General features: G+C 68.9%; 71 protein-coding genes and 2 pseudogenes (2 of these 73 running past the window's edge). 37 read left to right on the top strand and 36 right to left on the bottom strand.

Annotated elements, in window-relative coordinates:
* The 3 genes from lnt to ROP_RS01200 form a co-directional block, all read left to right on the top strand.
* Positions 1 to 1,088: the 3' portion of an apolipoprotein N-acyltransferase gene (gene lnt / locus ROP_RS01210; RefSeq protein WP_012687517.1), read on the top strand. The gene continues 616 nt to the left of window position 1, outside the view; only the last 1,088 of its 1,704 coding nucleotides appear in the window; its start codon lies off the left edge, out of view; it ends in the stop codon at positions 1,086 to 1,088.
* Positions 1,015 to 1,797: a polyprenol monophosphomannose synthase gene (locus ROP_RS01205; RefSeq protein WP_043824013.1), complete on the top strand. Its 783-nt coding sequence runs from the start codon at positions 1,015 to 1,017 to the stop codon at positions 1,795 to 1,797. The genes lnt and ROP_RS01205 overlap by 74 nt, the downstream gene beginning before the upstream one ends.
* A gap of 253 nt (positions 1,798 to 2,050) precedes the next feature.
* The gene (locus tag ROP_RS01200) at positions 2,051 to 31,588 is read left to right on the top strand and encodes a non-ribosomal peptide synthase/polyketide synthase (RefSeq protein ID WP_050785029.1); all 29,538 of its coding nucleotides are present in this window, start codon (positions 2,051 to 2,053) and stop codon (positions 31,586 to 31,588) included.
* A gap of 559 nt (positions 31,589 to 32,147) precedes the next feature.
* On the opposite strand, the gene ROP_RS01195 is transcribed toward ROP_RS01200, so the two are convergent.
* On the bottom strand, positions 32,148 to 32,486 hold the full coding sequence (locus tag ROP_RS01195; protein ID WP_005255751.1) for an RNA polymerase-binding protein RbpA: 339 nt from the start codon (positions 32,484 to 32,486) through the stop codon (positions 32,148 to 32,150).
* Between the two features lie 172 nt (positions 32,487 to 32,658).
* Between ROP_RS01195 and ROP_RS01190 the strand changes: the two genes are divergently transcribed.
* The 7 genes from ROP_RS01190 to ROP_RS01160 all read left to right on the top strand — a co-directional run bounded on the left by ROP_RS01190 (position 32,659) and on the right by ROP_RS01160 (position 65,583).
* Positions 32,659 to 32,991: a hypothetical protein gene (locus ROP_RS01190; RefSeq protein WP_012687514.1), complete on the top strand. Its 333-nt coding sequence runs from the start codon at positions 32,659 to 32,661 to the stop codon at positions 32,989 to 32,991.
* A gap of 215 nt (positions 32,992 to 33,206) precedes the next feature.
* Complete coding sequence (locus ROP_RS01185) at positions 33,207 to 59,990, top strand: non-ribosomal peptide synthase/polyketide synthase (RefSeq protein WP_012687513.1); 26,784 nt, start codon at positions 33,207 to 33,209, stop codon at positions 59,988 to 59,990.
* Between the two features lie 118 nt (positions 59,991 to 60,108).
* Entirely contained in the window at positions 60,109 to 61,329 is a 1,221-nt protein-coding gene (locus ROP_RS01180) for a lipase family protein (protein ID WP_012687512.1), read from the top strand.
* Positions 61,330 to 61,450: 121 nt separating this feature from the next.
* The gene (locus ROP_RS01175; protein ID WP_012687511.1) at positions 61,451 to 62,137 is read left to right on the top strand and encodes an SDR family NAD(P)-dependent oxidoreductase; all 687 of its coding nucleotides are present in this window, start codon (positions 61,451 to 61,453) and stop codon (positions 62,135 to 62,137) included.
* A gap of 94 nt (positions 62,138 to 62,231) precedes the next feature.
* Positions 62,232 to 64,589 carry an ATP-binding protein gene (locus tag ROP_RS01170; RefSeq protein ID WP_012687510.1) on the top strand — a complete coding sequence of 786 codons (2,358 nt, stop codon included), beginning with the start codon at positions 62,232 to 62,234 and terminating at the stop codon, positions 64,587 to 64,589.
* A 278-nt stretch (positions 64,590 to 64,867) separates the two neighbouring features.
* On the top strand, positions 64,868 to 65,257 hold the full coding sequence (locus ROP_RS01165; protein WP_012687509.1) for a Zn-ribbon domain-containing OB-fold protein: 390 nt from the start codon (positions 64,868 to 64,870) through the stop codon (positions 65,255 to 65,257).
* The gene (locus ROP_RS01160; protein ID WP_012687508.1) at positions 65,254 to 65,583 is read left to right on the top strand and encodes a hypothetical protein; all 330 of its coding nucleotides are present in this window, start codon (positions 65,254 to 65,256) and stop codon (positions 65,581 to 65,583) included. Before ROP_RS01165 ends, ROP_RS01160 begins: the two co-directional genes overlap by 4 nt.
* Positions 65,584 to 65,593: 10 nt before the next feature.
* Here the strand turns inward: ROP_RS01160 and ROP_RS01155 are convergent, their stop codons facing one another.
* From ROP_RS01155 to ROP_RS01145, 3 genes are read right to left on the bottom strand one after another with little or no spacing between them, the layout of a single operon-like run.
* Positions 65,594 to 67,690: a xanthine dehydrogenase family protein molybdopterin-binding subunit gene (locus tag ROP_RS01155; RefSeq protein WP_012687507.1), complete on the bottom strand. Its 2,097-nt coding sequence runs from the start codon at positions 67,688 to 67,690 to the stop codon at positions 65,594 to 65,596.
* Positions 67,687 to 68,679 (bottom strand): FAD binding domain-containing protein, encoded by a 993-nt coding sequence (locus tag ROP_RS01150; RefSeq protein ID WP_012687506.1) that lies wholly within the window; start codon positions 68,677 to 68,679, stop codon positions 67,687 to 67,689. Before ROP_RS01150 ends, ROP_RS01155 begins: the two co-directional genes overlap by 4 nt.
* On the bottom strand, positions 68,676 to 69,203 hold the full coding sequence (locus ROP_RS01145; RefSeq protein WP_012687505.1) for a 2Fe-2S iron-sulfur cluster-binding protein: 528 nt from the start codon (positions 69,201 to 69,203) through the stop codon (positions 68,676 to 68,678). The genes ROP_RS01150 and ROP_RS01145 overlap by 4 nt, the downstream gene beginning before the upstream one ends.
* Positions 69,204 to 69,316: 113 nt before the next feature.
* On the opposite strand from ROP_RS01145, the gene ROP_RS01140 reads away from it, so the two are divergent.
* From ROP_RS01140 to ROP_RS01125, 4 genes are read left to right on the top strand one after another with little or no spacing between them, the layout of a single operon-like run.
* Positions 69,317 to 69,982 carry a glycosyltransferase gene (locus ROP_RS01140; RefSeq protein WP_043826139.1) on the top strand — a complete coding sequence of 222 codons (666 nt, stop codon included), beginning with the start codon at positions 69,317 to 69,319 and terminating at the stop codon, positions 69,980 to 69,982.
* Positions 69,979 to 70,944, top strand: a complete 966-nt coding sequence (locus tag ROP_RS01135; RefSeq protein ID WP_012687503.1) for an acyl-CoA dehydrogenase family protein — start codon at positions 69,979 to 69,981, stop codon at positions 70,942 to 70,944. The genes ROP_RS01140 and ROP_RS01135 overlap by 4 nt, the downstream gene beginning before the upstream one ends.
* Positions 70,945 to 70,946: 2 nt before the next feature.
* Positions 70,947 to 71,720 (top strand): PIG-L deacetylase family protein, encoded by a 774-nt coding sequence (locus ROP_RS01130; RefSeq protein WP_012687502.1) that lies wholly within the window; start codon positions 70,947 to 70,949, stop codon positions 71,718 to 71,720.
* Positions 71,714 to 72,331: a class I SAM-dependent DNA methyltransferase gene (locus ROP_RS01125; protein ID WP_043824010.1), complete on the top strand. Its 618-nt coding sequence runs from the start codon at positions 71,714 to 71,716 to the stop codon at positions 72,329 to 72,331. The genes ROP_RS01130 and ROP_RS01125 overlap by 7 nt, the downstream gene beginning before the upstream one ends.
* A gap of 48 nt (positions 72,332 to 72,379) precedes the next feature.
* On the opposite strand, the gene ROP_RS01120 is transcribed toward ROP_RS01125, so the two are convergent.
* Positions 72,380 to 72,583 carry a three-helix bundle dimerization domain-containing protein gene (locus ROP_RS01120; protein ID WP_043824007.1) on the bottom strand — a complete coding sequence of 68 codons (204 nt, stop codon included), beginning with the start codon at positions 72,581 to 72,583 and terminating at the stop codon, positions 72,380 to 72,382.
* Between the two features lie 278 nt (positions 72,584 to 72,861).
* Here ROP_RS01120 and ROP_RS01115 point away from each other — a divergent pair, with 278 nt between their 5' ends.
* The 3 genes from ROP_RS01115 (at position 72,862) to ROP_RS01105 (ending at position 75,798) form a co-directional block, all read left to right on the top strand.
* On the top strand, positions 72,862 to 73,413 hold the full coding sequence (locus tag ROP_RS01115) for a DUF6328 family protein (protein ID WP_043824005.1): 552 nt from the start codon (positions 72,862 to 72,864) through the stop codon (positions 73,411 to 73,413).
* A 48-nt stretch (positions 73,414 to 73,461) separates the two neighbouring features.
* Entirely contained in the window at positions 73,462 to 74,367 is a 906-nt protein-coding gene (dapA, locus tag ROP_RS01110; RefSeq protein WP_012687498.1) for a 4-hydroxy-tetrahydrodipicolinate synthase, read from the top strand.
* A gap of 222 nt (positions 74,368 to 74,589) precedes the next feature.
* A complete protein-coding gene (locus ROP_RS01105) occupies positions 74,590 to 75,798 on the top strand; it encodes a serine hydrolase domain-containing protein (RefSeq protein WP_012687497.1) in 1,209 nt (402 codons plus the stop codon).
* A gap of 44 nt (positions 75,799 to 75,842) precedes the next feature.
* On the opposite strand, the gene ROP_RS01100 is transcribed toward ROP_RS01105, so the two are convergent.
* From ROP_RS01100 to ROP_RS01095, 3 genes are all read right to left on the bottom strand, one after another.
* Positions 75,843 to 76,880 (bottom strand): alpha/beta fold hydrolase, encoded by a 1,038-nt coding sequence (locus ROP_RS01100; RefSeq protein ID WP_012687496.1) that lies wholly within the window; start codon positions 76,878 to 76,880, stop codon positions 75,843 to 75,845.
* Between the two features lie 186 nt (positions 76,881 to 77,066).
* Positions 77,067 to 77,213 carry a three-helix bundle dimerization domain-containing protein gene (locus tag ROP_RS45185; protein ID WP_419789310.1) on the bottom strand — a complete coding sequence of 49 codons (147 nt, stop codon included), beginning with the start codon at positions 77,211 to 77,213 and terminating at the stop codon, positions 77,067 to 77,069.
* A 182-nt stretch (positions 77,214 to 77,395) separates the two neighbouring features.
* The gene (locus ROP_RS01095; RefSeq protein WP_012687495.1) at positions 77,396 to 77,848 is read right to left on the bottom strand and encodes a SixA phosphatase family protein; all 453 of its coding nucleotides are present in this window, start codon (positions 77,846 to 77,848) and stop codon (positions 77,396 to 77,398) included.
* Positions 77,849 to 78,373: 525 nt separating this feature from the next.
* On the opposite strand from ROP_RS01095, the gene ROP_RS45180 reads away from it, so the two are divergent.
* A complete protein-coding gene (locus tag ROP_RS45180; RefSeq protein ID WP_080512428.1) occupies positions 78,374 to 78,706 on the top strand; it encodes a 2Fe-2S iron-sulfur cluster-binding protein in 333 nt (110 codons plus the stop codon).
* An 11-nt stretch (positions 78,707 to 78,717) separates the two neighbouring features.
* Here the strand turns inward: ROP_RS45180 and phoU are convergent, their stop codons facing one another.
* Both phoU and ROP_RS01080 read right to left on the bottom strand, forming a co-directional pair.
* Complete coding sequence (phoU, locus tag ROP_RS01085; protein ID WP_012687493.1) at positions 78,718 to 79,365, bottom strand: phosphate signaling complex protein PhoU; 648 nt, start codon at positions 79,363 to 79,365, stop codon at positions 78,718 to 78,720.
* A gap of 39 nt (positions 79,366 to 79,404) precedes the next feature.
* A complete protein-coding gene (locus ROP_RS01080) occupies positions 79,405 to 79,674 on the bottom strand; it encodes a DUF4235 domain-containing protein (RefSeq protein ID WP_012687492.1) in 270 nt (89 codons plus the stop codon).
* Between the two features lie 132 nt (positions 79,675 to 79,806).
* Between ROP_RS01080 and ROP_RS01075 the strand changes: the two genes are divergently transcribed.
* Together ROP_RS01075 and ROP_RS01070 are read left to right on the top strand one after the other, a co-directional pair.
* Positions 79,807 to 81,135 carry an NAD(P)/FAD-dependent oxidoreductase gene (locus tag ROP_RS01075; RefSeq protein WP_012687491.1) on the top strand — a complete coding sequence of 443 codons (1,329 nt, stop codon included), beginning with the start codon at positions 79,807 to 79,809 and terminating at the stop codon, positions 81,133 to 81,135.
* A gap of 21 nt (positions 81,136 to 81,156) precedes the next feature.
* Positions 81,157 to 81,375: a hypothetical protein gene (locus tag ROP_RS01070; RefSeq protein ID WP_043824002.1), complete on the top strand. Its 219-nt coding sequence runs from the start codon at positions 81,157 to 81,159 to the stop codon at positions 81,373 to 81,375.
* Here ROP_RS01070 and ROP_RS01065 read toward each other — a convergent pair.
* Positions 81,372 to 82,061 carry an HAD family hydrolase gene (locus tag ROP_RS01065; protein ID WP_012687489.1) on the bottom strand — a complete coding sequence of 230 codons (690 nt, stop codon included), beginning with the start codon at positions 82,059 to 82,061 and terminating at the stop codon, positions 81,372 to 81,374. The two genes, ROP_RS01070 and ROP_RS01065, sit on opposite strands and share 4 nt — an antisense overlap.
* A 160-nt stretch (positions 82,062 to 82,221) precedes the next feature.
* Here ROP_RS01065 and ROP_RS01060 point away from each other — a divergent pair, with 160 nt between their 5' ends.
* Entirely contained in the window at positions 82,222 to 82,617 is a 396-nt protein-coding gene (locus ROP_RS01060) for an SRPBCC family protein (RefSeq protein WP_419789290.1), read from the top strand.
* Between the two features lie 4 nt (positions 82,618 to 82,621).
* Positions 82,622 to 84,244, top strand: coding sequence for a phytoene desaturase family protein (locus tag ROP_RS01055; protein WP_012687487.1), 1,623 nt, complete (start codon positions 82,622 to 82,624; stop codon positions 84,242 to 84,244).
* A gap of 3 nt (positions 84,245 to 84,247) precedes the next feature.
* On the opposite strand, the gene ROP_RS01050 is transcribed toward ROP_RS01055, so the two are convergent.
* Complete coding sequence (locus ROP_RS01050) at positions 84,248 to 84,661, bottom strand: NYN domain-containing protein (protein WP_012687486.1); 414 nt, start codon at positions 84,659 to 84,661, stop codon at positions 84,248 to 84,250.
* 106 nt (positions 84,662 to 84,767) lie between these two features.
* Between ROP_RS01050 and ROP_RS01045 the strand changes: the two genes are divergently transcribed.
* From ROP_RS01045 to ROP_RS43140, 3 genes are all read left to right on the top strand, one after another.
* Complete coding sequence (locus ROP_RS01045) at positions 84,768 to 85,751, top strand: magnesium transporter CorA family protein (RefSeq protein WP_012687485.1); 984 nt, start codon at positions 84,768 to 84,770, stop codon at positions 85,749 to 85,751.
* Between the two features lie 239 nt (positions 85,752 to 85,990).
* On the top strand, positions 85,991 to 86,212 hold the full coding sequence (locus tag ROP_RS01040; protein ID WP_012687484.1) for a hypothetical protein: 222 nt from the start codon (positions 85,991 to 85,993) through the stop codon (positions 86,210 to 86,212).
* Positions 86,213 to 86,289: 77 nt separating this feature from the next.
* Positions 86,290 to 86,436, top strand: a complete 147-nt coding sequence (locus ROP_RS43140) for a hypothetical protein (protein ID WP_158306500.1) — start codon at positions 86,290 to 86,292, stop codon at positions 86,434 to 86,436.
* A 25-nt stretch (positions 86,437 to 86,461) separates the two neighbouring features.
* On the opposite strand, the gene ROP_RS01035 is transcribed toward ROP_RS43140, so the two are convergent.
* From ROP_RS01035 to ROP_RS01025, 3 genes are all read right to left on the bottom strand, one after another.
* The gene (locus tag ROP_RS01035) at positions 86,462 to 87,133 is read right to left on the bottom strand and encodes an endonuclease (protein ID WP_012687483.1); all 672 of its coding nucleotides are present in this window, start codon (positions 87,131 to 87,133) and stop codon (positions 86,462 to 86,464) included.
* 30 nt (positions 87,134 to 87,163) lie between these two features.
* Entirely contained in the window at positions 87,164 to 87,496 is a 333-nt protein-coding gene (locus ROP_RS01030; protein WP_012687482.1) for an STAS domain-containing protein, read from the bottom strand.
* A 313-nt stretch (positions 87,497 to 87,809) separates the two neighbouring features.
* Positions 87,810 to 88,535: a GAF and ANTAR domain-containing protein gene (locus ROP_RS01025; protein WP_012687481.1), complete on the bottom strand. Its 726-nt coding sequence runs from the start codon at positions 88,533 to 88,535 to the stop codon at positions 87,810 to 87,812.
* A 500-nt stretch (positions 88,536 to 89,035) separates the two neighbouring features.
* Here ROP_RS01025 and ROP_RS01020 point away from each other — a divergent pair, with 500 nt between their 5' ends.
* Positions 89,036 to 90,769 carry a cutinase family protein gene (locus tag ROP_RS01020; RefSeq protein WP_012687480.1) on the top strand — a complete coding sequence of 578 codons (1,734 nt, stop codon included), beginning with the start codon at positions 89,036 to 89,038 and terminating at the stop codon, positions 90,767 to 90,769.
* Between the two features lie 6 nt (positions 90,770 to 90,775).
* On the opposite strand, the gene ROP_RS01015 is transcribed toward ROP_RS01020, so the two are convergent.
* The 6 genes from ROP_RS01015 to ROP_RS00995 form a co-directional block, all read right to left on the bottom strand.
* Positions 90,776 to 91,357, bottom strand: coding sequence for a DinB family protein (locus ROP_RS01015; protein WP_012687479.1), 582 nt, complete (start codon positions 91,355 to 91,357; stop codon positions 90,776 to 90,778).
* Positions 91,354 to 91,677 carry a hypothetical protein gene (locus ROP_RS01010; protein ID WP_012687478.1) on the bottom strand — a complete coding sequence of 108 codons (324 nt, stop codon included), beginning with the start codon at positions 91,675 to 91,677 and terminating at the stop codon, positions 91,354 to 91,356. The genes ROP_RS01015 and ROP_RS01010 overlap by 4 nt, the downstream gene beginning before the upstream one ends.
* Positions 91,678 to 91,715: 38 nt before the next feature.
* Positions 91,716 to 91,859: a hypothetical protein gene (locus ROP_RS43395; protein ID WP_162471086.1), complete on the bottom strand. Its 144-nt coding sequence runs from the start codon at positions 91,857 to 91,859 to the stop codon at positions 91,716 to 91,718.
* 332 nt (positions 91,860 to 92,191) lie between these two features.
* The gene (locus ROP_RS01005) at positions 92,192 to 92,455 is read right to left on the bottom strand and encodes a GlsB/YeaQ/YmgE family stress response membrane protein (RefSeq protein ID WP_012687476.1); all 264 of its coding nucleotides are present in this window, start codon (positions 92,453 to 92,455) and stop codon (positions 92,192 to 92,194) included.
* Positions 92,456 to 92,501: 46 nt separating this feature from the next.
* The gene (locus ROP_RS01000) at positions 92,502 to 92,738 is read right to left on the bottom strand and encodes a microaggregate-binding protein 1 (RefSeq protein ID WP_005570747.1); all 237 of its coding nucleotides are present in this window, start codon (positions 92,736 to 92,738) and stop codon (positions 92,502 to 92,504) included.
* Positions 92,739 to 92,780: 42 nt separating this feature from the next.
* Positions 92,781 to 93,320, bottom strand: a complete 540-nt coding sequence (locus tag ROP_RS00995) for a Dps family protein (protein WP_012687475.1) — start codon at positions 93,318 to 93,320, stop codon at positions 92,781 to 92,783.
* 473 nt (positions 93,321 to 93,793) lie between these two features.
* Between ROP_RS00995 and ROP_RS00990 the strand changes: the two genes are divergently transcribed.
* The 4 genes from ROP_RS00990 to ROP_RS00975 all read left to right on the top strand — a co-directional run bounded on the left by ROP_RS00990 (position 93,794) and on the right by ROP_RS00975 (position 96,352).
* Positions 93,794 to 94,039, top strand: a complete 246-nt coding sequence (locus ROP_RS00990) for a cold-shock protein (protein WP_012687474.1) — start codon at positions 93,794 to 93,796, stop codon at positions 94,037 to 94,039.
* Positions 94,040 to 94,175: 136 nt separating this feature from the next.
* Positions 94,176 to 94,607 (top strand): ATP-binding protein, encoded by a 432-nt coding sequence (locus ROP_RS00985; protein WP_012687473.1) that lies wholly within the window; start codon positions 94,176 to 94,178, stop codon positions 94,605 to 94,607.
* Positions 94,607 to 95,404: a SigB/SigF/SigG family RNA polymerase sigma factor gene (locus ROP_RS00980; protein ID WP_012687472.1), complete on the top strand. Its 798-nt coding sequence runs from the start codon at positions 94,607 to 94,609 to the stop codon at positions 95,402 to 95,404. Before ROP_RS00985 ends, ROP_RS00980 begins: the two co-directional genes overlap by 1 nt.
* A 177-nt stretch (positions 95,405 to 95,581) precedes the next feature.
* Positions 95,582 to 96,352 carry a GAF and ANTAR domain-containing protein gene (locus ROP_RS00975; RefSeq protein WP_012687471.1) on the top strand — a complete coding sequence of 257 codons (771 nt, stop codon included), beginning with the start codon at positions 95,582 to 95,584 and terminating at the stop codon, positions 96,350 to 96,352.
* Between the two features lie 20 nt (positions 96,353 to 96,372).
* Here the strand turns inward: ROP_RS00975 and ROP_RS00970 are convergent, their stop codons facing one another.
* From ROP_RS00970 to ROP_RS00960, 3 genes are all read right to left on the bottom strand, one after another.
* Entirely contained in the window at positions 96,373 to 97,815 is a 1,443-nt protein-coding gene (locus ROP_RS00970; protein WP_012687470.1) for an alpha,alpha-trehalose-phosphate synthase (UDP-forming), read from the bottom strand.
* Positions 97,812 to 98,267, bottom strand: a complete 456-nt coding sequence (locus ROP_RS00965; protein WP_012687469.1) for an STAS domain-containing protein — start codon at positions 98,265 to 98,267, stop codon at positions 97,812 to 97,814. Before ROP_RS00965 ends, ROP_RS00970 begins: the two co-directional genes overlap by 4 nt.
* Positions 98,268 to 98,484: 217 nt before the next feature.
* A complete protein-coding gene (locus ROP_RS00960) occupies positions 98,485 to 98,706 on the bottom strand; it encodes a CDGSH iron-sulfur domain-containing protein (protein WP_012687468.1) in 222 nt (73 codons plus the stop codon).
* Between ROP_RS00960 and ROP_RS00955 the strand changes: the two genes are divergently transcribed.
* Positions 98,707 to 99,777: an iron-containing redox enzyme family protein gene (locus tag ROP_RS00955; protein WP_012687467.1), complete on the top strand. Its 1,071-nt coding sequence runs from the start codon at positions 98,707 to 98,709 to the stop codon at positions 99,775 to 99,777.
* 7 nt (positions 99,778 to 99,784) lie between these two features.
* Here the strand turns inward: ROP_RS00955 and ROP_RS00950 are convergent, their stop codons facing one another.
* The 3 genes from ROP_RS00950 to ROP_RS00940 form a co-directional block, all read right to left on the bottom strand.
* Positions 99,785 to 101,170 (bottom strand): WS/DGAT/MGAT family O-acyltransferase, encoded by a 1,386-nt coding sequence (locus ROP_RS00950; protein WP_012687466.1) that lies wholly within the window; start codon positions 101,168 to 101,170, stop codon positions 99,785 to 99,787.
* Positions 101,171 to 101,290: 120 nt separating this feature from the next.
* Positions 101,291 to 102,457, bottom strand: a complete 1,167-nt coding sequence (locus ROP_RS00945; RefSeq protein ID WP_012687465.1) for an AI-2E family transporter — start codon at positions 102,455 to 102,457, stop codon at positions 101,291 to 101,293.
* Entirely contained in the window at positions 102,454 to 102,894 is a 441-nt protein-coding gene (locus ROP_RS00940; protein ID WP_043826129.1) for a DUF6292 family protein, read from the bottom strand. Before ROP_RS00940 ends, ROP_RS00945 begins: the two co-directional genes overlap by 4 nt.
* A gap of 117 nt (positions 102,895 to 103,011) precedes the next feature.
* On the opposite strand from ROP_RS00940, the gene ROP_RS00935 reads away from it, so the two are divergent.
* Together ROP_RS00935 and ROP_RS00930 are read left to right on the top strand one after the other, a co-directional pair.
* Positions 103,012 to 103,722, top strand: coding sequence for an enoyl-CoA hydratase/isomerase family protein (locus tag ROP_RS00935; protein ID WP_012687463.1), 711 nt, complete (start codon positions 103,012 to 103,014; stop codon positions 103,720 to 103,722).
* A 109-nt stretch (positions 103,723 to 103,831) separates the two neighbouring features.
* Positions 103,832 to 104,248 (top strand): cupredoxin domain-containing protein, encoded by a 417-nt coding sequence (locus tag ROP_RS00930; protein WP_012687462.1) that lies wholly within the window; start codon positions 103,832 to 103,834, stop codon positions 104,246 to 104,248.
* Between the two features lie 6 nt (positions 104,249 to 104,254).
* Here the strand turns inward: ROP_RS00930 and ROP_RS00925 are convergent, their stop codons facing one another.
* From ROP_RS00925 to ROP_RS00915, 3 genes and pseudogenes are all read right to left on the bottom strand, one after another.
* On the bottom strand, positions 104,255 to 104,707 hold the full coding sequence (locus ROP_RS00925) for a nitroreductase/quinone reductase family protein (protein WP_012687461.1): 453 nt from the start codon (positions 104,705 to 104,707) through the stop codon (positions 104,255 to 104,257).
* Between the two features lie 50 nt (positions 104,708 to 104,757).
* Positions 104,758 to 105,627, bottom strand: coding sequence for a DUF4436 family protein (locus ROP_RS00920; RefSeq protein WP_012687460.1), 870 nt, complete (start codon positions 105,625 to 105,627; stop codon positions 104,758 to 104,760).
* A gap of 34 nt (positions 105,628 to 105,661) precedes the next feature.
* Positions 105,662 to 105,826, bottom strand: a pseudogene (locus ROP_RS00915) (alcohol dehydrogenase); the annotation flags it as partial.
* Between the two features lie 126 nt (positions 105,827 to 105,952).
* Between ROP_RS00915 and ROP_RS00910 the strand changes: the two are divergent.
* Entirely contained in the window at positions 105,953 to 106,489 is a 537-nt protein-coding gene (locus tag ROP_RS00910; RefSeq protein ID WP_012687458.1) for a carboxymuconolactone decarboxylase family protein, read from the top strand.
* A gap of 28 nt (positions 106,490 to 106,517) precedes the next feature.
* Here the strand turns inward: ROP_RS00910 and ROP_RS00905 are convergent, their stop codons facing one another.
* The 4 genes and pseudogenes from ROP_RS00905 to ROP_RS00890 form a co-directional block, all read right to left on the bottom strand.
* Entirely contained in the window at positions 106,518 to 106,943 is a 426-nt protein-coding gene (locus ROP_RS00905) for a DoxX family membrane protein (RefSeq protein WP_012687457.1), read from the bottom strand.
* Between the two features lie 45 nt (positions 106,944 to 106,988).
* Positions 106,989 to 108,797 (bottom strand): annotated as a pseudogene (locus ROP_RS42455) (zinc ribbon domain-containing protein).
* Positions 108,798 to 108,950: 153 nt separating this feature from the next.
* Entirely contained in the window at positions 108,951 to 109,421 is a 471-nt protein-coding gene (locus ROP_RS00895; RefSeq protein WP_012687454.1) for a recombinase family protein, read from the bottom strand.
* Between the two features lie 164 nt (positions 109,422 to 109,585).
* Positions 109,586 to 111,091 carry an MFS transporter gene (locus ROP_RS00890; RefSeq protein ID WP_043826128.1) on the bottom strand — a complete coding sequence of 502 codons (1,506 nt, stop codon included), beginning with the start codon at positions 111,089 to 111,091 and terminating at the stop codon, positions 109,586 to 109,588.
* Between the two features lie 335 nt (positions 111,092 to 111,426).
* Here ROP_RS00890 and ROP_RS00885 point away from each other — a divergent pair, with 335 nt between their 5' ends.
* Entirely contained in the window at positions 111,427 to 112,083 is a 657-nt protein-coding gene (locus ROP_RS00885; RefSeq protein WP_012687452.1) for a hypothetical protein, read from the top strand.
* Positions 112,084 to 112,089: 6 nt separating this feature from the next.
* Here the strand turns inward: ROP_RS00885 and ROP_RS00880 are convergent, their stop codons facing one another.
* Positions 112,090 to 112,938 (bottom strand): alpha/beta fold hydrolase, encoded by an 849-nt coding sequence (locus tag ROP_RS00880; protein ID WP_012687451.1) that lies wholly within the window; start codon positions 112,936 to 112,938, stop codon positions 112,090 to 112,092.
* Positions 112,939 to 113,094: 156 nt separating this feature from the next.
* On the opposite strand from ROP_RS00880, the gene ROP_RS00875 reads away from it, so the two are divergent.
* Together ROP_RS00875 and ROP_RS45025 are read left to right on the top strand one after the other, a co-directional pair.
* A complete protein-coding gene (locus ROP_RS00875; RefSeq protein ID WP_012687450.1) occupies positions 113,095 to 113,841 on the top strand; it encodes a response regulator transcription factor in 747 nt (248 codons plus the stop codon).
* Positions 113,842 to 113,976: 135 nt separating this feature from the next.
* A complete protein-coding gene (locus ROP_RS45025) occupies positions 113,977 to 114,081 on the top strand; it encodes a hypothetical protein (RefSeq protein ID WP_331458001.1) in 105 nt (34 codons plus the stop codon).
* A gap of 13 nt (positions 114,082 to 114,094) precedes the next feature.
* Here the strand turns inward: ROP_RS45025 and ROP_RS00870 are convergent, their stop codons facing one another.
* On the bottom strand, positions 114,095 to 115,343 hold the 3' portion of the coding sequence (locus ROP_RS00870; protein WP_012687449.1) for a GAF domain-containing sensor histidine kinase. The gene runs 482 nt beyond the window's last position; only the last 1,249 of its 1,731 coding nucleotides appear in the window; its start codon lies beyond the right edge, outside the window; it ends in the stop codon at positions 114,095 to 114,097.

Raw genomic sequence — 115,343 nt, 5'->3', positions numbered from 1 at the left:
GTCTGGTGGCCGCCCTCGCCGCGACGGTCGCGTCGCTCGCGCTGTGGCCGACGCTGCCGGACATGGACTCGGGCGACCGGACGATCACCGTCGCCGCGATCCAGGGCAGCGTCCCCAAGCTCGGTCTCGACTTCAACGACCAACGCAAACGCGTCCTCGACAATCACGTCAACCGCACCCTCGAACTCGCCGACGACGTCGCGTCGGGCGCGGCGCCGCAACCCGAACTCGTCGTCTGGCCCGAGAACGCATCCGACATCGACCCACTGCGCAACGCCGACGCCGGCGCCGACATCTCCCGGGCGTCCGAGGCGATCGGCGCACCCATCCTGGTGGGAGCGGTGCTCGTGAACGCCGACCGCACCACCACCAATTCGGTGATCGTGTGGGACGGCAACTCCGGGCCGCAGGAGCGGCACGACAAGAAGATCATCCAGCCGTTCGGCGAGTACCTGCCGTACCGCGGATTCTTCCGGCACTTCTCCTCGTACGCCGACCGCGCGGGCAACTTCGTACCCGGCGACGGTGACGGCGTCGTCCACGCGAACGGGATCGCCGTCGGCGTCGCGACCTGCTACGAGGTCGCCTTCGACCGGGCGTTCGAGCAGTCGGTTCGCAGTGGCGCCGAACTCCTCGCCGTCCCCACCAACAACGCCACGTTCGGCGACACCGAAATGACCTACCAGCAGCTGGCAATGTCGAAGGTGCGGGCCGTGGAGCACGGGCGCGCCGTCGTCGTGGCCGCCACCAGCGGTGTGAGCGCGATCATCGGACCCGACGGGTCCACGGTGCAGCAGACCCCACTTTTCGTCCCGGCAGCCCTGGTGTCGCAGGTGCCGCTGAGCACCGGTACTACGCTGGCAAGTCGGCTCGGCCCGATACCGGAGGTTCTGCTCTGTCTCGCCGCCGTCGCCGCCGTTGCGTTCGCCGTGGTGCAACGACGACGCACTGATCGCACACCGATTTCCAGCAGTACCGAGAAGGCGCCGGCAGTTGCCGGCAGGGAGGATCCTCATGGCATCGGAGACCGATTCCGGGCAGAGCGGGGCACCGAGCGCACGGACTCTGGTGATCATTCCGACGTATGACGAGCGGGAGAATCTCGGCCTGATCGTGCGGCGCCTGCACGCGGCGCTGCCCCGGACTCATGTCCTCGTCGTCGACGACGGCAGCCCCGACGGCACCGGAGACGTCGCGGACGCGCTCGCGTCGAACGACGACGCCGGTCGCATCCACGTGATGCACCGGACGGAGAAGAACGGCCTCGGCGCCGCCTATATCGCCGGCTTCCGATGGGGCCTCGACCGCGACTACACCGTCCTCGTCGAAATGGACGCCGACGGAAGCCACGCCCCGGAACAGTTGCATCGCCTGCTCGACCAGGTCGACGCCGGCGCCGACCTCGTTCTCGGGTCGCGATACGTGCCGGGCGGCACGGTGGTCAACTGGCCGAAGCACCGCGAGTGGCTGTCGCGCGGCGGGAACATCTACTCCCGGCTGGCTCTCGGCGTGAAGATCAAGGACATCACCGGCGGGTACCGTGCGTACCGCCGTGAGGTGCTCGAGAAGCTCGACCTCGCCGCGGTGGAGTCGCACGGCTACTGCTTCCAGGTGGACCTGGCGTGGCGGGCCATCCAGGAGGGCTTCACGGTCCGTGAGGTTCCGATCACGTTCACGGAGCGCGAGATCGGCGAATCCAAGATGAGCGGCGGGATCGTCCGCGAGGCCCTCCTCAAGGTCACCCAGTGGGGGCTGCGGAACCGGCTCGCCAGGATCAAAGGTGTGGCGGCCAGGTAGCGCCCGCCGACCGCTGCCCCACTCCCTCCCCGGAAGGCGAGGGGCAGGTCCGTATTCACCGTCACAAACATGATGTACGTGGGCGAACGCCGCAGGTGTCCACATCGTGAGACATGCTGAAACAGTCCGAACCGCACGTCCGATAGGAACCTGAAGCGTACTCCCGGGTAAGGTTCGGTAAATTCCCAGGTTCGCAGGTCACTATTAGTTTCTTGGGTGGCCGGTGGGTTCATTCCCGCCGCCGGAGTGGGAAATGAGGACGAACAAGGTGGTCGAAGCTGTGCCGGGTGGTGAGGTGACCGCGCATGGTCGCATTCCGGACGGTGCGTTTCCTCTCTCCGCCGCTCAGCGGGGCATGTGGTTCGCCCAGCAGCTCGATCCCTCCGTGCCCGTCACCATCGCGCAGTGCGTCGAACTGGTCGGTGCCCTCGACGTGGCGCTGCTGTCGGAGTCGCTGATCACGGCGGGTCGCGAACTCGGCTCCGCCTTCCTCCGGCTGGTCGAGGTCGACGGCGTTCCCTACCAGCTGATCGATCCGACGCTGGAGGCATCGGTCAGTGTGGTCGACCTGCAGCACGAGCCCGATCCGAGGGCGGCGGCCACGGAATGGATGCGGCAGGAATACACCACCCCGCTCGACGTGTGCCGCGACCGGCTGGTGACCTCGGCGGTCCTGCGCATCGGGCCGAATCACCACTACTGGTACTGCCGCGTGCACCACGTCGCGCTCGACGGCATGGGCTCGGTGACGCTCGTCGACCGGACCGCGGAGTTGTACACCGCGGCCGTCGAGGGGCGCGCTGTGGCGCCGTCCAAGGCCGCCGAACTCACCGACGTCGCCCGCGTCGACGACGAGTACCGGACGTCGTCGCGCTACCTCGCCGACGGGGAGTACTGGTCCGAGCGGGTATCGAGCATCGGCGAACCGCACAGTCTCGTCGACCGGACCGCCCCCGCGCGGGCACGCAGCCGCACGACCGGCGGGCAGATCCTCGGCCCCCTCGCCGACCACCTCGACGCCGCGACGAACCGCCACGACTCGTCGGCCGCGTTCGAAGTCATCGCCGCCTTCGCCGCCTACCTCGCCCGGATGACCGGACGCGAGGAGGTCGCGGTCAGCCTGCCCGTCACCGCGCGCACCACCGCGCTGCTCCGCCGCTCCGGCGGCATGGTGTCCAACGTCGTCCCGCTTCGCCTGGACGTCCGCCCGGACATGACGAACACCGACCTGGTGGCAGCGGTCCGGCTGGAGGTCACCGGGGCGCTCCGCCACCAGCGGTACCCGCACATGGACATCCGGCGCGACGCCGCCACCGATCATCAGGGCTTCTACGGTCCGCTGATCAACGTCATGCTGTTCCACAACGAGATCACCCTCGGCAGCATCGTCGGCCGCCTCGAACTGCTGTCCACCGGCCCCATCAGCGACCTCGCCGTCAACGTCTACCACGGCGTCGCCGGCACCAGCATCAACCTCGACCTCGAGGCCAACCCCGACCTGTACTCCGACGACGCCCTCGCCGCGCACCACGCCCGCTTCACCCGATTCCTCGGCGCCTTCCTCACCTCCGACACCGGCACCCCACGCCGAATCGGCGACCTCGAGATCCTCGACGAGGACGAATGCCGCATCCTCGTCCCCGCCGCCGGGCGCGCCGGATTCGCACCGGTCGCGCTGCCGGATCTCCTCGCGGGCGCCGTGCGCAGCAACCCGGACGGTGACGCCCTCGTCGCGCCCGGGCACGGGACACCCGACGTCACCCTGAGCTACCGCGCCCTGGATGAGGAGTCCAACCGGCTCGCGCGCCTCCTGATCGATCTCCAGGTCGGTCCCGAGGTGTCGGTGGCGTTGGCATTGCCGCGGTCGGTGGAATCGGTGTCGAGTGTGTGGGCGGTGGCGAAGTCGGGGGCGGCGTTCGTTCCGGTGGATCCGGGTTATCCGTTCGAGCGGATCGTGCACATGCTCGAGGATTGCGGTGCGCCGATCGGTATCACGACGGCGGCATTGCGGGCGGGTCTGCCGGATTCGACATTGTGGTTGGTTCTCGACGACGACGAATTCGTGTCGGCCGTTGCCGCCTACCCGGCGGACCCGGTGACCGATGCGGACCGCACCGGTGTGCTGATGGTGGATCATCCGGCGTATGTGATCTATACGTCAGGGTCGACGGGGCGGCCGAAGGGTGTGGCGGTTTCGCATCGGGGTGTGGTGAATCTTGCTGCGGACGAGCGGGATCGGCTGGGGGTGTCGGCGGATTCTCGGGTGTTGCATTTCGCGTCGCCGAGTTTCGATGCCTCGGTGTTCGAGTTGGTGATGGCGGTGTGTGCGGGGGCGGCGCTGGTGGTGGCGCCGACCACGATGTTCGGTGGCGTCGAGCTGGCGGAATTCCTTGCCGAACACGAGGTGTCGCATGCGTTCTGCACACCTGCGGCATTGGCGTCGCTCGATCACCGCGGTCTGGACCACCTGACAACGGTAGTGGTGGCCGGGGATGTGTGTCCGCCGGAGCTGGTGGCGAAGTGGGCTCCGGGTCGGATCATGGTCAACGCCTATGGGCCGACGGAGACCACCATCATGTCGTCGGCAACCGGGCCGATGGTGCCCGGGCAGCCGGTCACCATCGGGTCTGCGACGGTGGGTGTCGACCTCGTCGTCCTCGACCACCGGTTGCGTCCGGTCCCGGTCGGGGTGCGCGGTGAACTGTACGTCCTCGGCTCCAGCTTGGCTCGCGGGTATGTGCATCGGGCCGGGTTGACGGCGGAGCGGTTCGTGGCGAGCCCGTTCGGCACTGGCGGGCGGATGTACCGCACGGGGGACGTGGTCCGCTGGGGGACCGTCCCGGACGGGCCTCCGGTTCTGGAGTTTCTGGGCCGCAGTGATTTTCAGGTGAAGATCCGGGGGTTCCGGATCGAATTGGGTGAGATCGACGCGGCGCTGTCCGCGCATCCGGTGGTGGAGTTCGCCCACACGGTCGGCTATGACGACGGGAGCGGCAGGAGTCGCCTGGTCTCGTATGTTCTGCCGGCGCCGGGAACTGACGTCGAAACCCGGGTGTTGTCGGAGTTCGTCGGGACGCGTCTTCCCGGATACATGGTGCCGTCGTCGATCATGGTGTTGAATATGTTGCCGCTGACCCCGGCGGGCAAACTCGACCGCAACGCACTGCCCGCACCGGTATTCGCCGCACGCTCGGCCGACATCGTGCGCCCGAGAACGGTCAGCGAAGAGATCCTCCTCGGGATCTTCCGCGACGTCCTCGGTCTCCCCGAACTGAGCGTCGACACCAGTTTCTTCGAACTCGGTGGCAATTCGCTGATGGCCACGCAGGTCGTGTCCCGTGTGAACGCCGCCCTCGACGTGCGGATCGGGGTCCGGGACCTCTTCCAGTCGCCGTCGGTGTCGAAACTGGCGGCCACGGTGGCGAACGCCGGTCCGCAGTCCGACCCGCGACCGGCGCTGGAACCCCGGGAGCGACCCGACCGCATGCCCCTCTCCGTTGCGCAGCAACGGATGTGGTTCCTCAACCAGTTCGACACCGCGTCCGCCGCCTACAACCTGCCGATCGCCCTGCGGCTCGCCGGCGCTCTCGACCGGGAAGCCCTGCGGGCGGCGCTCGGCGACGTCCAGGAACGGCACGAGGCGCTGCGCACCGTCTTCCCCGACAGCGCGGACGGACCCCACCAGCTGATCAAGCCCGCCGTGAGCGTGCTGGCCGACACGGATCCGCTCGACGTCGACCCCGAGTCGCTCACCGCCGCGGTGACGGCCCTCGGCAGCACCGGGTTCGACCTCACCGCCGACACACCGCTGCGCGCCGGGCTGTTCCGTGAGGCGCCCGAGCGGCATGTCCTCGTCCTCGTCGTCCACCACATCGCCGCCGACGGCTGGTCGATGACACCACTCGCCGCCGACGTGATGGTCGCGTACGCGGCGCGCGCCGCCGGGCATGCACCCATCTGGGCGCCGCTCCCCGTGCAGTACGTCGACTACAGCCTCTGGCAGCGGGACCTACTGGGGTCGGAAGACGACCCGAACAGCCTGTCCGCCAAGCAGATCGCACACTGGCGGGCAGCGCTTGCCGGCGTGCCGCAGCTGATCGAGCTGCCCACCGACCGCACGAGGCCCGCCGAGATGTCGCATCGCGGCGGGCGTGTCGAGTTCACGATCCCCGCCGACGTCCACGGGCGTCTCGTCGATCTCGCACAGAGCACCGGCACGACGCCATTCATGGTCACGCACGCCGCGCTGGCTGTATTACTCCGCCGGCTCGGCGCCGGATCGGACATCGTGATCGGCACGCCCGTCGCGGGACGCGGCGAGGAGGCCCTCGACCACCTCGTCGGGATGTTCGTCAACACCCTTGCGCTCCGTACGACCGTCGACCTCGGTGACACGTTCGAGGACGTTCTCGCCCGGACCCGCGCCGCCGACCTCGCCGCGTTCCAGCACGGCGACGTCCCGTTCGAGCGCCTCGTGGAGGTGCTCAGCCCCGCCCGGTCGTCGGCGCACCATCCGCTGTTCCAGGTGATGCTCACGTTCCAGAACACGGCGAACACCCGGGTGGAACTCGACGGACTCGAGGTCGAGGCCGCCGAGATCGACGTTCAGGTGGCGAAATTCGACCTGCACCTCACCGTCGCGGAGAATGTCGATGCCGCCGGCAACGCTGCGGGTCTGGCCGTGCAACTGTCCTACGCGACAGACCTGTTCGACCACAGCACGGTCGTGTCGATCGGCGAACGCTTCGGCCGGCTCCTCGACGCGGTGTCAGGCAACCCGCCGGTCGCCGTCGGTGACCTCGACCTCCTCGATTCGAGGGAACACGCCGCCCTCACCGCGGCCAACGCAACGCACCGTCCGGTGCCGGCGGACACCCTGGCGTCGCTGTTCGCGGCCCAGGCCGCCGCCACCCCGGACGCCGTGGCGCTGGTGTTCGACGATCGTCGGTTGACCTACGCCGAGTTCGACGAGCGCACCGACCGACTCGCCCGCCACCTGATCCGGACCGGCGTGGGGCCGGAGTCCGTCGTCGCGGTCGGGATGCGGCGCTCGATCGACCTGCTGGTCGCCGTCTACGCGATCGTGAAGGCCGGAGCCGCGTACCTGCCGATCGATCCCGACCATCCGGCCGAGCGCACCGCGTACGTGCTCGACACCGCACAGCCGGTCTGTGTGCTGACACGCGCCGCGGACGACACCACGTTCCGCACCGCAGCACCGGTGGTGAACATCGACACCCTCGACCTTCCCGACCAGGATCCGACACCGATCTCCACCGCGCTCACCGCGGGCAACACGGCGTACGTGATCTTCACGTCCGGGTCGACGGGCCGGCCGAAGGGGGTCGCGGTCACGCACGGTGCGATCGTGAACCGTCTGCTGTGGATGCAGCACGAGTACGGGCTGACGCCGGACGACGCGGTGATGCAGAAGACGCCGGTGACGTTCGACGTGTCGGTGTGGGAGCTGTTCTGGCCGCTGCAGGTGGGGGCGTCGATGGTGATCGCCGCACCCGACGGGCACCGCGATCCCGACTACCTCGCCACCCTCATCCGCCGGCACCGCGTTACCACCATGCACTTCGTGCCGTCGATGTTGTCGGTGTTCACTGCCGAACCTGCTGTGGCGGTGTGTGATTCGTTGAGGTTGGTGTTCTGTTCGGGGGAGGCGCTGACGCCGGAGCAGGTGTCGCGGTTCCGGGCGGTCAGTGGTGCGGGTCTGCACAATCTGTACGGTCCGACGGAGGCTGCGGTCGATGTGACGTACTGGGAGACGGGCGCGGCGGATGCGCTGTCGGTGCCGATCGGTCGTCCGGTGTGGAACACGCAGGTGCATGTGCTCGATGCGCGGTTGCATCCGGTGCCGAACGGGGTGGCGGGGGAGGTGTACCTTGCGGGTGACCAACTCGCGCGCGGCTACCTGAATCGGGCGGATCTGTCCTCGGACCGGTTCGTGGCGAATCCGTTCGTCGCGGGTGGGCGGATGTACCGGACGGGGGATCTGGTGCGTCGCCGGGGTGATGGGGCTCTGGAGTATCTGGGGCGTACGGATTTCCAGGTGAAATTGCGGGGGCAGCGGATCGAGTTGGGGGAGATCGAGTCGGCGCTGGAGGCGCATCCGGACGTCGTGCAGGCGGTGGTGGTGGTGCACCGGGACGAGCGCGGCGACGAAGCGCTCGTCGCGTACCTGGTGGGACGGCGCGCGGCCGAGTGGTCCGACGTGCGCGCACACCTGTCGACACGAGTCCCGTCGTACATGATCCCGGCGCGCGTCGTGCACCTGGACACCCTGCCGCTGTCGGTGAACGGCAAACTGGACCGCAAGGCCCTGCCCCCACCGACCCTCGACACTGCGACCGCCGAATACATCGCGCCGCAGACCCCGGCCGAGGTGGTCGTCGCCGGTGTCTTCGCCGAGATCCTGGGCGTCGAACGTGTCGGCACCCACGACCATTTCTTCGACCTCGGCGGCAACTCCCTCGTCGCCACCCGACTGGTGTCGCGACTGCGGATCGCACTCGGTGTCCCGGTGTCGCTGCGCGACGTCTTCGATGCGCCGACGGTCGGCGCGCTCGCGCACAGATTGGACCGGGTCGACCCTGCGGCGCACCCCGCACCTCCCGCACTGACCCCGCAGGAGCGGCCCGAGCAGGTGCCGTTGTCGCCTGCCCAGCAGCGTGTGTGGTTCCTCAACCAGTTCGACACCTCCAGCCCCGTCTACAATCTTCCTCTCGCCGTGCGGTTCTCGGGGGGCCTGGACGTCACGGCACTGCGTCGCGCGCTCCGCGCGGTACTGCACCGCCACGAATCGCTGCGGACCGTGTTCCCCGCATCGGATTCCAGCCCCTGGCAGCGCATCCTCGACGAGCACGACGTCGACCTCGACCTCACCGTCGTCGAGGCGACCGACGCCGAACTCGCGGCCGCGATCCGGGGATTCGCCCTCGCCGGCTTCGACGTCACCACCGAGATTCCGGTACGCGCTCGACTGTTGCGCGTGCGTAACGACGAACACGTGCTTGTTCTCGTCGTGCACCACATCGCCGCCGACGGATGGTCGTTCGCGCCGCTGTCTCGCGACCTGATGGTCGCGTACGCCGCGCACAGCGGCGGCCGCGACCTGCAGTGGGCCCCGCTGCCCGTGCAGTACGCCGACTACACACTGTGGCAGCGCGAACTCCTCGGCGAGAAGCACGACCCGGACTCGCGGGCGGCCCGCCAACTCGCGTATTGGGCAACCACGCTGGCCGGGCTGCCGGACAGCCTCGACCTGCCCACCGACCGGCCACGACCCAGCGTCGCGTCGAAGCACGGAGCCACCGTGTCGTGGGAGATCTCCACGGAACTGCACGAGCGCCTGCTGACCCTGGCCCGCACACAGGACACCACCCTGTTCATGGTCGCGCACTCCGCGCTGTCGGTGCTGCTCAGCCGGCTCAGCGCGACCACCGACATCGCCATCGGCACCCCCGTCGCCGGCCGCGGCGACCGTGACCTCGACGACCTGGTCGGCATGTTCGTCAACACCCTCGTGCTCCGCGCGCAACTGGACCCGGCGTCGTCGTTCGCCGAACTGTTGCAACAGGTCCGAGAGGTGGACCTCGCCGCATTCGCACACACGGACGTGCCGTTCGAACGTCTGGTGGAGCACCTGAACCCCACCCGTACCGCAGCACACCACCCGCTGTTCCAAGTGGCGCTGTTCTTCCAGAACCACGCCCCCGCGCACCTCGAACTCCCCGGCCTGTCGGTGTCGAGCCAACCGATCCTCCCCGACGTCGCCGCGTTCGACCTGCAACTCGTCCTCACCGACACCCGCGACGCCGACGGCACACCCGGCCCCATCACCGCCGAATTCAACTACGCCACCGAACTGTTCGACGAGAGCACGATCCGATCGTTCGGTAGCCAGTTCGTCCGGATCCTCGACGCCGTCACGATGGCGCCGCACACGCCGGTCGGCGACATCGCGATCGCGCACCCCGCCGCGCGCATCCGAGAACTGTCCGGATGGAATGCCACCGACCACGACGTCCCCGACACCACCCTGCCGGATCTGTTCGGCGCACAGGCGGCGCGCACTCCCGATGCCCCGGCGGTGGTGTTCGACGGCGCCTCGCTGACGTACCGCGAGTTCGACGAGCACGCGAATCGGCTCGCCCGGTATCTGATCTCGTGTGGAGTGGGGCCCGAGTCGCGGGTCGCGCTGGCGATGCGGCGGTCGTTGGACCTGGTGGTGGGGATGTACGCCGTGGTGAAGGCGGGCGGTGCGTATGTGCCCGTCGACCCGGATCATCCCGCCGACCGGATCGGATACGTGCTGCAGTCTGCCGGGCCGGTCTGCGTCCTGACGACGACCGCGGATCGCGGCGCGCTTCCGTCCGGCGACGTGGTCACGCTCGACTGCCTTGACCTGTCCGACTTCTCCGGCGCACCTGTCACCGACGCCGACCGGGTGTATCCCCTGCGCGCGGATAACACCGCTTATGTCATCTATACGTCGGGTTCGACCGGCAAGCCGAAGGGTGTGGCGGTTCCGCATGCCGCGATCGTGAATCAGTTGCTGTGGATGCAGTCGCAGTACGCGCTGACCGGCCGGGATGTGGTGTTGCAGAAGACGGCGACCACGTTCGATGTGTCGGTGTGGGGGTTTTTCTGGCCGTTGCAGGTGGGGGCCGCCCTGGTGTTGGCCGGCCCGGACGGCCATCGCGATCCGGACTATCTTGCGCGGACCATCGACGAACTCGGGGTGACGGTCACCGATTTCGTGCCGTCGATGCTCGATGTGTTCGTCGCGTCGGTACCCGCCGACTCGTGTTCGAGTCTGCGGCACGTGTTCGTGATCGGTGAGGCGCTGCCTCCCGAGACCGCGAGTCGTTTCCGGGACCTGTCGTCCGCCGGATTACACAACTTGTATGGACCCACCGAGGCAGCGGTGTCGGTGACGTACTGGGAGACGTCCGATGCGGACACCGTGACGGTGCCGATCGGCGTTCCGGAGTGGAACACGCAGGCGTACGTGCTGGATTCGCGTCTGCATCCGGTTGCTGCGGGGGTGCCGGGGGAGTTGTATCTGGGCGGGGTCCAGTTGGCGCGGGGGTATCTGGGTCGGGTGGATCTGACGTCGGACCGGTTCGTGGCGAACCCGTTCGGGGGTGCCGGTGCGCGGATGTACCGGACGGGGGATCTGGTGCGGCGCCGGCGTGACGGTGTGCTGGAGTACATCGGGCGTACCGATTTTCAGGTGAAGTTCCGCGGTCAGCGGATCGAGTTGGGTGAGATCGAGACGGTGCTGCGGTCGCATCCGGGTGTGACCGGTGCCGCGGTTGTGGTGTATTCGGATGCCACGACCGGTGATCATTTGGTGGCGTATGTGGTTCCCGCGCCCGACCGCGTTGCCGACACCGCGGAGATTCGCCGGCACGCTTCGGGTTCGCTGCCGTCATACATGGTGCCGTCGGCGGTGGTGTTGCTGGACGAGTTCCCGTTGAACACGAGTGGGAAGTTGGATCGGAAGGCGCTGCCTGCTCCCGAGTTCACCTCGGATGCAACCGAATACGTGGCACCGTCCACGAGCGTCGAGCGTGCTGTCGCATCGGTGTTCTGCGCGGTCCTCGGACTCGAGCGGGTGAGCGTCCGGGACAGTTTCTTCGAACTCGGCGGCAACTCGCTGATCGCCACCCAACTGGTGTCCCGACTCCGCGGTGAACTCGATGTGCCCGTCACGGTGCGGGACCTGTTCGAGACTCCGACCGTCGCGGAACTCGCGGCCAGACTGTCGCAGTCGACCGGTGCGGACACCCGACCGGCGCTGATCCGGCGGGAACGGCCGGAACGTATTCCGCTGTCGCCTGCCCAGCAGCGGATGTGGTTCCTCAACCAGTTCGATCCGTCGTCCCCGGCCTATAACCTGCCGTTCGCGGTGCGCTTCACCGGGCCACTCGACCGGGTGGCGCTCGAGGCGGCCGTCGCGGACCTCGTCGAACGGCACGAGTCGCTGCGGACCGTGTTCCCCGATTCGGCGACCGGGCCGCACCAGGTCGTGCGCGACACTGCGGATGCCCCGCCGAATCTGACTGTCGCGGACATCGCCGAGGACGAACTCGAGACCGTCCTGGCGCGATTCTTCACGACGGGTTTCGACGTCACGACGGACCTGCCTGTCCGTGTCACGTTGCTCCGGGTGAGCGCCCACGAACACGTGCTGGCGCTGGTGGTGCACCACATCTGCGGCGACGGCTGGTCGATGGCACCGATGGTGCGCGATGTGATGGTCGCCTACACGGCCCGCACCCGGGGAGAGCGCCCCGCCTGGACGCCGCTGCCCGTGCAGTACGCCGACTACGCCCTCTGGCAGCGCGAACTCCTCGGTGACGAATCGGACCCCGATACCCTCGCCGCCCGGCAGCTCGACTACTGGACCGACACCCTCGCGGGCATTCCCGACGAACTGGAACTCCCGACGGACCACCCGCGCCCCGCCGAGCAGTCCTATCGCGGCAGCCACGTCGACTTCGACATCGACGCGTCCGCGCACCGCGCACTGGCGGCACTCGCGCAGTCCCGGCGGGCCACGCTGTTCATGGTGATGCACACCGCCCTCGCCGTGCTGCTCGGACGTCTCAGCGCGTCGTCGGACGTCACCATCGGAACTCCCGTCGCCGGTCGCGGCGAACCCGAACTCGACGATCTGATCGGCATGTTCGTCAACACGGTGGCCCTGCGGACCCACGTCGATCCGGGGTCCGCGTTCACCGACGTGCTCGACCACGTCCGGGATGTGGATCTCGCGGCGTTCTCCCGCGCCGACGTGCCTTTCGAACGGCTGGTGGAGGTGCTCAGCCCCACCCGGCACGCGGCCCGGCACCCGTTGTTCCAGGTGATGCTCACGTTCCAGAATCTCGAGCAGACCGCACTCGAACTCGACGGACTCACCCTGCGCGGACTCGGCACCGACATCGACGTCGCAAAATTCGATCTGCACCTGACCCTCGTCGAGCGGTTCGACCCCGCAGGTAGACCCGACGGGATGACCGCGCAATTGACGTACGCGACCGATCTGTTCGACGCGGACACGGCCGACTCCATCGCCGCCCGATTCACCACGATCCTCGGCGCCGTCACCACCGACGCGACGACCCGCGTCGGCGACATCGCCCTGCTCGGCGCCGACGAGCGTGCCGCATTGACCCTCTGGAACTCGACCGAACACGCGGTCCCCGCGACGACCCTGCCGGTGCTGTTCGATGCGCAGGTGGCGCGTACTCCCGGTGCCCCGGCCCTGGTTCTCGACGGCGCCTCGCTGACGTACCGCGAGTTCGACGAGCACGCGAATCGGTTGGCTCGGTATCTGGTGTCGTGTGGAGTGGGGCCGGAGTCGCGGGTCGCGCTGGCGATGCGGCGGTCGTTGGACCTGGTGGTGGGGATGTACGCCGTGGTGAAGGCGGGCGGTGCGTATGTGCCCGTCGACCCGGATCATCCCGCCGACCGGATCGGATACGTGCTGCAGTCTGCCGGGCCGGTCTGCGTGCTGACGACTGCCGCGGATCGCGGCGCGCTTCCGTCCGGCGACGTGGTCACGCTCGACTGCCTTGACCTGTCCGACTTCTCCGGCGCACCTGTCACCGACGCCGACCGGGTGTATCCCCTGCGCGCGGATAACACCGCTTATGTCATCTATACGTCGGGTTCGACCGGCAAGCCGAAGGGTGTGGCGGTTCCGCATGCCGCGATCGTGAATCAGTTGCTGTGGATGCAGTCGCAGTACGCGCTGACCGGCCGGGATGTGGTGTTGCAGAAGACGGCGACCACGTTCGATGTGTCGGTGTGGGGGTTTTTCTGGCCGTTGCAGGTGGGGGCCGCCCTGGTGTTGGCCGGCCCGGACGGCCATCGCGATCCGGACTATCTTGCGCGGACCATCGACGAACTCGGGGTGACGGTCACCGATTTCGTGCCGTCGATGCTCGATGTGTTCGTCGCGTCGGTACCCGCCGACTCGTGTTCGAGTCTGCGGCACGTGTTCGTGATCGGTGAGGCGCTGCCTCCCGAGACCGCGAGTCGTTTCCGGGACCTGTCGTCCGCCGGATTACACAACTTGTATGGACCCACCGAGGCAGCGGTGTCGGTGACGTACTGGGAGACGTCCGATGCGGACACCGTGACGGTGCCGATCGGCGTTCCGGAGTGGAACACGCAGGCGTACGTGCTGGATTCGCGTCTGCATCCGGTTGCTGCGGGGGTGCCGGGGGAGTTGTATCTGGGCGGGGTCCAGTTGGCGCGGGGGTATCTGGGTCGGGTGGATCTGACGTCGGACCGGTTCGTGGCGAACCCGTTCGGGGGTGCCGGTGCGCGGATGTACCGGACGGGGGATCTGGTGCGGCGCCGGCGTGACGGTGTGCTGGAGTACATCGGGCGTACCGATTTTCAGGTGAAGTTCCGCGGTCAGCGGATCGAGTTGGGTGAGATCGAGACGGTGCTGCGGTCGCATCCGGGTGTGACCGGTGCCGCGGTTGTGGTGTATTCGGATGCCACGACCGGTGATCATTTGGTGGCGTATGTGGTTCCCGCGCCCGACCGCGTTGCCGACACCGCGGAGATTCGCCGGCACGCTTCGGGTTCGCTGCCGTCATACATGGTGCCGTCGGCGGTGGTGTTGCTGGACGAGTTCCCGTTGAACACGAGTGGGAAGTTGGATCGGAAGGCGCTGCCTGCTCCCGAGTTCAGCTCGGATGCAACCGAATACGTGGCACCGCGCAACGAGGTGGAACAGGCGCTCGCCGGCGTGTTCGCCGACGTGCTCGGTGCCGGCCGGGTCGGTGTGCACGACAGCTTCTTCGACCTCGGCGGCAACTCGCTGTCGGTCACCCGCCTTGCCGCGCGCATCACCGAGACGACCGGAACCCGGCTGTCGGTACGCGACGTGTTCGAGGCACCGACCGTGGCAGACCTGGCAGTGCGCATCGACCCCACCGCGAGGGACGTGCGCCCCGCGCTGACGGCAGCGCCCCGGCCCGCCCGCATCCCGTTGTCGCTGGCGCAGCAGCGTATGTGGCTCCTCAACCAGTTCGACGCCGACTCCCCGGCCTATAACCTGCCGTTCGCGGTACGCCTGTCCGGCGTCGTCGACACCGCAGCGCTGGCGGCCGCGTTCGACGACGTCGTCGAACGTCACGAGTCGCTGCGGACGGTGTTCCCGGACGGCGGGGACGGCCCTGAGCAGGTCGTACTGGCCGTCACCGACGTCTCCGTGACACTGCCTCCGGTCGACGTCACCGAAGCCGATCTCCCCGGCCGGATGGCGGCGCTCGCGTCCCGAACCTTCGACGTCACCGCCGAGACACCGGTACGGGCCACGCTGTTCCGCACCGCGCCCACCGAGCACGTCCTGGCGATCTCGCTGCATCACATCGCGGCCGACGGCTGGTCTTTCGGACCACTCGGCCGTGACGTCATGGTCGCCTACGCAGCCCGCACGGACGGCCACGCCCCGCAGTGGGCACCGTTCGAGGTCCAGTACGCCGACTTCAGCGTGTGGCAGCGGGACGTACTCGGCAGCGAAGACGACCCGGAATCCGTCCTGGCCACCCAACTCGGATTCTGGACCCGAACGCTCGCCGGGGCGCCCGACGAACTGCCCCTGCCCTTCGACCGGCCACGGCCCGCGCAACCGACGTTCGCCGGCGGATCGGTGGGCTTCGATATCGACCCCGAAACTCACCGTCGCATTCGATCACTGGCCCGGGACCACGGGGCCACCACCTTTATGGTCGCCCACACCGCCTTCGCGCTGCTGATGGCACGACTGTCGGCCACCGACGACGTCGCGATCGGCACCCCGATCGCCGGCCGCGGCGAACGCGCCCTCGACGACCTCGTCGGAATGTTCGTCAACACCCTCGTCCTGCGCACAGCCGTGAACGGCGGAGCCACCTTCGCCGAGATGCTGCGTACAGTCCGCGACACCGACCTCGCAGCGTTCGCCCACGCCGACGTCCCGTTCGAACGGCTGGTCGACGCCCTCGCCCCCACACGCACCGCGGCTCGTCACCCCATCTACCAGGTCGCGCTGTCGATGAACCCGCTGCAGTCACCGGACTACGAACTGCCGGGACTGCGGATCGGCGTCGAGGATGTGGATCCCGGGGTTGCCAAGATCGACCTCCAGCTGACACTGGGCGAGGAACTCGATCACACGGGCGCACCGTCCGGTATGCGTGCCGAATTCATCTACGCCACCGACCTGTTCGACGAGTCCACCATTAGCGACGTCGCATCGCGGCTGCAGCGGATTCTCGAGGCCGTGACGTCCGACCCGGATACCCTGGTCGGTGACCTCGATCTACTCCACGACGCCGAGCGGGACGCACTGGTCCCGGCAAGCGGCCGGCCCGGGCTCATACCGGTCACACTGCCGGATCTGCTGGCCGGCGCCGTCCGCAGCAACCCGGACGGTGACGCCCTCGTCGCGCCCGGGCACGGGACATCCGACGGCACCCTGAGCTACCGCGCCCTGGATGCAACGTCGAACCGACTGGCGCGGTTGCTGATCGACCTGCAGGTCGGTCCCGAGGTCTCGGTGGCGTTGGCGTTGCCCCGCTCTCGGGAATCGGTGGTGGCTACGTGGGCGGTTACGAAGTCGGGCGCCGCGTTCGTTCCGGTGGATCCGAACTATCCGGCTGACCGCATCGCGTTCATGCTCGAGGACTGTGGTGCGCCGATCGGCATCACCACCGCCGCGCTGCGGGAGAACCTGCCGGATTCGACTTTGTGGTTGGTTCTCGACGACGATGCCGTGATCGAGGCTCTGACATCGTATTCCTCGGAACCCGTGCAGGATTCGGATCGAGTTGCCGCGTTGTCGGTGGATCATCCGGCGTATCTGATTTACACATCGGGCTCGACGGGGCGGCCGAAGGGTGTGGCGGTTTCGCATCGGGGTGTGGTGAATCTTGCTGCGGATGAGCGGGTTCGGTTGGGGGTGTTGTCGGAGTCTCGGGTGTTGCATTTCGCGTCGCCGAGTTTCGATGCGTCGGTGTTCGAGTTGATGATGGCGGTGAGTGCGGGGGCGACGCTGGTAGTGGCGCCGACCACGATCTTCGGTGGCGAAGAGTTGGCGGAGTTCCTGGCCGAGCAGGAGGTGTCGCATGCGTTCTGCACGCCGGCGGCGTTGGCGTCGGTGAATCACCGCGGTCTGGATTCTCTGACGACGGTAGTGGTGGCCGGGGATGTGTGTCCGCCGGAGCTGGTGGCGCGGTGGGCTCCGGGCCGGGTGATGGTGAATGCATATGGTCCGAGTGAGGCGACGATCATGTCGTCGGCGACGGGTCCGTTGGTACCGGGGCAGCCGGTCACCATCGGGTCGCCGACCGTGGGTGTCGATCTCGTTGTGCTCGATTCCCGGTTGCGTCCGGTTCCGGCGGGGGTGCGGGGTGAACTGTATGTTCTCGGTTCGAGTTTGGCTCGGGGGTATGTGCGCCGGTCGGGGTTGACGGCGGAGCGTTTTGTGGCGTCGCCGTTCGGGTCCGGTGGTCGGATGTATCGCACGGGGGATGTGGTGCGGTGGGTGACCGCGCCGGACCGGCCGCCGGTTCTGGAGTTTCTGGGGCGCAGTGATTTTCAGGTCAAGATCCGGGGATTCCGGATCGAGTTGGGTGAGATCGACGCGGCGCTGACCGCGCATCCGGTGGTGGAGTTCGCGCACACGATCGGGTTCGACGACGGTTCCGGTCATGATCGGCTGGTGTCGTATGTGCTGCCGGCGCCGGCAGCCGAGGTCGATTCCCGGGTGTTGTCGGAGTTCGTGGGGGAGCGTCTTCCCGGGTACATGGTGCCGTCGTCGATCATGGTGTTGGATTCGCTGCCGCTGACCCCGGCGGGCAAGCTCGACCGCAACGCCCTGCCCACACCCGTTTTCGCGCAGCGGAGCGAGTTCACGGCACCGCAGACCCCGGCCGAGCAGGCGATCGCCGCCGTCTTCGCCGACGTCGTGGGGGAGCCGTCGATCGGCCTCGACGACAACTTCTTCGACCTCGGCGGCAACTCGCTGTCCGCCACCCAGGTCGTCTCCCGTGTCGGTTCGGCACTGGGAACACGCATCTCCGTCCGCACACTGTTCGACAACCCCACCGTGCGCGCACTCGCGACCGCCGCAGCGTCCGACACGACGGCCGAGCGGCCCGCCCTCGTCGCCGGTGAGCGACCCGCCACGATCCCGCTGTCGCCGGCACAGCAACGCATGTGGTTCCTCAACCAGTTCGACACCACCGCGGCCGCCTACACCATTCCGCTCGCGCTCCGCATGTCCGGCCGGATCGACGTCGCGACCCTGCGCACCGCACTCGGCGACGTCCTTGCCCGGCACGAGGCACTGCGCACCGTCTACCCGGCGACCGAGAACGGTGCGCACCAGGTGATCGTTCCGGTGGAGTCGATCCCCCTCGACCTCACGCCCACCCGACTGTCCGGCGAAGACCTCTCCGGTGCGATCCTGCGCCACGCCTCCGCCGGGTTCGACGTCACCACCGACCTGCCGCTGCGGGTCCACCTGTTCCGCGAGAGCCGGTCGGAGCACGTCCTGCTGTTCGTCGTCCACCACATCTCCGCGGACGGCTGGTCGTTCATCCCTCTCGCGTCCGACGTGATGACGTCCTACGCCGCCCGGACCGCCGGCGACGCCCCGGTGTGGAACGCGTTGCCGGTGCAGTACGCGGACTACGCGATGTGGCAGCGGCACCTGCTCGGTGACTCCGACGATCCGCAGTCGCTCGCCGCGAGTCAGATCGCGTACTGGAAGCGGACACTCGCAGGACTGCCGGATCAGGTCGCACTGCCCACCGACCGCCCCCGCCCACCGGCCCCGTCGAACCTCGGCGGCACGGCGCGACTGACCCTGGACGGCGACCTCCACCGGCAACTGCACGAACTGGCGCGCGCACACCACGCCAGCCTGTTCATGGTCGTCCACACCGCGCTGGCCGCACTGCTGTCCCGGTTGGGGGCCGGCCCGGATGTCGCCGTCGGAACGTCCGTCGCGGGCCGCGGCGAGCAGTCCCTCGACGGGCTCGTCGGCATGTTCGTCAACACGCTGGTGCTGCGTACCGACGTACACCCCGACTCGACGGGCGCCGCACTGCTCGAACAGGTCCGGCGCGTCGACCTCGAGGCGTTCTCCCACGTGGAGGTGCCGTTCGAGCAACTCGTCGACGCGATCAACCCGACCCGCTCGACCGCGTTCCACCCGCTGTTCCAGGTGGCGCTCGCGCTGCAGAACCTGCAGACCCCGACGCTCGAACTGCCGGGACTGGAAGTGTCCGCACTCGACATCGAGTCGCCGATCGCCAAGTTCGACCTGAACTTCGTGCTCGGTGAACGCCACGACGAGGACGGGAATCCGGCGGGCCTCGACCTCGAACTCGGCTACGCCAAGGACCTTTTCGACGCAGACACCGCCTCGAGGATCGGCGAGTCCTTCGTCCGGGTGCTGTCCGGACTGGCCCACGATCCGCGAACCCCGGTCGGCGACCTCGACCTGCTCGGCGACGACGCCCGGCTGCGTCTCCTCGCTCAGTCCCACGGTGCGACACGGGAGACGGTGCACTCCACCCTCGTCGGTCTGCTCGACGAACAGGTACGGGCAACCCCGAGCGCCCCCGCCGTGCGCTGGCGCGACACGGCTCTGACCTACGCCGAATTCGACGCCTGCGCGAACCGCCTCGCACGCAAGCTCATCGCCGACGGGGTGGGCCCCGACGCCGTCGTGGCCGTGGAGATCCCGCGGTCGCTCGACCTGCTCGTCGCGGTCCACGCCGTGGTGAAGGCCGGCGGCGCCTACACCCCACTCGACCCCGGCCAACCGGAGCAGCGCAACCGCGACATCGTCGAACAGTCCGGCGCGTCCCTGGTGCTCACCAGCAGCGAACTGCTCAGGCAGACCGGAGCGACCCGGCACGGAGTGCGGGCAATCGCGCCGGACGCCCTCGACCCGGCCGAGTTCGGCGGGGAGCCGATCCGCGCCGCCGAACGAATCGCGCCGCTGCGCCCGGACAACACGGCGTACGTCCTCTTCACGTCCGGATCCACGGGACGGCCCAAGGGCGTGGCCGTCTCGCACGCGGCGATCACGGCGCAACTCGAGTGGCTACGTGAGCAGTACGCGCTCGGCACCGCCGACACGATGCTGCTCAAGACCCCGGTGACGTTCGATGTGTCGGTGTGGGAGTGCTTCGCGCCGCTCGCAGCCGGCGCCCGCCTCGTCATCGCGGATCCCGACGGCCACCGCGACCCCGAGTACCTCGCGGAGATCGTCCGCACGCACGGCGTCACCGTCGTGCACTTCGTGCCGGCGATGCTGGCGGCCCTCACCTCCGGCCCCGGACTGACGGATATGCCCGCGCTGCGGCACGTGCTGGTCGGTGGCGAGGCGGTGTCCCCGGAGACGATCGACGACTTCCGTGCGTCCCATCCCGCCGAGATCGACAACACGTACGGACCCACCGAGGCGGCGGTGACCACCACCTTCTTCGCGGCACGGTCCGACAACTCCGACACCGTCCCGATCGGCCTGCCCGTCTGGAACACCAGCACTCTCGTTCTCGACGACCGTCTCCGCCCGGTCCCCGCCGGGGTGGCGGGAGAGCTGTACCTCGGCGGGGTCCAACTCGCTCGCGGATACCTGGGCCGCCCCGACCTCACCGCCGAACGTTTCGTCGCCGACCCCTTCTCGACGTCGGGTGCGCGGCTGTACCGCACCGGCGACCTCGTCCGCTGGACCGCGGCGGGCCGGCTCGAGTACCTCGGGCGCACCGACTTCCAGGTGAAGGTCCGCGGTTTCCGCATCGAACTCGGCGAAATCGTCTCCGCGCTGCTCCGGCACGAGGACGTGGACCAGGCGGTCGTCGTCCCGCACTCGGATCCGCACACCGGTGAGCACCTGGTCGGGTATGTCGTGCCGCGCGGCGCAGTCGCATTGGACTGTGACGCCGTCCTGGCCGAAGCGGCGGGCAGCCTGCCCTCCTACATGGTTCCGTCGCTGCTGGTCCCGTTGACGGAACTGCCGCTGACGCCGAACGGCAAGGTGGACCGGAACGCCCTGCCCGCACCGGTATTCGCAGGGAAGGCGGAGTACACGGCGCCGCGCACCGAGTCGGAACGCGTCGTGGCGGCCGTCTTCGCCGAGCTCCTCGGCGTTTCCCGCGTCGGTGTCGACGACAACTTCTTCGAACTCGGCGGCAACTCGCTGTCGGCCACCAAACTCAGTACCCGCATCGGTGTGGCGACGCAGACGCGGATCGCCATCCGCGACGTGTTCGACGCCCCCACCGTCGCGGCCCTGGCCCGGCGGCTCGACCAGCACGGTCCGTCCACCGCGATCGCACCGCTGACGGCGGCGGTCCGTCCCGGCCGGATACCGCTGTCGCTCGCGCAGCAGCGGATGTGGTTCCTCAACCAATTCGAAACGTCCTCGCCCGCCTACAACCTGCCCGCCGCGGTCCGGCTGACGGGATCGCTGGACACGGCGGCGCTGGCCGCGGCGATCGGTGACCTGATCGCCCGGCACGAATCGCTGCGGACCGTCTTCCCCGACTCGCGGGGTGGGCCGCACCAGGTGATTCTCGAGCCCGGAGACTTCACCCCCGACGTCGCACCGGTCCACGTGAGCGAGACCGGGTTGCGCGCGGATCTCCAGGAGTTCCTCCTGGCCGGTTTCGACGTGTCCGAGGCCGTGCCGCTGCGGGTGAAGGTGTACTCGCTCGGCCCCGCCGAGCACGTGCTCGCCCTCGTCGTCCACCACATCTCCGCCGACGGTGCGTCCATGGAACCTCTGATCCGCGACGTGATGATCGCCTACGGGAGCCGTGCCGCGGGCCACCCACCCACCTGGGCGCCGCTGCCGGTGCAGTACGCCGATTACGCGCTGTGGCAGCGGACGGTGCTCGGCTCCGAGTCCGAGCCGGGCAGCCTCGCCGCCGCCCAACTGGACTACTGGACCCGTGCCCTCGCCGGTGTCCCGGACCAGCTGTACCTGCCCGGCGACCGGGGCAGGCCCGCGGTGCCGACCCATCGCGGTGCGGCGACCCGTTTCACCTTGGACGCCGGCACACACCGGGCCCTGACGGAGCTCGCACGGGCGCACGGCGCGAGCCTCTTCATGGTCGCCCACGCCGCGCTCAGCGTCCTCCTGGGACGCCTCAGCACCACCGCCGACATCGCGGTCGGCACCGCCGTCGCCGGCCGCGGCCGAGTCGAACTCGACGACATCATCGGCATGTTCGTCAACACCCTCGTCCTGCGGACGACGCTGGATCCGGGAGCGTCGTTCGTGGCGCTGCTCGCGCAGACGCGGACCGTCGACCTCGAGGCGTTCGCCCACGCCGACCTGCCCTTCGAGCGGCTGGTGGAGGTCCTGAGCCCGGTCCGCTCCACCTCGCACCACCCGCTGTTCCAGGTGGCGCTCGGTGTGCAGGCCGTGTCCGCCGACGGACTGGAACTGGACGGGCTGTCGGTGACACCGCTCACCCTCGACGCGAGCATCGCCAAGTTCGACCTGCACTTCACGCTCACCGAGCGGCTCGACGACACCGCCGAACCCGCGGGCATCGACGCCGAACTCATCTACGCGACCGACATTTTCGACGAGAGCACGGCCGCCGGGTACGCGACCCGGCTGCGCCGGATCTTCGAGGCGGTGGTCGCCGACCCGCAGCGGCCGATCGGTGACATCCCCGTTCTCGGCGAAGACGAACACGCGGCGCTGACCCCGGTCCGCGGCGCCGACCCGCGACCGGTGCAGATGCTGCCCGAGATCCTCGCCGACGCCGTGGCCGCAGCACCCGACGGTCTCGCCGTCGTCTTCGACGGTGCCGGCCTGACATACCGGGACCTCGACGAACGGTCGAATCAGCTGGCCCGGTTGCTCGTCGACCGGGGAGTGGGACCCGAAACCAGCGTCGCGCTGGCGCTGCCGCGGTCCTTCGAGTCGGTGGTGGCCGTCTGGGCGGTGGCCAAGACCGGTGCCGCCTTCGTACCCGTCGACCCCGGCTATCCCGCCGACCGCATCGTGCACATGGTGCAGGACTCCGGGGCGATGGTCGGGATCACGGTGTCCGCGAAGCGGGCACTGCTCCCGGACTCGATCCGGTGGATGCTCCTCGACGACCCGGCACTGGAGGTGCGCTGCACCCACGAGTCCCGGTTGCCTCTCACCAACCGCGACCGCATGCGGCCGATCCTGTCCGACCAGGTGGCGTACGTCATCTACACGTCGGGATCGACCGGCAGGCCCAAGGGCGTCGCGGTGACGCACCGCGGTCTGATGAACCTGGTGACCGACGAACGTGAGCTGCTCGCCGTCACGTCCCGTTCGCGGACACTGCATTTCGCGTCCCCGAGCTTCGATGCCTCCGTGTTCGAGATGCTGATGGCACTCGGCGCGGGAGCCACGATGGTGATCGCGCCGCCCACGATCTACGGCGGATCGGAACTCGCGGAACTGCTCGCGGCGGAACGCATCACCCATGCGTTCTCCACCCCCGCGGCGCTGGCGTCGGTGGACCACCACGGGCTCGACGAACTCGCCGTGGTGGTCGTCGCCGGTGACGTGTGCCCGCCGGAACTGGTCGCCCGCTGGGCGCCCGGGCGCCGCTTGGTCAACGCGTACGGCCCCAGCGAGGCGACGATCATGTCGTCCATCACCGAACCCCTCCGCGCCGGCGAACCGGTCACCATCGGCGGCCCGAGCCGCGGGGTGCGGGCGCTCGTGCTGGACGGGCGGCTGCGGCCGGTGCCGGTCGGGGTGCCGGGCGAACTGTACGTCGGGGGACCGAGCCTGGCCCGCGGCTACCTGGGACGACCGGGACTGACCGCCGAACGCTTCGTCGCCGACCCGTACGGCGAGCCCGGCGACCTCATGTACCGCACCGGCGACCTCGTCCGGTGGCGGGAGGACCGCGTCCTCGATTTCGTCGGCCGCACCGACCACCAGGTGAAGATCCGCGGATTCCGGATCGAACTCGGCGAGATCGACGCCGCCCTCACCGCACACCCGCAGATCGAGTACGCCACCACGATCGGGTACGAGCACCCGAACGGGGAGACCTCCCTCGTCGCGTACGTGCTGCCGTTCACCGGGGAGGACGTCGACCGGGTCGAGGTCGCGAATTTCGTCGGCCGCACCCTGCCGGCCTACATGGTGCCCGCGTCCGTCACCCTCCTCGACGCCCTGCCGCTCACCCCGGCGGGCAAACTCGACCGGTCCGCGCTACCCGAACCGATCTTCGCCGCGGCGGCCACGACATTCGAGGCGCCCCGGAACCCGATGGAGGTGATCGTCGCCGGCATCTTCGCGGACATCCTCGCCCTGCCCGAGATCGGCATCCACGACAGCTTCTTCGACCTCGGCGGCAACTCGCTGCTCGCCACCCAGGTGGTGTCGCGGATCAACGCCGCCCTCGACGTCCACGTCGGGGTCCGTGAGGTGTTCGAATCGCCCACCGTCGCCGCACTCGCGGCGCGGATCACCGAGACCACCACCCACGGTGCGCGGCGGCCCGCACTGACGGCGAGGGCGCGCCCCGAACACATTCCGCTGTCGCTCGCCCAGCAGCGGATGTGGTTCATCAACCAGTTCGACACCGCGTCACCGGCCTATAACCTTCCGGTCGCACTCCGGCTGTCGGGCGAGGTGGACCTGCGCGCCATGCAGATCGCGATCGCCGATCTCGTCGGACGGCACGAGGCACTGCGCACCGTCTACCCCGATTCCGGCGACGGCCCGCACCAGGTGATCGTGCCCGCCGCCGACGCGGTGCCCGACCTGACACCGGTGACGGCGCACCCCGACGACGTCCTCGAACGGGTGCTCGCACTTGTGACGACGGGCTTCGACGTGACCTCGGACGTGCCGCTGCGGGCGCGGATGTACCGCGTCGGCGCCGACGACTACGTGCTCGTCATGGTCGCCCACCACATCTCGGGGGACGGCTGGTCGCTCGCCCCGCTGGCCCGCGACGTCATGCTCGCCTACACCGCCCGCACCGAGGGCCACGTCCCCCTCTGGACGCCGCTGCCGGTGCAGTACGCCGACTACAGCCTGTGGCAGCGGGAACTCCTCGGCGACGAGGCCGACCCCGAATCGGTTGCCGCCGAACAGATCGCGTACTGGACCCGCACCCTGGACGGGCTGCCGGACCGGCTGTCCCTGCCGACCGACCGGCCGCGGCCCGCCGTCGCATCCCACCGGGGCGCGCACGTGCCGTTCACCATCGACGCCGCCACCCACCGCGCACTGCTGACCCTCGCGCGCGGCAGGAACACCTCGCTGTTCATGGTGATGCACACCGCGCTCGCGGTACTCCTCGCGCGACTGAGCAACGAATCCGACATCGCCGTCGGCGCCCCCATCGCCGGCCGTGGGGAGGAATCCCTCGACGAACTCGTCGGCATGTTCGTGAACACCCTGGTCCTGCGCACCCACGTCGACCTCGCGAGTTCGTTCGCGGACAGCCTGAACGTCGCACGGTCCACCGATCTGAGCGCGTTCGCGCACTCGGACATCCCGTTCGAGCGCCTCGTCGACGTGCTGAACCCGGCCCGTTCGCGCTCGCACCACCCACTGTTCCAGGTGGCGTTCTCGTTCCAGAACCTCGCCACCGCCACACTCGAACTTCCCGGGCTGCACGTCGAGGGACTCGACGTGCCGAACACGATCTCCACCTTCGACCTGCATCTGACACTGTCGGAGAAGCACGACGCCGACGGCACCCCGGACGTGATCGAGGCCCAGTTCACCTACGCCACCGACCTCTTCGACGACACGACCGTCCGGGCGTTCGCCGAACGCTTCACCCGCATCCTCGAGTCGGTCGTGCGGGATCCGGACCTCGCGGTCGGTGCCATCGACCTCCTGGGCGGTGCCGAGCGGCAGTCGGTGATCGCCGAATTCAACGACACCGCTGTCGATCTGCCGCCGACGACCCTCGCCGACCTGTTCTCCGCCCAGGCGGTGCGCACACCCGATTACCCCGCGGTGTTCTTCGAGGGCACCGAACTGACGTACTCCGAGTTCGACCGCCGCGTCGATGCGCTCGCCCACCGGCTGATCGATTCCGGTGTGGGACCGGACACGGTGGTGGGGCTCGCGATGAACCGGTCGATCGAACTGCTCGCCGGGATGTACGCGGTGTTGCGGGCCGGCGGCGCGTACCTGCCGATCGATCTCGGCCATCCCGCCGACCGGCTGGCGTACGTGCTGGAGACGGCACGCCCGGTGTGCGTCCTCACCACGTCCCCGGACGGTTTCACCGCCGAGAACGTCCCCGTGATCGAGATCGACACCCTCGACCTCACCGGTTCCCCACGCGGACCGGTGACGGACGCGCACCGCCGCGCCCCGCTGCGACCGGAGAACACGGCGTATCTGATCTTCACGTCCGGGTCCACCGGCCGACCCAAGGGTGTCGCGGTGTCGCACGCCGCCATCGCGAACCAACTCCGCTGGAAGCAGCACGAATACCCGCTCGACACCACCGACGCGGTCGTCCAGAAGACTCCGGTGACGTTCGACCTGTCGGTGTGGGAACTGTTCTGGCCGCTGATGTCGGGGGCCCGGCTCGTCATCTCCCGCCCGGACGGACACCGCGACCCGGCCTACCTGGCGGACCTGATGCGTCAGCAGCGCGTCACGACAGCACATTTCGTGCCGTCCCTGCTGGAGGCGTTCATCCCGGATGCGGGGGAGCAGCCGACTCTGCGCCGGGTCCTGTGCATCGGCGAGGCGCTGCCCGTCGACACCGCCGCCCGCTTCCGCAGCCGGTTCGCCTCCGTCGCCCTGCACAACCTGTACGGGCCCACCGAGGCGGCCGTGTCCGTGACCGCCTGGACCCACACGGACGTCGACACCGACACCGTCCCCATCGGCGGACCGGAATGGAACACGCAGGCCTTCGTGCTGGACGCCCGGCTGAACCCGGTCCCCGTCGGGGTGGCCGGGGAGCTGTACCTGGCCGGTGACCAGCTGGCCCGCGGTTACGTCGCCCGCACCGACCTGACCGCCGAGCGCTTCGTCGCGAACCCGTTCGGCGCACCCGGTGCACGGCTCTATCGCACCGGTGACGTGGTTCGCTGGCGCATCCGGGGCACGACGGGGGTCCTCGAGTATCTCGAACGCTCCGACTTCCAGGTGAAGGTCCGCGGATTCCGGATCGAACTCGGCGAGATCGAGTCGGCCCTCATTCGGTCCGCAGGAGTGGGGCAGGCCGTCGTGGTCGCCCACCGGAACCCGCACACCGGAACCGCCCTGGTCGCCTACGTGGTCCCCGAGGACGGCTCGACCGTCGATCCCACCGCGGTGCTGGCCGACGTCGGCGCCGCGGTGCCGAGCTACATGGTGCCCGCCGCCCTCGTCGTGCTCGCGGAACTACCGCTGACCGCGAACGGAAAACTCGACCGCAAGGCGCTTCCCGCGCCCGACTTCGCTTCGGCGGCAGCCGAATACCGCGCGCCCGCCACACCCACCGAGGAGATCGTCGCCGCCGTGTACGCCGACGTGCTCGGCGTCGAACAGGTCGGGACCGCCGCGAACTTCTTCGACCTCGGTGGCAACTCCCTCGTCGCCACCCGGGTGGTCGCCCGGCTGTCCGAGACGCTCGGCCGGCGCGTCGAGATTCGGTCCCTGTTCGAGGCGCCCGCCGTCGGCGCTCTTGCGGCGCTGCTGGACTCGACGGACGCGACCGCACCCACCCGCCCGGCGCTGACCCCGGCCGTGCGCCCCGAACTGCTCCCGCTGTCCTCGGCGCAGCAACGGATGTGGTTCCTCAACCGGTTCGACCCGGACTCCGCCGTCCACAACATCCCCGTGGCGGTCCGGCTGTCGGGCGTCCTCGACGTCGACGCACTGCAGCACGCGGTCGCCGACGTCCTCCACCGCCACGAGTCGCTGCGGACGATCTACCCGGACTCCGCCGACGGACCGCACCAGGTGATCCTGTCCACCGACCGGGTCGGGGCCGAAACGTCCGTCGACGCGGCCGACGAGGCCGCACTACCCGCCCTGATCGCCGACCTGGTGACCACCGGATTCGACGTCACCGCGGAGGTTCCGGTACGGGTGCGGATCTTCCGGATCTCCGCGACGGAGCACGTCCTCGCCGTGGTGGTCCACCACATCTCCGGCGACGGCTGGTCGATGGCGCCGATGGTGCGGGACGTGATGGCGGCGTATTCGGCGCGCTCGGCGGGCACGAGCCCGGACTGGGCGCCGCTGCCGGTGCAGTACGCCGACTACGCCCTGTGGCAGCGGGATCTCCTCGGCGACGAGACCGATCCCGACTCGGTGGCGGCGCGGCAACTCGCGTTCTGGACGCAGACCCTCGCGGGCGCGCCGGATCAGCTGGATCTGCCCACCGACCGGCCGCGTCCCGCGGTCGCGTCGTACCGCGGCGGCACCGTCGACTTCACCGTGCCGGCCGATCTGCACGGCACGGTGGTGGGTGCGGCGCGGGACGCGAACGCGTCCGTGTTCATGGTCGTGCACTCGGCGCTCGCGGTGCTGCTGAGCCGGCTCGCCGGTTCCGGGGACATCTCCATCGGCACCCCCGTCGCGGGTCGCGGCGAACGCGAACTCGACGACCTGATCGGCATGTTCGTCAACACGCTGGTCCTGCGACAGCACGTCGACGGCGGGCGCACGTTCGCCGAACTCCTCGCCGACGTCCGCGAGACCGATCTCGCCGCGTTCTCCCACGCCGACGTCCCGTTCGAGCGCCTCGTCGAGGTCGTCAATCCGTCGCGGTCCACCGGGCGGCACCCGCTGTTCCAGGTGATGCTCACGTTCCAGAACCTCGACCAGGAGTCCCTCGAACTCGGCGACCTGTCGGTGAGTGGTGTCGACCTCGACGTGGACATCGCCAAGTTCGACCTGCAGCTCACCCTGATGGAGCAGTTCGACTCCGAGGGAGGCCCCGACGGGATCGCCGCCCGCCTCACGTACGCCGCGGACCTGTTCGACGAGCCGTCCGCGCATGTGTTCGGGCAGCGGTTCCTGCAGGTGCTGCGGGCGGCGGTCGACGGTCCGGACACCGCGGTCGGCGATCTCGACGTCCTCGGCCGCGGCGAACGGAAGCAGATCGCCGGCACCAACGCGACGGCGCACCCCGTGCTTGCCGGAACCCTCGCCTCGTTGTTCGATACGGCGGTGGCGGCGGACCCCGACCGGATCGCGGTGGTCTTCGACCGGGACGAGCTGACGTACGCGAACTTCGACGCCCGCGTGAACAGGCTGGCGCGACGGCTGATCGAGCAGGGCGTCGGCCCCGAGTCGGTGGTGGCGGTGGCGATGCGCCGGTCGATCGATCTGCTCGTGGGGATCTATGCCGTCGTCAAGGCGGGCGGCGCCTACCTGCCGATCGATCCCGACCATCCGGTCGAGCGCACCGCGTACGTACTCGACACCGCACGGCCCGCATGCGTGCTGGTCAGCGGCGCCGGACTCGCCGACAGTGGCTCGGTCCCCGTCGTCGACATCGCATCCGAGGACCTCTCCCGGTACGGTAGCGCGCCGGTCACCGATCGGGACCGGCTCCGGCCGCTGACTGCGGCGAACACGGCGTATGTGATCTTCACGTCCGGGTCGACGGGCCGTCCGAAGGGGGTCGCGGTCACGCACGGTGCGATCGTGAACCGTCTGCTGTGGATGCAGCACGAATACGCGCTGACCAGCGCGGATGTTGTTTTGCAGAAGACGCCGGTGACGTTCGACGTGTCGGTGTGGGAGCTGTTCTGGCCGCTGCAGGTGGGGGCGTCGATGGTGATCGCCGCCCCCGACGGACATCGCGATCCGCGGTATCTGACTGGGCTGGTGCAGGAACGTCACGTGACGACCATGCACTTCGTGCCGTCGATGTTGTCGGTGTTCACTGCCGAACCTGCTGTGGCGGTGTGTGATTCGTTGCGGTTGGTGTTCTGTTCGGGGGAGGCGCTGACGCCGGAGCAGGTGTCGCGGTTCCGGGGGGTCAGTGGTGCGGGTCTGCACAATCTGTACGGTCCGACGGAGGCTGCGGTCGATGTGACGTTCTGGGAAACCGGTGAGTCGGACACGCACAGTGTCCCGATCGGTCGTCCGGTGTGGAACACGCAGGTGCATGTGCTCGATGCGCGGTTGCATCCGGTGCCGAACGGGGTGGCGGGGGAGTTGTATCTCGCGGGTGAGCAGTTGGCGCGGGGGTATCTCGGCCGGGTCGACCTCACCTCGGACCGATTCGTGGCGAATCCGTTCGTCGCGGGTGGGCGGATGTACCGGACGGGGGATCTGGTGCGTCGCCGGGGTGATGGGGCTCTGGAGTATCTGGGGCGTACGGATTTCCAGGTGAAATTGCGGGGGCAGCGGATCGAGTTGGGGGAGATCGAGTCGGCGCTGGAGGCGCATCCGGACGTCGTGCAGGCGGTGGTGGTGGTGCACCGGGACGAGCGCGGCGACGAAGCGCTCGTCGCGTACCTGGTGGGACGGCGCGCGGCCGAGTGGTCCGACGTGCGCGCACACCTGTCGACACGAGTCCCGTCGTACATGATCCCGGCGCGCGTCGTGCACCTGGACACCCTGCCGCTGTCGGTGAACGGCAAACTGGACCGCAAGGCCCTGCCCGCACCGGAAGTCCGCTCGGCCGCCGCCGAGTATCAGCCTCCACGATCGGCGGCCGAACGGGCTGTCGCCACGGTGTTCGGCGAGGTCCTCGAAATCGACCGGGTCGGAGCCACGGACAGCTTCTTCGACCTCGGGGGTAACTCGCTGATCGCCACCCGCGTCGCGGCCGCGCTCGGGTCCGAGCTGGGCATCGACTTCCCGCTGCAGTGGATGTTCAGCGACCCCACACCGCGGTCGCTGGGGCAACGTATCCAGAACGCGGCGATCGACGGAGTGCCCGGCGCCGGTGCCTCGCTCGACGTGCTGCTCCCGATCCGCACCCGCGGGACGGCGGAGCCGGTGTTCTGCGTCCACCCGTTCATCGGACTCGCATGGAGCTACGCGGGGCTGAGCCGGGAACTGACCGAGGACCGGCCGATCTACGGGCTGCAGTCGCCGGCGCTGACCGAGGCCGAGCCGCACCCGGGCACCATCACCGACTTCGCGGATCGCTACGTCCGCGAGATCCGCTCGATCCAGCCGCACGGCCCGTACCACCTGGTGGGCTGGTCACTGGGTGGGGTCATCGCTCACGAGATGGCGGTGCAGTTGCAGGAGGCGGGCGAAGAGGTGCGTCTGCTCGGGCTCCTCGACAGCTACGTCGGGCTCGACCGCAGCGTGGAGAACACCGCGACCACCGCGGATCTGCTCGGCGGTGCCGGCCTGGACCTGCCCGAAGACGGGGTTCTCGACGAACTCTCGCCGGACGGGCAGTTCGACGCCGAGCGGGCGGCCGCTCTGCTGCGGGTCGTCGGTGGTCCGCTGGCGGCGCTCACCGCCCCGGAACTCGACCGGATCTACCGCAACGCGCAGCAGGCCCCCGACCTGATCGACGCACACCGTCCGAGGGTGTTCGACGGCGAATTGGTGTTCTTCACCGCCGCCCTCGACGACGGCTTCCACGTCGACCCGGTGACGTGCTGGGGCCCGTACGTGCGCGGAAGGATCGACGAACACCCGGTGGACGCGACGCACTGGACGATGACGACGCCGGACGCGCTCGCCGCGATCGCGCCGCACCTCGCGCGTACGCAGCGCCGGCCGCGGCACGCCGCGCCCGACCCCGGCCGGGACACCGATCCCGACGACAGCGCGAACCGGCCGCATTCGGTGCGCTGACCGCCCCCGCCGCCGCTCAACCGACCGCGAGGTTTGGTTTGGGCGGTGAAGGGGGAATACCACGAAATGTGAGTGGTTGTAGTGGAAATGAGCGGTTGACCACCCGGAGCATCGTGGACGCCGGACCCGCCGTGGCTTCAGGGTGCCGGTTTCATACCCCAGGTGTGAGATCTGCCCGAAGAGAAGACCAAACCCTTGACTCCGCGGTACCGAATAGTAGATTGAGAGCGGTCATGTGACCTACCTCTCAAACGGTATGCAAGCCCGGGAGGTCGGTCATACGTGGTTTCTTCGACTGCGTGTTCGGGGCGTGACGCTCGGTGCTTGGTGTGCTCGGAATGTAACGCGCCCGCGTTCAGCAGATCGGAGTACTTGGATGAGTCCTGGCGAGACGGTGACCAGCCCAGTGACCTACAGAAGCTTGTCCGTGTCGAACATCCCGTCCCCGACCACACCGGGGTCGCGGACACCCCGGACCGCGCCGAAGGCGGGGTCGCAGACGCGGCGAACGCCGCCCCGGCAGAGCCGAGACGGCGTTCGTACGGTTCGGTGGCCTGTGTCAGGCTCCGCGGCGCTTCGCCTTCAGCAGGTCGAGGCGCTCCTTCAGCAGCTCTTCCAGTTCCTCCTTGGAGCGGCGTTCGAGCAGCATGTCCCAGTGGGTGCGCGGCGGCTTGACCTTCTTGGCTTCGGGCGCCGTGCCCTCGACCAGAGTTCCCTCGAGGCCGTTACGGCACAGCCACGTGCCGGGAATCTCGGCATCGTCGGCGAAGGGAATGTCGAAGACCTCACCGTTGTCGCACCGGTACTTGGCCATCCGACGGGGCGCGAGGTCGTGGTCACGGTCGGTCTCGTAGCTCACCGCTCCGAGTCGACTCCCTCGAAGTACGCGATCTGCCATGGTTGTGTCCTCTCCTCGATCGTCTCCGCGCGAGCACGCCTGGACCAGCACCAAGCGTTCACACTCATCTACAACGCCACGGCCTCCCGATTGGTTCCCGCACGCCGCGCAGATGCAACCTCGACATCTTACCGGGCGGGCTCGGGGGCGCCGCGCAGTAAGGTGGTCGACCATGACCAGCGCCTCCCGCAGACCGGATTCCTGTGTGTGGTGCGGGCGCGAAGTGGCCGAGACGGGGATGGGCCGGCGTCGCCGGTACTGCCGCCAATCGTGCCGGCAACGCGCGTACGAGCAGCGCAACCAGGTCAAGGGCACCAGCATCCCCGCCGATGCGGTTATGCTCACCGCGGAGGAAGCCTCCGCCATGGTCGACCGGGTTTTCCAGGTTCGATGTGCCGCCGAGGACGTGGCGACAGCCGTTGCCGAAGGTGCGGCGGCCCATGAGGTGGAATCCCTGTGCGCCGACCTCGTGCAACTCGCACGTGAGGCCGAACGCTTCCGCTGAGCCTCGGACAGAGGCAGGGGAGCGTGGGACGCACTCTGCTCGACCGGTCCGACCGTCGCCGATCGGTGGCGATTCCGAAACGAACATCACGAATCGATGCACACCGGGCCCACGCGTACAGCACGATCAGTACAGCGTGGGAGACCGGCGTCGGTTGGTCCGTCTCACGCGCAGGACTTGCGCATCCAAGGTCTTCTACCCGCTGGGGGAACGAGATGACGAGTGTGAATTCGCCGCAGCCGAATGACGGCGCCGGAGATGTGAACGTTCCCGAAGGGGCCTTCCCGCTCTCCTCGGTGCAACGGAGCATGTGGTTTGCCCAACAACTGAGCCCCACGGTCCCGAAGTTCATCGCCCAGTACATCGAGTTGCGGGGCGAGATAGACCTGGACCTGCTGAGCGACGCGGCCGTGCGGGCCGGTCAGGAGTTCCAGTCGCCGTTCCTGCGACTGCTCGATGTCGACGGGGAGCCGTACCAGGCGGTCGATTTCAGCATCGACCCGTCGATCGGCTTCCTCGACTTCCGGGGAGAGTCCGACCCGATGGACGCCGCGCGCAGGTGGATCGACGAGGACTACGCGACGCCGCTCCGGCTCACCCGGGACCGGCTGGTACAGATGAACGTCCTGCAGGTCGGTGAGCAGCACTACTTGTGGTACACCAGGATTCACCACGTCGCGCTCGACGGGTACAGCGGTATGACGATGGTGAACCGGATCGCGGCGCTGTACACCGCGGCGATCGAGGGCACCGAACCGGAACCGAATCGTGCCCTGGACCTGCGCGAGCTGTACGAACTCGACCAGAAGTACCGCAAGTCGAGCCGGTTCGAGAACGACCGGTTGTACTGGGCCGAACGGATAGTCGGCATCGAGCACGGTTCGACGCTCGCCACCCACGACGCCCCCGCGGCCGCGCAGAGCAGGCTCGAGAGCGCGAGGATCTCCGAATCCGCGCTGGGTTTCCTCGGCGAGTCGGATCAGCGGGTCGGTGCCACGTCGGCGGCCGTCCTGCTCGCCGGATTCGCCTGCTACCTGTCCCGCATGACGGGCAAGCGCGACGTGCTCATCAACCTCCCGGTGTCGGCGCGCACCACGGCGCCGCTGCAGCGGTCCGGCGGCATGCTGGTCAACGTCGCCCCGCTGCGGATCACGGTCCGCCCCGAGGACACAGTGGCCGAACTCGTGCAGCGGACGCAGCTCGAACTGATGGGTGCGCTGCGTCATCAGCGGTGCAGCCTCGAGGACATCCGCCGGGACGCGGGACTCGCGGGGACCGCGGAGGGCCTGGCCGGCCCGATGGTGAACGTCATGCTGTTCCACCAGGCGTTCACGCTGGGCACCGTCAGCGGCGAGTACCACATCGTGACGTCGGGCCCGGTGGACGACCTGCTGGTCAACATCTATCAGGGCGGCGACGGCGAGACGCTGCTCGATTTCCGCGGCAACCCCAACCGGTACGGCTCGGAGGAATTGCGCGCCCACCACCGCCGGTTCGTGGAGCTGATCGAGGAATTCGTCGCCGCGGAGCCGCAGGCGCGGACCGCCGACATCCACGCCGAGAGCGCACGCCTCGGCGCGCGGTTCCTGGAGCAGGAGTCCCAGCTGGCGTTCTGGAAGCGGGAGCTGGCGGGACTGCCCGAGGTGACGGGGCTGCCGCTGGACCGGCCGCGCCCGGCCGAGCGGGCCGGCGCGGGCGAGGTCGTGGGGTTCGCCGTCGACGCCGAGGTGCGGCACCGCGCGGCACTGCTGGCCGAGGAGGCCGGCACCGGCATCTTCACCACCCTGCACGCCGCGCTGGCCGTGCTGCTGGGCCGGTTGGGCGACACCGACGACGTCGTCGTCGGAACACCGATCGTCGGGCGCGACACGACCGACTCCGAAGACCCGGAAGCCGGAGCGTTCTTCAACAAGGCCGTCCTGCGGTCGCAGGTGGACGGGGCGTCGTCGTTCACCGACCACCTGAGCCGGGTCCGGGACGCCGACCGGGCCGCGTTCTCGCACGCGGCGCTGCCGTTCGACGATCTCGTCGCCGCCGTGGTGGCCGACCCCGACCCGTCGCACACGCCGCTGTTCCAGGTGATGCTCGAGTTCACCGACGGCGGCCATCCGCACGACTCCTCGGGGACCGTGACGGTCAGCCCGATCCAGCGTGAACACCGGGCCCTGGGGCTGGATCTCGTGTTCTCCCTCACCGAATCGGAGAACGGCGGCATCAACGGCCGGCTGCGGTTCGCCACGGACGTGTGGGACCGCGACAGCGCGGAGGCGCTCGCCGCCCGCTTCGTCCGCATCCTGCATGCGGTGACGGCGGATCCGGCCGCGCCGATCGGGGACGTCGACCTCCTCGAACCGGCCGAGTACGCGGAGCTCGCGCCGGTCCGCGACGAGCCCGCGGTGGAGCCCCGCACGCTGCCCGGACTCCTCGCCGGTGCCGTCACGGCGGGCGGCGACGGGGACGCCCTCGTCTACGAGGGGCGTACCCTGACGTACCCAGAACTCGACGAGCTCTCGAACCGGCTCGCCCGCATGCTGATCGGCCGCGGTGTGGGGCCGGGTTCGGTTGTGGCGCTGGCGATTGCGCGCTCGATCGAGTCGGTGCTGGCCACGTGGGCGGTGGCGAAGTCCGGGGCCGCGTTCGTCCCGGTCGACCCGAACTACCCGGCCGACCGGATCGAACACATGCTCACCGATTCCGGTGCTGTCGTCGGTCTCACGGCCACGGCGCACCGCTCGTCGCTGCCGACGATCACGCCGTGGCTGGTCATGGACGACCCGTCGTTCAGCCGGGAACTGGAGCAGCACACCGCCGGTGCGGTCACCGATGCCGACCGCCTCCGGCCGTTGCGGACGGCGGATCCGGCCTACCTGATCTACACGTCCGGCTCGACCGGCACCCCGAAGGGTGTGGTCGTCACGCACGTCGGCCTGGCGAATTTCGCCGAGGACGAGCGGCAGCGGTTCGACGTCACCGCGGAGGCGCGCACCCTGCACTTCTCCTCACCGAGTTTCGACGCGTCGATCCTGGAACTGCTTCTCGCCGTGGGCGCCGGCGCCACGATGGTGGTGGCACCGTCGACGGTGTACGGCGGCACCGAACTCGCCGACCTGCTGCGCCGCGAACGGGTGACGCACGCGTTCGTGACGCCCGCCGCGCTGGCGTCCGTCGATCCCACCGGTCTCGACCACATCCGGTGCGTCGTCACCGGTGGTGAGAGCTGTCCTCCTGCGCTGGTGCAGCAGTGGGCGCCGGGACGCGTCATGTTCAATGCGTACGGTCCCACCGAGGCCACCGTCGTCGCGAGTGTCGCGGGGCCGCTGACGGTCGGCGAACCCGTCACCATCGGCCGTCCGTCTCGCGGTTGCGGTCTGCTGGTGCTCGATTCGCGGTTGCACCCCGTTCCCGCCGGGGTGCCCGGCGAGCTGTACATCACCGGCGACGGCGTGGCACGCGGGTACCACGATCGGTCGGTCCCGACGGCCGAGCGGTTCGTCGCCGACCCGCACGGGACGCCCGGTGAGCGGATGTACCGCACCGGCGACCTGGCCCGGTGGAACGCCGCCGGTCAGCTGGAATACCTCGGCCGCACCGACTTCCAGGTGAAGATCCGCGGGTTCCGGATCGAACTCGGCGAGATCGACGCCGTCGTCCGATCGCACCCGAGTGTGGCGTTCGCGACCACCGTCGGACGCACCGCACCGTCCGGCGACACGGCGCTGGTGACGTACGTGCTGCCCGAGGACGGCGCGCAGATCGCCGTCGGCGACATCCTCGAGCACGCCGCCGCCGCGCTGCCCGCGCACATGGTGCCCGCCAGGGTGATGGAGCTCCTCGAGGTCCCGTTGACCCCGGCGGGCAAGCTCGACCGGAAGGCGTTGCCGGAACCGCAGTTCGAGGCGACGTCCACCGTCTACCGGGCGCCGGTGACCCCGACCGAGATGCAGATCGCGGAGGTGTTCGCGACGCTGCTCGGAGTCGAGCGCATCGGCGTCGACGACAGCTTCTTCGACCTCGGTGGCGACTCCCTCGTCGCGACCCGTGTGGTGTCCCGGGTCAACTCCGCTCTCGGCACGGAGATCGGGGTGCTGGATCTGTTCGAGGCGCCCAGCGTCGCGTTGCTCAGTGCCCGTGTGGATGCCGCCGGGCCCCGCACTTCCGCCCGCCCCGTGCTCGCGCCCCGGGCCGGTTCCGGCCCGGTGCAGGTGTCGCTGGCGCAGCAGCGGATGTGGTTCATCAACCAGTTGGACACGGCCTCGCCCGCCTACAACATTCCCGTCGGCATCCGGTTGCGCGGCACGCTCGACGTGAACGCGTTGCGGACCGCGGTGAGCGACGTCCTCACCCGCCACGAATCGCTGCGGACCGTGTTCCCGAACACCCCCAACGGTCCGATCCAGGTGGTGCTGCCGGCTGCGGAGGTGAGCCCCCGGCTCGACGTGATCGAGGTCGCCGAGAGCGAGCTCGAATCCCGCCTGATCGACGACGCCGCAACCGGATTCGACGTCACCGTGGAACCGCCGATCCGGGCGGAGCTCTACCGGACCGCCACCGACGACCACGTGCTGGTGTTCGTGGTGCACCACATCGCCGCCGACGGCCTGTCGATGACGCCGCTGACCCGGGACGTCATGGTGGCCTACCACGCCCGCGCCGCCGGCGAGGCGCCGCAGTGGGCGCCGCTCGAGGTGCAGTACGCCGATTTCGCGGTGTGGCAGCGAGAATTGCTCGGTTCACCCGACGATCCGACGAGTCTGCTGTCCCGGCAGCTGGCGTTCTGGGCCCGCACCCTCGACGGTGCCCCCGAGGTCATGGATCTGCCGACCGATCGCCCGCGCCCGGCCCGGCAGTCGATGATCGGTGCCACCGCCGACTTCACGATTCCGGCACGCATCCACACCGCGCTGCTCGACATCGCGGCCGCGAACGACGCCAGCCTGTTCATGGTGGTACACGCGGCTCTCGCGGTCCTGCTGTCCCGGTCGAGCGGGTCGTCCGACGTGTCGATCGGCTCCCCGGTCTCCGGCCGGGGAGAACGGCAACTCGACGACGTCGTCGGCATGTTCGTCAACACCGTCGTCCTGCGCACCACCGTCGACCCCGATCGCAACTTCCCCGAGATCCTCTCGCACACCCGCTCCGTGGATCTGGAGGCGTTCAGCAACACCGACCTGCCCTACGAGCGGCTCGTCGACGAACTGAAACCGACCCGCTCCGAGGCACATTCACCACTGTTCCAGGTGATGCTGGTGCTGCAGGGATTCGCGAACACGCGGCTCGAGCTGCCCGGACTCGACGTGGAGGTCGAGGCTCTCGAGACCGGCGCCGCCAAGTTCGACCTCCAGGTGATCCTCACCGAGCACATCGAGGACTCCGGTGCCCCGGGCGCGATCGACGTCCAGTTCTCCTACGCGTCGGAACTGTTCGACCCGCCGACGATGACGGCGCTGGCCGCGCGGTTCGTCACCCTGCTCGAGACCGTCACCGCCGGATCGGACGCGAAGGTCGGCGACCTCGACCTGATCGGCGCGGACGAGACGCACCGGATGCTCGAGCAGTGGATCGACACCGACGTTCCCGTCCCGGACTCCGCGACCCTGGTCAGCCTGTTCGAGTCGCAGGTCGCCCGGACCCCGGACGCCGTGGCCGTGGTGTTCGCCGAAGAGGAACTGCTCTACGCGGAGTTCGATGCCCGCGCCAACCGGCTGGCCCGCGAACTCCTCGCCCGCGGTGTCGGCCCCGAATCCCGGGTCGCCGTCGCGTTGCGCCGGTCCCTGGAACTGATGATCGCGATCTACGCGGTGGAGAAGACGGGTGCCGCGTACGTGCCGCTGGACCCCGACCATCCGGCGTCGCGGATCGCGTATGTGATCGAGAGTGCCGAACCCGCCTGCGTGCTCACCGCCTCCCGCGACCGGTGCGAGGGCGTCGACAGCGCGGACGCCGCCGTGATCGAGATCGACACCCTCAACCTGTCCCAGCGGCCCAGCACCCCGATCACCGACGCGGAGCGGGGCGGTCCGATCCACCCCGATTCGACCGCTTACGTGATCTACACGTCCGGTTCGACGGGCAGGCCGAAGGGTGTCGCCGTCAGTCACCGGGCGATCGCCAACCGGCTGCTGTGGATGCAGGACACGTACCGGATGGACCACACGGATGTGGTGCTGCAGAAGACGCCGGTCACGTTCGACGTGTCGGTGTGGGAACTGTTCTGGCCTCTCGAGGTCGGTGCGCGACTGGTTCTCGCCGCGCCGGACGGTCATCGGGACCCGACGTACCTGTCCCACATCATCGCCGACCACCAGGTCACCACCATGCACTTCGTGCCGTCGATGCTCGCTGTATTCACCGCGGGCGCCGAACCCGACCTGTGCGGTTCGCTGCGCCAGGTGTTCTGCAGTGGTGAGGCGCTGCCGCCGGCCACCGCCGACAGTTTCCGCGAATTCGGCTCCGCGGCGCTGCACAACCTGTACGGCCCGACGGAGGCCGCCGTCGACGTCACCTTCTGGGAGTGCACGGAAGGCGACCGCGCCTCGGTCCCGATCGGTGCACCCGTGTGGAACACGCAGCTGTACGTCCTCGACTCCCGGCTGCACCCGGTCCCGGTCGGGGTGCACGGCGAGCTGTACCTGGCCGGCGTTCAGCTGGCCCGCGGCTACGTCGGCCGCAGCGACCTGACGTCGGACCGGTTCGTGGCGAACCCGTTCGGCGCACCGGGACAGCGGATGTACCGCACCGGCGACGTGGTCCGCTGGCGCGCCGACGGCAACATCGAATACATCGGCCGCCGCGACTTCCAGGTCAAGCTCCGCGGACAGCGCATCGAACTCGGCGAGGTGGAGGCGGCCGTGCTGGCGCACCCGTCGGTGGCGCAGGCCGTCGTGACCGTGCACCGCAGCGAGGCCACCGGCGAAAGCCTCGTCGGCTACGTGATCCCGGTGGCGGGCGCCGACATCGACACCGCGGTCGTGCGCGACGCGGCGGCGGAGGCGCTGCCCGCGTACATGGTGCCGACCCGGATCATCGTGCTCGACCGGTTCCCGCTGGGCGCCACCGGAAAGCTGGATCGCGGCGCGCTGCCCGAGCCGGAATTCCTCAGCCCGTCCGCCGAATTCGTCACCCCGCGCAACCCGATCGAGGAGATCCTCGCGTCGATCTTCGCGGACCTGCTCGACGCACCGCGGATCGGCGTGTATGACAGCTTCTTCGACCTCGGCGGCAACTCGCTGGTGGCGACCCGGCTGGTGGCGCGGGTCAACGCCGCCCTCGGCAGCCGGATCGGGGTCCGGGAGATCTTCGACGCCCCGACCGTCGCGGCGCTGGCCACCCGGATCGAGTCCGAGGCCGGGCAGGGCGCCGAACGTCCGCCGCTGGTGGCCGGGGTGCGCCCCGCCCACCTGCCGGTCTCGCTGGCGCAGAAGCGCATGTGGTTCATCAACCAGTTCGACCTGGACTCCCCGGCCTACAACATCGCGCTCGCGGTGCGGCTGACGGGCGACCTCGACGAGGACGCGATGCAGGACGCCGTCGCCGACGTGATGGACAGGCACGAGTCGCTGCGCACCCGGTTCCCGATGGTGGAGGGCGAGCCCCTCCAGGTGATCCTGCCGACCGAGGACGTGGTGCCGGACCTCACGCCGATCGACTCGACGGAAGGGCAACTGCCCGAGCATATTTCGCGTCTTGCGGGCGCCGGTTTCGACGTCACGGTGTCGGTGCCGGTGCGCGCTGCCCTGTACCGCACGGATCCCGGCGAGCACGTTCTCGTCATCGTCGTCCACCACATCAGCGCCGACGGGTTCTCCATGGCCCCGCTCGCCCGGGACGTGATGACCGCCTACGCCGCCCGCACCGGGGGTCAGGCACCGGACTGGACGCCGCTGCCGGTGCAGTACGCCGACTTCGCGCTCTGGCAGCACCGGGTGCTCGGCAACGCCGACGACCCGGACAGTCTGCTCGCCGCCCAGCTCGACTACTGGACGCACACGCTCGCCGGGCTTCCGGAACTGCTAGCGCTGCCGACGGACCACCCGCGCCCGACGCAGCAGTCGATGCGCGGCGGCATCCACTCGTTCAGCATCGACCGGCAGATCCACAGCCGGTTGATCACGACTGCCCGCGAACACAATTCGAGTGTGTTCATGGCCGTCCACGCCGCGCTGGCCGTGCTGCTGGCCCGGTTGGGCGACACCGACGACGTGGCGGTGGGCACCCCGATCGCCGGCCGCGGCGACGCTGCGCTGGACGACATGGTCGGCATGTTCGTCAACACCCTGGTGCTGCGCACCCCGGTCGAACCGTCCGGCACGTTCACCGACCTGCTGTCCACGGTCCGAGACGCCGACCTCAACGCGTTCCACCACGCGGATCTGCCGTTCGAGCGGCTGGTCGACGCCATCTCGCCGGAACGCGCGACGTCGCATTCGCCGCTGTTCCAGGTGGTACTGGAGTTCCGCAACAACGAGCGGCCACGGCTGGAGCTGCCCGGGCTGACCGTCACCGGACTCGACCTGGCCACGGACATCTCCAACTTCGACCTGCAGCTCACACTGACCGAGGAATTCGGGGTGTCGGGGGAACCGGCCGGGATCTCCGTTGCGTTCACCTACGCGTCGAGCCTGTTCGATGCGTCGACGATCGCCGGTTTCGCCGACTATCTGCAGCGGATCTTCGACGCGGTGACGTCGGAGCCGGGCATGGCCGTCGGCGACATCGACCTGATGGTGGCGTCCGAACGCGCGGCGCTCACGCCGGTGATGGACGGGCCCGACGCCGAACCGCGGACTCTGCCGGAACTGCTCGCGTCCGCGGCGTCCGTGGACCCGAAGGCGGCCGCGCTGTCCTACGAAGGCAGCGAGGTGACGTACCGGGAGCTCGACGAGCGGTCGAACCGTCTCGCCCGCCTGCTGATCGGGCGGGGCATCGGCCCGGAATCGGTGGTCGCGCTGGCGATGGCGCGCTCACCCGAGTCGGTGCTGTCGCTGTGGGCGGTCGCCAAGACCGGTGCCGCGTTCGTCCCGGTCGACCCGAACTACCCGACCGACCGGATCGTCCACATGCTCAGCGACTCCGGTGCGGCGCTCGCGCTCACCGTCGCCGAGTTCCGGCCCACCCTGCCGGACTGCACCCCCTACGTCGTGGTCGACGCACCCGGCTTCGGCGACCAGGTGAGCGCGCACTCCGCCGCCGTCGTCACCGACGCCGACCGGACACACCCGCTCGCACTGGAGAACCCGGCCTATCTGATTTACACGTCCGGGTCCACCGGCACCCCGAAGGGGGTCGTCGTCACCCATCGCGGTCTCGCGAACTTCGCCACCGACGAACGCGTCCGGTTCGGTGTCACCCCGCGGTCGCGGACCCTGCACTTCTCGTCGCCGAGCTTCGACGCCTCCATCCTGGAACTGCTGCTGGCGGTCGGGTCCGGCGCGACGATGGTGATCGCCCCGGCCTCAGTCATCGGCGGCACCGAACTCGCCGACGTGCTCCGGGAGGGCCGGGTCACGCACGCGTTCATCACCCCGGCGGCCATGGCGTCCGTGGATCCCGCGGGACTCGACCAGCTCGAGTGCGTCGCCACCGGAGGCGACGTATGCCCGCCGGAGCTGGTGGCGCAGTGGGTGACCGGCGGCAGGCGGATGTTCAACGCGTACGGACCCACCGAGGCGACGGTCGTGTCGAGCGTGACAGGGCCCATGCTGCCCGGTGAGGGCGTCACCATCGGCCGTCCGCCGATGGGTACCGGCGAGATGGTGCTCGATTCCCGCCTGCACCCGGTGCCGAACGGGGTGACCGGCGAACTGTACGTCACCGGTTCCGGTCTGGCCCGCGGCTACAAGGACCGGGCGGGCACCACCGCGGAGCGGTTCGTCGCCAACCCGTACGGCGGCCTGGGCGCCCGCATGTACCGCACCGGTGACCTGGCGCGCTGGAACACCGACGGTCAGCTGGAGTACCTGGGCCGCAGCGACTTCCAGGTGAAGATCCGCGGGTTCCGGATCGAACTGGGTGAGATCGAGAACGCCCTCACCCGCTACCCGGGGGTGGCCCGCTCGGTGGTGTCCGCGCACAGGGGCAGCACCGGCGCCAACCGGCTCGTCGGCTACCTCGTCCCCACCGCAGGCGCCGAACTCGACCCGGAAGCCGTCCTCGATTTCGTCGGCGGATTCCTCGCCCCGTACATGGTGCCGTCCGCGCTGATCGTCCTCGACCAGTTGCCGCTCACCCCGGCGGGCAAGCTGGATCGTCGTGCGCTGCCCGAGCCCGACTTCGGGGCCCGGGTGTCGACCGGCCGCGCGCCGGTGTCGGAGATGGAAGAGGTGCTCGCCGGACTGTTCGCCGAGGTGCTCGGACTGGAATCCGCCGGTGTCGAGGACTCGTTCTTCGCGCTCGGCGGCGACAGCATCATGTCGATCCAGCTGGTGGCCCGCGCGAAGGCCGCGGGCGTGGTGCTCACCCCGCGGGACGTGTTCGAGGCCAAGACCGTCGCCGGTCTCGCCGCGGTGGCATCGTGGATCGGCGCCGCCGACATCGTCGTCCTCGACGAACTGCCCGGCGGCGGTGTCGGCGACATGCCGACCACCCCGATCACGAAGTGGCTGCTCGAACGGGGCGGCGAATTCAACCGGATGTCGCAGTCCGCGCTGCTGACCGCGCCGCCGAACCTGCGGGAACTCGAACCGCTGATCGGCACGTTCCAGGCCGTCCTCGACCGGCACGACATGCTGCGCGCGCAGCTGATGGTCTCCGCCGACGAATCGCATCTCGCCGTCCGCCCGATCGGTGCGGTGGAGGCGCAGGACCTGATCCGCCGGGTCGCGGTGTCCGCGGCCCCGGGAACACCGGCGTTCGCGGCCACCGTCATCGCGGACCTCGACGCCGCGCTGGACCGGCTCGATCCGGCGGCCGGCGTCATGATGCAGGTGGTGTGGTTCGACGCCGGGGAGTCCGGCGGCCGCCTGCTCGTGGTCGCGCACCACCTCGTCGTCGACGGTGTGTCGTGGCGCATCCTCGTCCCCGACCTCGCGACCGCGTGGGCGCAGATCTCGGCGGGCCAGGAACCGGCGCTCGAACAGGTCGGCACGTCCATGCGCCGGTGGGCGCACGGCCTGGTCGACGAGGCGGCGAACCGGGCGGGCGAACTGGATCTGTGGCAGCGCATCCTCGACTGCGAGGACCCGCTGGTCGGCAGCCGCCCGCTCGACCCCGACGTCGACGTCAACGCGACCGTGGGCCGGGTGACGGTGCAGTTGCCCGCCGAGGTCAGCGAGGCCGTCCTCACGGCCCTTCCGGAGGCGATCCACGGCAGCGTCAACGACGGCCTGCTCACCGCGCTGGCGATGGCGGTCACCCAGTGGCGGCGCACCCGCGGCCACACCCTGCACGGACGGTCCGTCGACGGCACCCTGGTGAGCCTCGAGGGCCACGGCCGCGAGGACCAGGTCGTGCCGGGTGCCGATCTGGGCCGCACCGTCGGCTGGTTCACGGCCATGTTCCCGGTGCGCCTGGATCTGTCGGGCATCGACCTCGACGACGCGTTCGACGGCGGCCGGGCCGCGGGGTCGGCGATCAAGGCGATCAAGGAACAGCTGCTGGCCATCCCGGACCACGGCATGGGGTACGGCATGCTGCGGTACCTCAACGCCGACACCGCACCGCTGCTCGCGGCCCGTTCGCTGCCGCAGATCAGCTTCAACTACCTGGGACGCTTCGCCGCCGACCTGTCCGAGGCGGCCACCCGCGCCGGCTGGACACCGACCGGTGAAGTCGACATGGACCGGGCGCAGGACCTCGACACCCCGGTCACCTCGGCCATCGACGTCAACGCCGTCACCACCGAGGTGGACGACCGGCCTCAGCTGCGCGCCACCTGGGCGTACGCGGCCGGTGTCCTCACGGTCGCCGAGGTGCGGGAACTCGCGGAACTGTGGGTGCGGGCGCTGACCGCGCTCACGACGTACGCGGCCCGCCCCGACGCCGGCGGCGTGACCCCGTCCGACCTCGAACTGGTCAGCCTCGACCAGGACGCCATCGACCGCATCGAGTCGCGCTTCCCGGCGCTGTCCGACATCTGGTCGCTGTCGCCACTGCAGTCCGGACTGCTGTTCCACGCGTTGCTGGCCGACGAGTCGATCGACTCCTACACCGTGCAGGTGACACTCGAACTGCGCGGCGCCGTCTCGTCCCGACTGCGGGTGGCCGGGCAGGCCCTGCTCGACCGGCACGCGAACCTGCGGGCGTCGTTCGTCTACGACGAGGGCGGCACCCCCGTCCAGGCGGTCCACGGGTACGCGGAACTGCCGTGGACGGAGATCGACCTGTCCGCACTCGACGAGGACAGCCGCGAAGCCGAGATCACCGAACTCCTCGACACCGACCGCCGCCGCGGGTTCGACATGGCCACCCCGCCGCTGCTGCGGTTCATGCTGATCCAGGTCGGTGCGGACGAGCAGCGCCTGATCATCACCAACCACCACATCCTGCTCGACGGCTGGTCGATGCCGCTGCTGATCCGCGACCTCCTGACCCTGTACGCCACGGAAGGGGACGCCACGGCGCTGCCGCGGGTGCACCCGTACCGCGACTACCTCGCGTGGATGTCGCACCGCAGCACCGAGGACTCCCTCGGTGTGTGGCATCGTGCCCTCGCCGGAGTGGAGGAGCCGACGCTGCTCGCGCCGGCCGACGCCGCGGCCAAGAGCGACACGCAGTCGAGTGAACTCATCGTCGAACTCGACGTCGACCGCACCGATCAGCTCAGTGTGCTCGCACGCGAACACGGGCTGACCCTCAGCACCCTGATCCGTACCGCGTGGGGAATCGTGCTGGGCGGCCTGGTCGGCCGCTCCGACGTCGTCTTCGGCGGGACGGTGTCGGGTCGGCCCCCGCAGATCGCGGGCATCGAGTCGATGGTCGGCCTGTTCATCAACACCCTCCCGGTGCGGGTCACCCTCGATCCGCGGGAAACGCTGGGGGAGTTGCTCGAACGCATCCAGGGCGAGCAGGCGGCACTGCTCGACCACCACTACGTCGGACTGACCGACATCCAGTCGGTGGCCGGTCCGGGCGCCGGTTTCGACACGCTGACGGTGTTCGAGTCCTACCCCGTCGACCGGGAAGGGCTGACCGAGCAGACCGACATCGCCGGCATGCACGTCCTCGACGTGCACGACAGCGCGAACGCCGCGCACTACCCGCTCGCGCTGATCGCCTCGGCGCACGAGAACCTGCAACTGAAGCTCGAATACGTCGAGGATCTGTTCGACCGCGCCGCCGTCGAACGGATCGGCGACCGGGTCGTCCGTGCGCTGATCGCGCTCGCCGAGCACCCCGGCATGAAGCTGGCACAGTTGCGCCTGCTGACCGACGTCGAGGAAGCGGAACTGGTTCCGGCCCGCGGCAAGCCGGGCCGGTCCGTGCGCACCCTGCCGCAGATGTTCGCCGACACGGCCGCCGCGTCGGGCGACGCGACCGCGCTCGTGTTCGGGGACCGCCGGATGTCCTACCGGGAACTCGACGAACGCTCCAACCAGCTCGCGCGCCTGCTCATCGGCCGCGGCGTCGGCCCGGAAGACATCGTGGCCCTGGGCATTTCACGGTCCATCGAATCGGTGCTCGCGGTGTGGTCGATCACCAAGACCGGCGCCGCGTTCGTCCCGGTCGACCCGACCTACCCGCGGGAACGGGTCGAGCACATGGTCACCGACTCCGGGTGCACGTTCGGCGTGCGGGTGGGCGCCGATCGCGACCGGCTGCCCGCCGCGGTCACGTGGCTGACCCTCGACGATGCCGAGACCGACGCCGCCGTCGGGGCGATGTCCACCGACACCGTGACCGACGACGAACGCGTCGTGCCGCTGCGGTTCGCGCACCCGGCGTACGTCATCTACACGTCCGGGTCCACCGGCAAACCGAAGGGTGTGGTGGTCAGCCACCGCGGTCTTGACAATTTCGCCGAGGAGCAGCGAGACCGCTACGCGACGGATTCGGCGTCCCGGGCCCTGCACTTCTCCTCGCCGAGTTTCGACGCCTCGGTCCTCGAGTACCTGCTGGCGTTCGCCGTCGGCGCGACGATGGTGATCGTGCCGCCGTCCGTCTACGGCGGTGAGGAACTCGCGGAGCTGATCCGGGCCGAGGGCGTCACCCACGGGTTCGTCACCCCCGCGGCGCTGGCCTCCGTGGACCCCGAGGGTCTCGACGTGTTCCAGAACGTCGTCGCCGGCGGCGAGGCCGTCCCACCGGAACTGGTGACCCGCTGGGCGCCGGGCCGCACCCTGTACAACGGCTACGGTCCCACCGAGACCACCATCATGAGCAACCTCAGCGACCACCTGCAGGTGGGGGAGACCGTCACCATCGGCGGTCCCGTCCGCGGCGTGTCCGAGGTGATCCTCGACTCGCGGCTGCAACCGGTCTCGGTCGGCGTCGCCGGCGAACTCTACATCTCCGGCGAGGGCCTGGCCCGCGGCTACCATGCCCGCGCCGGGCTGACCAGTGAGCGGTTCGTCGCCAACCCCTACGGCGAAGCGGGCGACCGGATGTACCGCACCGGTGACCTCGCGCGGTGGCGGTCCGATCACACCGTCGAATACCTGGGCCGCACCGACTTCCAGGTCAAGATCCGCGGCTTCCGCATCGAACTCGGCGACATCGACAGCGCACTCGCCGGGCACCCGTCCGTCGCGTTCGCCGTCACCCTCGGCCGCCCCGGTCCCGCCGGCGACACCGTGCTCGTGTCTTATGTGCTGCCGGAGGCCGAGTCGGTGCTCGAACCGCCGGAACTGAAGGAATGGACGGCGAACCTGCTGCCAGCGCACATGGTCCCGTCGAGCATCATGATCCTCGACGAGATCCCGCTCACCCCGGTCGGCAAGCTCGACCGGGCGGGGCTGCCCGAACCGCAGTTCCTGCCCACCTCCGACGCCTTCCGGCCGCCGTCGACGGTCCTCGAACACACGATCGCCGACGTCGTCACCACCGTCCTGGGCATCGAACGGGTCGGCATCGACGACAACTTCTTCGACATCGGCGGCAACTCGCTGATCGCGACCCGGGTCGCCGCCCGCCTGACAGCGGAACTCGACACCGACATCGGGGTCCGCACCCTGTTCGAGGCGCCGACGATCCACCAGCTGGCCCGCCTCATCGAGTCGACGGCATTCGCCCCCGCCCAGGACGGCGACCACGTGCGGCTCCCGCTCGGCCCGATGGCGCAGCCCGCGCACGTGCCGGTGTCGCTGGCGCAGAAGCGGATGTGGTTCCTCAACCAGTTCGACACGTCCTCGGCGGCCTACAACATCCCCCTGGCCGTGCGGCTGACAGGTCACCTGGACGTCGAGTCGCTGCGCGCGGCGGTGACGGACGTGTTCGTCCGGCACGAATCCTTGCGGACCGTCTTCCCGTCCCACGACGGTGAACCGACCCAAGTGGTGCTCTCGCCCGGTCAGTGGACACCGAACCTCGAGATCACCGAGGTGTCCGAGGCCGAACTCCGCGAGCACATCGCCGGCCTCGCGACCGCCGGCTTCGACGTGACGGCCGACGTGCCGATGCGGTCGGCGCTGTTCGCACTCGCCCCCGACGATCACGTGCTCGTCATCGTCGTGCACCACATCTGCGCCGACGGGTTCTCGCTGACCCCGCTCGCCCGCGACGTCATGACCGCGTACGCCGCCCGCATCGCGGGAAGCGCGCCGCAGTGGAACCCGCTGTCGGTGCAGTACGCCGACTACACGCTGTGGCAGCTGCAACTGCTGGGCGACGAGAGCGACTCCGAGTCGCTGATCTCCCAGCAGCTCCGGTACTGGACGGATCAGCTGGCCGACCTGCCCGAACTCCTCCAGCTGCCGACCGACCGGGCGCGCCCGGTCCAGCAGTCGTTCCGGGGTGCGCAGGTCGACTTCACGATTCCGGCGGACGTGCACCGGGCGCTGTCCGCGCTGGCGCGCAAACACAACTCCACCATGTTCATGGCCGTGCACGCGGCCCTGTCGGTGCTGCTGTCCGCGTTGTCGTCCACCGAGGACATCGCGGTCGGCACACCCATCGCGGGTCGCGGTGACGCCGCGCTCGACGACATGGTCGGCATGTTCGTCAACACCCTGGTGCTGCGGAGCGCCGTCGACCCGGCGGCGGGTTTCGGCGCCCTGATCGATCAGGTGCGGGGCACCGACCTCGCCGCGTTCCACCACTCGGACCTGCCGTTCGAGCGGCTCGTCGACGTGCTCGCGCCGGAGCGGTCCACCGCGCACTCGCCGCTGTTCCAGGCGCTGCTCGAGTTCCGCAACAACGAGACGCCGCGCCTCGAGCTACCCGAACTCACCGCGGCCGCCGTCGATTTCGACCTCGAGGTCGCCAAGTTCGACCTGCAGCTCAGCGTCGAGGAAGGATTCGACGCGGACGGAGTGGCGTCGGGGATCACCGCGGCGTTCATCTACGCCACCGACCTGTTCGACGCCGGAACCGTCCGCACGTTCGCCGACCGGTTCCTGCGCATCCTTACCGCCGTCACCGCCGACCCGCAGGCCCCGGTCGGTGACATCGTGATCACCGACGCCGCCGAGCGGTCGGCGATGGCGACCGTGTGGAACACCGCCGGAGTCGAGGCGGGCACCGACACCCTCGCGGACCGGTTCGCGCAGAGTGTGGCCCGGTTCCCCGGCGCCACGGCCGTGACGTCGGAGGACGTGGCGCTGACGTACGCGGAACTCGACGCCCGGGCGAACCGGCTGGCCCGCTTGCTCATCGCCCAGGGCGTGGGTCCGGAAACGCTGGTGGCCGTGGCCCTGCCGCGCACCTGCGATCTGATCATCGCCCTGCTGGCCGTGATCAAATCGGGCGGCGGCTACCTGCCCGTCGACATCACCTACCCGGCGGACCGGCTGGCGTTCGTGTTCGAGGACGCCGCACCGAACTGCGTGATCACCACCACCGGCGACGTCTCCGCCCTGCCCGATTCGGAGACCCCGGCGATCCTGCTCGACGACCCGGAGACCACGGCGGACCTCGCGCAGCAGTCGCCGGCGACGATCACCGACGCCGACCGGGTGACGCCGCTCGACGCCGCGTCGGTGGCGTACGTCATCTACACGTCCGGGTCCACGGGCCGTCCCAAGGGCGTCGTCGTCTCGCACCGCAACGTGCTGACCCTGTTCGCGAACACCCAGCCGCTGTACGGATTCGACGAGAACGACGTGTGGACGATGTTCCACTCGTACGCGTTCGACTTCTCGGTGTGGGAGCTGTGGGGGCCGCTGCTGTACGGCGGCCGGCTGGTCGTCGTCGACTACTACACGGCACGGTCGCCGGAGATGTTCCACGAGTTGCTGCGCAACGAACAGGTCACCGTCCTCAACCAGACCCCGACCGCGTTCTATCAGCTCGCCGAGACCGACCGCATCGTCTCGGAGATCGACGTGAACGCGGCGGCACTGGCGCTGCGGTACGTGATCTTCGGCGGTGAGGCTCTCGACCTCGGTCAGCTCGGCCGCTGGTACTCGCGGCACGACGACGCTGCCCCGACCCTGGCGAACATGTACGGCATCACCGAGACGACGGTCCACGTCAGCTACCTCGCGCTGGACCGTGCGTTCGCGGAGTCGGCGTCGGCCAGCGTGATCGGCCGCGGCATCGCCGGGCTCCACGTGCACGTCTTGGACCGGCGCCTCCACCCGGTGCCCCCGGGCACCATCGGCGAGATGTACGTCTCGGGCGATCAGGTCACCCGCGGCTACCTGGGCCGGGCCGGGCTCAGTTCCACCCGGTTCGTGGCCGACCCGCTCCGTCCCGGCGCCCGCATGTACCGCACCGGTGACCTGGCGCGCTGGAACACCGACGGCCAGCTGGAGTACCTGGGCCGCAGCGACTTCCAGGTGAAGATCCGCGGGTTCCGCATCGAACTCGGCGAGATCGAATCCGCCCTGCTCCGGTACCGCGGCATCGCGCAGGCCGTCGTCCTCACCCGAGACGACGGGCACGGCGGCCACCGGCTGATCGGCTACGTGGTTCCGGAATCCGGCGCCACCGTCGAGGTGTCTTCCGCCCTCGAGTTCGTCGGCACCCAGCTCACCTCGTACATGGTGCCCGCCACCCTCGTCGTGCTCGACGCGCTGCCGTTGACGAGCAACGGCAAACTCGACCGCCGCGCGCTGCCGGAACCCGATTTCGGGGCCCGGGTGTCGGCGGGCCGCGCCCCGGCGACGGAGATGGAAACCGTCCTGGCCGGCCTGTTCGCCGAGGTGCTCGGACTGGAATCGGTGGGGGTGGACGACTCGTTCTTCGCCCTCGGCGGCGACAGCATCATGTCGATCCAGCTGGTGGCCCGCGCGAAGGCCGCCGGTGTGGTGCTCACCCCCCGGGACGTGTTCGAGGCCAAGACCGTCGCCTCGCTCGCCGAGGCCGCGTCCTGGGCGGGCGCCGCCGACGTGGTGGTCCTCGACGAACTGCCCGGCGGCGGTATCGGCGAGATGCCGGTCACCCCGATCACGACGTGGCTGCTCGAACGCGGCGGCGACTTCCGCCGCTACACCCAGACCGCGCTGCTGTCGCTGCCCGCCGCGGCCGACGAGACGTTGCTGAAGCGCACGATCGCGGCCGTTGTCGATCACCACGACATGCTGCGGGCGCGGCTGGTCGGCGCAGCACCGCAGTGGCGGATCGAGGTGCAGGCCACGGGCGCCGTCGACGTGGACGACGTGCTGCACCGGGTCGAGGTCCCGTCGGTGGTCGGCTCCGCGTTCGCGGACGTCGCCACCCGCGAACTCGACTCCGCCGCAGAGCGACTGGACCCCGAGGCCGGGGTCATGCTGCAGATGGTGTGGTTCGACGCCGGCACCGAGGGCGGGCGGCTGCTGGTCGTCGCCCACCACCTGGTGGTCGACGGGGTGTCGTGGCGGATCCTGGTCCCCGACCTGGCGACGGCGTGGGCGCAGGTCTCCGCGGGTCAGGAACCGGCACTCGAGCCGGTCGGCACGTCGATGCGGCGCTGGTCGCACGGACTCGTCGACGCGACCCGCGAGCGCGGCGCCGAGATCGAACTGTGGCGCCGGGTGCTCGAGGCCGACGACCCGCTGATCGGATCGCGTCCGCTCGATCCCGCGATCGACGTCGCCGGGACCGTCGAGAAGGTCACCGTGGAGGTGCCCGCCGACGTCACGGACGCGCTGCTGACCCGGGTTCCGGAGGCGTTCCACGGCGGCGTCAACGACGGCCTGCTCACCGCGCTGGCGCTGGCGCTGGCGCAGTGGCGGCGCGGGCGCGGCGATCTCACGCGCGAATCGCTGGTGAGCCTGGAGGGCCACGGCCGCGAGGACCAGGTGCTGCCGGGTGCCGATCTGGGCCGCACCGTCGGCTGGTTCACGGCCATGTTCCCGGTGCGCCTGGACCTGTCGGGCATCGACCTCGACGACGCGTTCGCCGGCGGCCGGGGCGCGGGGTCGGCGATCAAGGCGATCAAGGAACAGCTGCTGGCCATCCCGGACCACGGCATCGGGTACGGCATGCTCCGCTACCTCGGCCAGGACAGCGCCGACCAGTTGCGGGCGCTCGCGAAGCCGCAGGTCACGTTCAACTACCTGGGCCGGCTGGGCGGGGCGACGTCCACCGACGTCCACGGGCACGCCTGGGTCCCGGTGACGGACACCAAACTCGACGACATCCCCGCCTCGGACATCCCGGTGGCGTCGGCGCTCGACATCAACGCCGTCACCGGCACCGGACCCGACGGCAACCGGCTGCGGGCCACGTGGGCATTCCCGACCGGGGTCCTCACCCCGTCCGAGGTCCGCGCGCTCGCCGACCTGTGGGTGCAGGCGCTGACCGCCCTGACCACCCACGTCGCGCGGCCCGACGCCGGCGGCGTGACACCGTCCGACCTGGACCTGGTCACGCTCGACCAGGACGCCATCGACCGGCTCGAGGCCCGGTTCCCGGCGCTGTCGGACATCTGGTCGCTGTCCCCGCTGCAGTCGGGGCTGCTGTTCCACGCCCAGTTCTCGGACGCCACGGTCGACCCGTACCTCGTGCAGTTGGCGCTGAAGCTGCGCGGCGACGTGAACCCGGACCGGTTCCGCCGGGCCGGGCAGGCCCTGCTGGACCGGCACCCCAACCTCCGGGCGGCGTTCGTCCACGACAGTGCCGGCGCCTCCGCGCAGATCATCCAGCAGCACGTGGAACTGCCGTGGTCGGAGTTCGACCTCTCGGCGCTCGGCCCCGAGGAGACCACCCGCGAATACGAGCGGATCGTGGCCCGGGACCGGTCGGTGAAGTTCGACATGGCGGACGCGCCGTTGCTGCGCCTCGCCCTGGTCCGGCTCACCGACGACGAGTACCGGCTGATCCTGACCAACCACCACATCCTGCTCGACGGCTGGTCGACGCCGCTGGTCCTCCGGGATCTGCTGACGCTGTACGCCCTGGACGCCGACGGCAGCCTGCTGCCGCGGGTCCACTCGTACCGCGACTACCTGACGTGGATGAAACGCCACGACACCACGGACTCCCTCGACGCCTGGCGCGCCGCGCTCGACGGTGTCGAGGAGCCGACGCTGCTGGCCCCGCTGGAGCGCGGTGAGGCGCACTCCGCCGTCGCGGAGGAAACCGCGTTCACGCTGTCCGAGGAGCACACCACCCGGTTGCGGGACCTGAGCCGCGAACGTGGGCTCACCCTCAACACCGTCGTCCAGACGGCGTGGGGAATCGTGCTGGGCGGGCTGGTCGGCCGCTCCGACGTGGTGTTCGGCGGGACGGTGTCCGGCAGGCCGCCGCAGATCTCCGGCATCGAGTCGATGGTGGGTCTGTTCATCAACACCCTCCCGGTGCGGGTCACCCTCGACCCGTGGGAGTCGCTGGGCGAGTTGCTCGAACGCGTGCAGCGCGAGCAGGCCACGCTGCTCGACCACCACTACGTGGGGCTGACCGACATCCAGTCGGCGGTCGGCGGCGGCGGCACGTTCGACACGCTGACCGTGTTCGAGTCGTACCCGGTGGACGAGGCGGGACTGACCGAACAGACCGACATCGCCGGGATGTTCGTCCTCGGCATCGACGGCAAGGACTCCGCGCACTACCCGCTCGCCGTCGTCGCCTCCGGTGACGCCCGGTTGAACTTCAAGTTCGAGTACCTCCCCGACGTGCTCGAGGAAAGCGCGGTCGACGAGATCGCGGACCGGCTGCGGCGGGTGCTCGACGCTCTCGCCGACCGGCCCGAGATCCCCCTGGCCCACATGCAACTGCTCACCGAGGCCGAACTCGCCGAGTTCGCGCCGGTGCGCGGCCGCCCCGGGTTCTCCGTCCGGACGCTGCCGCAGATCTTCGAGGACGCGGCGGCGCTGGATCCGAACCGCACGGCGCTGACGTTCGAGGGCCGCAACGTGTCCTACCGCGAACTCAACGAGCGCTCCAACCAGCTCGCCCGGGTCCTCATCTCCCGCGGCGCGGGCCCGGAGACGTTCGTGGCGCTCGGCATTCCCCGGTCGATCGAGTCGGTGCTCGCCGTGTGGGCGGTGGCCAAGACGGGTGCCGCGTTCGTCCCGGTCGACCCGAACTACCCGATGGACCGCATCGAGCACATGCTCACCGATTCGGGTGCCACCATCGGGCTGACCATGGCCGCGTACGAGAAGTCGCTGCCCGACTCGGTGCCGTGGCTGCAGCTCGACTCACCCAAGTTCGAGAAGGCGTGCCAGGCGAAACCTGCTCTGCCGGTGGCCGATTCGGACCGTCGGTCGCCGATAAGCCTCGACAACGCGGCGTACATCGTCTACACCTCCGGTTCCACGGGTAAGCCGAAGGGCGTCGTCGTCACCCACGAGGGCCTCGACAACTTCGCCGAGGACCAGCGGCAGCGCTTCGCGGCCGCCCAGACGTCCCGCACACTGCACTTCTCGACACCGAGCTTCGACGGGTCGGTGTTCGAGTACCTGCAGGCGTTCGGGGTCGGCGCCACGATGGTCATCGCGCCGCCGACGGTGTACGGCGGAGCGGAACTGGCCGAACTGATCAGGTCCGAACACGTCACCCACGCCTTCGTCACCACCGCGGCGCTGTCCACGGTGGACCCGGAGGGGCTCGACGAGTTCCAGCACGTGGTGTTCGGCGGCGAGGCGTGCCCGCCCGAACTGGTGACCCGCTGGGCGCCGGGCAGGCAGTTGTCCAACGCGTACGGGCCCACCGAGACCACGGTGATGGCCAACATCAGCGACCCGATGACGGTCGGCGAGCCGATCACTCTCGGCGGCCCGATCCGCGGCGTCGGCGAACTCGTCCTCGATTCCCGGCTCCAGCCGGTGCCCGTCGGTGTTCCCGGCGAGCTGTACATCACCGGTGCGGGTCTCGCCCGCGGCTACCACCGGCGCCCGGAACTGAGCAGCCAGCGGTTCGTCGCCAACCCGTTCGGGGAGGCGGGGGAGCGGATGTACCGCACCGGCGACATCGTCCGGTGGCGCGCCGATCACACCGTCGAGTACGTGGGCCGCAGCGACTTCCAGGTGAAGATCCGCGGGTTCCGCATCGAGCTCGGTGAGATCGACAACGAGATCGCCACGTTCCCCGGGGTCGGCTTCGCCGCGACGCTCGGTGCCCCCGGCCCGTCCGGTGACACCGTGCTGGTGACGTACCTGCTGCCCGTCACGGAGGGGGGTGTCGACCCCGCCGAGCTGACCGCGCACCTGTCGACGCGGCTGCCCGCGCACATGGTGCCGACGAGCATCATGTTCCTCGACGAGATCCCGTTGACCCCGGTGGGCAAACTGGACCGGTCGGCGCTGCCCGCGCCCGAGTTCCATGTCACCACCACGGAGTTCCAGCCGCCGACCAACGACCTCGAACGCAAGATCGTGGACATCTTCACCGACGTCCTCGGTCTCGAACGGATCGGCATCGACGACAACTTCTTCGACCTCGGTGGCAACTCGCTGGTCGCGACGCGCGTCACCGCGCGGCTGCGGGACGCCCTGGACACCGACATCGGGGTGCGTGCGCTGTTCGAGGCCCCCGACGCCCGGTCGCTGGCCGAACGCGTCGCCGACAGTGTGAGCGGCGGCGCCCGCCCCGCGCTCGCCCCCGTCGAACGGCCCGACCGGATTCCGCTGTCGCTGGCGCAGAAGCGGATGTGGTTCCTCAACCAGTTCGACACGTCCTCACCCGCCTACAACATTCCGCTGGCGGTGCGGCTGACCGGAACCCTGGACGAGGACGCCCTGCGCCTGGCGATGGCCGACGTCCTGGACCGGCACGAGACGCTGCGCACCGTCTTCCCGACGGTCGACAACGAACCGACCCAGCGGATCCTGGCCGCCGCCGACGCCCAACCGGGCGTCGACACGGTGCCGGTGGACGCGGCGGACCTGCCGCGGCACATCATGGACCTGGTGTCCCGCGGGTTCGACGTCAGCACCGACGTCCCGGTGCGGGCGGCCCTGTTCCGGACGGCGCCCGACCATCACGTGCTGACGATCGTGGTGCACCACATCTGCGCCGACGGATTCTCCCTGGCGCCGCTCGCCCGCGACGTCATGGTGGCGTACACGTCGCGGCTCGCGGGCGCGGGCCCGCAGTGGGCTCCGCTGCACGTGCAGTACGCCGACTACACCCTGTGGCAGCATGCCGGCCTCGGCTCGGAGAACGATCCCGAGTCGATGATCAACCGGCAGCTGCGGTTCTGGTCGGAGGCCCTCGCCGGGCTGCCGGACGTCATCCAGTTGCCGACCGACCGGCCACGGCCGATCCAGCAGACGTTCGAGGGGGATCGGGTCGAGTTCGCGATCGACGCCGATCTCCACCAGCGGCTGACGGCGCTGGCGCGGGCGAACAACGCGACGATGTTCATGGCCGTCCACGCCGCGCTGGCCGTCCTGCTGTCGCGGCTGGGCAGCACGGACGACGTGGTCATCGGCACCCCGGTCGCCGGGCGTGGCGAGGAGGCGCTCGACGAGATGGTCGGCATGTTCGTCAACACGCTGGTCCTGCGGAACCGGATCGATCCGTCCGCCACGTTCACCGAACTGGTGCAGCAGATCCGGGAATCCGACCTGGCGGCGTTCGCGCACGCCGATCTGCCGTTCGAGCGGCTCGTCGAGGAACTCAACCCGACCCGGTCCACGTCGTACTCACCGTTGTTCCAGGTGGCCCTCGAGTTCCAGAACAACGAGAACCCGACGCTGGAACTTCCGGACCTGCGGGTCGAGAACGTGGACCTCGAGACCCGGGTGGTGAAGGAAGATCTCGAGGTGATCCTGGCCGAGCGGTTCGATCAGGACGGGGCGCCCGCGGGTGTCGCGGGCGGCCTCGACTTCGCCGTCTCCCTGTTCGACCCCGACACGGCGCGCTCGATCGCGGACCGGTTCGTGCGGATCCTCGCCGCCGTCGTCGCAGATCCGGACCGGCCGATCGGCACCGTCCCGATGCTCGACGACGCGGAGATCGACGAGATGGTCCCGGCCCGCGGCAAGCCCGACGTGCGCCCCGAGGTGTGGCCGGACCTGCTGACGGCCGCCGCGGCCCTCGACCCCGACTCGGTGGCGCTGTCCTTCGAGGACCGGCAGGTCACGTACCGAGAACTCGACGAATGGTCCAACCGGCTGGCGCGGGTGCTGTGCGCTCAGGGTGCCGGGCCGGAGACGTTCGTGGCGATCGGCATGCCGCGGTCCATCGAGGAAGTGGTGTCGATCTGGTCGGTGGCCAAGTCGGGTGCCGCGTTCGTGCCCGTCGATCCCACCTACCCGCGGGACCGCATCGACTACATGCTCACCGACTGCCGGGCGTCGATCGGCCTGACCGTCGCCGGTCGGCGCGACAACCTGCCGGACACGGTGCCGTGGCTGGTGCTCGACGACCACGCGTTCGCCAAGCAGGTCGCGGACGTGTCCTCGGCGCCGGTCACCGACGCAGACCGCACGGCCCCGCTCCATCTGGCGCACCCGGCGTACCTGATCTACACGTCGGGATCGACCGGAAAGCCCAAGGGCGTCATCGTCACTCACCGCGGCATGGCCAACCTCACCGCGGAGGAGCACGAACGGTTCCAGGTCACGCACGACTCCCGGGTCTCGCATCTGGCGTCGCCGAGCTTCGACGCGTCGATCTTCGAGCTGATGATGGCGTTCGGTGCCTCGGCCCGGGTCGTGATCGTGCCGCCCACCGTGTTCGGCGGCGCCGAGTTGGCGGACCTGTTCCGGCGCAACGAGGTCACGCACGCGTTCATCACACCCACCGCACTGTCGTCCATCGAGGACGTGGGGCTCGAGTCGCTGCGGGTTCTCGCGGTGGCCGGTGAGGCGTGCCCGCCGGAGCTGGTGGAGATCTGGGGCAAGCACCGCAACATGCACAACGGGTACGGGCCCACCGAGACGACCATTCAGGCGAGCGTCAGCGCCCCGATGCGGCCGGGCGGCGTCGTGAACATCGGCGCCCCCGCGCTGGGCTTCGGTTCGCTGGTCCTCGACGAGCGCCTGCAGCCCGTCCCGGCAGGCGTGCCCGGCGAGCTGTACATCACCGGTCCCGGACTGGCACGCGGGTACCACAACCGGTCGGCGCTCACCTCCGAACGGTTCGTCGCCTGCCCGTACGGGGAGCCCGGCCGCCGGATGTACCGCACCGGCGACGTCGTGCGCTGGCGCGGCGACCACACCATCGAGTACATCGGCCGCACCGACTTCCAGGTGAAGGTCCGCGGCTTCCGTATCGAACTCGGTGAGATCGACGCCGTGCTCGCCCGCCACCCCGCGGTCGCGTTCGCGGCCACCATCGGTCACACCGGTCCGTCCGGCGACACGCTCCTCGCGTCGTACGTGCGGGCCGCCGAGGGCCACGACCTCGAGCCGGCGGAACTGCGCACCCACGCGTCCGACCGGCTGCCCGCGCACATGGTCCCCTCGGCCGTGGTGGTCCTGGACCAGATCCCGATGACCCCGGTCGGCAAGCTCGACCGCAAGGCGCTGCCCGCGCCCGAGTTCGGCACCACCGGCGCGGCCTTCCGGGCCCCGACGACGGCGACCGAGCGGATCATCGTCGAGGCCTTCGCCGAGGTGCTGGGCGTGGACCGGGTCGGCACCGCCGACAGCTTCTTCGACCTCGGTGGCAACTCGATCGTCGCCACCCGGGTGATCACGGTGCTGCAGGACCGCCTCGGACGGCAGATCCCGTTGCAGTCCATGTTCCTGGATCCCACGCCCGCGGGGCTGGCACTCCGGGTCGACACCGAGAACGCCGCCGGGTCGCCGGTGGACGAGGCGCTCGGCGTCGTCATCCCGCTGCGCCCGACGGGCGACAAGGCGCCGCTGTTCTGCATCCATCCCGGGATCGGACTGTCGTGGGGGTACGCGGGACTTCTGCAGCACCTCTCGCCGGACCGTCCGGCGTTCGGCCTGCAGTTGCCGATCATCAGCGGCGGCACGGCCGTCGACTCGATCGAGCAACTGGCACACCGGTACGTGCTGGAGATGCGCAAGGTCCAGGCGCACGGGCCGTACCACCTGCTGGGCTGGTCGCTCGGCGGCGTCATCGCCCACGCCATGGCCGTCGAGCTGCGGCGGGAGGGGGAGGCCGTCGACACCCTCGCCCTCATGGACAGCTACGTGGCGAACGGGACCGAGCAGGGCCCGGAGACGCTCACCGTGGCCGAGTTGCTGCACGGTCTGGGGCTGGATCTCGAGTCCGTCTCCGGGGAGGAACTCACGTACGAGCGGGCCGTCGAGTTGCTGGACGACGCGTTCGGGCAGAAGACCGGACTGACTCCCCGGCACCTCGAGCGGATCAGCGCCGGGTTCACGAACTCCTCGCGGATCATGAACAACTTCCGGCCCCAGGTGTTCGACGGGGACCTGCTGTTCTTCACCGCCGCCGGGTCGGCGTCTACGGGCGAGCATTCACCGGAGGAATGGCGTGATTCGGTCACCGGTGGCATCCGGGAAGTCAAGATCGAGTGCGAGCACAACCAGATGATCGAACCCGAGGTCCTGGCCGTGGTGGGGCCCGTCCTCGAGGACTATCTGGGCACGCACTGACCCATTTTCCGAGTGGGCGGGCCCGCCCTCGATTGCAGTGCAGTAACGGGCGGGCCCGATTACCGATATCTCCTGCGAACTCGGTAACAATCGATCTCTACCCACAACAGGAGGCGACATGAAGCGCTCACGTATCACGAGCCTCACGGCGAGCGCTCTGTGTGCCGCTTTCGTCGCCTGCAGCGCCGTCGCGAACGCCGGAGTCGCCACCGCCCTGCCGATCTATCCCGCCTCGGACCCCGATCCCTTCTATGGGCAGCCGCAGGGTCTGGCGGAGGCCGCGGTGGGTGAGCCGCTCGCGGTCCGCCCGATGCCGCCGCTGCTGGCCTTCCCCGACACCGATGTCTGGCAGGTGAAGTACCGCACCACCAACTCCGAGGATCACCCGATCTCGTCGGTGACCACTGTGCTGGTACCCCGTGACCGGCCGGTGAACGGGCCGCTGCTGTCGTATCAGCACATCATCAACGCGCTCGGGCCGCGGTGCGCGCCGTCTCGGACGCTGTACTCGAACGACCCGGACCTCCAGATCAAGGAGGCACCGGCGCTGAACCTGGCACTGCAGCGCGGCTGGACCGTCGCGCTGCCGGACCACCTCGGCCCGAACAGCGCCTACGGCGCAGCCCGGCTCGGCGGAACCATCACCCTCGACGGCATCCGCGCGGTGCAGCGGGTGCCGGAACTGGCGGTGGCGGAGAGCCCGGTCGCGCTGGCGGGGTACTCGGGCGGCGGCATGGCCTCGGCGTGGGCCGCGGCACTCGCACCGACCTACGCTCCGGAACTGAACATCGTCGGCGTCGCCGAGGGCGGTGTGCCCATGAACATCGGCAAGATGGCCAACGGTCTCGGCATGCAACCGCATCCGGCGTTCGGTCTCGCGATGGCGGCGGCGCTCGGACTCGAGCGGGAGTACCCGGACAAGCTTCCGATCAGCGAGCAACTCAACGACCGCGGACTGGCGATGCGCGACGAGATGGTCAACGCGTGCACCAACGGCATTCTCGCGGCCGGTGCCGGCCGCAGCGCCACGGAGGTCGCCAAGACCACGGACCTGATGAGCAGTCCGCAGGCCTGGGAGGTGCTGAACGAGAACAGCGTCGAGTTGTACCCGGGTGTGCCGACCGCCCCGATCTTCGAATGGCACAGCCCCACCGATGTGCTCATCCCGGTCGATTCGATCGAGGCCACGGTCGCCCGGTACTGCGCCGCGGGCGCCAAGGTGCAGTCGGACCTCTTCCCGAGTCCCGACCACCTGACCACGGCCGTTCTGGGCCTGCCGACCGCCCTGGACTACCTGGACGCCCGCTTCCGCGGCGACCCGGCACCGTCCAACTGCTGACCCGGCAGGAGCCGATCGGCGGCGGGCCACCCCAGGCTCGTCGCCGGATTGTGTTCTGGCCGTGCGCAGTCCGAAAAATGTTGAGCGTTTGAGCAGATCTACCCGGGGGTATCCCGAACCCATGCACCCCAGCACACGCACCGCAGTCGTGACGGGATCTGATTCGCCGATGGGCCGAGCCGTCGCCCTGGCGCTCGCGGACGACGGTTTCGACGTGGGCCTCGCCTACGTCGCGGACCGGGACAGCGCCGAGGCCACGGCCGCGGACGTCGAATCCAGATCGGTGCGCGCGGCCGTCCAGCACATGGACCTGGCCGACCTGCCGGGCTCCGCCGACGCCGTCGACGAGTTCGCCCGGGACCTGGGTGGAATCGGCGTTCTCGTCAGCTGCCCCGGCAGCACCGCCGTCGAGTGCATCCAGCGCGCCGTGCGGTACATGATCGCCGGCGGCGGGGGCGGGCGGGTCGTCAACGTCACCACCTCCTCGTCCGGTCTCGGCGGGCTGACCGGTCTGCTGGCCGCCGAGCTGGCGCGATATTCGATCACCGTCAATTCGGTGGTGGTGCCCGCGGTCGAACCGGACTTCGCGGCGCCCGGCCCCGGCGACCGGGAAGTCGCGGCGGTGGCGTCGTATCTGTGCGCGCCAGCCGGGATGTTCGTCACCGGTGCCGCGTACGTCGTCGACGGCGCGCGGATCGCGATGATCCCGCACAGCCTGACCGAGGCCGGTGCGCTGCGCCCGCCCCGCCGGGCAGGCCGCATCCGGTCCTACACCGGTCGCTGGGCGCCCACCCGCTGGACGCGGTGATCGGTCCGCGGGTCCTCCGAAACCCACGGACGCGCAGCCGAAAACAGGACGCGCAACCGAAAGCGTCGTTGCTCCCGCGCACCGGGAGTACCGTGTGCGCAGGGGGCTGCGAGTCGAGAGTGACGGTGTGATGCCGGCGGCAGTGAAGGGCACAGTGGGAAATCTGCCCCACGAACTGACGAGTTTCGTCGGCCGTCGCCGTGAGGTGACCGAGGCGCGGCGCCTGCTGTCCATGTCCCGTCTGGTGACTCTCGCCGGGATCGGGGGTGTCGGGAAGACCCGGCTGGCGCTGCGGGTGGCCGCCGACGCGAGTCGCGCCTTCGAAGACGGTGTATGGCTGGTCGAGTTGGGGGAACTGGACGACGACACCACGCTCGTCGACGCCGTGTCCTCGGCGCTGCGACTGCGGGAACAGCGCACCGGGAACCCGGAAGTACTGCTGACCGAGTACCTCGCCGACCGGCAACTGCTGCTGGTGCTCGACAACTGCGAGCACGTGGTCGCCGCGGCCGCAGCTTTGTCGGAGACGCTGCTGCGGAGCTGTCCGGAGTTGCGGATCCTCGCGACGACCCGTGAACCTCTCGCCATCGGCGGGGAGGCCGTGCTCCGGGTGCCGCCGCTGACGGTGCCGGAACCTGAACGAACCTCCCTGCAGGGCCTGCCTCAGTACGAGGCGGTGACGTTGTTCGTCGAACGGGCGGCCACCGCGGTGCCGGAGTTCGAACTCACCGACGAGAACCACGTGGCGGTGGCCCGGATCTGCCGCCAGCTGGACGGGTTGCCGCTGGCGATCGAGCTGGCGGCGGTGCGGCTGCGGGTGATGTCGGCGGAGCAGATTCTGCAGCGCCTGACCGACCGCTACCGGTTGCTGACGGTGGGGTCGCGGGGCGCGCCGAGCCGCCAGCAGACCCTGCGCCTGTGCGTCGACTGGAGTCACGAACTGTGCACCGACGAGGAACGCGAACTGTGGGCGCGACTGTCGGTGTTCGCGGGTGGATTCGAACTGGACGCGGTGGAGGGCATCTGCGCCGGCGACCTGCCCGTCGAGAACGTCCTCGACGTGGTGGCGTCGTTGATCGACAAGTCGATCCTGATCCGGGAAGAGGTCGGGCCTGCGGTGCGGTATCACCTGCTCGAGACGGTGCGCGACTACGGCCGGGAGAAACTGCAGGAGACCGGCGAGCTCGTGGCGCTGCGCCGGCGGCACCGCGACTGGTACGAGCAGCTGGTGGTGCGGTGCGAGGCCGAGTGGATCGGACCCCGGCAGGCGATGTGGATCGGACGGCTCGACGCGGAGAAGCTGAACGTGCGGGCCGCGCTGCATTTCTGCCTGACCGAGCCGGGGGAGGCCGAACCGGGACTGCGGACCGCTGCCGCACTGTATCCGTACTGGCGGGCCCGCGGACTGCTCCGCGAGGGGCGCCGCTGGCTCGGGCAGCTGCTGGGGCGGCACCCGGGCGGCGCGAGCCGGGAACGGATCGAGGCGCTGTACGTCGACAGTGTGCTCGCGGGCATGCACGGCGACCGGGAGGCCGCGAAGGCACTGGTCGACGAGGGGGCCGTCCTCGCCCAGCGGAACGGTGACCCGCTGCTCGGCGCCCTGGTGGTCCATGCCGCCGGGTGCTGCGCGATGTTCGCCGGCGACCTGCCGCGTGCGCGGGCGTGCTTCGAGGAGGCCCTGCCCGTGTTCCGCGACCGGGGCAGCCTGCTGCAACTGACGTGGGGACTGCTCGGAGTCGCACTGGTCAGCGGCATGCAGGGCGACGGGGCGGTGGCGAAGATGTGCGGATCCGAGATCTTCGCGCTCACCGAGGCCCACGGCGAATCCGTGTATCGCGGCTGGTCGCTGTGGGCGGCCGGAATGGCGGCCTGGCAGCGCGGGCATCTCGCCCTCGCCGACGACTACGTCAAGCAGGGGCTGCGGCTGTCGCACCTGGTGGACGACCGGATCAGCGCGTGCGGGGCGCTCGAGGTGCTCGCGTGGGTGGCCGTCGGCTCCGGCCGGGCCCGGAACGCCGCCGAACTGATGGGGGCCGCGGAGGCCGTCGCACAGGCCGTCGGCAACCCGAGCACCGTCTATCCGAACCTGCTCGTCCACCACGCGGAATGCGAGCAGCAGGCACGCGCCGTGATTGGGGACCGCGCGTTCGACGCGGCGTTCGACCACGGCATGCACACGTCCTTCGACGACGCGGTGGCCCTCGCGCTGGACGAGCGGCGACCCGACGCCGCGGCGTCGTCGAACGGGACGCCGCACCTGACCAAACGCGAATCGCAGGTGGCCGAACTGGTCGCCGACGGGCTGACCAACAAGGCGATCGCGGCACGGTTGGTCATCTCGCAGCGCACCGCGCAGGGGCACGTCGAGCACATTCTCGCGAAACTGGGTTTCACCTCACGCACCCAGATCGCGGCGTGGATCGTCGAACACGCACAGGACCCGCACCCCTGACCGGGCACCCGCGCGGGGCGAAATAGGTATGTCTCCGGGTCGTTCAGCCGCTGTACTTCCGCGCTGCGGACGGGATGCTCGTACACGTCCCCCCACTCCGGCTCCAGACCGAGGCCCCCGATGTCCACTGATCCCCGAATGCACCGAAAGCCCGACCCCCAACTTCCACTGCCCCCGCTTCTCCGTCGGGTGCGCACCGTCGACCGGTGTCTCGGGTGGACCGGGGGAAAGCAAGTGGCACACGACGCGGTGGGGCAGGATCTCGCGGGGGTGGCGGCGTGACCACGGACGGAATGACCCGCTGGCAGGGAATCGCCCAGAAGTGCGAACTGATGATCCAGCGCTGCCTCAACTGCACGACCCTGCTCGCGCCGTTGATGGCCACCTGCTCCGCCTGCCAGGGTTCGAACCTCGAGCGGGTCCCGTCCTGCGGGGTCGGGTCGATCGTGTCCTCGAAGGTGGTCGATCGTGGGCTGAGCGGCCTCGACCGCGGCCGCGTCCCCTGCACGATCGCGATCGTCGAACTCGACGAGGGTCCGTGGGTGTACACCTGGATCGACGGGGACGTCCCGGCACCGTCGGACTGCCCGGTTCGGGTCGAGTTCCGTCCCGCGTCGACGGCGGAACAGCTGCCGGTGTTCGCCGTCCGCGCCGGGGATCAGCGATGACCGCCGTGGCGACGGAGACCGAGGGCGAACCGGAAGAAGCGTTCGGCACCGAATGGCTGCGCCTGGCGCTGCGGCGGTGCGAGTTGCTCGCGCAGATGCACTCCGTGAGCTCGGATGCGCGCTGGATGATCAGTTTCGCGATCCAGTGGGCCCCGTTCGGCGGCGCGAGCGCGGCGGAACTGCTGGAGCGATTCGGCGTCAACCGCCGACGCTTCATGGAACTGGTGCTCGACGGACTCGCGCCGAAGGCCGGCGACATCCAGAAGATCCGTGCGATGAAAGCTCAGCTGCGGACCTCCCTCGTGCAGGCGTGGGGGGTGCAGTAGCCCCGTCCGGTCACCCCGGCAGCAGATCGTCCAGGTGGATCGGGACCTTCCGCACCCGGACCCCGGTGGCGTGATGCACCGCGTTCGCCACCGCGGCCGCGGCGCCGACGATGCCGATCTCGCCGGCACCCTTCGACCCCATCGGGCCGGCGTGCTCGTCGACGTCGTCGAGGCAGACCGCGTCCAGATACCCGATGTCGGCGTGCGTGCTGACGTGATACGAGGCCAGGTCCTGCGTCACGACGTGGCCGAACCGGGGGTCGTTCACGCTGCTCTCGTGCAACGCCATCGACACCCCCATCGTCATGCCGCCGATGAGCTGCGACCGCACCGTCCGGGCGTTGACCACCCGGCCGATCGCGAACACGCCGAGCATGCGTTCGACTCGGATCTCGCAGGAGTCGCGGCGGACGTGCGCCTCCACGAAGTGGGCGCCGAACGAATGGAGCGCGAACTCGGCGGCGTCGGGATTGTCGAGGGTCCCCGCAGCGGCCTCCGCCCCCGGGGACGGGTTCGTGCCGTGCTCGGCCCGGAACGCGCGGGCCGCCGCGACGATCGCGCTGCCCCAGGACGTGGTTCCCGTGGAGCCCCCGGCGACCGTCGCCGGCGGAAGGTTCGTGTCTCCGATCTGCAGGACGATCGAGTCCAGCGGGCACCCGAGCGCGTCGGCGGCGATCTGGGTGAGCGCCGTCCACGCACCGGTGCCGATGTCCACCGAGCCGATCTGCACGGTGTACGTGCCGTCGGACTGGTACACGATCCGGGCGACCGATCCCGGCATGGTGTTCGCGGGGTACGTCGCGGCGGCGACGCCCAACCCCACCTGCCACTCCGAGTCCGACCGCGACCGCGCCGTCGCATCGCGGTCCGCCCACCCGAAACGCCGGGCGCCCTCCCGCAGGCAGTCGGTGAGGCGCCGCCCCGACCACGGGCGGCCCGTACTCGGGTCGACCTCGGGTTCGTTGCGGATCCGCAGCTCGATAGGGTCGAGCCGGCACGCCGCGGCCAGCTCGTCCAACGCCACCTCCGCCGCGAACATCCCCGGCGTCTCACCGGGCGCACGCATCCACGACGGAGCGGGCACGTCGAGCGCCGCCAGCCGGTGGGTGGTGCGCCGGGTGGGTGCGGAGTACATCATCCGCGACGAAACCGCCGCCTGTTCGGCGAATTCCTTGATCTTCGCGGACTGGGTGATCACCTCGTGGGAGAGCGCGGTCAACCGTCCGTCGGCGTCCGCGCCGAGCCGGACGCGCTGCACGGTCGGCGCCCGGTAGGCGGACAGCGCGAACATCTGCTGCCGGGTCAGCGCGAATTTCACCGGCCGTCCGGCCACCCGCTGCGCCGCCAGCACCACGAGCACGTTGTGCGCGTGCGGCAGTCCCTTGGACCCGAATCCGCCGCCGACGTACGGGGCGATCACCCGCACCTGCTCCACCTCGAGTCCGAACAGCGGTGCCAGGGTCTTCCGCACGGAATGGACGCCCTGCGTCGAATCGTGCAGCGTCAGAACCGGTCCGCTGCCGCCCGGTGTCCACTGGGCGATGGTGGCGTGCGGCTCCATCGGATTGTTGTGTTCCATCGCGGTCGAGTACACCTGATCGACCGTGACGGTAGAACCGGCCAGTGCGGCGTCCACGTCGCCGTCGTCGGTGTCGGTCGGGAAGCCGGCGTTGACTTCGTCCGGGGCGTACAGATCGTCTCGGCCGGAACGGAAGTCGGTGTCGTGGGACGCCTCGTCGTAGTCGACCCGGACGAGGCCCGCCGCGTGCCGGGCGACCTCCGGTGATTCCGCGACCACCGCACCCACGAATTGACCGCGGAAGTGGACCTCGGGGTCCTGCAGGATCGCGAGTTCCCCGTCCGAGGTGTCCGCGAGACGGGGCGCATCGAAGACCGTCAGGACCGCGAGCACCCCGTCCAGGGCCTCCGCGTCCGTCGTGTGCACGGCGGTGACCCGGCCGCGTCCGATCGTCGAGGGGATCGGGTACAGATGCGCCGGGTCGTCCACCGTGTGCTCGAACGCGTATGACGCCGTCCCGGTCACCTTGTCGTGGGCATCGAGGCGCTCGGCGGGGGTTCCGATCACCTTCGGCTCGACGAGCGTCATCGGCGTGCCTCCTCCGCGAGTGACCGGAGTACCGACACCAGGACCCGCCGGGTCAGCACGACCTTGAACTCGGTACCCGGAAGCGGCTGCGCGGCAGCGAGTTCCGCCTCAGCCGCCGCGGTGAACGTATTCTCCGTGGGCGGCGACCCGAGCAGGACCTCCTCGGCGCGCGTGGCGCGCCACGGCCGGTGCGCGACACCACCGAGCGCCACCCGCGCCGACGTGATCGACCTGTCGTCGACGGTCAGCTCGGCGGCCACCGACGTCACCGCGAACGCGAAGGACGCCCGGTCCCGCACCTTCCGGTACGTCGACCGGTTTCCGGCGGGCGGCGCCGGCAATTCCACGGCGGTCACGAGGTCGCCGTGCCCGAGGACGGTGTCGCGGTCGGGCCGGTCTCCGGGAAGGACGTAGAACTCGCGGAGCGGGATCCGCCGCTCCCCGTCGGCCGTGCGCACCACCACAACCGCGTCGAGGGCCGTCATCGCGACCGCCATGTCGGACGGATGCACGGCGACGCAGTGCTCCGAGGCGCCGAGAATGGCGTGGTAGCGGACGTAACCACCCAGCGCGGAACAGCCGGTGCCGGGCTCGCGTTTGTTGCACGGCGTCGTGACGTCCTGGAAGTACACACAGCGGGTCCGCTGAAGCAGGTTTCCCGCGGTCGTCGCGAGATTGCGCAGCTGTCCCGACGCACCGGACAGCAGCGCGCGCGACAGCATCGGGTACCGGGCTCTCACCACCTCGTGCGCGGCGAGGTCGCTGTTACGGACGGCGGCCCCAATCCGGAGTCCGCCGCCGGGAAGTGCCTCGACGTCGTCGAGGGGGAGACGGCTCACATCGACGAGGAGATGCGGCCGCGCCACCCCGAGTTTCATGTGGTCGACGAGGTTGGTGCCACCGGCGAGGTACGACGCCCCGGGATCGGCCGTGACGGTGGCGACGGCGCTGTCCACGTCGCTGGCCCGCTCGTAGTCGAAGGGAATCATGCCTCCGCCGCCTGCCGGATCGCCGCGAGGATGTTCGGGTAGGCGCCGCACCGGCAGAGGTTTCCGCTCATCCGTTCCCGGATCTCGTCGTCGGTGAGTTCGGGAGGAGCCGTGAGATTCTCGGTGACGGCGCTCGGCTGCAGGGCGAGGAACTCGTCGAACATCCCGATCGCCGAGCAGATCTGGCCGGGCGTGCAGTAGCCGCACTGCAGCCCGTCCTGCTCGACGAACGCCTGCTGGACGGAATGCAGCACGTCGCCGTCGGCCAGGCCGTGTGCGGTGACGACGCGGGCACCGTCGTGGGCGACGGCGAACGTCAGGCAGGACGTGGCGCGCCTGCCGTCGAGGAGAACGGTGCACGAACCGCACTGGCCGTGGTCGCAGCCCTTCTTCGGCGCGGTCACCCCGAGGTGGTCGCGGAGCGCGTCGAGCAGGGTGGTGCGGGTGTCCACGTCGAGGGTCCGTTCCTCGCCGTCCACGGTGAGCACGATCTTCCGGTAGCGGGGGCTGTCCGCGGCATTCATGGCGGGAGGTTACCCGCGGTGCGCGATCCCGAATCGGAGCCGGCGGTGGTTCCGCATACGACGGACTGGGTACTTGCTGAACCCGGAAACAGTGGATGATCGGAAAGGACGTCATGCGCGTCGAGCACATCACGGTGGTCGTGCCCGCCCACGACGAGGAGGCGCTGCTGCCGCGCTGCCTGGACGGCGTGCGGACCGCTGCGCGGGCGGTGTCGGTACCGGTCACGGTGGTGGTGGTGCTCGACGGGTGCACCGACGGCAGCGAGGCCGTCGCCCGCGCGGCGGACGTGGACGTCGTGGTGCTCGGTGCGCGGAACGTCGGCGCCGCACGGCGTGCGGGTTTCGGCTCGGTCGCTCCGCGACCACACGAGTGGTTCGCCACCACGGACGCGGATTCGGTCGTCCCCGCGCACTGGCTGTCGTCCCACCTGCAGCACGCGGGTCACGGCGCGCAGTTGGTGGCGGGCACGGTCTCGGTCACCGATTGGTCGGGGTGGCCCGACCACGTCCGCTCGCGGTACGGCAGCGCCTACCGCGCAGGCGCCGCCCACGGACACGTGCACGGTGCGTCCCTCGGTTTCTCCGCGGACCTGTATCGGGCGGTGGGCGGGTTTGCCTCCCTGCCCGCGCACGAGGACGTGGACCTGGTGCAGCGGATGGTCGAACACGGAGCGGACGTGGTGTGGAGTATCGACGCGCCGGTGGAGACGTCGGCGCGGTCCGACGCCCGCGCGCCACTGGGCTTCGCCACCTACCTGGAGGGACTGCAGGACCGATGAGCACCGACGTCACCCACGACAGCACCCCCACATCCGCCGCCGTGCGAGCGATCATCCGCTCGGGCGAGGCGGAACTGCCGCTGCCCGGCGACGGTTCCACCGCGGTCCGCTGGGGGCGACTGACCGAATGGTGCCGCCGCGACCTCTCGATCGGCCGGCTGCTCGAGGCACACGCGGACGCGGACGCGATCCTCGCCGAGATCGACGGCACCCGCGCCGGCCGGAACGAGTGGTGGGGAGTCTGGGCCAGCGAGCCACCACAGCCCGTCCTGGACGCTGCCCACGACTCGAGCGGATGGCGCCTGAGGGGAACGAAGGCGTGGTGCTCCGGGGCGTCGATGTGCACGCACGCCCTGATCACGGCACGCGTCGACGGCCGACCCCGGCTGTTCGCCGTCGATCTGCGGGAACCCGGGGTCACGCCGGGACGCGGGGGCTGGCGCAATCCGGGGATGGCGGCGACCGACACGGAGGCGGTGACATTCGACAGTGTTCCCGCGCGACCCGTCGGCTCCGCGGACCGGTACCTCGATCGAGCGGGGTTCTGGCACGGCGGCATCGGGGTGGCGGCGTGCTGGTTCGGTGGCGCGCTCGCCGTCGCGGAACCGCTGCGGGTTCGTGCCCGCGGTGGCCGGGCGGACAGTCACCAGCTCGCGCACCTCGGCGCGATCGACGTCGCCGTCAGCGCGGCTCGATGGGCACTCGCCTCCGCAGCCGCGGAGGTGGACTCGGATCCCCTCGACCGGCGGTCCGCCCAGGTGCGCGCGTTCCGGGTGCGGGGCCTCGTCGAGCGCACCGCGAGCGAGGTGATCGACCGCGTCGGGCGCGCGCTGGGCGCCGCGCCGCTCGCGAGCGACGCAGACCACGCCAGCACCGTCGCGGACCTGCTCGTCTACATCCGGCAATCCCATGCCGAGCGCGATCTGGCGACACTCGGCGAACTCGTCGCAGGGGAGGACTGACCGTGGGCAACGGCACCAGGTTCCGGGACACACCCGTGGCCGCGCGGGGCACCCCGGAGGAGGTGTGGCAGTCGTGGCTGGGCTCCGTCCACTGTCCGCCGATACCGCTCAAGGACTGCGACCGCATGGTCGTCGTTGCCCCGCATCCCGACGACGAGGTTCTCGGCGTGGGAGCGTTGATGGCGACCACGGCAACCGCCGGTGTGCCCGTCCAGGTCGTGGCCGTCACCGACGGCGGCGCGTCACATCCGCAGTCGCCGACCCTGCCGCCCGCCGCGCTGGCGGCGGCGCGGATCGCCGAATCGAACCGGGCGACAGCGCTGTTGGGCGTCGGCGAACCACTCCGATTCGGACTGCCGGACGGCGGGGTCAGCGCGCACGAACACGAGCTCACCACCCGCCTCGTCGACGTCCTCACCGCGACCTGCCGGGCGGGGGAGAGGGTGTGGGTCCTCGCGACCTGGCGGGGCGACGGCCATCCCGATCACGAAGCCACCGGAAGGGCTGCGGCAGAAGCCTGTTCGATTACCGGACACCGAATGGTGGAGTACCCGGTCTGGATGTGGCACTGGGCGCGTCCGGGCGAAGCGTCGGTCCCCTGGAACCGGATCCGTGTGCTGGCACCGACGGCCGACATCCTGGCGCGCAAACGTCGGGCCGTCGACGAATTCCGCACCCAGATCCTGCCGTTGTCCGACGACCCGCGGGACGCCGCGATCCTCCCACCGTGGGTTCTGGCTCGACTGATGCGCCCGACGGAACGGGTGCTGTGGTGAGCGCCATGGATCCCGGCTACTTCGAGTCGATGTACGCGGAATCGGCGGATCCGTGGGGATTCGACGAACGGTGGTACGAACGCCGCAAGTACGCGCTCACCCTCGCAGCCCTGCCCCGCCCGCACTATCGGCGGGCGTTCGAACCGGGATGCTCGATCGGGGTACTGACGGCGCAGTTGGCGAGACGCTGCGACCGGGTCGTCGCAACAGACGTGGTTTCCGGTGCGGTGGAGCGCGCGCGGGACCGTCTGCGCCGCGAAGGCGTAGCCGGCCGGGTGGAACTGTGCCTGGCCTCGCTCGTCGGCCCGTGGCCGCCCGGCACCTTCGACCTCGTCGTGTTCAGCGAGGTGCTGTATTACCTGACGCCGGCCGAGCTGGGAACAACCCTGAATCGAGCCGTCGACTCCCTGGAGGACGGCGGCACCCTCATCGCGGTGCACTGGCAGCACCACGTGCCCGAATATCCGCAGACCGGCCGCGCGGTGCACGACGCGATTGCGGCGACCGACGGCCTCGATCCTGCCGGGTCGTACCGGGACACGGACTTCCACCTCGACGTCTACACACGGGGTCCGGTGCCCTCGGTGGCCGCCGCGGACGGCTTGAGCTGACGTACCGACCGGCAGCGATCGACCCGAATGTGTTTGCGGGGGAGAGGTTCAGGCGTTGACCGAGGAGACGAGGTTCGCGGTTGCCGTGCGCTCGATGAGCAACGGCACGAAGTCCCGAATCCGCCCGCCTTCGAACTGGACGACCGCGTCCTGAACGGCGGCCTCGACCGACTCTCGCGGCACCGCCGGGAACTTTGTGATCAGTCGCGTGGTGACCTGCAAGATCTGGCGGGCTTCTTCCGCGGAATTCATGAACAAATGGTGCTCGCCTGTGTCAACCCGCGTCAATTTCGTGCGGGCTCTCTGTGACGAACGCATCTCCGGCGAAACCCGTTCGGACACTTGTTCAGTACCCGCGCCCACGACTACTCGGACGCGTGGGCGGGCCGGACATGTCCCCGCGGCCGGGATAGGAAAACCGACTTTCCGGACCAGAAGTGGGTATTGTTTGACCTGACGGACCGAAGGTGAGTGCCATGCGCTCGGCTCACGGTTGCGGTGACCGATCCTTTGAGAACAGCGGGCTGGACATGTCGGACGGCAGTGTTGAGCGGGATCAGGACGACGAGTGGAACTATCGCGCCCGGCACGAGACGGAAACCCAGCGGCTCGACCGCAACTGGGCAGCGCTGTTACAGGAACTCCGCGTTGTGCAGACCGGGGTGCAGCTGCTCACCGGCTTCCTGCTGACGTTGCCGTTCCAGCAGCGGTTCACCGATCTGACGGACTTCGAGGTGATCGTCTACCTCATGACGGTCGCTCTGTCGGTCCTGTCGACGATGCTGCTGGTCGCGCCGGCCGGATTCCACCGGGTGCTGTTCCGTCGGCATGCCCTTCCCGCGCTGGTGTCCGCGGCGCACAAGTTGACGGTGTGTGGTATCGCGACGTTCGGGGCGGCCCTCGTCGGGGTTGTGCTTCTCATCTTCAGTTTCGTAGTGTCGCCGAGGGTCGGTCTCGTCGCGGCAGTGGTTGCCGCAGGAATCTTCTGCGGGCTGTCCGTCCTTGCCGCGATCCTGCGTCTCCGGAACCGCGTCGACGATGATCCTCCCACGAGTGACCAGCGCCGATCCGATCGCGACTGACCGCACGGAGCCTGGAAGTCGCCGTCGTGTGGCGCTTACACTGAGGCGATGACCGTTTCGTCTGCGCCGGCGGCTCCGTTCGGGCGCGTGCTGACAGCGATGGCTACGGCGTTCACCGAGGACGGAGAACTCGACGAGGAGGCGACTGCCCGGATCGCCCTGCATTTGGTCGACCACGGACATGACGGACTTGTCGTCTCGGGCACGACCGGTGAGGCGGCCACGACTACCACCGCCGAAGACGGTCGGATATTGCGAGTGGTCAAGGATGCGGTGGGCAACCGGGCGAAGGTCGTTGCCGGGGTGGGGACGAACGACACACGGCACACGCTGGAATTGGCGAGGCAGGCTGTCGTGCACGGTGCCGACGGGTTGCTGCTGGTGACGCCGTACTACAACAAGCCGAGCCAGGGGGGTGTACTGCAGCACTTTCGGTACGTGGTGGATGCGGTCGACACTCCTGTCATGGTCTACGACATTCCCAGTCGGGCCGGCACCAAGCTGGCACCGTCGACATTCGAAGCGATGGCGGGGTGGCCGTCCGTGGTGGCGGTGAAGGACGCGGCTGGAGATCCCACCCAGGCGATCTTGCTGCGTGAATTGGGCTTTGCGGTTTATTCGGGCGACGACAGCCTCACGCTGGGTTTCCTGGCGTATGGGGCGTGCGGGGTCGTCTCTGTTCTCGGGCACGTGGCCGGTGACGAGATTCGCGCCATGATCGACGCCTTCTTCTCGGGGGACGTCGAATCGGCGCGGGAGATCAATGCCCGCCTGCAGCCGGCGTTGCGTGCGGTGATGGGTGTCCCCAATTACGGTGCGACCACGGTCAAGGGGGCGCTGCAGTTGCTCGGTGTCCTGCAGGACAGAACCGTGAGGTCCCCGCTGCTCGCCCTCGACGACGTCGAGTACGAAGCGCTTCGGGCGGGATTGTCGGCGTCGGAGTTGCTGCCCTGACCGGCTCTCAATTGCAATCCGACATCTTCGCATCGACCGTATCGACGGACAGGGACGGGCAGCCCAATCTCTCCGGAGGCGAGCCGCGCGTTCCCGGTCAACCCGGGGCAGGCCGGTTACGAGCAGCCGAAACGGCGCCGCCGTTCGGATTCAGGCGACTCGAGCGGAGTCGGGCTGCTGAACCGGCCCGCGACGGTCGCGCCTCGAATACCGTTGCGTGATATGGGTGATAGGCCACTGCATCGTTTTCGCACTCGGCAACGATCGAGCAGGCAGACGCTGCGTGTGCTCGGCATGGCGGTCGCCGTGGTCCTGAGCGCGGTGACCGGTTGCGCACAGAGCGCGGGTACCGCAGAAACCGACAGCACCGCGGGACTCTCGCAGCACGTTGTCTCCTCGGCGAGCGCAATGCTGGATAAATTCGTCGCCGACGGCCGTACTCCGGGCGCCGTAGTAGAGGTGAGCACCCCGGACGGCGTCTGGACCCATACGGCGGGCCGGTCGGCGACATCGCCGGATACTCCGATGTACGCCCAGTTGCAACATCGAATCGGCAGCATCACCAAGACCTTCACCACCACACTGATCCTGCAACTGGTCCAGGAGGGCAAGGTCGGGCTCGACGACCCGGTGTCGCGTTACGTCGAGGGTGTGCCCAATGGCGACCGCATCACGCTCCGAATGCTGGGGACGATGACCGCCGGACTGTCCGAGTACCTCGCGAATCCCGATTTCCGGAATCGATTCTTCGAGGATCCGATGCGCGTGTGGACGCCATCGGAACTGCTGGACGCGTCGTACGCTCTCGGCGCGCAGTTTCCGCCGGGAACGGATTCGGACTACTCGAACGCGAACACCGTGCTCCTCGGTCTCGTGGTCGAGAAGGTCGCGGGCGCCCCGTTCGGCGACGTGCTGACCGACAAGATCCTCCGGCCCCGCGGCCTCGACCACACGGTGTGGCCCGTCGACGCAAGCTTCCCGCAGGATCACGTTCTCGGCTACACCACACTGGACCCGGTGCGCGGGGTCACCGACTCCACGTCATGGAGTCCCACCCAGGCGTACTCCGCCGGTCAGATGATCTCCACTGCAGGCGATCTCACTCAATGGATTCGACTGCTCGGGCGCGGTGACCTACTCACTCCCGAACTGCAGGCCGAACGACTTCGGTGGCAGCCGCTCGGCGACAACGACGACAATTGGCACTACACCTTCGGCCTCGAGGAGAACTCCGGCTGGATCGGGCACAACGGTGCAATCCCCGGATACATGTCCTACGCCGTCTACCACCCCGCGCTCGACGCCACGATCGTCCTTCTGATCAACAGCGACGCGGCCATCGACGGCGAGCCGCCGGTGAACGTCCTGCTCCGTGACCTCAGTCCCGTCCTGTTCCCGGAACAACCGGTTCGAGTTCCAGTCGTCCGATGACGGCGACGAGCCGAACCGGGTTTTCGCCCTTACCGGCAACCGAATCAGGTGGCACTGCGTTGACTGGATCCCACTGCGTCGAGTACGTCGGTGCGCATCGCGGGGTCGGTGGTGACGGGATTCTCGGCGGTTCCGGTGCTGAGCAGTTGCCGCCACCTGGCCTCGTCGAACGGTAGTGGACGGGTGTCGGACAGGAACTTCTCGACGGTGTGCAGGAAGCGCATCGGGTCGTCCCGGAAGGGGAAATGACCGGCGGCCTCGAAGATCTCCAGGCGCGAGTCGGGCATCGCCGCGTGCGCGAGGTGGGCGTGGCCGACCGGGATGACGGTATCCCGGCCTCCCCAGATCAATTGAACCGGGATGCTTTCGGTCAGGTAGCAGCGGTCGAGAATGGTTACCATCTGTCCGCGCCGGTCGACGACTGCGCGCAGGGTGCGCAGGTATGCCTCGTGCGCGGTGGGGTCGGGCAGGTCGGTGAGGATCCGTACCAGATCCGGAGTGTCGTGCAATGCCGCGCCGGGGCGCAGAGGTGTCCCGTGCAGTCGAGTCAGGAGGGCGCCGGCCCATCGCATCACGGGCACCGCTCCGGGCAGTCGCAGCAGTTTCAGCGCTTCGTTGACAATCGGCGTCGCGGCGAGGCGTAGCACGGGATGAACGTCTTTGGTGACGCCTCCGGGGGATACGAGAACGAGTCGATCCACCATCTGTGGGTACTGATAGGCGAACTGCATCGCGACCCCACCGCCCAGCGAGTGCCCGATCACGGTGACGTGGTCGATTCCGAGGGTTGAGAGGAGGTCGCGCATGCCGTTGGCGTAGGCAGCGATGGAATAATCGGCGCGGGGTTTGTCGGAGCGTCCGTGGCCGAGCAGATCGGGCGCGATGACGGTGTAATTCTCGGCGAGGTGCGGAATGATCTCTGTCCAGGTGGTCGAGTTGTCGCCGATGCCGTGCAACAGCAGCAGTGCGGGGCCCTCACCGATCATGCGGAAGGCGCGCCGGTACCCGTGGATTGTGCGGAACATCATCTGTGGTCGGGTGTCGGGAACCGGCCTGAGCCTGCGCATGCGAGCAGCGTTCATCGCGTCCTCCTCGACTTTCGCGTTTCGTTGCCGATTCTTCGCTGCATCCGGTCGACATGCGCGTCGACACGCCCCACACGCGGGTGTCGATCTACGGTCGCTGCCGCATTCGGCATGCAGACCGGGCGCGAGATGCGTTCGTGAATTATTCGCTCCGGAGTCCGCGGTGTTACACGCGTCGGGGGGCTACCGCGCCTCGGGAACTGCCGGGCACGCCGTGGGTGGTGTGATGGCCAGGGAATCGTCGAGAGCGCGACTGGCAGCCCGTTCGACGAGTAGGGGCACGAAGTCTCGGATCTGGCATCCGTCGAAGTGGTGGTGGGCGGTCTTGATCGCACTGTCGACCCGGTCGGTCTCGAGGCACTGATACCGCTGGATCAGATGTGCGCACGGCGTCGATGTGCTGTTATTCGGTGACGTCCATGAGGGAGATTGTGCTCCCGTCGCCCGCGGTCGGGAAGGGCCGTGCGTCGGACCCGTAGATCGAACGTGACGTGCAGCATCATCGGTGGCCGCTACTGCGGAGGGTCGGGGTCGAGGTAGCGCAGCGGAGTGCGGGCATTGAGTAGCCAGGCCCCGCCTTTCGCGGTGTGGCCGATCGGGAAAGCGGGTGTGCCGTCGGCGCGGGTAATGGCGGCGAGTGCGGTGAGGATCTCTCCGTGGGTGCACCACAGGGTGCCGGCGAGGTCGATCGCGTCGAGGGCAGCGCACAGTTCGTCGGTCGCGGCATCCGGGGCGAGCAACGGGTGCTCCTGGACGTGAAGGCCGCGGGCAGCGGCCAACGGGGCGAGGGTGTCGAGGCAGCGGGTGGTCGGGCTGCAGTACAGGACGTGGAGGTCGACCCCGGCGAGGGTGCCTATGAGGCCGGTGGCCTGGTCGCGGCCGAGGTCACTGAGCGGCCGGAGGGCGTCGGACGCGGTCCAGTCCTGTTGTCCTATCGCGTGGGCATGCCGGAGCAGGACGAACATCCCGGGCCCTTTCCTACAAGAGTGAGCGTGTGCGCGCCAGCATAGGCTCATGAGAAGGCAAAAGATGAGGATTCGCGTCGCGCATGCTGAGTACCGGTGACGGGCGCTGCGTTGACTTGGGTGGTGGGTCCGGACATCGTGGTGGGCGAGGCGGGCACCGCGAGGCAGTGCCGGGCAGCAGCCTCACGGTGTCGCTGCCCCGCAACAACTTCGACCTCGGCGCCGGCGCCGAGTACGTCTTCGTGGCCGGAGGTATCGGCATCACACCGTTATTGCCGATGATCGCGGCAGCCGAGGCGGCAGGAGCGGCGTGGACCATGCACTACGGTGGCCGGTCCCGGCAGTCCATGGCCTACCTCGACGAGGTCGCCGTCTACGGTGACGGGGTCGGTGTGCTCCCTCAGGACGAATACGGCGTGCTGCCGCTCGCCGACATCCTGGCGCGCAGCGCCCCGAGAGCCCAGGTGTACTGCTGCGGACCGGAGCCGTTGCTCGCAGCGGTCGAATCCGTGATCGGACCGCGGGATGCGCAGCGGCTGCACGTCGAGCGGTTCCGGCCGCGCCCCACGGACGAGGAATCGGCTCCCGACCGCGACTTCACCGTTCGGATCGAGAGTACGGGTGCCACAGTCCGCGTCGGCGAAGGCCAGTCGATCGTCGACGCCCCCGAGGGTGTCGACGATCGACGTGGAGACGTCGTGCCGCGAGGGCACGTGCGCGAGCTGCGAGACCTCGGTTCTCGAAGGCGAGGTATGCCATCGCGATTCGGTGCTTTCCGCCGGTGAGCGCGAACAAAGCGCGTCGATCATGCTCTGCGTCTCGCGGGCGCGATCGGACCTGTTGGTGCTCGACCTGTAGAAATTCACACCTCACTGCTCGGGCAGGCTGCCGGTCTCCAGGAAGATGACACGCCTCCCGATTTCTACCGTGTGGTCGCAGAACCGCTCGTAGAAGCGGCCGAGCAGGGTGATGTCGACGGCCGACTGGACACCGTGCGGCCAGTCCTCGGCCTGGGTGATCGTGAACAGGCTGCGATGGAGGTCGTCCATCGCCTCGTCCGCCGTCAGTAACCCGCGGGCGCGCTCGGGGTCGCGGTGCTGCAGCACCTGCTCGGTCTCCCTCGCCTGCGCGACGGCGACCGAACCCATCTCGGTGAACACGTCCCGCACCTCGTCGGGGACGACGTGCTCGGGATGCCGCCGGCGGGCGATCTTTGCGATGTGCACCGCGAGACCGCCCATCCTGTGCAGATCTGCGGAGATATGGAGGCCGCCGACCATGAACCGGAGGTCGTGTGCGACCGGCGCCTGCAGGGCGAGCAGCGCGAACGCACGTTTCTCCCAGTGCGCCGCTGCATCGTCGAGCTCGCCGCTCGCGTCGATGACGTGCTCGGCGAGCCCGAGGTCTGCCTCCAGCAGTGCGTCGCTTGCCTCCGACATCGCGGTAACCGACAACCGGCACATCGAGGCGAGATCGCCGGACAGGCTGTCGAGATTTTCCGCGAAACGAGTACGCATCGGCTCAGCCTAGGGGTGTTCTGGAACGAGTGCCTCGCTCTACCGGGGGTCGGCGTGGGCGAGTTTCCGGTAGCCCTGCGCACCTGCCCGGTCGACCGCCGCCTTGACCAGGCCGAAGACGGTGCCCTGCACGGCGGCCGCGATCAGCACTTCGCGGGTGCTTCGGGACAGATCCTTCGGGTCGGGAACCTCGGATTCGCCTGCGAGCCGCTTCCACACCTGACCGAACACGGCGCTCGCCGCTATTCCACCGGCGACACTCGCAGCCAGCGCCAACGGTTTGTACATCGCCTTCGATGCCGCGCTCATGTACCCGCCCTTCGCATTCGAACCCGTCGATCGTTCTCCGCAGGTCGAGTACCCGGTTTCGCCGCACTCACACCGCCGCGGCCGTGACCGGGGATTGTTTCGTTCGACGCGTGGATGGGGAATGCCTTCCGTATGACCTACGAATCAGCTGGGGAGCCGACTCGCGTCGTCGTCGTCGTCGTGGGCAGCGGCTTCGCCGGCTTCGAATGCGCACGCGCCCTCGCGCGCCGCCTCCGGGGGACCGAAGCCCGCGTCATCATGATCTCGCCCCACGACTACATGCTCTACACGCCACTCCTGCCCGAGGTGGCGGGCGGAATCCTGGACGCACGGTTCGTCACCGTTCCGCTGTCCGAGGCGCTGCCGGACGTCGAACTGGTGACGGGACGTGTCGACGCCGTCGACTTCGAGGCCCGCACCGTGCACGTCACCGACTGCGAGCAAGGTTTCGAGCAGGTGGCCTGGGACCGGGTGGTGCTCACTCCCGGATCGGTGACCCGACTGTTCGACATTCCCGGACTCGCCGAGCACGCCAGGGGGCTGAAGACTCCGGCCGAGGCGCTGTACTTCCGCGACCAGCTGCTCACCCAGATCGAACTGGCCGAGCGGGACACCGATCCCCGGGTCGCCGACGCCCGCCGGACGGTCGTCGTGGTCGGTGCCTCCTACGCGGGCACCGAACTCACGGCCCAGCTCCGGGCCCTTGCCGATGAAGCCGCGTCCCGCCGCAACCTCGACCCCGCGAAGATCCGGTTCCTGCTGCTCGACGTCGCCGGCTCGGTGATGCCCGAGGTGGGGGAGAAGCTGGGAGACAAGGTGCTGGACGTGCTGCGCTCCCGCGGCATCGACGTGCGACTCGACACCACCCTGACGGAACTCGGACCCGAACACGTCACACTCGACGACGGAACGGTCGTTCCCACCCGCACGGTCGCCTGGGTGACGGGCGTGACCGCCAGTCCCCTCGTCGACACGCTCGGACTGCCCACCGAGAAGGGCAGATTGACGGTGCGCCCCGACCTCTCGGTGGACGGGCATCCCGACGTCTTCGCGGGCGGCGACGCCGCAGCGGTTCCCGATCCGAAGAACAGCGGATCGATCACCCCTCCCACCGCGCAGCACGCCGTCCGGCAGGGGCAGGCCCTCGCCCGCAACGTCGCGGCGAGCCTCGGCGTCGGCGACGCGAAACCGTACACCCACCGCGACATGGGCCTGGTGGTGGATCTCGGCCCGGGGTTCGCCGTTGCCAACCCCCTCGGCATCCAGCTGTCGGGGTTCCTCGCGAAGGTGGTCACACGGGCATATCACCTCTACGCCATGCCGAACGCCGCCAATCGCTGGGCCGTCGCGCTCGCCTACCTCACCGATCTGATCTTCCCGCGTCCACTCGTGTCGATCGGGCTCGTCACCGACTCGGAGTCACCGTTCGCGGCCGGTGAGGAAATCGGAGCGCAGGCCTGAACTGTCGGAAAGGAACAGATGATGAGTGACAGCAAGAAGGAATTCGTGGCCCTCCGCCTCGACGAGGTGATCCACGAATGGGAGGCGAACGCACCCGCCGGCGGTTCGGGATCGGAGGGGCCGCTGGTCACAGCGCAGCGGCATCGGGCCGAGATCGACAGCGCGAGCGACGACCGGGTCGACGAGATCGCTGAGGCGTATCCCGAGATCGCGCAGGCGTGGTCCTCGCGCGGCGCCTAGTTCCCCAAGAGTGCTGACAACGGGCTGGACTCGAGGTGGTCCAGCAGGTCCTGTGCGTCCTCGAACACGGCCACCGCGCCGGCTTCCGTCAGTTCGGCGCGGGAGATTCCGCCACTGAGGACACCGACGAACGTGACGCCGGCCCGCGAGGCCGCCTTGGCGTCCCACACCGCATCACCCACCATTACCGCGGAATCTGCCGACACGGATGCACGGTCCATCGCGGCCCGAAGCACTCCGGGATCCGGTTTCGCGTCGTCGACGTCCTCGGACGAGGTGGCGTGCGCGATGAACGAGTCGACCGACAGGACCTCCCGCAGCACGTCCAATTCCTCCTCGGGGGCCGATGTGGCGAGGACGACCTGCACACCGCGCCCGTGCAATTCCCGAATCAGGTCCCGGGCTCCGGCCAGTGGCCGCATGCTGTCCCGCGCGCCGAGGTAATACGTACTGTGAAGATCCTTCGCGCGCTGCCCGAGCATCCGCGCGTCGTCTCCGAGCAGCGATTCCAGGAGCAGCGACGAGTCCAACCCGATCGCGCGGTGCACCCGCCATGCGTCCACGTCGTGCCCGACCTCCCGGAACGCCCGCTGCCACGCCCGCACGTGCAGGTAGTTGGAATCGACCAGCGTGCCGTCGACGTCGAACAGCGCCGCTCGAGTGGAAGATGGGGTTTCCGAGGACATGCGCTCGAGCAAACCACAAGCCCAGGTCCGCGGCCACCACAACGTGACTCACGTTTTCGATAGGGTCGCCGAGGGTAAGCGCGAAGAGTCCGTCCAGTACTCGTTCGAGGGAGTGGTCGTCATCGAGGCACATCGCGACACATCGGCTTCGGCTTCGGAAGTGTGGTCCGTTCTCGCCAACGGGTGGTTGTACCCGTCCTGGGTGGTCGGGGCGACGCGCATGCGTGCCGTTTCCGCCGACTGGCCCGCGGTCGGAAGCCGCCTACACCACTCCGTCGGGTCCTGGCCCGCGCTGATCGACGACTCCACCGAGGTTCTCTTCGCCGAGGAGAACCGTGAACTTCGGCTGCTTGCCCAGGTATCACCCACGAAAGCAGTGGTCCGGCTCCGGTTGGAGCCGCGCGAATCCGGCTGCCACCTGGAGATGTCCGAGGCCGCAGCGTCTGCGCCGTTGACCTGGGTCCCACGGATTGCGCAGGACCTGGCGGTGCTCCCGCGCAATCTCGAATGCCTGCGCCGACTTTCATTCCTCGCCGAGCGAAACACGAAACCCTGACGTCGTGACAGTGCAGACAGTCGACGCCGTTGTCATCGGGGCCGGACCCAACGGGCTGGCCGCGACGGCCACTCTTGCCGCGGCGGGCTGGGACGTCGTGCTCCTCGAACAGCAACCGGAACCGGGCGGCGCGGTGCGGTCCGCGGAACTCTTCCCGGGTTTCCGCACCGACCTCTTCAGCGCGTTCTATCCGCTCGCGGCGGTGTCCCCGGCGATCCGGCACCTCGACCTCGGGGGCGTGGGACTGCGGTGGAGTCGGGCCCCCGCCGCGGTCGGGCACCCGAGGCATCCGGACGACGACGATGCTCCACTGATCCGCCGGGATCCGGCCGACACCGCGGCCGACCTGGAGCGCCGGCAACCGGGGGACGGGCAGGCGTGGCTCCGGCTCTTCGAGCAGTGGAAGGACGTCAAGGAGCCGTTTCTCGACACCCTGTTCCGCCCGTTCCCACCGGTCCGGGGTCCACGACGACTGCTGTCCCAACTCGGCACCGCGGAAGCGTTGCGGTTCGTGCGTTTCCTGATGTTGCCTGCGCGCCGGATGACGCACGAGTTGTTCGACGGCGACGCTGCCCGAGTGCTGTTGCTGGGTAACGCAATGCACGCCGATACCCCTGTCGATTCGCCAGGAAGCGGGGTCATGGGGTACCTCCTGACCATGCTCGCGCAGGACGACGGGTACGTCGTCCCGGTCGGTGGTGCCGGCGCTCTCTCGGCCGCGATGGCGGAGCGGGCGAGACGGGACGGCGCACACGTGCGGTGCGGCGAGGAGGTGACGTCGATCGAGGTCAGCGGGGGAGCGGCCACCGAGGTCCGGACAGCGGGCGGTGACCGCTACCTGGCCAGACGCGCCGTGCTCGCCGACGTGTCGGCACCGGCGCTGTACGGACGGCTGCTCGATTCCTCGGTAGTCCCCGTGGGTGTGCGCGCCGATCTCGAGAAGTTCGAATGGGATACCCCCGTCGTGAAGGTGAACTACGCACTCGACCGGAAGATCCCGTGGCGGTCCCGGAACCTCGAATCCGCGGGAACGGTGCATTTGGGCGCCGACGACGACGGGTTGGTCCGCTGGATGGCCGACCTGACGACGGGGGTCGTCCCGGAACGCCCGTTCCTGCTGTTCGGTCAGATGACGACGTCGGATCCCAGCCGTTCCCCGGACGGAACCGAAAGCGCCTGGGCCTACACCCATCTGCCGCGGGGAGTCACCGACGACGAATCGGCGGAGCGGCTGGCGCACCGAGTGGACGCCATGCTCGAATCGCACGCGCCGGGGTTCGCGGAGCGAGTGGTCGGCCGCAACGTGCAGCGCCCCGGCGACCTCGAAGCGAGCAACGCGAACCTGCACGGCGGGGCCGTCAACGGCGGCACCGCCCAGTTGTATCAGCAGCTCGTCTTCCGCCCGACTCCTGGTTCGTCCGGGCCCTACACGTCCATCGACCGGCTGTACCTTGCCAGTTCCGCCACCCACCCGGGCGGCGGTGTCCACGGGATGTGTGGATACAACGCGGCCCACGCAGCCCTGGCCGACGACGGACGGTGGGGATGGGCGCGGAAGAAGGTCCGTGGCCGCATCCTCGACCTCGTGGCCGCCCCCGACGGGCAGCAATCGCCGCGACACCGCTGACGGTCAGGAACTCGCGGCGTCGATGCGCGCAAAGAGCCACCGCGGACCGACCGTGACGGCTCCGAGCGCCTCGACGCGCGCCCGGAGCCCACGGTCTGCGGTGACGACCGTGATCTGCCGTTCGCCGTCCTTCTCAGCGGCCACGACGTCGACGATCGCGTCGTCGCCCGAACCGTGCGCCGACACCACCCGCAGGCCGTTCAATTCCCGATTCGGGTCCCCGGCAACCGCGGCCTTCGCCGCACCCTCGATCACGACCACCACCTCGGCGGGCTGGTCCAGATGCTGTTCCAGGGCGTCCAGTTGGACGAGCAATCGCCGGGCTGCACCGGCCCGATCACGCCACCAACCGTCGGGCCGCGAGCCGACGACGTTCGCCGCGTCCACCACGATCAGTCCAGTCCTGTTGTCGGCCATTTGCCCAGTGTTCCCTTTCCGGACGCCGGATTCGACGGGTCTCCCGAACCGGGCAACTGTGGGTGCTATGACAGAGGTGAAGGTGCGTCGTGGCGAGGAGGCCGAAATGGACGTCCGCTTCGTCTCCGACGACGGTGTGCGCTCGTGCGCGGCGACCGAACTGAAAGAGTTGCTCGACCGGCCCGACGGATTGGTCTGGGTGGACATCCCGACCTGGGACGATCAAGCACACGACACGTTGACGACTGTTTTCGATTGTCATCCTCTCGCCGTCCGGGATTCGAAGAACCGCAATCAGGTGCCGAAGGTGCACCGGTACGTGGACCAACTCTTCGTGGTTCTGCACGCGCCGCAGTCGGGAGCACACGGGCACGTGCACTATGTCGAACTGGACCAGTTCATCGGTGCCCGCTACCTGGTCACAGTGCACGGCCCCGTGAACCCGGCGATCGATCCCTCGACGGCGATGGTCGAGGTGAATGTGGTGCTGAGCCGACTGGAGTCGGGCAAGTTGCGGCCCGGCACGGCATTCGAGTTGTCGTTCGCGCTCCTGGCCGCGCTGACGGCGCGGATGCGGGCCTACACCGCCGAACTGACCAAGGACGTGTGGAAGCTCGAGCAACAGGTCACCGGCGGGCACCTCGGTGATCCGGAAACATTCCTCGACGAGATGTTCCGGGTCCGGCACGGTCTGCTCACAGTCGGCACCATGGCCGCGTTGAGCGGGGAGGTGTACGGCAGGATGGTCACCATCGAGGCATTCGGGGCAGGCAAGGGACAGGACCTCCTACTCGACGCGGTCGACCAATTCCAGCACCTGACGGTGATGGCCAGGGGACAGAAGGATTACCTGCAGGGCACGATCGAGTTCTACCAGGCGCGCACGAACACCAAGATGACCATCGCCGCGGAACGCCTCGCCGTCATCGCGGCTGTCACGCTGCCGATCACCGCCCTGTCCTCGATCATCGGGATGAACGTGATTGTGAACGAACGGACGCAGTGGCCCGCGGTAGCCGTGATCGTGCTCGTCATGCTCGCCATGTCCGGGGCACTGCTCGTCTGGGCGAAGCGCAAAGGCTGGTTCTGACGCGCGAGTGCGCCGCGGTGAGTAGGCGAAGTTGGGTGGGGACGGGGCCGGGTGAACATTCCTCGACGTCGCGTTGCGTGGGGCGGTTGTGTGACTGGAGGGACGCCGGAGACCGAGGAGAACGTTTCGCGGTGATGGGGGAGTAAAGCCACTGGCGCGGGGGGCCGGTTGTGATGTACAACGTACTCGTAAGTTTGTGACTCAGGTCACTCCACCGCAATCACGGGGTACGCCAGCACATGATCCGCACCACGGTGCAACAGCACGATCAGCGCACGATGTCGCCGCCCGCCGAGGAGCCGGCGGCAAAGCACACGCTGCGCCCGACCGTGTACATCGCTTCCATTTCGGCCGCGACCGCGACCGCGCCCGCCATCGTGGTGACGGGCTCCATTCTCGTCGCGGTGGCCACTTCCGTGACAGTGCTCGCCGCCGTTGCTCTTGCCGCGCTCTTGATCTGACCGAACGTCCGCATCGCGGACGACACACTTCGACCACCCCGCGGCTCTCGCCGACGCGGAAGACAGAAAGCACTGGAATGAACACCTTCACGCCCACCTCGGCTCGCAATCGTGGCTTTGCTCCTTCCCGCGGCTCGATGAGCACGGTGGAGATCAAGAACCGCATCGAAGCGATGTTCCGCGAGGACGACGAGCGCGAGTCGATTGCAGTTCGAGCGGAATAGGGGCCGGCACCGACTCTCGAGGACTTCAGCCCCGCACCTCGTCGCGAAGTTGCGAGTCGAGGGAGACCCGCACGAGGGCGGCGGCCAGTTCCGCGACTCGGCCGGGCGGGGCGAGATCGTACAGTGCGTGGGGATCGTCCGGTAGCCCCAGATCGCGCGCAGACTCGCGCGCTCGTGTGTCGAAATAGGGGCGCACCCACGACCACACGTCCTGCACTTCCCGGAGAAAAATATCGGCGCCCACCGGGCCGATCCCGTCGAATTCGGTCAGTAACCGGACCGCGGCGGACGTCGCGTGATCGCAGGCGGAAGCCAGCCGCCGCAGGTCGCCGCCGTACTCCTCGTCGACTCGAACGGCGGCGGCGTGCAAACGGGTAGCTGTGCTTTCGTCGTAGCGAACGTAGTTTCCTCGGCCGAGCGCAGAAATTACAGTGCGACGATCTGCCTCACGCATCGCGCGCGGGCTGCGCAGCCTCGCACGGAACAATTCCCTGGCCGCCGAGACGGCGATCTCCGAGGAAATTCGGGTGCTCAGAAGTAGCGACAGCGTCAGTAGTTGAAAAAGGGGTGTCGGGGTGTCCTTCAGCGTGATGTGCGACGCGGACGCATACGTCGGGCCGGCCTTGTCGAGGAGCATGCGCACGGTCTCCCCAGCACCTGACGTCGAACGCCCGCGGGTGGGTTGCTTCCCCGGCATCGCCGACCCCGATCAGCTGTGCGCGATCTTCTACACCCTGTCGACCGCGTCGTGAAGCGTGCTGCACGTCGGAATCGTGGCGCTCAGTCCGATGGCCTCGATGGGGCGCAGGACCGCTCGATTACCCGCCAGCGCCCACGTAATGTGCTGCCGCCTCGCCGATTCGGCGAACTCGGACAGAATCGACAGTCCCGACGTTCCGACAAAGTCGACTGCGGTCATGTCGACGATGACACGTGCGGACGAGACTCCGTCGGTCAGGCGTGCGAGAGCGAGCGCGAAGGACGGTGCCGCGAGCACATCGATTTCGCCCGAGATTCGTCCCACGGTGGCGTCCGCCTCCGCTGCGAATTCGACGGTCATTCGCAACCCGCGATCGTGGGTGAACGTATCTCCGGTGCAGCGGGTGGCCGGCGACGCCGTCGGGAGAGTTCCGTGGAACCACGTGCGTAACGTTTTCATGACCCTCCGATCGCGCGGAACCTGTCGGTCTCAGTGCGCTGTCGGTGGAAGAACGCACTGGCAGGAGTGCCACGGCGGCGGGGGAGTGCGCGATCCGTACGTCGCACACTGCTGCGGCCTCCAAAAACAATCTGCGGCTGTGTTCTCAACTACGCGCGATCAACACTACGTCTCCACCAGGTGGGCATCAACTGATTGCCGGCACCGTTCGAACTCAGTCGAATTTCGAATTGTGGTGCACGATTACTTCCCGTGCGACGCTGGTGAGCTTGATGTTCATGTCCTGCGACGTCTTGCGCAGCAGTTCGAAAGCCCGATCCTCGGAGATGTCGTGGAATGCCATCAACAGCCCGATGGCTTTCCCGATCTCACGGTTGCTGGCGAGGCCGTCGCGAAGAGTCTGCGCTTCCTGGTGTTCGTGGAGCGCTGTCAGGGTCACCGCCGCGAACGCCGTGATCAGGATCGCCTGATCGATCGATTCGTCGGTGAACTCTCCGGGGTTGTCCGCGAACAGGTTGAGTGCGCCGACCTTGCGTCCGTGAATCAGAAGCCGGAACCCAGCCGCGCCCCGGACGGGCGTCTCGGCAATCGCGCGCCGGGCGAGGCGCGGCCACTGCGTCGAACGCGCGAGTTCGGCCTCCACCTGCGGTGCGTCGTTCTCGATCGCGTCGAGGCAGGGGCCTTCCTGCTCGGCTCGCTCGAGCGCATCGACGTGCGCTGCGACCTCGTCGCTCGCCGCGACGGTGATGTGGCGATCCTTCTGCTTCAGCATGAGGCTGGCATGCGCGCACCCGGGAACCAGAGTTGCCGCGGCATCGCAGATGGCCTGGTAGACGTGATCGAAGTCGTCGCCGTTGTACACCATCTCCGCCAGCTTCGCGAAGACGGCGCTGGGACTGTCGCGTCCCACATGTGCCGCCTCCGAAGGATCATTCGACATGACTTGCCTCCCGAGGTGCGACAACGCGGCGTGAACCGGGCGCCGCAGTTCGAGCGACGTCCGCCCAATTCTGCCAGAACGGCGACAACCGCCGGTGGAGCGAGCCGACGGTCGCCGACCGGGAGCGACCCGGTTCGACTATTGCCGGGGGCTGCGGCCAGCAGTAGTTCGAACGTATATTCGAATACCCTTTGGGGGGTTGGTTGTGGGGCTCGTGGGTGGCACAGGATCTGGAGGAGTTGCGAGCGCTCGCGCCGGAGCGAGGGCGCGACGACGGCGCGGAATGGGGCGGGTTTGTGCCCGGTCGACGGCGCCGCGTCTGCCGTCCGCGGCGCGGCGGTCGGAGATCGAGGCGATCCTCATCGCGCACCTCCGAGCATCCTGAATCGACACCTATCGGGCACGGGTGTAACACCGCAGCGGCGTTGCGCGACTTGTCTGTTAACGCGTTGACACCTACTCGGGTGTTCGGAACGCGTCACTGACGGATGGGGTAGACCATGAAACGTCGCGTGTCAGCACGCAAGGTCGCGCATCGACGGAGAATCGCAGGCAGCCTGGTCGCCCCCGGCGCGCTGGGACTCGCGGCGCTGCTCGCGACACCGTGGTCGAACCCTGGTTCGCCGGCCACGACGGCGACAGCCTTGACCGCAGCGGCCTCGGACGCGTGCTACGACATGGTCAGCATCGCAGTGGCCGGCCGCGGCGACAGCCCGAGGCCGGGCACCCACCAGATGCTCGTGGCACCGGACGGCACGCCCCTTCCCGCGTCGTACTCCAGCAACTACACCAGTCCCTGGATCGATGAGGTGGTGAACGCCCCGCAGCAATCCGTCGGCGGAGGGTCCTACGCCGCGGTCTACATCGAGTATCCGGCGAACATGAACTCGTACGAGGACGCCGTGAACGCCGGTGTCGACAACACCGAAACCGTCATGCGCTCCATTCACGCGTCGTGCCCGGACACGAAGTTCTCGATCGTCGGCTACAGCGAAGGCGCCGATGTCGCGAGACGCGTTGCGATGGAGGTCGGGAACCAGGACGGCCAGGACGGCTCGTACGACATTCTCGATCCCGCGTCCGTTGTCGGTGTCGTCATCCTGGCGGACGCCGGACGCAACCTCGGCGAAGGAGCATTTCCGGGCGCCGAGAACGAATTCCGCAATCCGGACGGTTTCGATCTGGCCTACCAGTCGGGTCAGACCAGCACGTCCGGGAGGGGCGCTCTGCCCGGCACGTCCGGCAGTTTCGGCGCGCTGGACGGGAAGGTGGCGTCGTTCTGCTCGGAAGGCGATCTCACCTGCTCCGCTCCGGAGAACATTGCGTTGCTGCAACTCGCGATCAACGTGGGACGGCAGTTGAACGTCGACGCATTGCAGAAGGAAGGCCTGACCCCGGCGACAGGGCAGGATCTCGCGGTGGTGCTCGGGCAGATCGCTCTCGCCGCGTTCGCGGACATTCAGTCGCAGGACAATTGGATGCAGTCCGACGAGACGTTCCTCGACGTCTTGGTCAAGGTGTCGGATCCGGCGTACAAGCCCGCCGATCCCGTTGCGGCGCAGTCCGACACGCCGACCGGTCCGATCTCGTCCAACCAGGCGGTGGACCTCGTCTACCTGCCCACCAAGGTGCGGAACGAAATCATCGGGTTCATCGCGGACAACCAGAACACGATCCAGGTGGCGATGAGCGATCCGTACCAGCAGACGCTGGGGGAGGGGACCGGACACCACTTCGACTACTGGCGTGACGCGAACGCCGGAAATGGGAGACCGCTGACGTCTGCCCAGTATGCAGCGGCCTGGCTGACGCACCTCGCGCAGGAAGCGGAGAAGGGCGAGGCGCGCTCGGCCGCGTCGCAGCAAGCGACTGCGAAACTCGCCGCCGCCTCGACACCGGACACGGAAGCGGCGCAGGTCGCACCCACCACTACGGCCGGCGCTAAGAAGCCCGCGCTGGCGAGCGACGCGGTCAGTGCAACCACGACGACGACCGGTTCACCGGCGCCCACGACGGTCGCGTCCACGACTTCGCCCGAACCGACGACCGCCGAACCGACGACAGCCGTGGAGGTGGCGACGCCCAACACGACGTCGCCGCCTGCGGCGCAGGCCGTTTCGGAATCGTCCGCGGTGGCGACCACCACCGCCGAACCCGCGGCGAGCACGGCAACGGAGTCGGCGACCACCACGCCGGTAGTCACCACGACGACGGTGCAGCCGGCGGCCGGGTGAGTGCGGTCAGCCCTGGCCGGCTTCCCGGGCCGCCCGTTCGACGCGGGCACGGTAGCTCTCCCACCACGTGCGCTCGGCTGTAGGCAAGTTGTCGTTGTCCGCCCTCAGCCCGGCAGTTCCGTCGACGAGTTCACGGACGATGTCGGCGTGCCCCGCATGCCGGTGAGTTTCGGCGATCACGTGCACGAGAATCCGATGCAGCGTGACGTCGCGGCGGTCTTCCGGCCAGTGCCGTATTCGTCCGGGCGCGTCGATCGGCAGCGCCCGGACGGTGGCGTCGGTGTGCTCCCACGCCTGGCGGTACTGGCCGACGACGTAGTCGCGTGACTCGTCGGCGGTCGCCCACATGTCCACGTTGTCTTCGGCGTCGTCTGTCACCCACGGTGGGAAGTCGACGCCTCGGCCGAAGGGCTCCCCGAAGTAGCCGATCTCGACGCCGGTCAGGTGTTTGATCAGACCCAGCAGGTTCGTACCGGTCGCGGTCATCGGTCGGCGGATGTCGTACTCCGACAATCCGTCCAGCTTCCACAGCAGAGCGTCTCGCGCGGCCTGCAGGTAGTCGTGGAGGTCCGCCTTCGGATCGGTCAATGCCCTTCCTGATCGGTCAGCGTCTCGCCTTCGAGTGCTTTGACGCGCCGCCGTTCGAGGAGCACCAGCACGGTGCCGAGCACGAGGCACAGAACACAGGCGATGCCGCCGATCAGCGCCCAGCCCTCGAATCCGTAGCCCGCCGCGACCAAGGTCAACCCGAGCACGGCGATTCCGGTGGCGATCAGGATGTAGCCGGGCCAGTTCCGGCCGTCGGTGATCGCCTCACCGACGTGATTGCGCATGGTGTGGGCGTCGTCCTGTGGGCGGAATTCGGAATTCAACTCACGGCTGGGCCCGTTGTCCGGCTGATACGTCACAACATTCCTCCTGGGCTCGAGCGGCAATCCGGGCTCGGTCAGTCGTTCTCGGCGTCGGCGGAGTCTTCCGTCAATTCTGGCGCGTTCTCTCTCGTGGCCATGCCGCCGTCCTTGCCGTGATCGGCTGGGCCCGGGCGGCCGCCCTTCGGTTCGTCCTTCTCGTCGCGCGTGCTCTCGGACACGATCACCCTCTCCTTCCGCTGCCTCCGTTTCGCCTACCCGGAAGCGGGGAGACCAAAACGAGAGGCTCACCGATGCCGCGATAGCAGGATTGCGGCGAAGCCCCAGAGTCCGCAGAACATCACCAGCGCCGCAGCGGCCGCGACGGCTCGCGGTAGCTCCAGTCGGCGATCCGCGGGTGATCACCGCGTTCGACTCGGGGGGCACACCATCGCTGGGCGGGAAGTGGTGGAGAGGGCGGTGATCCGGTTGCTGGGGCGATGACCGGACCGGGCGAGGAGAAACCGGGCCTGCCCATTGTGTGATGGGCAGGCCCGGTTCCGCAGTCGGGCGTTTAACGTCGCCCGGTCACGAGTTTGACCAGGAACAGGAGTATCACCGCGCCGAGGAGGCAGGTGAAGAAGCTGAACCAGAGACCGCCGCCTTCCACGTCGGTGCCGAAGAGGCTGAGGATGAAACCGCCGAGTAGTCCGCCGACGATTCCGACGACGATGTTGAGGACGATCCCCATCTGGGCGTCGGTCTTCATGATCTTGCTGCCGATCCACCCGGCGAGACCGCCGATGATGATCCAGCCCAGAATTCCCAGTCCTAGCACGTATCAGTCCTTTCAGGGGTGAGTGTCGTCCGGCGGTGGCCGGTTGTCACTGTTCGGCGCGCTGGCGTGCTTCCTGTGCCTCGGCCTTGCCGCGGGCCTTCTCCGCTTCGGCTTCCTTCGCGGCTGCCTCGCGCTGGGCGGCGGCTTTGTCCTGCTGCGCCTTGCCCTCGCGGGTGAGGTCGTCCTGGCCGGACACCGCGCCCGCGGCTTCCTTCGCCTTGCCCTTGACGTCTTCGACGACGCCCTTGACGGCCTCTGCCGGTCCGCTGTTGTTCTCAGCCATGTTCGTCACCTTTCGGTAGTGGGTGGGTAGGCCGGTCCGTGCTCACCGCGCTTGCGAGGCGGCCTGCTTCTCGGTGTTCGCACCGTTGGTGGAGAGGCCGCCGCCGGAGTTTTCGAGGTGGGCGCGCACGAACCACTGGAACTTTTCGAGTTCGCCGGTCTGGCCGATGAGGAGGTCCTCGGTGATCGGGTCGAGGTCGCCCGTCTCCGCGATCGCCTTGCGGTTGTCCTCGACGACGCCGCTGTACACGAGGTCGAGGGCACCGAGGTGGGCCTGCGCCGTGTCGCGGTTGACCGAGTAGTCGTCCCACGTGCGGTCGCGGGTGATGGCGGCCGGCGTGCCGTCCGGCGACTTCCCGAGGGCGGCGATGCGCTCGGCCACCGCGTCCGCGTATCCGCGCACCAACTCGACCTGCGGGTCGATCATCTCGTGCACGCCGATGAAATTCGGACCCACCACATTCCAGTGAATGTGCTTGAGCGTCAGATGCAGGTCGTTGTATGCGCTGAGCCGCTTCTGCAGGATGTCGGCGACGCGCGCTCCCTGATCGTCGGAAAGACCTGGCACGGTGAACTTCGACATTCTCGGTCCTCTCGTTCGCTTACTGACTGCCTGCGGAACCCCGAGGCTTGGATGCCCCGCTCGGCCCCCGGCGGGGCGGCGCTTGGTGAACTCACCGCGTACCCTGACGGAAGGTCTCGAATCACGGGCCCCTGCCTCGCCGGTGACATCCGGTCGTGTCGCTCGAGCGTTCTCGACTCGAAAGTTCCGACGCTTCGAGCGTACTACAAAATCTATGTCGAGCAAGCCAGATCTTCTGTGGCTGTCGATGTGGATGCGTTGTGTCCGCCAGATCTCGATTGTGCAAACGCTCGGCCCGAACCGTCCCGCACGCGAGAGCGACGCACTACTTTCGGGTTGATTCGGCCAGGGGGCCGAAGGTACGCACGCCGAGGAGGAGCAATGCTCAACGTGGCTCTGCTTGTGGTTCTGCTCGTCGCGAGCCTGGGGGGCGGCGCCGCGCTCCACGGCCTGGCCGATCGGAAGACGGCACGATGAGCGCCGGCGACACACTGCCTGCCCGTCCGTCGACCGCCCTGCGGACCGGCACGGTGCGGTGGTTCAACGCCGACCAGGGTTTCGGGTTCCTCGCCCCGGCCGACGGATCCGACGACGTCTTCGTCCACGTCTCCGAAATCGCCGGCGACGGTCACCGCATCCTCGTGGAGGGACAGCGCGTCAGCTTCACCGTCTGCCGCACCGACACCGGCAACCAGGCACGCGACGTCCGGATCGCCTGAGACCTACGGAATCGGGTTCGTCGAACCACACGTCAGGGCCGCATTCGCACTTTCGTTCGCCGGCGGGTTGAGGGCCGCGGCAGCTGGGTACGCTGCCGGGAGTCGCAGAAACCGACGACACAGACGTGGAGTGCAGATGGCCGAGGTCGGCGAGGTTAGACGAATGAAAACGAGATCCGGTGTGCCCGTGGAACTTCGTGTGGCGGCGGAGTTCGAACAATTGCCTGTGGTGCGCGCCGTGGCGGAAACTCTCGCCGTTCTGGGAGACTTCACGCTCGACGACGTCGCCGATATCAAACTCGCCGTGGACGAGGTGTGTTCGGAACTGATCGCGGCTACGCCGGGTAGCGCCGAACTGACGTGTTCCTTCGCCGTGACGGAAACCGGGTTGCACGTGACGATCAGTGCACCCCTCAGTCGACGCGGCGTGCCCAACCGGGAGAGTTTCGGCTGGCATGTGCTCGAGACGTTGATGAACGCGGTTTCGGTGTCGGAGGGGCCCGTCGGCAACGGGTCCGTCGAGCGGACCGTGGCGGTGGAACTGGTCAAATACCGGGGCACCAACTAGTGTCACCGGTTTCGGAACGCAGCGAACGGCACCGTCCCGGCAGAGACGACTACAAGGACGTGGCGCCCGCCGTGGCGCGCCTGCGAATCTTGGAGGAATCGTCCGGGGAGGCGTCCGCGCTGCGCGACGAGATCATCACACGTTGCCTTCCGCTGGCCGATCACATCGCCCGCCGCTTCGGCGGCCGCGGCGAGGCGCACGAAGATTTGCTGCAGGTCGCCCGGCTGGGGCTGGTGAAGGCGGTCGACCGATTCGACCCGGACCGCGGCTTCGACTTCGTGTCCTACGCGGTACCCACGATCATGGGTGAGGTCCGCCGCTACTTTCGCGACACCGGCTGGTCGATGCGGGTGCCCCGCCGCATGCAGGAACTCCACGCGTTGATCGCCAAGGCCGTCGACGAACTGTCGCAGGAACTGGGTCGGTCGCCGTCGGCCAGCGAGATCGCCGCCGAACTCGAACTCGACGTCCGGGAAGTGTCCGAGGGCCTGCTCGCGAAGAATGCCTACCAAACCCTGTCGATGGATGCGGCCATGGGAGATGACCCCGACGACCTACCCCTCGCCGAGACACTCGGCGAAGAGGACCCCGAGCTCGCGAACGTGGAGAGTCACGCCTCGGTTCGGCCGGCGCTGGAGAAACTTCCGCCGCTCGAACGCCGAGTGTTGATGCTGCGCTTCTTCGGATCGATGACCCAGACGGAAATCGCCCAGCGCGTGGGCGTCTCGCAGATGCAGGTCTCGCGGATCCTGGCACGCACCCTGTCCGGGCTGCGGGAGCAGCTGGGCGGCGGCTGAGCGCGCTGTCTCGGCTCGTTCGAACCGACTCGGGTGAACCGGCAGAGCCGGGGACGGGATCGGTGGACGAAGTCGGTTCCCGGGTCGAGTAAAGTCTTCTCGACGGTAGAGACAACTGCTGCGTTCGTTCAGTGGGTGTCCTGTCGGTTACACCCGGAATCCGAGGTGTATCCGAGAATGTCCGAGACTGCGGGTGAGCGCCCTGAGTCGATGTCCCCTGATCTCGACGGGGGGACGATCGCTGCCCAACTGGGCTCCCTGGCAACCGCGTTGGACGAGTTCAACTGGAACTCCGGCTCACAGGTGGAGATGGGCCTGCTGCTGCAACGGGTCTGCGAACAGGTGGTGGACGCGATCGCCGACGCCGACATGGCCGGAGTGTCGTTGCTGCGCGACGGACTCGTCGAGACGGTCGCCTACGCGGACGAGACGGTCCGGCAGATCGACATTCAGAGCTTCCAGGCCATCGACGGCGACGACTACTTCGGCGTGGCGGGCAGCCGGAAGGTCGTCAAGGCGACGCGCGGGGAAGCCGCGGCCCGGTGGCCGTCCCTGGCCGACAACCTGGACCAGGCGGGAATGCGCAGTTTCCTGTCCGCGCCGCTCGCGGTGGACGAGGCCCTGGCCGGGACCCTCGACATCTACGGGCGGGGCGATCACGGTTTCAGTGAACTCGACGCCGTCGTGCTCCTCGTCTACACCACGGCGATCGAAGGATTGCTCAGGAGCGCGCGCAGCGTGGAGTTGGCCAGGAACGAGGTGACGGGTCTCACGCGGGCCATGAAGACCCGTGCGGTCATCGAGCAGGCCAAGGGGATCGTGATGGCACTGCGGGGTGTGTCCGCGGACCGGGCGTTCGAGATCCTCGTCGCGCAGTCGCAGCAGGAGCACGTGAAGTTGGCGGAGGTGGCGCGCCGCATCGTCGAATCGGTCACGAATCCGGAGTGAGGCCGGCCGGGACGGTGTGATCAGTCGGCCGCGTTCGGGTCGAGTGCTCCGAGGAAGGATTGCGCCCACCGGTGCACGTCGTGGTCGAGCACCTGCCGGTGCAGCCGCGACATTCTTCGCCGTCCCTGCTCTCGCTCCTGGCCGAGTGCGGCCACGATCGTGTTCTTCACCCCGTCGAGGTCGTGCGGGTTCACCAGGTAGGCGCCCCGGAGTTCGGCGGCGGCACCCGCGAATTCGCTGAGTACCAGCGCACCGCCCAGGTCGGCCCGGCAGGCAACGTACTCCTTGGCCACGAGATTCATCCCGTCGCGCATCGGGGTGACGAGCATGACGTCGGCGGCGAGGAACAGCGCGATCAGCTCGCTGCGATCGACCGGCTGGTAGAGGTAGTGCACCACCGGCCGGCCTATCTGCCCGTGGTCGCCGTTGATGTGGCTGACCTGCTCCTCGATGGAGCTGCGCATCTTCATGTAGTGCTCGACGCGTTCACGGCTGGGGGTGGCGAGTTGCACCATCACGGTGTCGGACGGGTCGAGCCGCCCCTCGTCGAGCAGTTCACCGAGCGCCGACAGCCGCAGGTCGATGCCCTTCGTGTAATCGAGTCGGTCGACGCCGAGGAGGATCTTCCGTGGGTTCCCGAGCTCCCGGCGGATCTCCGCGGCCCGTTCGACGACGGCGGGCTCGGTCGCCTGTTCGACGAGTTTCCGGGCGTCGACGGAGATGGGGAAGGCGCCGACGTGCACGACTCGGTCGTCGAGTGTCACCGTGCCGAGTGCGCCGCGCACGCCGACGCCCGCGGTGGTGGCGTCGAGTCCGAGCAGTCTGCGGGCCAGGAACAGGAAGTTGTGGGCGCCCCCGGGCAGATGGAAACCGATGAGGTCGGCCCCGAGGAGCCCCTCCACGATCTCCTTTCGCCACGGCAGCTGCATGAACAATTCGACCGGCGGGAACGGGATGTGAAGAAAGAATCCGATGGTCAGATCGGGGCGCATCTCCCGGAGCAGGCGCGGCACCAGCTGGAGTTGATAATCCTGCACCCACACCGTGGCGCCCTCGGCGGCGGTGCGCGCCGTCTCCTCCGCGAAGTGGCGATTCACCTCCAGGTAGGTATGCCACCAGTCCCGGTCGAACACCGGGGCCACCAGCACGTCGTGGTACAGCGGCCACAGCGTCGCGTTCGAGAACCCCTCGTAGTACCGGGCCACCTCGTCCGAACTCAGTTCCACCGGGAACAGATCGACCCCACCGGAGACGATCGGTTCGACCTTCGTATCGGGCACCCCCGGCCAGCCCACCCAGGATCCGCGCTCCCGTCCGAGGAGGATCGGTTCCAGGGCGGTGACGAGCCCTCCGGGACTGCGTTTCCAGCGTGTCGTTCCGTCGTCGAGTGTCTCCATGTCCACGGGCAGCCGGTTGGCGACGACCACGAAGTCGGACGTGCCGTGCGGAGCAGAATCGTTCACGCCGAGCGCCCACCCTGCCGCATTCCACCGGCGACCAGCCGAAACGCGTCCTCGAGGTCGGTGCAGAAGGGGATGGCCGCGGCCATGTTCATCGCCGTCAGCGGTCTGCGGAGTGCGTTGTTCCCGGTCACCGCCCACGGCACGGCGAGCCGGTGCGCGCGGGCGGACATGATCTCGAGAACCGGCAGGGCCGACGCGCAGAAGAACTGCACGTCGGTGAGGTCGAGAACGAACGGCAACCGTTCGTCGATCGCTTCCTCGAGATGACTCCCGAACGACGGGAGAGTGGTGACGTCGATGTCACCGGAGATCCGGACGACGAGGATCCCGTCGGCGGCGGGTGCACTGTCGACGGAGAGCCGCCCGTGCTCGGGCTCGACGGCCCAGCTGAACAGTGCCGGTTTCTCTGCGGGGGCGCGGCGCGTCGGTCGCGCTCCGAGAACAGTCTTCATGTCGTTTCCTCACGATCGAGCATCGAAGGAGACAGGCACGAAAGAAGGCGCGTGAACCGTGCCCGTCCATTGCGGCTGGGGGCTCAACCGTGCAGGACTCCGACGTTACCCCATCCCGGCAACGGCGGCGGGGGCTTTCGCCTCGCGGGGCACCGTCACCGCGGGTGAATACTCCGGGTTCCGTTGCCCTGCTTCTAGTTTCGCTCTCGATGATTCACTATTGCGGTCGGCGCCGTTTCTTCTTGTGCGAGCTGTCGCAGAAGGGGGCGATGCTCGTCCGACCGCACCGGCACAGGGCCACGGTGGCCCGGTCACCGCCGATCGGGTTACCTTCGGTGTCGAGGATCCGCGCCGCACCACGCACCAGGAGCGGGCCGTCCGGGCACACGGTGATGGTTACGTCGGATTCGCCGGCCCCGGAAAGGGGAATGGAGTTCATATGACCACCTTGCACTCTCGGTCGGCGTCGGGCACGGCGCCGCAGGCGGGAACGTCCATGCCCTGTCCGGCTCCGCGCGGTCCCGTCAGCGGTCTCCTGTTCCCCATTCTGCGCGGAGACACCGCCGAGGCCGAACCGTTCGTGACGGCGGCGCTCGCCCTCGCATCGGCGGAACGCGACGACCCGCGGGCGTTTCTGTTCGACGAGGACGCGCAGATCTGTCTGACCGCACTGTACGAACTGCACCTGCAGGGCATAGCCGGGGTCGACGACCGGTGGGAGTGGGACAGCGACCTGATCTTCGCCCGGTCGGCGCTGGAGGTGCCGTTCGATGCCGCGATCCGCGCCCTCGCGGATCCGCCGACGGCTGTCGGCGACGTGGTGGCGGCGCTGTGGGAGATGACCGCCCCCAGCACGGCGCCGGGACTGTCCGGATACATGGCCCACGACGCGGATCTCTCCCAGTTCCGGGAACTGCTGATCCACCGCTCCCTCAACCAGTTGCGTGAGGCGGATGTGCACACGCTCGGCATTCCGCGGCTCGCGGGCGCACCGAAGGCGGCGCTGGTGGAGGTGCAGTCCGACGAATACGGCGGCGGCCGACCCGAGCGGATGCACTCGGCGTTGTTCGCGACGACGATGCGCGAACTCGGACTGTCCGACGGGTACGCGCACTACGTCGACGCGGTGCCCGCCGTGACGCTGGCATCGCTGAACGCGCTGTCGCTGTTCGGCCTCCACCGCAGCCGGCTCGGCGCCCTGGTGGGGCACCTGTGCGCGGTCGAGACCACGTCCGCGTTGCCGAGCAAGAAGTACGCCGCCGGACTGCGTCGTCTCGGATTCGGGAAGGCGGCCACCCTGTTCTTCGACGAGCACGTGGAGGCCGACTCCGTGCACGAACAGATCGTGTGCCGGGACCTCGCCGGCGGGTTGGTCGCCGCCCGGCCCGCGGCGGCCGACGACGTCCTGCTGGGGGCCGCGGCGTGCCTCGCGTTCGACGACCTGGTCGGCGACCACGTCACCCGATGCTGGGAGCGTAATCGCACGTCCCTGCGGCAACCGGCCGGGTAGCGGCCGGTCAGGTGCCGGACGCGGCGACCGCGTTCTCCAGATCGGTCAGCGACGTCTCCAGGTGCGTGATGATCCGCTGGAGATGCGGGACGGCTTGCCGATCGCCCACCACGCCGACATCGAGCTGACCGGACCGGCTGGTGAGGGTGATACTCAGCGCCTGACCGCCGAGGACCGTCGGTGCCGGGTACACCGCGTCCAGGCGGGCGCCGTTCCAGTACCGCGGCCGCGACGGACCGGGCATGTAGGAGATCATGACGTTGAACGGCGGGGGAGTGTCGTCCACGAACCGGCGGACCGGTTCGAGCAGGATCGGGCTGATCGCCAGTGCGCTCATCACCTGGAACTGGGTGTGGCTCAGCGCGCCGAACACCCGATTGGTGTGCTCGACGGACTCGCTGATGCGGGCGAGGCGGGCGGCCGGGTCCGCTTCGTCGGTGGCCAGCCCGACGACCATCGCGCCGACCCCGTGGTCGCGGCCGCGTGGCCCGATCATGGTGCCGCCGAGGTCGAGCGGGACCGGCAGCATCGCAGTCAACGGCGCTTCGGGCAGCGCGTACTGCTCGACCAGATAGTGGCGCAGCGCCCCCGAGCACATCGCGAGCACCACCGCGTTGATCGTGGTGCGGGCGGCGGCGGCCACCGACACCAGCCGCCGGATCGGCCACGACCGCGCCGCAAGTTTCCGGGCCCGGCCGACGGGAACGTTGAGCATCGTGGGCGGCGACTGCAGCGGAAGCGTCAGATGCTGGTCGCGGACCCCGTCGTATGCGACTTTCGCGAGCGCGGGCAGCACCCCCACGATGCTGGTGGCCGCCCGCACCCCGGCCCGGACCGCGGCCACGGGCAGCGCGGATTCGCGCCGCGACGTGCCGGACACGCCGGGCGTCCACGGTGCGGGGCAGTCGCGGGCGTCGGGGTCGGTGGACAGGGCGTGGTGGAGCAGTCGCAGCCCCGCCGGTCCGTCCATCAGGGACAGGTGGATCTTCGAGAAGACGGCCGTCCGCCCGTCGGCGAGCCCTTCGATGACATGGATCTCCCACATCGGGTGTTGCGGATCGAGCGGCATGCCGTGCATCTGGGACACCAGCGACAGCAGGTCCTCCATTCGGCCCCGCCCCGGCACCGCCGTGTGCCGCACGTGGTAGCCGAGGTCGACGCGGTCGTCGACGGACCACCACGGGTAACTGGCGCCCCGGAGCGGGCGGACGGCGCGCCGGCGGAACGTGTCGGACGCACCCTCCTGCGAGATCAGCGCCTCGAACATGAGCCGGGCGTGATCGGGTCCCGATTCGCGCGGCGGTTCGAACAGTTCGAGCGCACCCATGTGCATGGGGTGCGAGGGTGTTTCGAACAGCACGAACATCGCCTCGGTGGGACTCATCACCGACATGCAGCGCCTCTTTCTCCTGCTCGGGACACGACCCCGAGCATGCCCCGGCGCATCCCACGTCTCCAGGGTAAGCAGAACATGGAAACTTCTTCCACAGGGCCGTTTTCGCGTCGCGCCCGCTCAACCGCGGTCGAGCTGCGGAAACACCGTCTCGCGGGCCAGGAGCAGAACGGCGGCGGCGACGGGAATCGCGAGCAGCGCCCCCACGATCCCCAGCAGTGCTCCGCCGATGAGGACGGCGACGACGGTGACCATCGGGGGCACCTTGACCGTTCTGCCGATGATGCGGGGAACGAGGAGATAGTCCTCGAACAGGCGGAGGGCGATGAAGAAGACGACGGTCGCCAGCGACACCGGGAGCGAGACGGTGAGGGCGACCAGTGCTACCACGACACCAGCGAGGGTGGAACCGACCACCGGAATCAGATCCAGCACGGCGACGAGGACGGCCAGCAACAGTGGGTAGGGGACGTCGAAGGCGACCAGCCACACGAAGGTGAGGACCGCGGTGATCAGTGAGATCAGGAGGTTCCCGAGCACGTAGCCGCCGACCTTCGCGAAGATCTCGTCGCCGATCAGAATCGTGCGCGGCCGCCGCGAGTTCGGGGCCAGGCGGTACAGGGACGCCCGGATGTGCCCGAAGTCGGCCAGGAAATACGCGGTGAGCACGACCACGATCACCGTGCCGCTGATGGCGCTGAACACGAACTTGCCCGCACCGACGATCCCGCCGAGCACCATCGGCGCATTGCCCGCGTCGAGCGCGCGGCGCAGTTCGTCCTGCAGATGGAAGCGGGCGCTCAGTTCCTGCAGGACCGGGTAGCGCTGCTCGAGGTGGCCCAGGTAGTCGGGGGCGTTGTGGACGAGAGCGGCGCCCTGGGTCACCATCGGCGGGATCGCCGCGGCGAGGAACCCGGCCAGCATCGCGAACGCGACCACGAAGACCGTTGCGACGGCGGCCCATCGGGGAAATCCGTGACGCACCAGCCAGGACACGGCCGGTTCGAGACCGATCGCGAGGAAGGCGGCGACGGCGATGAGCACCAGCACCCCGCGGGCGGCGAGGACGACCTCGATCAGCGCGTACGTGACGGCGACACCGGCGGCCCCGGCCATGCCGATGAAGAACGGGGACCGGCGGTCGAAGCGCGGACCGGGTCTGCCGAGCGGGTGCGCCGCCGTGCTGATCCGTGCCGCGCCCTGCTCCGCGGCGACGATCGGCTGCTCCTGGGCGGAGGAATGCGGTTGGGCCACATTGTCGTCGTGGCCTTCGGCGCCACCGGTCACGGTCGGCGGACGACTCTGTCCCGCCGTCCGCCGCCGGCGGCGTTGCCGATGCGGGGACAGCGATCCGCAGCGGCCGGTGCGACGGCACTGTGCGGGCCCGGCAGTGCCGGTGTGGAACGGCAATAGTCGTCGATCAATTCCGCCGCACGTTCCGCGCACCCGGCCGGCGACGGCATCCGGCCGAGGCCGAGGCCGTCGATCACGATAACGCTGCGGCGACCCAGTCCTTCGACGCCGAGCGACCAGCCGAAGGTCCGGTTCCAGGCCAGTACCGCGTTGCGACCGGGCAGATAGTGCAACCGGAACGGCAGCACGAGGACGGCGTCGAATCCGTCGCACTCCCACCAGTCGATGGAATCGGCGTGAACGCTCCTGGCCACCGTGTGGATGTAGTCCCGAACGGTGCGGGTGTCGGCAATGCCTGTTCCGCTCTTCATCGTCCACCGCCTCAGCTGTTTGACGATCGACATACCCGGCCCCGCGACAGTTGAAACTTCACCCACCGGTGGGTGTTCGAGGGGCGCAGCGCGCCGGTGTGCGGGTAGCCTCGCCGCATGCCGTACTTGGAACGCTCGGGTGATGTGTTCGTCCTGTACTTCGGGGAGGAGGGGGAACGGGACAGCGAGAACGCCTTCCATCCGGACTGGATCGTGAGTGTCGACGGTCTCCTCGATCGGGTCGAGCAGCACGACGGCCCCGCCGCGCTGGTGACCACCGCGGTCGGAAAGTTCTACTCCACCGGTCTCGACACCGCCTGGGTCCTCGCCAACACCGACAAGCTGAACTCCTACATCGACCGGGTGCAGGCCCTGTTCGCGCGGATCCTCACGTTCCCGCTGCCCACCGTGGCCGCGCTGACCGGGCACACCTTCGGCGGCGGCGCCATCCTCGCGGCCGCCCACGACCACCGGGTGATGCGGGAGGACCGCGGCTACTTCTGCCTGCCGGGGATCACCATCGGGGCGAGTTACGCACCCGGCAGCATCGCGCTGCTCGCGGCCCGCCTGCCCGCGCGGGCGGTGCACACCGCCCTGGTGACCGGCCGGCGGTATGGCGGCGTGGCGGCGAAGGAACTCGGATTCGTCGACGAGGTCGCCCCCGAGCAGCAGGTGCTCGCCGACGCCGTCGCACACGCGCAGGGACTCGTCGCGACGCGCGGCCGCACGCTCGGCGAGATCAAGTCCTCCCTCTACGCGGACGCCGTCGTCTCGCTGCGCACCCCGGTCGCGAACCTCGAGACGCAGGAGGCGTTGAACGGCGGCTGACGAAGTCACCGCGCACGCCGAGGGGTGCCTGCCGGGAAAACGGGTACTACTCCCGCGAGGAGCGGGGCGTCGGGCCTCCGTTCCCACTTGCACCCCGGAGGCGACCATCATGAAACGCGTACCGACACTTGTCCTGCCGATCCTGCTGGCCATCCTCGCGCTGGCCGCGTGCGGAAACGACAGCGACGACTCGTCCGCGTCGTCCGAGTCGGAGCACGGCGGGAACCACATGATGACCGACATGCCGTCGATGTCGATGCCGATGTCCATGCCGGCAGGTGCACGGGAGATCGTGATCAGCGACTTCAAGTACACGCTGCCCGGAACGTTCGCACCGGGAGAGCAGGTCACCGTCCGCAACGACGACACCGCCGAACACACCGTGACCGCTGACACCGGCGATCTGTTCGACGTCGAGGTCGAACCGGGCGCGGTCGCGACGTTCACGGTGCCCGGCCAGCCGGGCACGTTCGCCTTCCACTGCACCTACCACCCGAACATGGTGGGCACGCTCGAGGTTCGGTGACCCCGATCAGTCCAGCGGCTCGACGCGGAACACCTCGCACCGGTCCGCCGCGGCCGCGAACGCCTCCGGAGAGGAGTTCGCGACCGTCCCGGCCTTCAGGAACATGGTGACCCCGTGCGGCACCCGGATCGGGAACTCGCGGAGGATCCGGGCGCGCTCCGACACCGGCAGCGGTACCAGGCGAACCCGCTCGCGGCGACGTCCGCGGGTCAGTTCGCCGCGCCCGGCCGCGCGGGCGTTCTTCGCCCAATCCGATTCCGCGTACCCCGCGACGACGTAGGTGCGGCCGTCCACCTCGTACGGCGAGACCGGCGTCGACCGCAGCACCCCCGTCTCCCGGCCCGGGACGGTGAGCGCCGGCATCGGCATCGGAACACCCAGCCGGTGCAGGCCGACGATCACCTTGTTGACGGGGCCGAGATACCACGGCGGCAACACTCTCCCGGTCCGGCGCACCATGTGCTCGACTATTCCGAATCCGTGGCGCCCGTGGCAACCACCGACCGAAATCAGGGCTGCGCGGGCTGCTCGCTGTCCCGCCACCAGCAGAAGACGAACAACGCCAGGGACGCGACGAGTGTGGACACCACCCACACCGTGAGGGCGATGTCGACCCACGACCCGATCGGCGGGCTTCCCGGCAGGATTCCCCGCAACGGCACGACCGCGAACAGCATCGCCGCCATCCAGCCGAGCATGTCGGTGTTGACGGCGCGCTTGCGCCGGAACGTCTGCAGCGCGACGAACGCGGCGAGCCCCGCGAGGATCGTCATCATCAGCAGGAGGATGCCGGCGTAGATCAGGTTCCCGCCCGTGCGCGCGAATAACAATGCGGCGCCGGTGCCGTTCCGCGACAGGTCCGTGTCGACGGCCACCGCGTCGGCCCGCGCCTTCCACCCGTCGACCCTGCCGTCCACCAGGAGCCCCGTGGGCAGCAGTGCCCGGTCGGCGCCGGCGCCCTCGTACGCCTCCACCACCATCGGGTTCACCTCGAACCGGTCGAACGGCCAGTACGCCGCGTTGCCGGTGGCGATGAACTCGGTGTCGAACGTCGTCGGTGCGGCGCCCGCCCGGAACACGATCTCCTCGTGACTGGTGCTCGGGAAGAGCAGCAGGGTGATGTCCCGATTCAGGGTGTCGCCGTTGGCGTGCAGGTACTCCTCGCCGACGGCGATCGTCACCTCGGCCTGCACCCGGTCGGTGGTCGGCTGCAGCGATTTCGCCGTCACCAGGACCACGACCTCGTCGTCGTTGCCCGCGAACGGTCCCTCGTCCTCGGTGCGGCTGCTCAACCCGTACACGGTGAGCGACGCCGCGTAGATCAACGCGAGGAGAAGTGCCGGGGCGACCCATCGGAGGCGGGGGTGGTTGGGGTTCATGGGCGGCGGCGGATCACAGGGCGGCGGCGCTGATCTGGGCGGCCAGTTCCGCCATCTCGTCGGCGTGCGTGCGGGCGTGCAGGTCCGAGCCGCAGATCCCGCACCGGGACACGTCGATCAGCACCTGACCCCTGGCCGGGACCGGATCCGGGACGTCACCGAACTCCAGGCGAGTCTCGGTGCACACGACTGCCTTCATGGTGACTCCTCGGGGTGCGGCGGGGTCGGCCTCAGCTCCGAACGTAGAACACTCCCGCCGCCGGGACACGGCGATTGCCTAATGGCCGGGGTTGTCTCGATCCGGCCGCGGGTGTAGACCGACAGCATGAGCGTCCTCGGTCAGATGGACTCGTTTCGCCGCGTCTTTCCCACCGCCCGCCGCAACCGGGCCGACTTGTTTCGCTGGTTGCGCCGACGACCGCAGCTGCTCGCGGCCGTCGGATTCCACGAGGTCGCGCTGGCGGCGAGCGCCCGGGTCGACCCCCGGTTGAAGGCGCTCGCCGAGATCAAGGCGGCCGCGCTGACCAACTGCGAGTACTGCCTCGACATCGGCTCGGCGTTCAGCCGTGCCCTCGGCGTGAGCGACGCCCAGTTGCGCGCCCTGCCGGCGTTCCGCGAGAGCTCCGCGTTCGACGACACGGAGAAGCTGGTCCTGGAGTTCGCCGACGCGATGACACGCACCCCCGCCCACATCAGTGACGACCTGCGTGGTTCGCTGCTCGCCGCCTTCTCCGAGTCCCAGGTGACCGAACTCGCCGCGGCCATCGCCTGGGAGAATCACCGCGGACGTCTCAATCAGGCGCTCGGTGTGCGGCCTTCGGGCTTCTCCGACAGCGACTTCTGCGCCGTCCCCGAACAGTGACGCGGGCGTGGACGTCACCGCCGGGCGGTCAGCGGCTGCGCAACCGCGTCCATCCGTCGAGGACGTAACCGAGGCCCATCCCGAGCATCCACGTGTCCTTCGCGACAGCGATGCCGTTCTCGTTCGGCCAGATGCTGCCGGGGTTACGTAGGCCGGGGGTCCTCGCGTACATGGCCACGAGGCCGCCGGAAAACCCGGTGAGCGCGGCCCCCGCCACGGCGGTAGGCACGAACGGTGCGAGTAATGCTGCGCCCGTGCTTATTTCGGCGACGGACAGCAACTTGACGAATCGTTGCGGCGGGATCGCGTTCAGAAACGGGAACGCCCCCGCCGCCATACCGTGGATGCCCTGGGCGGTCTGCTCGTCCGCCGACCATTTCTGCAATCCCGAATGGAGTATGAAGCTCCCGGTCGCGATGCGTCCGGGAAGGTCGCCGAGGGTGGTCAGTCGCATGGTGGTCTCCTGCCGTCTGGGTCGAAACTTTCCGCACCTCAGCGTCTACATAGATCTCATACTTCCTACCACTGACGTGGCCGGCGTAGGAGATGTATGTACTTCACGGCTACCCGCATCACTCTGAGGTGGTGCGGGTTGGACCGTGTCCCACACCGACGCTCGAGGTGCAGGAACATATCTGTTTCGGAGTCACCCCCGCCCGCGGTGTCACGGTGGGCAGGCTGCGGCGGACCCTGCGGTGCCGCGGCGGACGCGGTGTCGGACCGGTCTTGTCCCGGGACTTGCGGACCGGCGCGTGCTCGGCGACCCGGATCGCGGGCATCTGCCCCCGCCGACGGGTCACCTTGGTTTTGCCGAGCAGTGCGCGTTTGGCCCGGTTGACCCCGGCGATATGGTCCCGGTTGCCGCCGACCCGGCACCCCTGGCACCACGCGGTGTGGTAGCCGCCGGGGCGTGCGAGGGGTGCGTCGCAGCCCGGACACCGCGCGGAGGATCCGCGGGCCGGCACCGACACCACCGTGATGCCGACACCCGCGGCGGTGTGCGCGAGGGCGATCACCGCCTTTCGGCGGGCGGACTGCGCGGCCCGATTGTTGTTGACCCGACCGTGCCCGCGGGACTCGAGGGTGGTCAGGTCCTCCACCGCGATCACCGTCGCGCTCGCCGCGGTGGCATAGTCGGTGACCTGGCGGGCGAAGTGGAATCCCAGTTCCCGGTTGATCTTGCCCCTCTTGGCACCCACCGCGGTGCGGTGGGCGTCGAGGAGGGCGATCTTCGCCTCGAGTTGGGTGCGGACCTCGGGTTCGGCGTTGGTGGCGAGTTGCGTCAGCCGGGCCGCCTTGCGGTGCAACATGTGCCCCTCCGCTTGCAGGCGGGCCAGTTTGGTCCCGAGGCCGCGGTCGTCGTCGTACGTCCAACCCTGAAAGTCCGAGGACAGCCCGTCCGGGGTTTCGGTGGTGATGGCGGCGGCACCGAGCGTGGCCGGCGACCAGTCGACGCCCACAGCGGTAGTTCCCGATGTCAGCTCGGCTGCGGGGACCGTCTCGGTGGCGGCGCACCGCAACAGCAGACCTCGGTGGTCGAGGACGAGGGTCGGCAGATGCCAGTCGCTGATCGGCCGGTCGTGCAGGTGCGCGGGGAGTGTGGCGGTCAGCCGGACTCGTCGCCACTGCGCGCGTCCCGTCGGGACGGGAGTGGTGGGCAGTTTCACAACGTCATGACGACGTCGGTGACGGCGAGTTGAGCGAGCTGCCGATCCGCTGCGGACAGCCGAGCCATCACCGAGGTCTTCGGTGGTGCCTGCATGTCGGTGATCCGCACCCGGCCGGACGGCACCGCGTTGCCCTCGCGGCGGGAGCGGGCAATCAGCTGGCGTCGCACTCCTCGGGCGAAACCCAATGGCACCCAGTCCGCGGCGCAGGTGGGTGGGGCTATCTGCCCGGTGGCCGGGTCGAACCGCTCAGACAGCGATGTGATCGCGGTGTCCCGGAAGGCGAGGGTCCGCAGGGTCGCCATCACCTGCGCGGTCACCACCCGCGTGACACGCGACGGAATGTAGACCCCGTCCGGGTAATGCGGGGTCCAGCCGAGGCGGGACGCGGCGACGTGACCCTGCGCGGGCAGCCTCCGGTCCTGCCGGTCCACGCCGGCGGCGAGGACATCGAAGGTGGCCGGCTGCCACAGCCGCGACAGCATCTGCGCTTCGGCGCCCGAGATCAGGTCGAGCAACCACCCCACCCGGGTGTCGACGCCGTCGAGCCCGATCGGCTCACCAGTGACGTCATCGACAGCGAGGTACGGGCGGGCGGTGAACGAGAACTGCCGCACCGCAGGCAATCCGGCATCGGCCATCAGGTAGTCCTCGCCAACCGTGCTGCCGCATCGCCAACGAAGTCGACGTTGATTCCGCTTCGACCGCAATTGGGCGGAAGCGGCCGGAAAACGAGGCGAGCAATGCCATGAAGTCATCCATCAGCTCCTCCACCAGCGACTTGGTCCCCCCGTTCACGCAGGACCTCGACCTTGACGCCGACCGCCGACAGGTAACGTTCGATCCACGCCACCGGAGAATCGCGCCAACCGATCCCGCCATACCACTCGCACCACCGTGAACCGGCCCTTGGTTGCGTCGTCGAGCATCCGATTCAGTCCCGTTCGGGTCTCCCGCAGACCGGAACCACGATCCTTGTAGACCCGGTACACGGTGCCGGTGGCACTCTCACGCAACATCTTCTCCTGATCGGCGAGCGAGGATTTCTGACCGGTCGAGCCGGACACCCGGCAATAGGATGCTTCCGCCCTGTCGGCCCGAACATTCTTCCATGTAGGTCGACCCAGGTAGACGTCGAGATCCGCCCGATCGAAGACTCGCTGACCGGAACCTGTACGCCGAGAAGGTAACCGGCCCGCCGACGCGGCCTTCCGGACCCCCACCACCGACACGTTCAGGCATGCCGCCGCCTCGCCGCTGCGCATTATCCGATAGTAGTAGGAAGGACTAGGAAGTATTAAAGATTACGGTAGCAGTTGACAGCCTCCCACTCGGCCGACGGCCGATGACCCGTTTCGGCGGAGCGCCCGCCCGGCGGTCGTCGCCGCATCCCGTGCGGGGACGCGGCGACGACCGTATGTGACTGGGTTCAGTGGGCGAGGACCACGTCGGTCGCGGTCGTGGACTCGGCGCCGGGTGCGCTCAGCTGCGAAATCCTGCGGGGCAGCGCGACGGCCACCATGGCGCCCAGCAGCGCCGAGATCGCGCCGATCACGAAAGCGATCGTGATACCGGTGTCCGTGTAGAAGACGGCGCCCTGCATCACGGTCGCAATGTGCGAGTTCAACACGGTGAAGGCGATGACCGGAAGGATGGCGGGCAGAATGCTCTGGAACACCGCCACCATGCTCGCCGTCGTCGCCTGCAGTTGCGGCGGCACCGCTGCGATGAGCAGGTTCGGGATGGAGGCGTACCCCATGCCCATTCCCACGCCCAGGAGGGCGGCGAAGCCGATGAGCAGTGCCTTGTCGTCGTGGATCGTCGCCGTGAGCAGGCAGGCCGCCGCCATCACCAGCATGCCCACGACCATCAGGATCCGCGGCCGCACGTTCCGGGGTACCAGGGTTCCGACGATCAGTCCGCCGAGCACTACCGCACCACCCAACGGCGCCTGGAAGATCGCAAATCCCTCTGCGCTGATGCCGAATCCGTAGCCGAGCCCCAGGATCGCCGGCGTCATGCACATCATCGGGAGCATGATCGTGAACACCGACGACGTCCCGTAGCAGAATCCGGCGCCCAATGCCGTCAGGAAGACGGGCCGCTTGCCGAAGAACCGGATGTCGATCAGCGGATCCGACAGCAGAAGTGCGGATCCGATCCACGCCACCAGCAGGGCGACACCGCCGGCGACGAACCCGAGGGTCGACCCCGACGTCCAGCCCCACGACGGCCCGAAGCTCACCCCGACGAGGATGCCGGCGAGTCCCGCGCCGAGCAGCGCGGCGCCGATCAGGTCGATGCGCGAACGCAGGCGGACGGGCGATTCGCCGGTCGTCGCCCGGATCAGGACGGCGAGGACCACGAGACCGGCCAGGAAGAACCAGAAGATGCTGCGGAACCCGAAGTTGTCGATCAGCCAACCGGTGAAGAACGGCGCGGGGATCGCGATGAGCCCCATGCCGCTCGTGGCGATGCTGACCGCCAGCGCCACCGTCCGGGCGGGGAAGACGTCACGGATCAGCGAATAGCTCAGGAACAGGCACGGCACGAGCAGCCCGGTCAGCGAGCGGCCGGCGATCAGCACCGCGTACGTCGGTGCGATCGCCGAGATCAGCGAGCCCAGCGCCGACAGGCCGACGGCCGTCAGCAGCAGCTTCCTCTTGCCGTGGGTGTCGGCGAGCTTGCCGATCAGCGGGCAGGTGATCGCCCCCACCAGCAGGAACGACGTGAGCAGCCACGCCCCCTGGGTCGTCCGGTAATGGGTGACGATCTGCGGCAGCGCGATCGAGATCATCATGTAGCTGACCGCGAGCATCTCCAGCAGTAACACGATCGAGGCGAGCGAGAAGATCAGTCGGGGCGTCCATCGCTCGTCGGTCGCGTCCTGCTGACGCGTCCGAGCCGATCCGCCGTCCGGCGCATGGGTGACCATCATTGGGTCCTTTCGAATACCTGCACGGGAACTCGAGGCGGCGCCGCGGCAGTGCGGCGCCGCCCGAGCCGGGCGGTAGGGGTGGGTGGTCACATTCGGTGGTCGAAGTCTCGCGAATGTGTAATTGACATCACAGTTCTCGGGGCTGCGGCACGCCATGCGGCGTTCCGCCCAGCGGGAGGCCGGCACCCCGGCCTGCACCCGCGCCGAGGGAAAGGCCAGGTCGCAACCCCGAATCAGGCGTAGCAGACGCGGCGGTCGGTTTCGTGGTCGGGCGCGGGGCCGGTTGATGCGAATCGGTGATTCCCGGTCACGGCTCGAGCGAGGATTGACCCATGGCCGACATGCAGCGCGAGAAACAGTTCCGCCGGCTGAGAACGCCACGCTCGGCGGCCGTCGCGGGCATCGTGTTCGCTGCGTTCTTCTCCGCCAGCCTCGTCCTCCTGCACACCGCACTGCCCGCCGACCCGTTCGACGAGACACCCTGGGTGGGAAGCGGTGAGACCCGGATCAAGACGGCCCTCGTGCTCGCCCCGTTCGCGGGCATCGCGTTCCTCTGGTTCATCGGCGTCATCCGCGACCGCCTCGGCGACCTCGAGGACCGTTTCTTCGCGACGGTATTCCTGGGTAGCGGCCTGCTGTTCCTCGCGATGGGCTTCATCTCGATGGGCGTCGCGGGCGGCGTCCTCGCGATCGCCCGGCACTCGGGCAGTTCCGCGGACGAGATCGTCTACTTCGGCCGCGAGATCATGCTGCAGATCAACCACGTATACGCGCTGCGCATGGCTGCGGTGTTCATGCTCTCGCTGGGAACGATCTGGCTCCGGACCGGGCTGATGCCGCGATTCCTCGTCGTGACCACATACCTGCTCGCCCTGGCTCTGCTGCTGGTCGTCAGCTTCAGCCTGTGGACGACACTGGCTTTCCCGGCCTGGGTGCTTCTGGTCAGCATCTACATCCTCGTCACCGGTCGGCGCATTCGCGCCGCCTGATCGAGTTCACCTGCGTGCGGGCGTGGTGGTGACGAAAGCGTCGATGATGTCGACCACCGCGGCAGGATCCTCGAGGTGCGGGTAGTGGCCGATACCGTCGAGCACGGCGAGCCGGCTGCCGGGCATCGCCTCGTGCGCCGCGTAACCGTGCGAGACCGGGATGATGCCATCGGAATCGCCCCAGATCAGTTGAGTGGGGAGACCCGCGTTCAGGTACAGCCGGCTCAGCGCGCTCACCGCCTGCCCCCGATGGTCGACGACCGCGCGGAGCGTCCGCAGGAACGCCTGCCGGGTCTCCGGATCGGACAGGGACGAATACGCGTGCCACATCTCGTCGCCGCGAACCGACTGCACCCCGATCGCCGCCAGCCAGCTGCGAACCTTGTTGCCGGCGTCGCGGATCGCGGGAGGCGCCATCAGGGGAAGTAGGAACTCGGACCCGGGCGCCGCCAGCAACCGCAGGGTCCAGTTCACGTCCGGTCCCAGTCCGCCGCTGCCGATGAGGACCAGGCGCTCACACAGTTCGGGATGCTGATAGCTGAACTGCATCGCCACCCCGCCGCCGAGCGACTGCCCGACCACGGTCACCCGTTCGATCGCCAACTCGTGCAACAGGTCGCGCAGCCACGCGGCGAACGCACCCAGCGAGTAGTCGCCGCGCGGTTTGGCGGAATCACCGTGACCGGGCAGGTCCGGAGCCAGCACCCGGTAGCGCTGCGCCAACTCCGGGAGAATCGCGCGCCACGCCGCCGAACTTCCGGCCATCCCGTGTACGAGCAGAAGCGTTTCGCCCTCACCGCTGAGCCGGTAGGCGATGTCGTCCCCGTGCAGTGCGATGTGCCGCAGTTCCGGCATGTGGCGACCTCCCGATCGGGTGATGCAGCGGTCTCACGGTAACGATAGGGGAGTTCCGCTCGATATCGTCATCAACCGCGGCGTGGGAACTTGATATTCGGCGCCGGGTCGATCTGCGGCACACCGACGTGAGGCTCGAAAACAGGAGGAATCCGCATGAACTCTGTGTCGAGCCCGGCCGTCGCCCGGCCGCGTGTCCTGCTCATCGACGCCGACGTCGAAAGCTCCCTCGTCGAACGCCTCCGGGACGGGGGATTCTTCGTCACGCGAACCTACGCGGAACCGGTACGTTCACGGATCGAACCCCCCGACGTGGTGATCGTCGACGCGCGTTCACCCCACCTCGACGCCGACACCACGGTGCGGGGGTTGAAGGCGATGCGATTCGCGCTCGCCATCGTGGTGATCGGCCGCTTCTGTTCCGGCAACCGTCGCAGCGACCTCCTCGAGGCCGGCGCCGACGACGTGCTGGAGATACCGGTCGGAGCGGACGAACTCGTCGCCCGGCTCCGCGCGATCCTCCGCCGTGTGAAACCCGACGTGCCGGCGCCGGCGCCCGTCGGCAGCCATGACGTCTGCCTGTGCGAGGAACGGCATGACACCGACTACGACGGGTTGCGCACCACGCTGACCAGGACGGAATTCATCCTCTTCACCGTGCTCGCGCAGAACGTCGACAGGGTCGTCACCCGCCGCGACCTGATGTTGATGGTGTGGGGTGTGACCGTCGAATCGAAGACGAACGTCCTCAACGCCTACATCTGCTCCCTTCGGCGGAAACTGGTGGCCGTCGGATCGCCGTACGTCGTGCATACCGTGCGCGGGGTGGGTTTCGCCCTCGGCGAGAACGTACGCCCGGGAAGCATCGACCCCGCCCGTGAGGTGTCCGTCGCCGTGTCGTGACCCGCCCCTCGGGTCGGGGCGAAGAACTCGAGCGCGCGTTCGAGCACCACTTCGGGCCGCTCGTCGACGAGAAAATGGGAAGCGCCGTCGACGAACTCCACACCGGCGCGGGATCCGCAGACCGCCGCCACCGCACTGACGGCCTGCGCGGAGGGACTGATCCTGCATCGCATCGCCCGCGAGGACACCACCGATCCGCGGCCGGCCTTCGAACTGGTGGTGCGGGCGGCGCTGAGCTGACACGTGCCCGGACTCACGGAAGGGGAGCGGACCACCGGAGCGTGGTCCCACCGCCGAGGGTCGAGTCGACGGCGCAGTGCCCGTTCACTTCCCGCGCCCGGGCGGCCAGGTTGTCCAGTCCGCTGGTGAGGACGCTTCCCTCGAACCCCTTGCCGTCGTCCGCGACCTCGATGGCGAGGTCGTCGTAGACCGAGATGCTGACCGTCACCGTGTCGGCTCCGGCGTGCCGGACCGCGTTGCTCAACGCCTCACGCAGAACCGCCTCGGCATGCTCGGCGAGCGTGGCGTCGATGACGGACAGCGGCCCCGACATGTGCACCGTCGTGCGCAATCCGGAATCGGCGGTGGTCTCGGCCACGATCTCGTGCAGCCGCCGCCGGAATTGGGTGATCCCGCCCGAACCACCGTGCAGGTCGAAGATGGCAGTGCGGATGTCCCGCACGATGTCGTGCAGGTCGTCGATCGACTGTTCGAGTCGGTCCTTGACGACGGGTGCCTTCGCCCGCTGCAGGGTGCTCTGCAACGACAGGCCGACCGCGAAGAGCCGCTGGATGACGTGGTCGTGGAGATCACGCGCGATCCGGTCGCGGTCGGACAGGACGTCGAGCTCATGCATCCGGCGCTGACTGTTCGCCAGCTGCAACGCGACGGCGGCCTGATCCGCGAAACCCGACATCAACGCCAGCTGGTCATCCGTGAACGGTGATGCATCGACGTGGCGGAGCGTCACCAGCACCCCGGACACCGATTGCGCGGCACGCAGGGGCAGCGCCAGCGCCGGCCCGAACCGGGCGCCCGTTTCGAACCCGGGATCGAACGCCAGCGCGCTGACGCGCAGCGGGGTCCGCTCCCGGAACGCCTCACCGGACGTCGACCGCTCGACCGGGATCGCCCGGCCGATGATCCGATCCGACACCGTACCCGCCGACGCCGTGACCACGAGCTCGGTGACCTCGTCCGACGGGATGTCGGGATCGTCCGGCACCGCGAGAAAGGCACTGTCGGCGGCGGTCAGGGCAAGCGCGTCGTCGGCGATCACCTGCAGCACGTCTGCCGTCTCGCTGCCGGCGAGCAATTCAGTCGCGATCTCCCGGGTCGCCTCCAGCCACGCCTGCCTCGTCCGGGACTCCTCGTAGAGGCGGGCGTTCTCGATCGCGATGCCGGCGGCGGCCGCCAGCGCGCGCAGAAGCACCTCGTCGTCCTCGGTGAACTGCGCACCGTTGGCCTTCTCCGTGAGATACAGATTCCCGAACACCTCGTCA

This window comes from Rhodococcus opacus B4, assembly GCF_000010805.1.
GTDB classification, from domain to species: domain Bacteria; phylum Actinomycetota; class Actinomycetes; order Mycobacteriales; family Mycobacteriaceae; genus Rhodococcus_F; species Rhodococcus_F opacus_C.
The sequence above is the reverse complement of the archived record's forward strand: the minus strand, read 5'-3'. Positions and strand labels throughout refer to the sequence as shown.

Bases quoted from the DNA above. Each gene is read 5' to 3' on its own strand.
- ROP_RS01205 (WP_043824013.1), top strand. From the start codon at position 1,015: ATGGCATCGGAGACCGATTCCGGGCAGAGCGGGGCACCGAGCGCACGG.
- ROP_RS01200 (WP_050785029.1), top strand. From the start codon at position 2,051: ATGAGGACGAACAAGGTGGTCGAAGCTGTGCCGGGTGGTGAGGTGACC.
- ROP_RS01195 (WP_005255751.1), bottom strand. From the start codon at position 32,486: ATGGCAGATCGCGTACTTCGAGGGAGTCGACTCGGAGCGGTGAGCTAC.
- ROP_RS01190 (WP_012687514.1), top strand. From the start codon at position 32,659: ATGACCAGCGCCTCCCGCAGACCGGATTCCTGTGTGTGGTGCGGGCGC.
- ROP_RS01185 (WP_012687513.1), top strand. From the start codon at position 33,207: ATGACGAGTGTGAATTCGCCGCAGCCGAATGACGGCGCCGGAGATGTG.
- ROP_RS01180 (WP_012687512.1), top strand. From the start codon at position 60,109: ATGAAGCGCTCACGTATCACGAGCCTCACGGCGAGCGCTCTGTGTGCC.
- ROP_RS01175 (WP_012687511.1), top strand. From the start codon at position 61,451: ATGCACCCCAGCACACGCACCGCAGTCGTGACGGGATCTGATTCGCCG.
- ROP_RS01160 (WP_012687508.1), top strand. From the start codon at position 65,254: ATGACCGCCGTGGCGACGGAGACCGAGGGCGAACCGGAAGAAGCGTTC.
- ROP_RS01155 (WP_012687507.1), bottom strand. From the start codon at position 67,690: ATGACGCTCGTCGAGCCGAAGGTGATCGGAACCCCCGCCGAGCGCCTC.
- ROP_RS01150 (WP_012687506.1), bottom strand. From the start codon at position 68,679: ATGATTCCCTTCGACTACGAGCGGGCCAGCGACGTGGACAGCGCCGTC.
- ROP_RS01145 (WP_012687505.1), bottom strand. From the start codon at position 69,203: ATGAATGCCGCGGACAGCCCCCGCTACCGGAAGATCGTGCTCACCGTG.
- ROP_RS01140 (WP_043826139.1), top strand. From the start codon at position 69,317: ATGCGCGTCGAGCACATCACGGTGGTCGTGCCCGCCCACGACGAGGAG.
- ROP_RS01135 (WP_012687503.1), top strand. From the start codon at position 69,979: ATGAGCACCGACGTCACCCACGACAGCACCCCCACATCCGCCGCCGTG.
- ROP_RS01120 (WP_043824007.1), bottom strand. From the start codon at position 72,583: ATGAATTCCGCGGAAGAAGCCCGCCAGATCTTGCAGGTCACCACGCGA.
- ROP_RS01115 (WP_043824005.1), top strand. From the start codon at position 72,862: ATGTCGGACGGCAGTGTTGAGCGGGATCAGGACGACGAGTGGAACTAT.
- dapA (WP_012687498.1), top strand. From the start codon at position 73,462: ATGACCGTTTCGTCTGCGCCGGCGGCTCCGTTCGGGCGCGTGCTGACA.
- ROP_RS01105 (WP_012687497.1), top strand. From the start codon at position 74,590: ATGGGTGATAGGCCACTGCATCGTTTTCGCACTCGGCAACGATCGAGC.
- ROP_RS01100 (WP_012687496.1), bottom strand. From the start codon at position 76,880: ATGAACGCTGCTCGCATGCGCAGGCTCAGGCCGGTTCCCGACACCCGA.
- ROP_RS01095 (WP_012687495.1), bottom strand. From the start codon at position 77,848: ATGTTCGTCCTGCTCCGGCATGCCCACGCGATAGGACAACAGGACTGG.
- ROP_RS45180 (WP_080512428.1), top strand. From the start codon at position 78,374: ATGCGCAGCGGCTGCACGTCGAGCGGTTCCGGCCGCGCCCCACGGACG.
- phoU (WP_012687493.1), bottom strand. From the start codon at position 79,365: ATGCGTACTCGTTTCGCGGAAAATCTCGACAGCCTGTCCGGCGATCTC.
- ROP_RS01080 (WP_012687492.1), bottom strand. From the start codon at position 79,674: ATGAGCGCGGCATCGAAGGCGATGTACAAACCGTTGGCGCTGGCTGCG.
- ROP_RS01075 (WP_012687491.1), top strand. From the start codon at position 79,807: ATGACCTACGAATCAGCTGGGGAGCCGACTCGCGTCGTCGTCGTCGTC.
- ROP_RS01070 (WP_043824002.1), top strand. From the start codon at position 81,157: ATGAGTGACAGCAAGAAGGAATTCGTGGCCCTCCGCCTCGACGAGGTG.
- ROP_RS01065 (WP_012687489.1), bottom strand. From the start codon at position 82,061: ATGTCCTCGGAAACCCCATCTTCCACTCGAGCGGCGCTGTTCGACGTC.
- ROP_RS01050 (WP_012687486.1), bottom strand. From the start codon at position 84,661: ATGGCCGACAACAGGACTGGACTGATCGTGGTGGACGCGGCGAACGTC.
- ROP_RS01045 (WP_012687485.1), top strand. From the start codon at position 84,768: ATGGACGTCCGCTTCGTCTCCGACGACGGTGTGCGCTCGTGCGCGGCG.
- ROP_RS01040 (WP_012687484.1), top strand. From the start codon at position 85,991: ATGATCCGCACCACGGTGCAACAGCACGATCAGCGCACGATGTCGCCG.
- ROP_RS43140 (WP_158306500.1), top strand. From the start codon at position 86,290: ATGAACACCTTCACGCCCACCTCGGCTCGCAATCGTGGCTTTGCTCCT.
- ROP_RS01035 (WP_012687483.1), bottom strand. From the start codon at position 87,133: ATGCCGGGGAAGCAACCCACCCGCGGGCGTTCGACGTCAGGTGCTGGG.
- ROP_RS01030 (WP_012687482.1), bottom strand. From the start codon at position 87,496: ATGACCGTCGAATTCGCAGCGGAGGCGGACGCCACCGTGGGACGAATC.
- ROP_RS01025 (WP_012687481.1), bottom strand. From the start codon at position 88,535: ATGTCGAATGATCCTTCGGAGGCGGCACATGTGGGACGCGACAGTCCC.
- ROP_RS01020 (WP_012687480.1), top strand. From the start codon at position 89,036: ATGAAACGTCGCGTGTCAGCACGCAAGGTCGCGCATCGACGGAGAATC.
- ROP_RS01000 (WP_005570747.1), bottom strand. From the start codon at position 92,738: ATGGCTGAGAACAACAGCGGACCGGCAGAGGCCGTCAAGGGCGTCGTC.
- ROP_RS00995 (WP_012687475.1), bottom strand. From the start codon at position 93,320: ATGTCGAAGTTCACCGTGCCAGGTCTTTCCGACGATCAGGGAGCGCGC.
- ROP_RS00990 (WP_012687474.1), top strand. From the start codon at position 93,794: ATGAGCGCCGGCGACACACTGCCTGCCCGTCCGTCGACCGCCCTGCGG.
- ROP_RS00985 (WP_012687473.1), top strand. From the start codon at position 94,176: ATGGCCGAGGTCGGCGAGGTTAGACGAATGAAAACGAGATCCGGTGTG.
- ROP_RS00975 (WP_012687471.1), top strand. From the start codon at position 95,582: ATGTCCGAGACTGCGGGTGAGCGCCCTGAGTCGATGTCCCCTGATCTC.
- ROP_RS00965 (WP_012687469.1), bottom strand. From the start codon at position 98,267: ATGAAGACTGTTCTCGGAGCGCGACCGACGCGCCGCGCCCCCGCAGAG.
- ROP_RS00960 (WP_012687468.1), bottom strand. From the start codon at position 98,706: ATGAACTCCATTCCCCTTTCCGGGGCCGGCGAATCCGACGTAACCATC.
- ROP_RS00955 (WP_012687467.1), top strand. From the start codon at position 98,707: ATGACCACCTTGCACTCTCGGTCGGCGTCGGGCACGGCGCCGCAGGCG.
- ROP_RS00950 (WP_012687466.1), bottom strand. From the start codon at position 101,170: ATGTCGGTGATGAGTCCCACCGAGGCGATGTTCGTGCTGTTCGAAACA.
- ROP_RS00940 (WP_043826129.1), bottom strand. From the start codon at position 102,894: ATGAAGAGCGGAACAGGCATTGCCGACACCCGCACCGTTCGGGACTAC.
- ROP_RS00935 (WP_012687463.1), top strand. From the start codon at position 103,012: ATGCCGTACTTGGAACGCTCGGGTGATGTGTTCGTCCTGTACTTCGGG.
- ROP_RS00930 (WP_012687462.1), top strand. From the start codon at position 103,832: ATGAAACGCGTACCGACACTTGTCCTGCCGATCCTGCTGGCCATCCTC.
- ROP_RS00925 (WP_012687461.1), bottom strand. From the start codon at position 104,707: ATGGTGCGCCGGACCGGGAGAGTGTTGCCGCCGTGGTATCTCGGCCCC.
- ROP_RS00920 (WP_012687460.1), bottom strand. From the start codon at position 105,627: ATGAACCCCAACCACCCCCGCCTCCGATGGGTCGCCCCGGCACTTCTC.
- ROP_RS00910 (WP_012687458.1), top strand. From the start codon at position 105,953: ATGAGCGTCCTCGGTCAGATGGACTCGTTTCGCCGCGTCTTTCCCACC.
- ROP_RS00905 (WP_012687457.1), bottom strand. From the start codon at position 106,943: ATGCGACTGACCACCCTCGGCGACCTTCCCGGACGCATCGCGACCGGG.
- ROP_RS00895 (WP_012687454.1), bottom strand. From the start codon at position 109,421: ATGCGCAGCGGCGAGGCGGCGGCATGCCTGAACGTGTCGGTGGTGGGG.
- ROP_RS00890 (WP_043826128.1), bottom strand. From the start codon at position 111,091: ATGGTCACCCATGCGCCGGACGGCGGATCGGCTCGGACGCGTCAGCAG.
- ROP_RS00885 (WP_012687452.1), top strand. From the start codon at position 111,427: ATGGCCGACATGCAGCGCGAGAAACAGTTCCGCCGGCTGAGAACGCCA.
- ROP_RS00880 (WP_012687451.1), bottom strand. From the start codon at position 112,938: ATGCCGGAACTGCGGCACATCGCACTGCACGGGGACGACATCGCCTAC.
- ROP_RS00875 (WP_012687450.1), top strand. From the start codon at position 113,095: ATGAACTCTGTGTCGAGCCCGGCCGTCGCCCGGCCGCGTGTCCTGCTC.